The following is a 115,343-nucleotide window of genomic DNA, read 5'->3' on the forward strand; positions in this document are numbered from 1 at the left end:
CGTGCGGAATGGCGTAATGAACGTGCAATACATCCAGCTTTTCGTGACGAACCACATCAACCAGGCGGCTAGCCAGGGCTAGCTCATAAGGCGGAAAATCAAAAAGCGGATAGTTGGATACCGATACCTCGTGGTAAAACAGGTTTTCGGAGAAAAGATCTAACCGGGCTGGCTGGTTATAGGTAACAAAATGAACCTGGTGACCGCGGTCGGCAAGGGCTTTACCGAGTTCTGTGGCTACAACGCCGCTTCCACCAAAGGTTGGGTAACATACAATTCCGATTTTCATTAAGTTGGTTAATTATGGCTGCAAGTTTAACAGCAATTTATGGCAAATGTGTTAACACTGTGTAAAATGATATAACTTAGTCAAGTTACTCATTTTTTTAATTTTATACTATTAATATCGCCCCGAATGAAAAACGCTATCCAACTAAAAATCAACAGTATACAACACATAGGCATCCCCGTAACCAACCTGAATGCGTCACAACAATTTTACAGCCTACTAGGTTTTAACAACGTGATGCAAGCCCATTTTACCGATCATGGCGAACAGGGCACCTGTGTAATGATGCAGCGTGAAAACATACTCATGGAACTTTATCAATTACCTGAAGCGGGCTTAACGGAAATCAGGGCACGTGGCAACGGGCATATTGATCATGTGGCTTTTGATGTAAGTGATATTGATAAAACTTATGAGATCATAAAAGAGGCTGGCTTTAACATCATGGAAGAAGCCCCGGTTTTCCTGCAATTCTGGAAGAATGGCTGTAAGTATTTTAACATCACCGGGCCTGATGGTGAGCGGCTGGAGTTTAACCAGGTACTTTAACAAATCGCGAAGTTTGATTATACCAGAGCTTCTAAAGGAGCCTTCTCTTTTTTATTGATCCGGAAGATCAAAAACATGATCAGCGCCGAGAGCAAAATGAATATCAAATAGCTATAACTCAGGTTACGTTCGTCTTTGGCTGGCACCACGTTAACGATGCCGTAACTTAAAAAAGAAACAATAACATAGGTAATGCCCCCGGTGAGCCCTCCTGCTATGCCTGCGTTTTTGGGGAATTTGCTCAGGCAAAAGGTAAAATAGTTGTTAAAAGTATACCCGGCGCAAACATGAATAATAAACGCAAAAAATATCATTGAATATAAATTGCTAACAAATTGAAGGCTGACGATCATCACCAATACAAAAAGCGCCTGCATGACCACGTTAACTACCATCCTTTTGAAAAACGGCCGGTTGATAGTAGCCTTCCCGATAAAACCTCCTACCATCCAGGCAAAGCCCAATACCAGCGAACTATAACCTGCGATAACGGGCGTTAGGTGTAAATGATGTTCGATAATAAAAGGACCAGTCATGTTATAGGTCATCACCATACAATACGCCAGCCCAAGCATCACTATACCTAGCGTAAAGCTGTAGGTTTTGATCATGCCGACATAAACCCTGACAATTTTTTGGAAATGAAATTCTGAAAAATGAACCAGGGTTTCGCCGCTGAAAATAAATTCCAGGATGGCAAACACCGCAGCAAAACCGGCTAAAAAGTAAAAGTTGGATTCCCAGCCAAAAGCGGTTTGTAAATAGCCCCCGATAAACGGCGCCACAATAGGCCCAGTTGACCAAATGATAGAAAATAAACTCAGGTAGTGTTTTAGTTTTTCGCCGGCAAACAGATCCACAAAATAAGCCCGCTTGGCTACTATAATGGCTCCAACGGTTACGCCATGTATTACCCGCATCAGGTAAATCAAATAAATATTATGGGTGATAGCGATCACTACGCTGGCAACCGCAAAAATAACTAGTGAAGCCAGACTAATCTTGTACCGGCCAAAGCTATCCAATATGCTGCCGATAAACAGTTGTGATACGCCATAGCTGATCAGGAAAATACTTAATGTTAGCTGTACCTGCACATTACTCACGCTCATTTCTCCGGCCATGGTGGGTAACGATGGGATATAGATATCAGTAGCGAAACCCGATAAGGGGATCAGGGCAAAAGCCAATAGAGTAGCTATTGACTGGTGATGCTCCTTAATTGGGGGGCCTTTTGATGTTAACGTGCTCATAGACGCCGCAAAATTAACATTCTTATCAGCGGTATATTGGATGAACCCCTGCAGGGATAGTCCCATCGACTAAATAAATACCACAAAACACGCTAATTATGAATTAGTTAAGAGACAATCCTACAGCAGTGATTACATCATAAAATTACATCGCCCAAACAAAAGGCCACCTTATTTTAATAACAAGGTGGCCTTTTGTTGAGTTAGGCGATATTTCAAAGCGGATTAGTTACCCACCAAGTATTGCCAAAAGGATCTTTTATCCCACCACTACGACCATAGGGCTGGTCTGCTGGCTCTGTGACGCTTGAGGCACCGTTTTCGAGGGCTTTTCTATACGTTTCGTCGCAGCTATCTACATAAATAAATAAGCCGGCATTTTGCGGGAGATAGGTTTCGGTACTATCACAAAACATAATGGTGCTGCCCTGAATGCTGATTTCGGCATGCATGATATGTTTTTCATCGCGCATTTGTTTATACTGCTCCTTCGCGCCAAATACGTTTTGCATAAAGGTGATGAAGGCGGGTGCATCCTTTACAATAAGATAAGGCATAATACGCTGATAGGTTTCGGGGATGGTTTTTATGGTTTCCATATCGATCTGTTTTTTTATTCAAAATTAACCAGCCTGGTTTCAGCAAAATTGTAAAAACAAGACATTCTGATTTCGGATATTCGATTTCGGATTTATGGATTTAGGATTTACGTGTTGCGGTACTCTGTCCCTTCTGCTTTGCCAGAAAAGTAAAAGCTGGGGTGATAGCCGGTAAAAGTTTTTACATCATGTATAAAGTGCGACTGGTCATAATAACCACACTCCAAGGCTATCTGGGTTAGTGATTTATCACTGCCGTATTGTTTTATAGCATCCTGAAAGCGGGTCAATCGCAAATAACTTTTGGGACTAAAACCAGCATACTCTTTAAAACGCCTGTCGAACTGCCGGGCTGAAAGATTAAACGCATCAGCTAGCTGCGCTACGGTTTTATGTTGATTGGTGTGGATCACCTGCCTGATGGAAGTAATGATCCGGTCGTCGGTAGGTGTATTGTGTCGTAAGCGCATCAGTAAAAAATCGGTCAGTATCACAGCCCGTTTTTGATTGTCGGGCGCCAGCATCATCCGTTCTTCTAACTCGCGACCGGCGCTGCCTAAAAAAGTATCATAATCGAGCGCCAGGTTGGTGGTTTCGCTGCTGGGGATCTTAAAAAAACGTGGGACGGCAAAAGGATAAATATAAGCGCCAAAAATGCCAAAGCTTTGCCGGGTTATAAAACGGCGGTAACGGTTGGTTTGGAACTGGATACCCGAAGGGCCTCCATTTTCCTGTCCCTTGTCGTTAATTTCATCAAAGGTGGATTGATAATGAAATACCATTTCGGTACAGCCATCGGCTATGGACCGGTAAACATACTCCGGCTCGCTGGCAGATAGTTCATGCTCCAGCACCCAAAAAAACCGTACAAAAGGTTTTAATATATCCGGCGGCTGAATGGTGTAGTACTTCATTGCGGATCATATCTTTATATAAAGTTATGATTTATTATTGGGTTTCACATTGACGACCAGCTTCTTGACTTATTTAGCAACCCAAAACGTCATTGCGAGCGCAGCGTGGCAATCCCCAATAAGCACCTCCGCTCTGTATAGTTTGGGATTACTGCGCTCGCAATGACGCGCTTTTTTATATTCCCTATCTTAAGAAAATTTTTATTTTATTCCCAATTTGGTTTTAACCGAAGCGGTAAGATCGGTGCCATCGTTGGATACAAGCAGCGCAGAGCCTTGTGAAGAATCAAGCACATAGTTAACACCTTTTTCTTTGGCTACATCATTAACCGCGGCGCGGGCTTTATCGGTTACCGGCTTTACCAACTCGTTCGATTTGGCATCAACCTGTTGCTGGGCAGTAGCCTGGTAATCCTGCATCTTTTTTTGCAGGTCCTGTAATTCGGCTTGCTTTGTTGCCTTTACGGCATCGGTCATGGTTTTGCTTTGATCCTGAAAAGCCTTCCCCTTGGTTTGCAACTCATTATTCATTGCGGTTAGTTGGGTTACAAATTGTTTTTGATAGGCATCTATCTGGGGTTTAATAGTTTTAGCCTCGGGCATCTGACTAACGATCGATTGAAAATCAACATAACCGATCTTGGATTGCGCATTTGAAAATTTACCAACAAATAGTAAGCTTAAAGCGAGCAGGGTAACTTTGAATAGTTTTCTCATGTTCAGTAATTTTTATTTATTAGAGAAAACTGAAACGCATTGATTGGAAAATTGTTTTACTTAAAGTTAAAAAATAAGATCAATATAAGTAGATAGTAACAAAAAGAGACGCGAATACGCGTCTCTACAATTCTATTATTTTCAGGGACGCATTGCATCTCCTTTAGGTTCTCAAACTGCTTACATTTCCTTATTGATCGCCTCATAAACCACATCCTGGATCCTTGGCCTGATGTTGAGGCTGCCTAGTTTGTTACTTACGTCAGGGTGCACCCGGTTACTCAGGAATATATATACCAGGTTATATTTCGGATCCACCCAGATACAGGTGCCTGTAAAGCCGGTATGCCCATAGGTTTGCGGCGATGCCAGTTTAGATGGATAATGTCTGTCGGCGATAGGATCCCAGCGGTCAAAACCCAACCCCCTGCGGCTCACCGCCGACTGCTTGGAGGTGAACAGATCAACTACTTCGGGTTTAAAATATTGGGTGCCACCGTAGGTGCCGCGATTCAGCAGCATCTGGTATAATATGGCTACATCATTGGCGCTGGCAAAAAGCCCGGCATGACCGGCTACACCACCCATTAGGGCCGCGGTAGGGTCGTGCACATAACCGTCGAGCAAACTCTGGCGAAATTCCTGGTCGTTCTCGGTAGGCGGTATTTGGTTTTGGTTAAAACGGTACAGGGGTAAAAAACCCGCGGTTTGCATCCCCAGCGGTTTGTAAAAAGCTTGCTGTACATATACATTTTCGGGTATGGCGGTGATACTTTCTACCACTTCCATCATCAGTACCAGACCTACATCACTGTATACATATTGCCCCCGGGTTTTAAGGGGGGAGTTCAGTATATCCGGAAACATCACGTCTTTATAATAATCCTTCCGCAAAAAATAATGATCAGATACCCGGGTAGGGTATGCCGCGGACGAATCAGTACTATGGTCTGTTGGTTTTACTTTTTCAAATCCTTTAATATCTGGTATCAGGCCGGCCTGATGCATCAATAACTCGCGTATCTGTATATCGTTTTTATTGCTGCTCCGGGTTTGGGGTAGGTAATCGCCAAGGGTGGCTTCCAGGTTCAGTTTACCCTCATCAGTGAGTTTCATGGCCTCTACGGTGGTAGCGGTTATCTTGGTCATAGATGCCAGGTCAAAAATATCCGTTATCTGGTCGGGGATAGCTTTATCATAGGTATGATAACCGTAGGCCTTATTAAATATCACCTTGCCATCCTTGGCTACCAATACCACACAGCCAGGAGTAGCATGTTCTGCTATAGCTTCGCGGGCAATGTCATCAATACCGCTTAAGTTATTGGCATTGATCCCCGCATCTTCCGGAACAGTATATTGCAGCCTGATCTTATCGGTAATAAAACCCATACCCGCGGCAAATTGCGGCGAATAGGTGCGGGTAAGTTTTTGCGTTACCGGCAAACCGCCAAAGATAACCTGCGCGCTGTATAATGCCGAAACCGCCGTTGAACGCTCGCTCCATAAAATGGGGGCAGTAACATTGTTCAGCTTACTTAAAATCGCACCTCCACCAAACGCAGCCACAATCACATTTTTGAGTTTTTGGCTGCTGTTAATAAAATCAATAACCTGCGGATTGTTCAGATCGGCATCGGTTACCTGCAGAATGATGGTGTTATACCATTTCAGATCGGCGGAAAGATCGGCAAGTGTTTTTACACCGCTGTAAGTACGACCATCAAATGCCTGTACTTTACTGTACTTATTAAGCAAACTATCAAACACGGAAGCATACGGACTGGAGAAATGAACGCTGGCTATTTTTAACTGATCAAGATCTTTCAGCGGCAGCAGGTATTTGCTGTTATTAAATAAAACGGTAGAGTGCTCCACCAGCCGTTCTTCATTAACATATGCTTGCCCGGTTGGGATAAGCGGTGGTATTTGCGCACAGGCGGTATTCAAAAAGGTAAATCCAATCAACACAAAAGGGATACAGCCCCATTTATTTTTTATCATATACTTTAACTCCGTTTATATAAGTCTTGATCACTTTAATTTTTGGCAATTCGGCGCCTTTCACTTTCATGATGTCTTTGTCCAATATCACAAAATCGGCGTATTTGCCGGGTTCCAGGCTGCCTTTCTCTTTCTCTTCAAAATTGGCTTTTGCAGCCCAAATGGTTATGCCTTTTAGGGCCTCAGTACGAGTCAGCGCATTCTCGGGCTGAAAACCACCTTCAGGAAAACCTTTTAAATCCTTACGTTCCACCGCTGCATAAAACGTGTACATCGGATTTATATTCTCTACCGGAAAATCAGTCCCCAATGGCAACCAACCGTTTTGTTTTAACAATTGTTTATACACATAGGCCGATTTTAAACGCTCCCCGCCCAATCTTTTACCTGCCCAGTACATATCTGAGGTGGCATGCGTTGGTTGCACCGAAGGGATGATGCTGTTTTCCCCAAATAGTTTAATATCCTGGGGCGATAGCACCTGCGCGTGTTCAATACGCCAGCGACGATCGTTCTTACCTTTCAGTACCGAGGCATATATTTTCAACATCACCCGATTGGCCGAGTCGCCAATGGCGTGAGTAGCCATCTGAAAGCCTCTGTCATAGATCTTTTTGGCCACCTCTTCAAAGTGCTTTTGACTGCTTAACAAAAACCCTTTCCAGTTTTTTTGATCATTATAGGGTTGCAGTAAACAAGCGCCCCTTGAGCCTAACGCACCATCGGCATAAACTTTAAAGGCCCTCACATTCAGGCCCGGGGTTTTGTAAGCGCCATGTTTAAACAGGTATTCGTAATTCTCTTCCCTGTCGGCCAGCATTACGTACATGCGCATCTTTAATGATCCTTTGTGTTGCAGCTCGGCAATGGTGCTCACCATGGTATAAGGCAGACCGCAGTCATCAACGGTAGTTAAGCCTACCGCGAAACAATTCTTTTGCGCCGCCAATAATGCGTCTTCCACTACCTGGCCAGACGGCTCGGGAATCTTGCGGGTTACTATCCCCACCGCGTTATCAACTAAAATACCGGTAAGTTTTCCATTAACGGTTTCAATTTCGCCGCCGTTGATGATTTGCCCTGGTTTTACCCCTGCAATATTGAGGGCCGCTTGGTTGGCTATAGCAGCGTGCCCATCAACCCGGCTTAATATTACCGGCCTTACCGGGAACAGCGAGTCGAGTTTAGCCTTGTTGGGGAATTGTTTCAGGGTCCAGTCATTCTGATCCCAGCCCTGCCCGGTTATCCAGCCGTCGGTATTGCGAACCGAGTACGCCTGTACCGAATCAACAGCTTCATTCCAGCTGTGCGTGCCTACCAGGTTAACTTCCTGCAAACCTAATCCATACTCATAAAAATGAGCATGAGCATCAATAAAACCAGGATATATAGCCGCGCCCTGCGCATCGACCACCTCATTGGCCAAATATTTTTGTTCCAGTGTATCCGCATCGCCTACCGCCAGTATTCTGCCGCCTTTAACTACAATAGCGTTGGCGGTGGTAAAGGAACTATCAACCGTATAAACTACGGCGTTTTTAACCAAAAGGTCGGCATTATACTCTTTTTGCTTGCAGGCTACCGCGAAAAGGAGCAGTGCTGGCCATAATTTCTTCATAAACTAAATCGTATGGTACTGGTAATGTAATTATTAAACGTTAAATGTTTATACAATTATCAAATCATAAAGTTATGCCTTCAAATATTTAATTTAGCATCGAATTCGAAATTGGAGGGATTTTTTTTAGATGTCAGATATCATACAGCTTTTACCGGATGCCGTTGCCAACCAAATTGCCGCTGGCGAAGTGGTGCAACGCCCCGCATCTGCCGTAAAGGAATTAGTGGAGAACGCGATTGACGCCGGGGCCGGAAAAATTCAGCTCATTGTAAAGGATGCAGGTAAATCATTGATACAGGTTATCGATGACGGCTGCGGCATGAGCCTTACTGATGCCCGCATGTGTTTTGAACGCCATGCCACCTCAAAAATACGCAAGGCCGAGGACCTATTTGCCATACGCACCATGGGTTTCCGTGGCGAGGCCATGGCATCTATAGCGGCAATTGCCCAGGTAGAAATGAAAACCCGCCGCCATGAGGACGAGTTGGGCACCTGCATTTTTATTGAAGGCTCTGAAGTAGTGAGCCAGGAGGCCTGCCAGGCTAATACCGGCACCTCTATATCGGTTAAAAACCTTTTTTATAATACACCGGCCCGTCGTAACTTTTTAAAAAGTAACCCGGTAGAAATGCGCCATATTATTGACGAATTTCAACGGGTAGCACTGGCCAATCCGCAGATATTTTTTACGTTGCATCATGACGCGCAGGAAGTATACCATCTGCCGGGTGCTGCGCTAAAGCAACGCATTGTGCACCTGTTTGGCAACAATTATAACCAACGTTTAGTACCGGTTGAAGAAGATACAAGCATTATCAATTTGCGGGGTTTTGTAGGCAAGCCTGAGTTTGCACGTAAAACCCGGGGCGAGCAATTCTTTTTTGTGAACAACCGCTTTATCCGTGATGCGTATTTGAACCACGCCGTACTCACCGCGTTTGAAGAGTTACTGCCCGACGATAGCTTCCCCTTTTATGTACTGTTTATTGATATCGATCCATCACGGATAGACATCAATGTACACCCTACTAAAACCGAGATCAAATATCAGGATGAGAAGGCTATTTACGCCATTATCCGTTCGGCAGTAAAACGTTCATTGGGAAGGTATAATATTACGCCAAGTTTGGATTTTGACCAGGAGAACAGCATTGAGCACCTGATAACACCCAAACCTTTTGAAGAGATCGTGGCGCCAACTATATCTTTCAATCCTAATTTTAACCCTTTTGCAGCCGAGAAAAAACCGGTACGTGATCATCCTTTTTTGAGGGAAGATGGTGGCTATAAGAGCAACCCTATTCCCAATAACTGGGACACGCTGTACGAGATCAGCAAAAAGGAAGAAAACCTGCAGCACGAACTGCATCAGGAAGAGCGTATCGCGGTAAATGAGCAGGAGGTAAGCAAATCAAGCGAACGGCAATTGTTCCAGATCCACAACCGCTTTATCCTGTCGCAAATTAAATCGGGTTTTATGCTCATCGGCCAGCAGGCCGCGCATGAACGTATTTTGTATGAGCGTTTTTTACAGCAATTGCAAAATCATTCGGGCGTAAGTCAGCAAAGTTTGTTCCCGCAGTCGGTAACACTAAACGGTAGCGATTTTGAGTTATTAAGAGAATTGTTGCCCGATATCCGCTCGCTGGGTTTTGATATCCGCGAGTTTGGCAAAAATACGGTGGTGGTAGAAGGGATACCTGCCGAGCTGAGCAATGTGGGTGAGCATGAGCTGTTGGAGCATCTGTTGGAAGGCTTTAAAAATAACATGGCCATTTTAAAACTGGACAAGCGCGATAACCTGGCCCGGTCATTGGCGCGCAACGGGGCCATTAAAACCGGCACTAAATTATCATTGGAGGAAATGAACCAGCTCATTGATCAGCTTTTTGCCTGCGAAACGCCAAACCAGGCATTGAACGGTAAGCCCGTAATCAGTACCTTTACCATGGCCGAACTTTTAGAACGATTTGAAAAATAGCCTGACCGGCTTTTATTTATACTATGAATAGTCAATCACCATTTGCCAATATACCACCGGTTGTAAAAAACCTGCTCATTATTAATATTATATTCTTTATAGGCACTTATACTATTGGGCGTTATATACCGAATATCATTGAGTTTTTACCGGCTTATTATTTTAATAACCCCAAATTCCGAATGTGGGAAATTATTACCTATATGTTTATGCATGGTGGGTTTGCACACATTTTTTTTAACATGTTTGCGCTTTTTTCTTTTGGGCCTATTTTGGAATATACCATGGGGTCCAAAAAGTTTTTTAACTTATATTTTATATGCGGCATAGGTGGTATTATCTGCCATATGTTAGTCCTGGCTTATGAAGTACATGCAATAACAGGGGCTTTTTCAATAGCAAACTCTCAAGTTGAAGCAACTTATTTTCAATATGGAGATCAAGCTCAGAAATTATATAGTGCATATAATGGGCAAATTGTTGGTGCGTCAGGCGCCATATTTGGGTTGTTAATTGCCTTTGGAATGCTTTTCCCGAATATGGAGCTGATGATCATGTTTATCCCAGTTCCCATCAAAGCCAAATATATTATACCGGTATATGTGGTAGTCGAGTTATTTTTGGGTGTGAAACAGTTTTCTGGCGATTCGGTAGCGCATTTCGCACATTTGGGTGGGGCATTGATCGGTTATATTATGGTAAAAGTCTGGCGTTTACAAAGACCAAACAATTTTTATTAATAACGGTAGTTATCCAATAAACGGAAGTATATTTTATGAGTACCCTTTGGCAAAATATTCAGTACAAAATGCTGCGGTCGGGCAATAAGCTCAACCTGCTCATTGGCATTAATGTAGCCGTTTTTTTGATCATCAATGTTTCGGCTATCCTGGAGCAACTGTTTTTTACAGGTTTCGGCAATAGTAATATCTTATCATTCGCGGTCGAATATCTGCGCATGCCGGCCTCTTTCCAGGCGTTACTCAAGCATTTCTGGACACCTATCACCTACATGTTTATGCATGATGGGGTTTTGCATATCCTGTTCAACATGCTTTGGCTATACTGGATGGGGCAGATATTTGAAGAGTACCTGGGCAATAAGCGCACCATTGGCCTGTATATTATGGGCGGACTTGCCGGCGCGTTGTTTTATCTGCTGGCCTATAACTTATTACCCGCTTTCACCAGTCTGCACGCTGCCAATTTTGCTTTGATTGTAGGGGCCTCCGCCAGTGTTATGGCCATTGTGGTAGCTACAGCTACACTGCTCCCTAATTATACCATATCATTGATCCTGTTTGGACCGGTAAAGCTTAAGTGGCTGGTATTTGTTATCCTGGTGATTGATTTTCTGGGTGTGGTTGGCCCCAACGCAGGTGGCGAAATAGCTCACCTGGGCGGTGCATTACTGGGTTTTGTTTATATAAAACAATTACAAAGGGGGCACGACTGGATTGGCAGTATCGGCAATATATTTAAAGCTAGTCCTAAATTAAAAGTGGTGGCTAAAAATTCCAATAAAAATAGTGCCGAGTACCCACGTCAGGATGAAATTGACCGTATATTAGATAAAATATCACAATCGGGTTATGACAGCCTGACCAAGCAGGAAAAAGAAATTTTATTTCGCGCAAGCAATAATGAAAGTTAAACGCAAACAGAGTTTTATTGGTAAAATACTTTTATGGATAAATCTGTTCTTATGTGTTGCTTTATTGATCAGCTATTTCGCACCCCACGTTGACCCCCGAAAGGTTTGGGTCTTCGCTTTTTTTGGCCTGGCCTATCCTGTATTACTCATCCTCAACTTTATTATGCTTGCCTACTGGCTGCTGCGCCGCCGCTGGCAGTTTCTGTTATCGCTTGTCACTATTTTATTAGGCTACAATGTTTTGTTCAACAATATCGGTTTCAGATTAAGCGGAGCCGAAACTGAAAAACCCGCCGCAGAGAATGCCATTAGGGTAATGACCTATAATGTTCATAATTTTAAACGATACGGCGCCTCAAATGATATATCAACCAAACATCAAATTCTGACGCTTATTAGTCAGCAACAGCCCGATATTATCGGATTTCAGGAATTTTATACTAAAAACAAGGGCCAGTATGAAATGCGCGATTCCCTCATCAGGATCATAGGCGCCAGCAACTTTTATTTTGAGCCTTTTAACTTTAACAGTACCGAGGCTATTGGTATGGCCATCTTTTCCAGGTTTCCGATAGTAGGTAAAGGAATGATCCGCCTGACAGAAACCCGCTCCGAGAACCAGTGTTTATTTGTCGACGTAAAAAAAGGGAAGCAAACCTTTCGTTTCTATAGTGTCCACCTGCAATCCATCCGCTTTGACCCCGAAGATTATAAATACCTGGACAGCGTATCCAAAAAAGGCAAAACCGATATGCAATCAACCAAACGTTTAGGCGGCAAACTCAAGATAGCCTTTGAAAAAAGAAGCGAACAGGTTTTTAAGATCAAAGAACACGCGGCCAAATGCCCGTACCCGTATTTGATCACCGGCGATTTTAACGATACGCCTACTTCCTTCGCCGTTAACCAGATGGCTAAGGACTTAAAAAACGCTTTCCGACAAAAAGGATCGGGCTTTGGGCGTACCTATAATGGTGATTTCCCGAACTATCAGATCGATTATATTATGGCCAGTCCGCAGTTTGAAGTAGCCACCTACAAGATCATCGAAAAAAAACTATCTGACCATTATCCCCTGCGCAGTGATGTGGTGCTCAATTAGGGAAAAAGAAGCAAGATGTTAGAGTCAAGAATCAAGAACATGTAAAATAATCTTGGTATTGTCTTAAATCTTGATTCTTGACTCTAATCTCTTGATTCTATAAGCTAACATGAAATTGAAAAAATCGTAAGTTTGCGCTCATGCAACAAAATTTGTTTGTTTATAATACTTTAACCCGTAAAAAGGAAAAATTTAAACCGCTTAACGCGCCCCATGTGGGCATGTACGTATGTGGCCCTACTGTTTACAGTGATGTGCACCTGGGTAACTGCCGTACTTATATATCATTTGACCTCATTTTCAGATACCTTACTCAAATTGGGTACAAGGTTCGCTATGTTCGTAACGTGACCGATGCAGGTCACCTGGAAGGCGATGCCGGCGATGAAGGAGAAGACAAAATATCAAAAAAAGCAAAAATAGCGCAGCTGGAACCAATGGAAATTGTACAAAAGTACACCGTTGGCTTTCATGATGTAATGCAAATATTTAATACGCTGCCACCTAGTATTGAACCTACAGCTACCGGCCATATTATTGAGCAGATAGAAATGGTAAAGGTGATATTAGAAAAAGGATATGCTTACGAAGTTGATGGCACTGTGTACTTTGATGTGGAGAAATACAACAAAACCAAAAACTATGGCATACTGAGCGGCCGTAATCTGGAAGACCTGTTAAACAACACCCGCACCCTCGGCGGTCAGGACGAAAAACATGGCAAGCTTGATTTTGCCTTATGGATAAAAGCCAAACCCGAGCACCTGATGAAATGGCCGTCACCCTGGAGCGTAGGCTTCCCGGGCTGGCACCTGGAATGCTCGGCTATGAGCCAGAAATACCTGGGCAACCAGTTTGATATACATGGCGGTGGCATTGATTTGGTACCTACCCATCATACCAATGAAATTGCCCAGCATGAGGCCTGCTGCGGTGTAAACCCAGCCAATTACTGGGTGCATACCAATATGCTTACGGTTAACGGACAAAAAATGTCAAAATCATTAGGCAACAGCTTTTTGCCACATGAGCTTTTTACCGGCAATAACTCTATCCTCAATAAAGGCTACAGTCCTATGACCGTGAGGTTTTTTATGCTGCAGGCCCATTACCGCAGTACGCTTGATTTTGGTAACGAAGCGATGGAGGCATCTGAAAAAGGGTTTAAACGCTTAATGAACGCGTTTGCGCTGCTTAACGGCTTAAAGGCAAGCAGCACTACCGAAATTGAGATAGAGCCCCTGTTGCAGCGCTGTTACGCGGCGATGAACGATGATTTTAATAGCCCTGTACTTATTGCTGAGCTATTTGAAGCATCGCGCATTATCAACTCGGTTCATGATGGCAAAATGAAGATAGATGAAACCAATTTGCAACTGCTTAAAACCCTGATGAACACTTTTGTGCTGGACGTATTGGGTTTAAAGGACGAGCAAGCTGCCAATGACGATCTGCCGAATGTACTGAACCTGATAGTTGAGCTCAGGAGCGAGGCTAAGATCAATAAAGATTATGCCATATCAGACAAGATACGTGATGGCCTGGCCAGAATAGGCTTTCAGTTAAAGGACAGTAAAGATGGTACCCACTGGAGCAAATCCTGAGCTGTTAAAGCGAATTATAATAGCTAAACAGCTTGGCTAAGGCCGCATCGTTTTTATAGTCTACAGCATTATTTTTTAAATACGCTTGTATTTCCGTGCTTTTATCCGCCATAGCGGCGAGGATACTTTTTTGGCTGGGTTTTATCCGGCTGACCTGATTATTGGTAAAAAGATAATAAATATCGGTAAGTACAAATGTTTTGGAAGTGGTAGCGGAACCATACGGCTTATCGGTACGTATTACTTTTCTGTAATGCTTTAATAACTGCGTTTTGCCACCGGCAATCACCAGGTAAAACGAAGAAGATGTTTGGTTATCAATAGCAGGATAGCCACTGTTAAACGTTGGAAGCAGAATGTTACTATCTTCAATAGCCGAACTGGTAAACTTAAAGGCTTTTACCGGTTCAATAAAATACAGCGCCGTTGTATCACTTTTATTTTGAAATAAAAGCAAATCCTTTACCAAATCATATTTCACCTTAATGGCTACTGATTTTCCATTAACAAAGTCAATGGCCCCTTCGGCCCAGCCGTTGATCAGAAATGGATTGCCTTCAACTTCAGTATAAGATTGCTCCATGTACGGCTTACCCTGCAAGTCATGTATTATCTGGGCGTGGCTGGCTAAACAACCAAATACCATAGCTATAAAACAGATGATAAATTTGTTCATTACAACGTAATTTTTTATAAATATGCGCATAATGCTTTTTTTAATCAAAACATAATCAGTGCTATGCGGTTAATTAGTTTTTAATTCAACGCATTTAGTTAATATTTGCCGTTAGGTACCAGTTTTTGCATGATTAGCTTCGCTCAGTTACAATTAAATATCAACCCCTTCGTTTCAAATATGAACCTATTTAGCTGCGATGCTGCGGGGTTATTTACTTATCACCTTAATTCAAATTACATTCCCGACTTAAAATTTATTGTTAAATTGCCCCAAAATCTAATATGACCATGAAGAAAATAATATTAGCTGCTACATTTATTGGTTACAGTGCATTTGCCTTGGCGCAAGTTGCCCCCGCACAAGTAAATAAGGTGGTTAGTGCCGAAGAAGCTTTTAATAAATTAGTAGAGCGCAGAGGCATAAAGGATGGCTTTTTAGCCGTTACCGATCCTGAAGGCATAGTTTTTAAACCCAATGCTGTTAAGATCACTGATTTTTACTCTAATATTGACAAACAAGCAGGCAAACTGAGCTGGATACCTAAATTTGGCCGCATATCAGCAAATGGCGATTTAGCCTTTACTGCCGGGCCTTATACTTACACCAACGGTAAAAGCGAAGACGACAAGGTTTTTGGCGATTACGTTTCTGTTTGGCGTTCTGATGCCGAAGGTAAGCTAAAGCTGCTGATAGACCTGGGGATACAGCACCCAGAGCCTGAGCAGGAAGAAGTAACAGATTTTAAAGACCCTACTGCTGCTCGTGCGGCGCCAAGTAAAGATCCCTTTACCGCAAAAAGCATCATTGTAAATACCGACAAGATATTTAATCATTCATTAACCATATCTGCACTGGCCAGCTACAAAGAGTTTTTAAGCCCCGAGGCCCGTTATTATTTCCCTGGGTTCGACCCCATGACAGGTCCGGATGTTATTATGAAATTCATTAACAACCAGGCCATCAGCATCACCGCCGAAACTACAGACGGTGGCCGCTCTGCCAGTAACGACCTGGCTTATACTTATGGCCATGCCCGTATAACTAAAGGCAACGTAGTAAGTAATTACAACTATGTGCGTATCTGGGAGCTGGATAAAACAAAAAAATGGGATATCCTGCTGGAGGTGTTCTCGGCAATTGAAAACGAATAAAACGGATAATCCGATAAACAAAAAGGGCCATGTATTAATACATGGCCCTTTTTGTTTATCGTTAATATGTCATCCTGAACTTGTTTCAGGATCCCTCGGGATACGATTAACTGCTCATGATGTACACCTTGCATATGGGATACCGAAACAAGTTCGGCATGACTTCAAAAGCAAATAAATTTAAAACAACTGCTCGATAATATCAGCGGCCGACAGCCCTTCGGCTTCAGCGTGATAGCTGCGTACAATACGGTGGCTTAAAATAGGCTTAGCGATCGCTTGTACATCCTCAATATCGGGGGAATACTTACCATTGATCACCGCATGGCATTTAGCGCCCAGGATCAAGAATTGTGATGCCCTTGGACCGGCGCCCCAGCTCAGTAAACGATTGATCTGTGGTGTTGCAAACTCGCCATTGGGGCGGGTTTTGGATACCAGCTTAACAGCATACTCCAACACATGATCGGTAACCGGTATATTACGTACCAGCTGCTGAAAATAAATGATCTGGGAGGCGTTCAGTATTTTATTAACATCTGTTTGTACCGTACTTGTGGTATTTTTAACCACCTGAAGTTCTTCCTGGAAAGAGGGGTAATCCAATGCCACACTAAACATAAAGCGGTCAAGCTGCGCCTCGGGCAGGGGATAAGTACCTTCCTGCTCAATGGGGTTTTGCGTAGCCAATACAAAAAATGGCTGGGCAAGCTTATGGGTAATACCAGCAGCCGTAACCGCTTTCTCCTGCATGGCCTCCAATAGGGCAGCCTGCGTTTTTGGTGGTGTACGGTTAATTTCGTCGGCCAGGATAATGTTGGAAAAAACCGGACCGGGTATAAATTTAAAATTCCGGTCTTCACCCAGTATTTCAGACCCGATGATGTCTGATGGCATCAGATCGGGTGTAAATTGTATGCGTTTAAAATCAAGGTCAAGCACCCTGGCAATAGTTTGTACCAGCAGGGTTTTGGCAAGGCCCGGTACCCCAACCAGCAAACAATGACCGTTGCTGAAGATGGATACCAGAACAAATTTCACCACTTCATCCTGCCCGATGATAACTTTACCTATTTCGGAGCGTATTTGCTGATATGCCTGCCTTAAAGCATCGGCAGCTTCCACGTCAGATCGGTGTTGCATAGTGTTAGTTTTATTTAGCTTGCGCGGTAGTTGTTGGCGGGGTGATCCATTTTTTTAATATATCGCAGGATTGATATTCCTGGTCAATCTTAATAAAAGTTTCTTTTCTGCGTTTTTCAAACCACTGGGTTACTGTGCGGTTTGTTTTATCATCATAAGCCATATCCTTTAGTTTAGGAAAATCCTGCTCTAAGTTGGCTTTATGCGCGTTTGTTGCCGATTTAAGGTATAATATCTTATATGTTTTTTTACCATCGGCACCGGTAAACACATCAGGTTTTGATATGCTGCCAATTTTCATAGTATCAACAGTAAGGGCAACCTTAGGATCAAGCTTATCAGTAGGGATAAAGGTTGTACGGGTTTGAACGTTTTCTGCATTCAGCATCATACCGCCATTGTATTTGGTATCCTTGTTATCGGAGTAATAAGCAGCCGCACTTGAAAAGTCGATCTTCTTATTGGTCATCATCAGGGTGTAAATACTATCGGCCTTTACTTTCGCTCTTTCTAAACTGGCCTGGGTAATTACCGGGGCAATCAATATATGCCTAACATGCACCTGCTCGCCCCTGCGCTCAATCACTTGTAAAAAGTGAAAGCCGAAATCCGTTTCAAACACCGGCGATATTTCACCCGCTTTAAGCCTGAAGGCATTAGCGGTAAATTCTTTCACAAAGGTTGTACGGTCGGCAAAGCCTAAATCACCACCATCAGGTGCTGATCCCGGATCCTGAGAGTATAAACGGGCAAGCGTTCCAAAATCTTCGCCTTTTTTAATACGTTGGCGCAATTCTTCTGCTTTTTCTTTATACAGTTCTTTTTCTTCTTTATTTAATTTCGGCTGAAATACGATCTCGCCAACTTCTACTTCTTTATTAAAAGATGGCAAGCTATCCTTCGGGATCTTATCGTAATAGGTTTTAACATCCTGCGGGGTCACATTAAGCTTCTCGGTGATGTGCTGCTGCATTTTCTGCGCAACCATTTGCTCTTTCAGGTCGGGGCGGATCTCGTCTTTATACTGAATAACTGATTTACCCAAGAAGGCTTCCAGTTTTTCCTGGCCGCCTGCTCTTTGGGTCATTTCGCGCATGCGGCGGTCAACATTGTTATCAACCTCATCCTCTTTTACCTCAATACTATCAATAGCGGCCTGTTGTGCCAATAGCTTTTGGGTTAATAAGGATTGCAGAATACGGCATTTTACGCCCGGATCCGGCTGGTTACCCTGAACAAGGAATTGAGCATATGATAGTTCAATATCTGATTGTAATATGGGGGCGTTACCCACAATGGCCGCAATTTTATCTAAAGTATGCTTCGGGCCCGATGGTACCACTGTTGAATCAGCCTTTGCTGCTTTTTTTGCAGTTGAATCAACTTTGGTTTGCGCGTGGGCAACTGATATGATCAAAACAAAACTTAAAATGAATATCCCTAACTTTCTCATGTAATGCACTTATACTCTAAATAATACGGATCAATAGTCCGTTAAAAACTTCGAATTTCGGTAAAATTTATTAATTATAGCTGAACAAAAAACGGCAATTACATATAACTGCCTATAATTGTGCTAATATGGCTATAAAGCTTGAAACCGTTTAACTACTTTTGGTTAAAATTTGTTAAAGTGAAAGTTGAAAACCCGGTTGCCCTGCGCTTTATATTACAGGATGAACTTTATCTGTTAAATACAGATAAAGCCTTTTACGAAAAAAGAGAAATACCTCAACCCAATATTGAAGAATCTGAACCCGAAATAAAAACACCGACCATTGACACTATACCTCAAGAAGCTAAGCCTGAGGTAAAAACGCCGGAGCTTACTTTTAATTATCTGGGCAAAAATTTAAAAAACTTTTTAATACTGGTTCACTATCCCGATCAGGAGTTTATTGCTGATGCCCATCTGGCCGCATTGCAAAACATACTGAAACGCAAGGAATTTGAGCTTGACGATGTGGTTATACTCAACATGGCTAAATATAACGGGGCAACGATTGGTCAGCTTGCTGATTTTTTTAAACCTGTAAAGCTCCTGTTATTAGGACAGGCAGCCATACCGCAAGGCCTTACTTCACTCGCCTTAAACACACCAAAAACATCAGGATCGCGCACGGCACTGTATAGTTTCAGTTTTGATGAGATGATGGCCAGTGTCGATAACAAGAAAGTTTTCTGGGAGCTGATGAAAGCTTTATAAGTCTATAGTCCGAAGTATTTAGTCCTTGGTCTTTCTGTCCAAAAATCCTTGATCTTTTTATCCTTCATCCCACAAAATATGCAGCAATTAGTTTTTGCAACCAATAACCAACATAAGCTTGAAGAGGTATCAGCCAAAATAAAAGGCAGGTTTGAACTAGTAAGCCTGGATGACATTGGTTGTACTGATGATATTGAAGAAACCGGCACTACCTTCAGCGAAAACGCATCTATAAAAAGCCAATACATCTACCAGAAATATAAACTGAACTGTTTTGGTGACGATAGCGGCCTGGAAATAGACGCCCTAAAAGGCGAGCCCGGCGTTTACTCCGCACGCTATGCCGGCGATCATGGCAACCATGCCGCCAATATCAACAAGGTTCTGCAAAACCTACATGACGAAAAAAATCGAAAGGCACGTTTCCGCACCGTGATATCCCTGATCTGGAATGGCGAGGAACATTTTTTTGACGGAACAGTTGAAGGCAACATCCGTACCGAACTCAGCGGTACCGAGGGCTTTGGCTATGACCCCATATTTGAACCTAAGGGATACAACATCACCTTTGCCGAAATGAGCATGGACCAAAAGAATAGCATTAGCCACCGTGCAAGAGCTATTGATAAGCTCATCGATTTTTTAAGCACCACAAGCAGGCTGTAGAAATAATTGTTTTTCGGTTAACCTACGCGTAACATTCCGTTTAAAAGTTCGTATACCTAAACTTTTAGAAGTAACCATGAAAACCGTATTACATTTAAGCCGCGCCGTATTTTCTAAAAACACTGATCAGCAATTTGCCAATAGCCTTACTCATATTAAAGAAGCAGACCAGGTAGCAGAGGCCATTAATAAACGCTTAAACGAAATGCAAAAAAAGCTTAAGCTAAAAAACTGTTGAGCTTAGCTATGTTTGGCAAGATTTATGCTCTTATGCCATAAAATAACCCCAATCATGAAAAAGATATTTCAAACCTCAATCGCAATCTTATCCGTTATTCTTGTTTTATCAGCCTGCTCTGGCCAAAAAAACACGGTCTCTAATAATGTATCACGCGGCAAATTTGTGGGTACCTGGACGTTAAACAACGTAAGTTATGATGGCCTTGTTCAAAATGCCGTTCAAAATGTATTTGATCAGGCTCCCCCTGAAGCATTTGCGGGTAGTACCTGGAAACTAACCAATAGTGGTAATGGTGTGTATACTTTATCGAACGGTACCTCACAAACTATATTCTGGTCGGTTTATAATGGTGGCAGCACAGGCACACAATTCCAGTTTAAAAAATTGTACGAAGGCGATAAAGCCAAAAACGTAGCCGAAGGTTATCGTTTAGATATTGCCAGCAATAACGGCTCAACCATGACCCTAAAATCGCCGGTTGCCATTGGTAGTGGTGGTACCGGATATATTATCTATTCGTTTACAAAAAGCAATTAATTTTAAGGCTAAAAGCCTAAAGCAAAAAGCTCAAAGCTAAAAAGGACTTCCTTTACAGCTTTGAGCTTTTTATTTTTATAGCTATTGGCTTTCTGCTTTAAGCTTTGGGCTTATTCGGCTGGTGCAAATTTCAAACATACCGGGTTACCAATTTCCAGTTTAAAGCCGGTTGGTGTTATGCGACCGGTAGTTTGATCAATCCGGAATACAAATATGCTGTCGCTGTTTTGATTAGCTACCAATAGGAATTTACCTGTGGGGTCAATAGCAAAATCGCGTGGGTTTTTACCCATAGATGATTGGCGCTGTACAAAAGTAAGCTCGCCGGTTTCCTGGTTAATGGAGTACACAATGATCTCGTTAGTTTCTAAACGATTAGAGGCATACAGGAATTTACCATTTGGCGATATATGGATAGCAGCGCCAGCGGTTTGACCTTTGAATCCTTCCGGAAGCAAGGTTATGATTTGTTTCTGTTTAAGCTTACCGCCAGCATAATCAAACACATATACGTTTGATCCCATCTCGGTTACCAGGTAGGCATGTTTTTTATCCGGCGAAAAATCCAGGTGCCGCGGACCATCGCCTGGGGTTACGCTTACCGATGTTGGCTCAGTTAAAGGAGAGCTTTTACCTGAGCGGAAGCGGTATATGTGTACCTTATCAGTTCCCAGATCATTGTACAGCACGTATTTTTCATCGGGCGATAGTATGCTCATGTGTGCGTGCGGCCCTTCCTGGCGCCCTTTATTAGGACCAGTACCATCGTTTTTTACCGTCTCCACACCGTTGGCCAATGAGCCATCCTTATTGATAGGCATTACCGTAACCTGCCCGCTTGAATAGTTGGCTATAAAGGCGTTCTTACGGGCCTTATCCACTGTGATATAACAAGGGTCGGCACCGAGTGATGATTGCTTGTTGATGAACTGCATCTTGCCCGTTTTTGGCTCAAATGAAAAAGAGCTTACTTCGCCTTTGGGTAACTCATTTACAGCGTAGATAAATTTATTATCGGCACTTAAGGTCACATAGGATGGGTTTACCACACCATCAATCTGGCTCAGGTAGGCCAGCCTGCCGCTTTCGGCATAAAAGCGGTAAACCGCTATACCCTTACTGGTACCTGTGGTATAGGTGCCAATAACAAGGTCATAAGTTGAGGGGCCTTTTTTTTTGCTTTGCGCATAGGTTAGCAATGGCAATAGCATGGCGACGAACAATACAATTTTTTTCATGAGAGATGAAATTGGGTTACGAAGCGCAAGTTAACAAAATTGCTAAAAAAACGGCCCTCCCTCCCAACAGCTATCGATCATGAAATAAAAACTTTTTAAACCTTTTATTTTAACAATTTCTGATCAAAAATGGGATGAAAAGGCTTGATAATTACCCATTTTACCAAAGCTTTAACGCCATTTTAACACTTTTTAACAAATTTCTGATGGGTTTTGAAAGCTTTAAAAAGTATTAATATATTGACACTAAGCATATTAAACAAAAACAGGGCTAAAAATAGCCCTGTTTTTGTTTCTGAATCTTGATTTTTGGACTTTGCGACTATGGGATATTGTGATAATAGGACTTTAAGATTTTTATCTTGTAGTCTCAAAATCCCATAGTCCAAAAATCATAGTTCTACCAATCTTATTTGATCAGGTGTTTCAGTTGGATAATTTCTTTCTCGTCCAGGAAACGCCATTTGCCGCGGGGCAGGTCTTTCTTGGTGAGGTTGGCATATACCACCCTGTCAAGCTTTACTACCTCGTAACCCAGGCTTTCAAAAATACGGCGTACCACACGGTTTTTACCACTGTGTATCTGTATACCTACTTCTCTTTTTGTGCCACCGGCTACGTATGATACCGCGTCGGGTTTTATCAAGCCGTCTTCCAGTTCAACACCAAAGCCAATTTTGTTCAAATCGCCCTGGGTTAAAGCTTTGCTCAGCTCTACCTGGTACAACTTGCTGATATTACTGCGCGGGTGCGACAGCTTGTCGGCCAGGTCACCATCATTAGTCATTAATAATAGCCCGGTAGTATTCCTGTCTAAACGACCGATAGGATAAATGCGTTCTTTGGTTGCTTTTTCAACCAGGTGCATTACCGTACGGCGTTCCTGCGGATCTTCGGTAGTAGTGATATAGTCTTTTGGTTTATTCAATAGTACATAAACCATTTTTTCGCGGCGAAGGGTTTCGCCGTTATATTTGATATCGTCTTTCTGTGGGTTAACCTTGGCGCCCAGCTCATCAACCACTACACCGTTAACAGAAACCACACCGGCAATAATGAGTTCATCGGCCTTACGGCGTGAGCAGATACCGGCATTTGAAATATAACGGTTCAGGCGGATAAGGCCATCGTCTTTTGCTTTTGGTTCAGCGGGGTTTTTACGGCCGCGCATGGTTCTGGTAGGTGCATCCTGATCACGTGATGGTTTATCACGGTAAGGTTTGTCCTTAAACGAAGCGTCGTCGCGTTTTTTAAAGCCACCTTCGGTTGGTCTGTTACCAAACTTACGATCGCCACCCTCGGTTGGCTTGTTGCCAAACTTACGGTCGCCGCCTTCGCTAAAACTTCTTTTGGGTTTACCTTCGGCACCTGCAGATGAGCGGGTACGTGGGGATGAGTATGGTTTTTTGTCGCCAGCTGCGCTGCCGCCAAAGCTTCTTTTTGGTCTTTCGTCCTCACCGGATGATGGGCGGCCTGAATAAGGCTTCTTTTCGCCTGCTGAATTGGAACCGAAACTTCTTTTTGGTCTTTCTTCATCGCCACCGGTAGTTGGCCTGCCAGAGTATGGCTTGCTGCGTGGTGTAAATGATTTTTTATCGCCCGATGGACTATCACCTGTTGGACGTCCTGAATAAGGTTTTGATCTTCCGCCAGATGATGAAGCGCCATCCCTGAAATTGCTTTTGGGTTTGTCGTCGCTAAACCTGTTGCTTTGAAAAGGTTTTGGTTCTGGCTTGGTGAATTTTTTTTTCTCTCCGTTTGGAGTGGCTTTGCCTTTTGCGGTTGCAGGTCTTTTGGGTTTATCGTCGCTTCTGGAGCTCCGGCCTGTTGTTCTTTTTGGCTTGTCGTCGCGACTACCTGTTGGTCTCTTAAATACCATATTTTTTTGTTTTGCGCTTTCGCAGCGTGAGGGTCAAAGATACGCTTTTTTGGCAATTTTTAATCAAAAAAAGCAAAAAATTTAAGCGGTTCAAAAACCCGGTTTAAACAGTTTTAAAGCCAGTTTTTGAACCAAAAACCGCAACTAAAATCTTTAGCATTTTGCTAAGTATTTGATTATGTGCCTTGTATAACATACCTTTGCAACACATTTTAACCAAATGTATAGTTAATGATAAAGAAAGAAATGATCAAAAAACACTTATTTACGTGCTCCGTAATGCTAGTGCTGGTTCTCATTTCAAAGCTCAATATTTTCAGCACAACCATCAATGAAAAGGTTGCGAGCACTGGAGATATTAGCCATCGGAACTCGAAATTTATTTTTATAAAAAGCAATGCAAATGCATACAATTTTGCAAACGAAGCTTTACCTGTAAACGATGCGCGGGTGACACGGAAACTGAAGATATCGCTTAAACAGCATAACTTCAAAACCGTTCAGTCGACTATTCTGCATCGCAAAGCCGAAAAATGGTTCCCCGTTATTGAACCGCTTTTGAGGCTTTATGGTATCCCCGATGATTTTAAGTACATCCCGCTGGTGGAGTCGGGCCTTTGTGAAGGTACTTCGCCCAAGGGGGCACGTGGCTTATGGCAATTTATGCCGGGCACCGCGCGTACTTACGGACTTAAAGTGGGCCATGGGGTCGACGAGCGCCTCAATCTGCGCAGATCAACCATTGCAGCCTGCAAGTATATCAAAGAACTATACGGTGAATTTAATAGCTGGACACTGGCTGCAGCCGCTTACAACAACGGTTCAATTAAGCTGGAAAGGGCTATTAACAAACAGAATGAAGATAATTACTTCCGCATGAGCCTGAACCGCGAAACCGGTTCATATGTTTACAAGCTTATTGCCATGAAAGCAATTATCCAGCAACCCAAGAAGTACGGGTACAGCGATTATTTCGCCATGACCCCGCCTTCATCATTGCTGAATTTTAATTAATTGATCTTTAATTAATTAAAGAATACATTACGGAGCACCCCGAGGCCTGCTTTCCCAGATGGAAAGCAGGCCTTTTTTTGTTGGTAATTGGTAATTAGTGATTTAGTGAATGACTGAATTAGTGAATCTCTGCCGCGAGCTTTCAGCTCGTGGATAGCATGGTTTCAGCCAAATAGAAGCCGGGATCTTAATAAATAAGCTTCGGCTTCCCATCCTCACAGGCTACGCTTTTGGGTGGAAGAATCGCCATACAATCAGAACTTACGTTCCATTTTTTATTGAACGCATCCTGCTGTGCTGTATAAGATCGTACCTTTTGCAGAAAAACCGCTGTATCCAGTTTGATGGAATAGGCTACAAAACCGGTTGGTCCGCCGCAAGCCTTTGAACCTATGGCTGCAAATTTCCAGTCGCCGGCATTTTCACATTTAATTTGCTGGGCCATTTTTTGAATATCGGCATAAAGTGCCGTAAGTTTTTTTTCATCGTCGGGTCTCTGGCTTTCATGATTGTCTTTACACGAAGCCATAAAAAATAAGCCTATAACAGTACTCAACAACAGGATTTGCTTTTTCATAATTCTATGATAATGATTTATTTATAGTACGGGTCAAAAAGCAAAATGCTACAGAGATATTGAAAAATATCGGATAGTTGGCGGTTGGTGTTATCATCACTTTGTTCGGAAAATCATATTTCCATTAAAAAGTTTGTCATTTCGAACGAACAGCGATGGACAGCGTAAAGGGTGAGGAGAAATCTTCTGCGATTTGCTTAATGCAGAAGATTTCTCCTCGTTCCTCGTTCGAAATGACAACGGGTTTTATCTCTTCCAAACACCTATAGTGTTATCCCCTACAAACAAATCATAAATTAAAACTACCTTCACCAAATACCACTGCCCCAAACCCTCTGCTAAATCATAGCTAATTGCAAAAAATATTTGATGAACTCATTGATAGCTTTATTGATAATCATGTAGGCATAGCCGATCATTTTTTAAGCGCGGCGCTTGCCGCCGATCTGAAAGGAAACCTGCTTGCCCTGTACAACAAAAAGCTACTCCTGGCGGCTGGAACCGGCAACGATCAATTGGTGGCACACAACCTTTCCGTAAGGGGTGACAGCATTTACTGGCTCGACCGTAAACACAATGACCAGCACGAAAATGATTTTTTTAATTTGATGGATAGCTTTGTAAGTCATTTAAACAGTACCTGTTATACCGGCATAACAGGCTATGAATTTCACTATACCTTATATGATACCGGCACTTTCTACAAAAAACATTTGGATCAGTTCAGGAATAACGACGACAGAAAGTATTCCATGATCATCTATTTAAACCCCGATTGGCTACAGGCTGATGGGGGCGAGCTATGTATTCATCATGGCGATCAATTGCAGCATATATCTCCCGAAAACAGGAAAAGTGTTTTCTTTAAAAGCGGCGAACTGGAGCATGAGGTATTATGTACCAACAAGCCCAGGATGAGTATAACCGGCTGGTTGAAAGTGAATGCCATATAGTGCTGAAACGCGTGGGCCAGACAACTGGATTATGCAACTGATTATCCCTTTAGCATAAAGAGCATATACTGGGTAAACGCAAATATTATCCAAAAAGTACGGCGTAAAAAATATACTTTTAAAAGCCGCCGAAAGTAAAAAACCATAAATATATTTGGCTCATCATCACCATTTTAAAGCCTGTATTTATGATTCCCGAGACCAAAAAAACTGCTGTTGACCATGCTTTGCTGACAACTTTTGGCACTACCGAACTGGAAGAGATCAGTGAGCTCACCGCCGGACTATCATCGGCCCTCGTTTTCCGGATCGTAGTTGGCGGGAAGCCTTACCTGCTCCGCATCATTACCCGTACCGACGCCATGGCCGATCCTACCCTAGAGTATAACTGTATGGAAGCAGCTGCCGAAGCTGGCATAGCGCCCAAGGTTTGGTATACCCATGTGGAAGACCGAATTGCCATTATTGATTTTATAGAAGCCAAACCTTTCCCGATGGAGGAGGCTAAAACAAAACTGCCAGCTTTGCTTAAACGACTGCATTCGTTGCCGCCTTTCCCTTTCCGCATCAACTATCTGGATAAAATTGGAGAGTTCATTGAAAAATTCCGGGCCGATAAATTGATGCCTGATGATATAACAGCTGAACTATTCGACTTTTATGCCCGGGTAAAAAGCATCTACCCCCGTAATGCCGAAGATATGGTAGGCTGCCATAACGATCTTAAACCCGAAAACACCCTGTTTGACGGCGAGCGGGTTTGGCTCGTAGACTGGGAAGCCGCCTTTTTGAACGACCGCTACCTGGATCTGTCCATCATGGCCAATTTTCTGGTGAAGAACGAGGATGATGAAAAGATTTACCTGGAAGCTTATTTCGGCCAGGAAGCTACCGAATATCAACATGCCCGTTTTTTCCTGATGCGCCAGATCCTGCATCTGTTTTACTTTGTTGTTTTTACCATAGTTGGCAAAACACCTGACAAGGCTATCGACCCGGACATGCCGGTACCCGGCTTCAGGGAATTTCATGACCGCATCTGGACCGGCAAACTCAGTTTGGCCGATATGGATAACCGGCTGCAATATGCACAGGTTCACAGGGAACAGTTGCAGCATAATTTGGGTTTGAAGAGGCTGGATGAAGCGTTGCATATTATAGCGCATAATCATTAGCATCTAATGTCTTCGGTTGGCGTACGCTCTTCGATAAGCTATGAGTGACAAGCTTTTCTGACAATTTGCAAAAGCCGGTCATGCCGAACTTGTTTCGGCACCCCATCAGCAAAGTGTACAGCATGATGATCAGCTTGTCCTGTGGGATCCTGAAACAAGTTCAGGATGACAAAGCCATTGGCAGCGCTATCCGAAGCCTCTGACTTCGGATAGCGCGGTGGTTAACCCCATAAATATTAACCTTATGCTGACATGCTTAGCATAAAATCCACATCAATTTTCTGTATCTTTGCTTAATTTTTTAGCAATTTCTTTTAAACGCATTATCTTACATACGCTTTTAAAAGTAAACCCGTTTACCCGGGTTTAATAAATTTGGTACCAATTACATATATGAACGAAATAACCGTTGACCTGGGCGAACAAAGCGAAGTTGAAGTTTATGGCGCCAGGGTACATAATTTAAAAAATATTGATGTTTCTTTTCCGCGCAACAAGCTGGTGGTGATCACCGGTTTAAGTGGCAGCGGCAAATCGTCACTGGCTTTTGATACCATTTATGCAGAAGGACAGCGCCGTTATATGGAAACATTTTCGGCCTACTCGCGTCAGTTCATGGGCGGTATGGAGCGCCCCGATGTGGATAAGGTATCAGGCCTGAGCCCGGTTATTGCCATTGAGCAGAAAACCACCAGCAAAAACCCGCGCTCGACCGTGGGTACCATTACCGAGATCTATGATTTTATGCGCTTGCTTTTTGCCCGTACCGGCGAGGCTTACTCGTACACCACTGGTGAGAAGATGGAACGCATGAGCGAAGATCAGATCCTGAAAACCATTACGGAAAAATTCGACGGGCAGCCGGTAAACATCCTCGCTCCGGTGGTAAAAGCCCGTAAAGGTCATTACCGTGAGCTTTTTGAATCGATACGCAAGCAAGGCTACCTGAAAGTATGGATAGATGGCGCCATGGCCGATGTGGAACCCAAAATGCAGGTTGACCGTTACAAGATCCATGATATTGATATTGTGGTTGACCGTTTGGTGGTATCTGAAAAAGACAGCAAACGTTTATACACTTCGGTACAAACAGCCCTTAAAATTGCCAAAGGCATCATTCGCGTAGGCGATAAGGACAATAACGTTGCGTACTACAGCAAGTACCTGATGGACCCGGTATCGGGCATATCTTATGACGAGCCGCAACCCAATACTTTTTCCTTTAACTCGCCTTATGGCGCCTGCGAAAAATGTAACGGCCTGGGCTATATTTTTGAGGTTGATGAAGCTTCGGTTATTCCCAACCCCAAACTAAGCATCATGAATGGCGGGCTTGCCCCAATCGGCGAGTACCGCGAAACCTGGATCTTTCAGGTATTGAAATCGCTGGCCAAAAAATATGAGTTTTCACTGTCGACACCGATCGACAAACTGACACCCGAGCAAAAGGATATCATCCTGAACGGATCGCCGGATATGATCACCGTTGCCGTAGAATATAACAAATGGAACGTACAAAGCTACCAGATCACTTTTGATGGTATTGTACGTATGCTGGAAGAGCAGCAGGAACGCCGCGGCGACGAAGGCATGGACGATATGGAAAACTATCGCGTGCTGAAAACCTGTCCGGTTTGTGAAGGTGCAAGGTTAAAGAAAGAGTCGCTGCATTTTAAGGTCGACAATAAAAACATATTTGAGCTGGCTTGTATGGACATCCGTGCCCTGCAAGAGTGGTTCACCAACCTGGAAGACCGGCTTACCGAGCGCCAGAATGTGATAGCCAAAGAGATCCTGAAAGAGATCCGTGCCCGTATTGTATTCCTGCTGGATGTAGGTTTGAGTTATCTAACGCTTGATCGTACCGCCAAAACCCTTTCTGGTGGCGAGGCACAGCGGATCCGTTTGGCTACGCAGATAGGTTCACAGTTGATGAATGTCATGTACATCCTGGATGAGCCCAGCATCGGTTTGCACCAGCGCGATAACGAACGCCTCATCAACGCGCTCAAAAACCTGCGCGACCTGGGCAACACCGTTTTAGTGGTAGAGCATGATAAAGATATGATACTGGAAGCCGACCACGTGATTGATATGGGCCCGGCGGCAGGTGTGCATGGCGGACAGATAGTGGCCCAGGGAACCCCGGCGCAACTTATGGCCGAGCATACACTAACTACCAGCTATATCAATGGCGAGCGCTCCATTGCCATTCCAGAAAAACGCAGGGAAGGTAACGGCAAAACAATGAGCTTAAAAAAAGCGACTGGCCATAACTTGAAAAAAGTATCGGTTGATTTTCCATTGGGTAAGCTCATCGGTGTTACCGGAGTGTCTGGCAGTGGTAAATCAAGCTTAATTACCGAAACATTATATCCTATATTGAACCATCATTTTTTCAGGGCCAAGAAACAACCCTTGCCTTATGAAAAAATTGAGGGTCTGGAAAATATCGACAAGGTGATCGAGATCGATCAAACACCTATCGGTCGTACGCCGCGTTCCAACCCGGCTACCTATACCGGGGTGTTCTCCGATATCCGCAACCTATATGTGGCCCTGCCAGAGTCCCGCATCAGGGGATACAAACCCGGCCGCTTCTCGTTCAACGTAAAAGGCGGGCGTTGCGAAACTTGTCAGGGAGCCGGCATGAAAGTGATCGAGATGAACTTTTTGCCTGATGTACAAGTGCCTTGCGAAGAATGCGGCGGTCGCCGGTACAACCGCGAAACACTGGAAGTACGCTACCGTGGTAAATCCATCAGCGATGTACTGGACATGAGCATTGAAGATGCCACTCCATTTTTTGAGCATATCCCATCTATCTACCGCAAGGTTAAAACCTTGTATGATGTAGGTTTGGGGTATATCACCCTGGGTCAGGCATCAACCACCTTATCAGGTGGCGAGGCGCAACGTGTTAAACTGGCCACCGAGTTATCCAAAAAAGATACCGGCAATACTTTCTATATATTGGATGAACCAACCACAGGTTTGCACTTTGAAGATATCAATGTGTTGTTAGGTGTACTGTACCAACTGGTTGACAAAGGCAATACCGTGCTGGTGATCGAGCACAACCTGGATGTGATCAAAGTGGTCGACCACGTGATCGATCTTGGCCCCGAAGGCGGATCGGGCGGGGGTAATATCCTGTTCTCCGGCACACCAGAAGGACTATGCAAGGTTAAAAACAGCTTTACCGGCCAGTTTCTAAAAAAGGAAATGGGGATAAAATAAATATCCCATATGTCATTGCGAGCGAAGCGTGGACAACCGACCGTAGGGAGTTCATTAATACCTTAAAAACAATTAGCAACATTAATAATCTCATCATGAGTAGAGTGTACGTGAGGAGATTGCTTCGTCGTTCCTCCTCGCAATGACATAGTTTTTTATTTTTTTCTTTCCCCCTCAGCAGGTAAGCTTCGGACAAGTTTTAATTATTGATTTAGTGAATTATTGATTGAACGTTGCACTTTCCCCCGTCAGCAGATAAGCTTCGGGCGAAAGCGGGCAGAACAATGGTGGGCGGTGCGATCGCAGGGGCATAGCAAGTTTTTGCTGAAGTGTAGGATTGGCGCGAACGAAGTGGGGCAAAATAATTGCAGCCCTGGTTCTGTCCGATTTGCAGGGCAAAGGCCATGTGCGGCCCAGAAGCATTTCTGCTGAAAGCCCTTTGGTTACTTTGTGGCTACAAAGTAACTTGCCCTCCCGCGGCCAAGAGCGGGTCTACGCCATGCAAAACAATCCTGCACTATTCGCGATTGCTTCGTCGTTCCTCCTCGCAATGACATGGTGAGGATTAAGCCCTTCCGTTAAAAGGTGATTCACGCACAGTTTTCTTTATTTTCATTTTATTAGCTTTACTCATTAACTACTAACTGAAAATGAAAAAAACTTTTCTATACCTCTTTGCCGCGACCATATTGGCCGCCTGTAACCAACCCAAAACAACCAGCTCTTCCAAAACCGACAATCCGGAACTGGCCAAAGTATTTAACAATTACTTTGAAGAGTCATTAAAGCTGTATCCGCTTAATGCCACAAACATTGGCGATAACCGTTATAACGATCAGTTGCCCAATGATGGTTCCATTGAGTTTTTGACTAAAGCCGAGGCTTTTTACACCAATTACCTGGCCCAGGTAAAACACTTTAACCGCGAAGACTTGAGTGAGGCCGATCAGCTTTCTTATGATATTTTTGTCTACGAGACCCAGCTTGCGCTGGATGGCTTTAAACAGCATTTTGAATACATGCCTTTTAACCAGTTTTATGCCCTGCCGCTTACTATTGGTCAGTTAGGCTCGGGCTCTGGCGCGCAGCCATTTAAAACGGTTAAGGATTATAACGACTGGCTAAAACGCGTATCGGCGTTTTCGGTATGGGCCGATACTGCTATCAGCAATTTTAATAAAGGCATTAAAGCGGGCGTAGTTTTACCCAAAGCGCTGGTACTAAAAGCCATCCCCGAACTGCAAGACCTGGTAGTTACCGACCCTGCAAAAAGTTTATTTTACGGACCGATTACTAATCTGCCTAAAGGATTTTCTGACGCGGATAAAAAGCAGCTCACTGAGGCTTATAAAAAAGCCATCACCACTGTTATTTCGCCCACCTATAAAAAACTGGCCGATTATTTAAAAACGGAATATTTGCCGCATGCCCGCGCAACTTCGGGTTATTCGGCTTTGCCGGATGGTGCCGCAAAATATGCTTACCTGGTAAAACAACAAACCACTACCGACAAAACACCCGAAGAAATTTACCAAACCGGCCTGAAAGAGGTAAGCCGGATCCGTGGTATTATGGATAGCATCAAAACCAGCGTTGGTTTTAAAGGCGACCTGCAAGCGTTTTTTGAATACATGAAAACCGACCCTAAGTTCACCCCGTACAAAACCCCAAAAGAGGTTTTGGCCGCGTTTGAAAACATCCACAAACGCATGGAGCCCAACCTGAAAAAAATGTTTAACCACGTGCCTAAAACACCTTTCGAGATCAGGCAAACGGAAGCATTCAGGGCAGCATCGGCCAGTGCCGAATACAATCCCGGATCGGCAGATGGCAGTAGACCAGGTATATTTTACGTGCCTATACTAGATGCCACCAAGTTTAACGTTACCTCGGGCATGGAGTCATTATTCCTGCATGAAGCTATCCCGGGTCATCATTACCAGATCTCTTTAACGCAGGAAAACGCCTCACTACCCAAATTCCGCAGGTTTGATGGCAATGAAAATGCCTATGTAGAAGGATGGGCACTATACTGCGAATCCTTAGGTAAAGAATTAGGACTGTATACCGACCCTTATCAATATATGGGCGCGCTGGGCGATGAGATACACCGTGCCATCCGCTTAGTAGTTGATGTGGCCATACATACCAAAAACATGACCCGTGAGCAAGCCATTAAATATATGATGGATAACGAAGCCATCAGCGAGCAAGGTGCAACTGCCGAAATTGAGCGCTATATGGCCATACCGGGTCAAGCATTGGGCTATAAAATAGGGGCGCTTAAAATACGCGAGCTCCGTAATAAATATGAAAAACAGATGGGCAGCAAATTTAACCTCGCCGAATTCCATAACCAGGTACTGAAAGATGGCTCGATGCCGCTTGCCGTATTTGAAGCCAAAATGGACGCCTGGGCCGCAAAACAATAGATAAATTAGAGGCCGCCACAGCCTTGATGAAACAATTGCCACACGCGTCATTGCGAGCGTAGCGTGGCAATCCCCGATAGACAGATCGAATAAAAAGACGGCTCTGTATAGTTTGGGATTGCTTCGTACCTCGCAATGACGCCTTTTATATGACAGGCCTTTGTTTAAAGTTCATCTATACTTCATATTGCAACAATATTTTTGCATAAAACAATTTGGTTTTTTTTGACCTTTGTTGTATAAAATTGTTGCCTGCGTGAAACAAAGTCGTACAGATATCTTTAAAAAGCTGCAAGTGCTATTCATAGCTGCCTGTTATATTTTTATTGCCGTATCGCACATCTTTTTTTTACCACGTTTAACAGGGCCGGTTGCCGAAGCAGCCGTAAGTCATAATTCCATCTTTAAAAGGAAGACCGAAACTACAGTGGCCAGCCTTGCCCATATCAACTTTTTTCAGCGTACCGATAAGTTTGTCATGAATGATAAAAAATCGGCTATCGACCTGTTAAACATGGTGGTGGGCAGCTTTATACTGTTGTTGTTTGCACAGCGCCTCTGGAAACTCAATCCCCAGCGTTTACTTACTATTAATTGGTCAGTTACCGATTCACAATATTCCTATTTGTCCTTCTGCACTTTTAAAATTTGAGTTGATGCGGCCCGCTCAGGCCCTGAGCTTATGCTCCATCATGTATTCAAATTAGTTTATCTATCATTTACCGGTATTTACTATTGCTTCTTGCCTTAATGATCATGCTTTAAAAGCATTTTTCAAGCAGCTTAAGTATAGGCGCCGGTATAAGTTCATTTTCAGAAACTTATATGCAAAGTTTAAAAATAACCGTGTTTATTGCTGTGAGCCTGCTCATGGGGATAAATACCTATGCACAGCAAAACAATGATCCGGTGGTCAGCTTAAAAACGCTGCTCAACCGGGTTGATCAAAATGCCCCGACGCTGCTTACCGATTCCGCAGCTATCAAGATCCGCCGTACCCAGGCTGCCGAAACGCATAGCAACTGGCTGCCTAACCTGCGGCTTAACTATCAGGCTGATATCGGCACCAACAATAATGTGGCCGGCCCTTATTTTGGTTTCGGCATTATCCCCGCCGACTCTAAAGTACGCGCCGAAAGCAATAACTCCGCCGTATCGGCAACGGTGGGTGTAGCCGCGCTCGACTGGGAGATCTACAATTTTGGCTCCTATGGAGCCCAAAACAAAGTGGCCAATTCTGATATCCAGGTAGAGCAAAATCAATTTGCAAGTTCCCGGTATCAATTACGAGCGTATACCATCAGCAACTATTTGCAACTGCTGCGCCTGCATGACCTGCTGGCTATCCAGTCGCTCAACATAAAGCGCAATACCGAGATCCTGCACTCTATACAGTCGCTGGCTAAAAGTGGCGTGCGGGCAGGTGTTGATACCAGTATTTCGGAAGCAGAATTGTCAAAAGCCAGGTTAAATTATATTGAGCTGGTGAACCAGCAAAAGCAGGTTCAATTGCAGCTTTCGTCCGTTAGTGGTTTACCCTATCAATCCATCGTTCCGGATACTACAGCCGAAATGACGCTGATCAGCCAGTCGACCGTGGTACAATCCTTAAACACCGATACGGTTAACCATCCCCTGATCAACTATTACAAATCGGTATATCAAAACAGTTTACAGCGCGAGGCTATGGTGAAAAAAAGCTATAACCCCAAGATCATGCTGGAAGCCGCGGCCTGGAGTCGTGGATCAAGTATCGATGCTAACGACCATTTTAACAGCTTGTCGAGCGGCTTAGGTGTCGATCGCAGCAATTACCTGGTGGGCATTGGTGTATCTTATAATTTGTTTGATATCCGCCGTCGCCAGTTGAAGCTGCGGACTCAAAAGGCAACTACAGATTATAGCTCACAAAAACTGGCGGAGCAAAAGCAACTGCTATCCATCAGCGCCAACCAGGCTGATGTAGAACTGGAAACGGCCCGGCAGCGCCTGCAGGAAATTCCGCGGCAGTTAAAGGCCGCCAATGATGGTTATCGTCAAAAACTGTCGCTATATAAAAGCGGTCTAACCGATATTATTGAGCTTAATGCGGCCCTCAATATCCTTTACCGTGCTGAAACAGACCTGGCGCAGGCCAAATTCGCTTATTCCGGTGCATTGTTCCAGAAAGCCGTTACCGAAAACCAGGTCAATACCGTTTTAAACCTCTTAAAATAATTTAGCTATGTCAATGGTCACCTCCGCGCTCAAAAGGCCCATCACTACCATAGTGATCACCATGAGCCTGCTGATATTTTCAGTGCTCAGCGCAGTAAAAATACCGATAGATATATTCCCGCAGCTCAACCTGCCAACCATATATGTAATCGAAGCCTACGGCGGTATGTCGCCGCAGCAAATGGAAGGTTTTTTCTCTACCAAGTTCCAGGATCAGTTCCTGTACATCAATGGTATCAAAAGCATCACCAGTAAAAACATCCAGGGTTTAACCTTGATTAAATTGTCGTTTTATGAAAGCACCAACATGGCCGAAGCTTCGGCACAGGTGGCGCTGCAGGTAAACAGGGCATCCAGCTTTTTCCCTCCTGGTGCATTGCCGCCGCAGGTGGTTAGGTTTGATGCCTCGTCGCTGCCTGTTGGTCAGCTGGTGTTCTCGAGCCCGACACGCAGTTTAAAGGACATTTATGATATGGCGGCTACCAAAATACGCCCCATGTTTGCTACCGTTCCGGGCTTGTCGCCATCACCACCATTTGGGGCCAATGCGCGTTCCATTACGGTAAATCTTGATCCGGATAAGCTGCGCAGTTATAATTTAACACCCGATGAGGTGGTTGACGCGCTGGCTAAGTTCAACGTAACATCGCCCTCTGGTAACCTCCGGCTGGATAATACCATGTTCCTGACCACCATGAACACGCTCATTAAAAACCCGGATAACTTTGGCGATATCCCCGTAAAAACCCAGAATGGCGTACCCATTTTTGTAAAGGACGTAGCCCGTGTGGCCGATGCTGCCGATATTACGGTAGATTATGCCCTCATCAACGGTAAACGTTCGGTATACATCCCGGTAGTTAAAACTGCCGATGCCTCCACCTGGGCCGTGGTGCAAAATCTTAAAAGCAAGCTACCCGAAATGCAGAACCTGCTGCCTGATGACGTCAAGCTGAGCTACGAGTTTGACCAGTCGGTTTTTGTGGTGAATGCTGTGAAAAGTTTAATGACCGAAGGTGGCTTGGGTGCCCTGCTCACCGGTTTAATGGTACTCCTGTTTCTGCGCGACTGGCGAAGCAGCCTCATCGTGGTGATCACCATCCCGGTATCTATCCTGATAGGGGTATTGCTGCTGAGTATGTTCGGCCAAACCATCAATATTATGACCCTGAGCGGACTGGCACTGGCCATCGGTATTCTCGTCGACCAGGCCACGGTGACTATCGAAAACATCCACCAGCATTTGGAGATGGGCAAATCCAAACGCCTCGCTATTTATGATGCCTGTGAGGAAATTTCGTTCCCCCTTTTGCTGATATTGCTTTGTATCCTGGCCGTTTTTGCGCCATCGTTCATGATGACAGGCGTACCCAAGGCCATGTTTTTACCGCTTTCCTTATCCATCGGTTTAACCATGATCGTATCGTATATACTGGCACAAACCGTAGTACCTATCCTAAGTAACTGGCTTATAAAAGCCGAACGTTATCAGCATTATCACCATGAAGATATTCACGCCCATGCTGGGGAGGCTCTGGATGGTCAGGAAGAAGGTCAGGTAAAACAACACCTGAACAACGAACAAAAACACCCCGAAGAGAACGATCTGTTTGAGCGGATAAAGCTATGGCTTATCCGTGTGCTCAATAAGAGCATGCCGCGTAAAAAGGGCATTGTACTGGTATATCTTTTTAGTGTGATTATCCTGGCGGGTCTTTGCTTTGTATTTATAGGTAAGGACATGATGCCGAAAATCAATAACGGCCAATTCCAGATCCGCATCAAAGAACCCGATGGCACCCGGTTGGAGCGAACCGAGGATGCTTTTAAACAGGTATTGCAGATCATTAACCAAACGGTGAATAACCATGTGGAGATCACTTCGGGCTATATTGGGCTGGTGCCTACCGCTTATGGAACCAGCAACCTGTATGTGTTTAACACCGGTACCCAGGAAGCCGTATTACAGGTAAACCTGGATGAAAAGTACAAGGTGAACATGGATGAGCTGAAAGATGCCTTGCGCAAAAACATCCATTATAAACTGCCGGAGCTCCGGATAAGCTTTGAACCGATTGACATGACCGAGAAGATCATGAGCCAGGGGGCGTCATCGCCTATTGAGGTACAGGTGGCCGGTAAAGATATGGCCCAGATCGAGGGTTATGCCAACAAAGTGGTGGACAAACTTAAAGGCATCAGTTACCTGCGCGATGTACAGATAGCCCAGCCGCTGAAATTCCCTGTCATCAAAATCACGCTCGACAGGCTGAAGGCCGCGCAGTTGGGACTCAACATTAAAGATATTGCCCGCTCGGTGACAGCCAGTACTTCATCAAGTCGTTTTACCGATAAAAACCTTTGGCTGGATGAAAAAGGCGCATACACCTACCAGGTACAGGTACAAATTCCGGAATATGTAATGAACACCATGGATCAGTTGAAAGAGATTCCGTTGGTTAAGGGCCAAAGCAGCCCGGTATTGAGTGATATCGCCACCTTTACCACCAGCTATGTGCCAGGCGAATATGACCGGGCCGGGCCACGCCGCTTTGTAACCATCAGCGCTAATATCTATAAAAAGGATCTGGGTACCGCTACTACCGATGTGCAAAAGGCTATTAATTCCCTGGGTGCAGCACCCAAAGGTTTGATAGCATCGCAGAATGGTATGGCCAACCTGCTTACCGAAACACTGAGTAGTTTGCAGAATGGTTTGGGCTTAGCCATCCTGGTGATATTCCTTTTATTGGCAGCCAATTATCAGTCGTTCAAGGTATCCTTAACGGTACTATCCACTGTGCCAGCGGTAATCTTGGGTTCCTTACTCATGCTCTTGGCTACTGGATCAACGCTGAACCTGCAATCCTACATGGGTATGATCATGTCGACAGGGGTATCCGTAGCCAACGCCATCCTGATCGTGACTAATGCCGAAAAGCTACGGCTGGATTACCGTAATGCGACCAAAGCAGCCATCACCAGCGCATCCATTCGTTTGCGCCCTATCCTGATGACCAGCCTGGCCATGATAGCCGGTATGATACCGATGGCTTCGGGCATGGGTGAAGCCGGCGAACAATCGGCTCCGTTAGGCAGGGCGGTAATAGGCGGCTTGTTTGCCTCCACACTGGCGGCCCTGTTTATTTTACCACAGGTATTTGCCTGGGTACAAAACAAAACCACCTACGATTCGCCATCATTAATGCCCGATGAACCCGCTGAACATTCAGCCCCGATAACAGAAGAAGAAACCTTAACAGTATAAGATCATGAAATTTAAATCAATCATATTATTAGCAGCGGCCACCAGTATGCTGGCGGCCTGCTCCAGTAACCAAACGCCTGTAAATATGGCGGCGGCCTCCACCAGCAAAAAATCGGCTTACGAAACTGGTATTATAACCGAAAAAGCGCTTTCGAGTCGGGCCCGCTTACCCGGGCAATTAAAGCCTTTTAATGAAGTAAACATTTTCCCTAAGGTAAACGGCTTTGTCAAAAAACTATACGTTGACCGCGGCGCCATTGTAAAAAAAGGACAGTTATTGATGACCCTGGAAGCCCCGGAAATGGAATCGCAATTACAAGCGGCCAATTCCCGATTTTTGCAGGCCCAGGAAAATGCCATCGCCAGTAAAGAAAAATATCAGCGACTAAAAGAGGCGGCTAAAGAACCCGGCTCGGTATCCCCGCTTGATCTGGATAATGCCTCGGCCAAAATGAAAGCTGATGACGCGATGGCCCGGTCAGAACAATCCAATGTGGCATCGGTACGCACCATACAGGATTATCTGAATATCCGCGCGCCATTTGATGGCATGATCGTACAGCGTAACGTATCACCCGGAGCATTGGTATCGCCAGGCAAAGGCACCGATCAGCCCATGCTGATCTTGCAGGACATCAGCAAAATGCGTCTGGAGGTATTTATCCCGGAGGATTATGTAGATAAGGTAGATCTGCAGCAACCCGTTACCTTTGTATTTAACGCCATGCCGGGCAGCGAGCAAACCGCCAAAATAAGCCGTTCGGCTAATTCATTAGGCAGCATGCGTTCAGAAGCTATTGAGATTGATGTGCAAAATAAAAACGGACAGTTAAAACCGGGCATGTATGCCGAAGTAAGGATCCCCATGCTTTCGGGCGCCAAATCGCTATTGGTTCCTAACAACGCCATCGTACGGTCGACAGAGCGCGAATATGTGGTTACCGTTAAGCAAGGGAAAGCCGTGTTGGTTGATATCAAAGAAGGTTTAGCCAGGAATGACTCCACCGAGGTATTTGGTAATTTAAAAGCCGGCGACCAGGTTATTAACCATCCGGGAGATGAATTAAAACAAGGTGCTGTGATTAATTAGAATCAAGAGATAAGAGCCAAGAATTAAGAGGTAAAAGTATTCCGTCCTGATATGGACTGACGAAAAGGAATGGTTTGTCTTGCTTCTTGGCTCTTATCTCTTGATTCTAATTTTTGTCGTATTTACCCTCTCAATTGTCGTATTAGGCCCTCATCAAATTGCGTTGCAACACGCATTTTTGTATAGTCAATTAATCTGTACATATTAAAGGCATACTGGCATGGCAAATATCAATTCATACTTAACTTTTAACGGTAATTGCCTGGAGGCAATGACCTTTTACAAAGAATGCCTTGGCGGTAAACTCACTTTTCAAACCGTTGGCGAACTGCCCTTACCGCTTAATGAGCCAATGCCTCCCTGTATGGAAAATTGCGTGGTACATGCCACACTCGTCAAAGGCGATATGGTACTTACGGCCTCAGATATGGTACCCGAAAACGGATTGATCAAAGGTAATGCCGTATCCTTATTGTTAAACTGTAATACCGAACAGGAAGCCCATGAATATTACGCCCGGTTATCAACCGATGGCGAAGCGACACACCCCCTGGAAGATACTTTCTGGGGTGCCTTGTTTGGCGATCTTGTTGATAAATTTGGTAACCAATGGCTTATTAGTTTTGAGAACACGTACTAAAGAAAATGCCCCAATAATATCGAATAATGAATTTTGAATTTCCAACATCGAAATCATCATTCATCATCCGGCGCCCGATATTGAATACTTCATAAATCCTTATTTAATGACATGGAATACCTTGCGCTGAGTGGGTTTACATGTAAACCCACTATACTGCGACAATATCACAATAACATATTGATTATCAATATATTATTTCAATGTCAACCATAAATTGTGTAAACCATGCAAACCCACTTTGTCACATGTTCTCAAAAAATCAAGCTTGTTTTGCTTTTAGTCTCTTGTGATGATAAATGTATGATCCGATGATCAGAGCATAACCGATCAACATGGGCAATACCTGAGGTATCGGGTCTCCTGAGGCCAGGCCTGAATAGGTGGCCCCTGTAAGGTCAAAAACAAAACCCGCGTACACCCATTCCTTGATCCGTGGAAAGCCGGGAATTAATATAGCGATCACCCCCAATAGCTTAACCGCACCCATAAAAGGCGACAAGTAAGCAGGATAACCCAGGTGCTTAAATACGGCCAGCGCTTCGGGCATCGACAACAGATCAGGAATGGCTCCTAATCCCATAGCGGCCAATAGTAAGCCAGTGAAAATCCAGTAAATGATGTTGATCTTTTTGGTGCTCATGTGATTGTTTTTTTAGGTTATTACAAATTAATCCAGACAGATCTCAGTATGCTGGGCGGGGCTCAAATGTTCTACTATTTTATCATTATGCTTGTCCAATCCAAACCACGAGCGCATAAAGGTGATTTTACCATATTTAGCCATGTTCACCAATAACACGCTGATCAGGATCACTACCAGGCCAAATATTTGCAGGCCAGAAATGTTTTCATGGGCAAACAAGGTACCCAACAACACGGCTATAACCGGGTTTACATAGGAGTGGGTACTCACCTCTGTTGCCGGGCGAACTTTTAACAACCATACATAAGCGCTGAATGCGGCAATAGAACCAAATAAGATCAGGTAACCAATGGCTAACCATGATTGCAAAGGTACGCTGGCCAAATGAAATGAACCCAACTCATGGTTAAACAAACTGGCAGGTATAAATGCCAGGCCCGCAATGATCATTTGCCATGAAGTGTTTACCCGGGCCGGCGCATCGCTACCCCGTTTTTTGGAAACAAGCGAACCTGCCGACCAGGCAATCGGTCCGGCCAGTAACAGGATCAGACCTGTTAATTGCGCATGATTGATCGCACCGGATAAGGATTTGCTAATAGCTTCCCCAAATAACAGGATCACCCCGGCAAAGCCCAGTATCAACCCGGCAATGGTTGTACGACTTTTAAAGTTCAGCTTCCAGTTCACCCGGTCAAGGATCACAAACCAGATAGGATTGGCTGATACCATGATGGCAACCATAGCGCTTGGCAGGGTACGTTCGGCCCAGATCACGATACCGGTGGCCACAAAAAGCATCAGCAAACCGCTAATGGCCGAAGTAACTACATCTCTTTTAACCCATAGCTTGTCGCCCTTAAAGCGGCACCAGGTTAGTAATAGTACCCCGGCTGTAAAGAAGCGTAAAGCCCCCATCAGCATGGGCGGAAAGCCATGTACCGCCATCTGTATAAAAAAGTAGGTGGAACCCCATACCACGTAAACAATAGCAAAGGCTATTACTACTAAAAGGGTTGAGGGTTTATTTGATGTTGCAGTTTTCATGTTATTTAGTTTTTACGGGTACAGTAGTAGGTTTATTTTTTTCGGCGATAAAGAATACAAGGAGCTTCGCCGGTTTATCCTTGCGGCTGTTCCGGGTTACGGCATGCAGGCCGTTAGGTTTTTCATAAAATGAATCGCCGGGTTTGTAATGATAAGTTTTACCTTCAAACGTTGATTCCAATTCACCTTCCAGCAAATAACCAAAGGTTGGAAAAGGATGCCTGTGCGCGGCAGATACACTTGCCGGCGGAAAGGTTACCACCAGCATTTGTACCTCCTTATTATTGATGCCGGGCTGATTAAGCAATGTTTTGAGCAGGTAGGTTTCAGTTATGTTGCTTTGCACTTTCCGGCACACACGCTTCGGTGGATTTAACTTCCCAAAACATGGAGACAAAATGGTTAGTATGATAATAATTAATGCTTTCATTTCTAAAAAGTTTATGAGTTCAAACGGTTTCTACGCCGTTTTTATCCTGGTAAATAGTCAATTGTTTGTTGATTTTTTGGTGCGATAACAGGCTGTCGATGCTCCAGGCATAGGATGGTAGTGTAGCCAGCAAAATACTCGCGGCACTTAATGTAAATACCGAATAACCCAGCGGCGATTCGATACCAAATGAGATGGCCATGGCTATAGCAAAACAAAAACCCAAAATTCCTGAGCCTATAGCCGCCAAACGGGTAAATAAACCTATCAGGATCAAAAGACCAAAAGTGGCCTCGCCGATGGTGGCTATGGTGGCAAAAGCAGGAATCAATGATGCGGGCAAAAAACTCATTACCTGGCGGGCATAAGCGATAAAATGCTGCCAGTCGCCCCAGCCTACATGTGGCCGGCCATTAGCGCCCAATATTCCTAAACGATCGGCAACTTCCCATATATAAGCCGAGCCTATAGCTACACGCAGGTACAGGGAGGGGAGTTTGAAGTTTTGAATAAGCTGCATAATCTTTGTGTTTGATTAAATAACACTTAAAGTTACGCCACTTGTGGACCATTTAGATAGTCCACTAATAATAACAGTGGTAGTCCAATTAATTAGCGAATATTCTTTCTTATCCGGCTTAAAGAGGTTGGCGTAACACCAATGAACGAGGCCAGGTATTTTTGAGGGATCTTTTGCAGAAAAGTTGGTTTGGTTAATAGATCGAGATAGCGTTGTTCGGCTGAATCCCGCTGTAAGGCGGTGAACCGCTCTAGCAGGTTAAGGATAACATCCTCCCAAAAATTGCGCATCATTTCCTGCATTTCGGGATATTGCTTATACAAATTGGTTAGCTCGCTTTTGGGCAGATACCATATTACGGTATCCTCGATAGCTTGCAGAAAATAATTTGATGGTTTTTCACTGATAAAGCTATAGATCTCAATAGCCGATGAATGCTCAAAAGCAAACCATACCGATATTTCCACCTCATCCTGCAAATAATATAGCCGCAGGCAACCTTCCTGCACAAAAACAAGATCGCTACATACCAAACCCTCCTCCAGTAAAAAGTCGTTCTTTTTAAGGCTGCGCTGTTTAAACTTTTGAGTAACAGCGTCCAGCTTATCCTGGTCAAGATCTGCGTATTGTTTTATAAAAGCTTTAAGTTCTGCCGTCATGATGTGGTTTAATGTACAAATTTTGTTTTTATTGTGTTCAACTAAAAAAGCATTGGTCTATATTTATCATTCATAAGCCATTAATCAACTAGTCCAGCATGCTTTTAGCCGAAATTTTAATACATATTGACAAAACTGCTCAAACACCGGTTTATCTCCAAATTGCCAATGGCATCATTAACCAGATACGCCAGGGGAAGTTAAAACCGGGTTCGGCTTTGCCGGGCAGCCGTGCGTTGGCACAAAAGCTGGTTATACACCGCCAAACCGTGGTTGCTGCATATGACGAGCTGTATGCGCAAAGCTGGGTTGATGTTTATCCGCGTAGGGGCATTTTTGTGGCTAAAAATCTGCCCGACATTAAACCGCGGTCATTACCTGAATCTACCGGCCCAAGTTGCTATTCTTCTAAAACATATTTTGAAGTAGATGACAATAGGATACCTTTTCCACAGCTATTTCAACCCGTTAATGATACCCACCTTGTATTCAATGATGGTTTTCCGGATACACGTTTGGCTCCTATCGAGCTGCTGGTACGCGAATACAGACGCTTTGGCAATTACCACTTTACTTCAAAATATTGGATGTACGGATCGGAGTATGGCTCCGAAAACCTGCGAACAGAGCTTGCCCGCTTTTTAGGCGAAACACGCGGGCTGCAAGTTAATCCTGAGCATATCATTATTACCAAAGGCTCGCAAATGGCTATATACCTTACCGCCCAGATATTACTCTCCAAAAACGACACGGTAATTGCCGGCGATCCCGGATATCCGGAAGCAAACCACACGTTTCAGCAAGCCGGTGCGCAAATGGCCCTTGTTCCAGTCGATGACCATGGGATAGACCTGGAAGCGGTGGAAGCCATCTGCAAAAAGAAAAAAGTAAAAATTGTATACGTAATTCCGCACCATCACCGCCCAACTTCTGTCACGTTAAGTTCCGAACGGCGGATGCAATTGCTGGAATTGGCACATAAATACCGTTTCGCGATCATTGAAGACGATTATGATTACGATTTCCATTATTCAAGCGGCCCGATATTGCCGCTAGCCAGTGCCGACTATTATGGCAGCATCATATATATCGGCTCGTTTTGCAAAACCATTGCGCCGGGTATTCGTATCGGCTTTATGGTGGCCCCGCCCAACTTAATTGTACAGGCGGCCCGGTTACGCAAACTGATCGACCGGCAAGGGGAGCTGCTGTTAGAAGAGGCCATGGCCAACCTGCTAAAGAACGGTGATATCGGTCGGCATCTCAAAAAGGCCAACAAAACCTATCACGAACGGCGCGATGTATTATGTCAACTGCTCAAAGAGCAACTTCATGAACATATCAGCTTTAAGATCCCCGATGGTGGCTTCGCCGTTTGGATAAATTATCTCAATGGTATTAAAGCTAAAGAAGTAGCCGAAAAAGCTTCGGCGATGGGACTATTTGTGGGTAATGGTACTGGTTATTTTCATGACGCAGCTTATGCCCCATCATCGGTACGGTTAGGATTTGCCGCTTTAACGCCAAAGGAGTTGGAAACCGCTACCGGTATATTAACAGCAGCGGTTAAAAAATTGCTTTAATAATTGATATAATCTTCCGTAAAGCTACCATCGGCATACAGGTCAATAAGGCCATAACCCGGGGCGGTTTCCCTTCTGTTGCCCTCCCACCAGGCACCGCTTACCGCGCCATTGCAAAGATAGGTAACATGATTATACACCAGTTTTTCGCGCAGGTGGATATGCCCGCTCAGGCATAACTTAACATTGGGATGCTGGTAAAACAACTTGATGATTTTGGCATTATCGGTATGCATATCGCCACCGTACATTGTCCACCTGTTTACGGTGTTATCTTCGATCAGGTTAGTAGCCGTCAGGATAGGAATATGCGTCATAACCAGTACTGGCATAGACGGATCGGTAGATTTCAATTCCTGTTCAAGCCAGGTAAATTGCTCATCGCCCAGTTTGCCAATATACCAGGTATCATCAATGTCCAGGTGAACGCTATCCAGGATAATGAATTTCCATCCGCTTTGTATAAAACTATAATAAGGCTTAACCAGGCCCAACTGATCCATGGAATATTTCTTGCCGTAAATAGCCTGTCCTTTATCGTCCTCATTCCACCAAATATCGTGATTGCCAAGGCAATATCGTACCGGTGTGCTACAATCAGATTTCATAATTGATTTGCTCAATTGCCACTGGTCGTTTATGGTACTGATGTTTTCCTTATTCATATCAAACACCACATCGCCGCCATTTAATATAAGATCAACTTGGGGTGTTTGTTGCTGTACGTGGTGCAGGCATTTAGCAAACCTTGCAGGCGCGTCGAATTTATTTTTAAGATGGATATCTGTTAAGTGGGCTACCCTTAAAACGGGTTTGTTTTTTGCTGATGTATTACCAAACGTTAGGGAAGGGACCAAAAGTAGTCCCCCGATATTTTTAAGGGCCGATCTTCTTTGCATTGCACAATAATTATGGATACAAAGGTGCTTTATCTGTTTGGTTTTTAGCTTAAGTCAAGGTTAAATAATCTGTTATTAACGGTATTAAGCTGTTTCTGCTTGTAATAAAAAAAGATCAGCAGACCCAGATTGATCATTTGTGCCATCGCGGCATAAGAATCAGAAAAAGGATCATGGTTATGCCAATGGGTATAAACCGCTCCCAGCATGATCAGGAAAAGCCCCAAAGCAGCCAATAATCCGGTTTTCAGGTATCGGTGCAACAGGATACCTACCCCTCCTGCGGCTTCAACCACCATGATAAAGTACAGGAACCAAATGGCATAGCCAGAGAGTTTAAAAAAGTCGCTCATTTGTTTAAAATTCTGCGATTTACCAATAGTAGCAATGATAAAAATGCCACCAACCATTACAGAGAGCCCATATAATGTATTTCGGAAGATGACCCTCTTATCCGGATGCTCCGCGGTATATAAACTCCTGAAATCACTACCAGAAATATTCACTGCCAAATATCCAAGCAAAACTATCCATGCCAAATAAGCGTATTTTGACATGTTTGTTAGTATAAGGAGCACATGCTGCTCATGGATCCCCGAAAAGTACAAGGCAATATAGCTCAGGATGATAAAACAGGAGAGATAGAAAAATATCCTCGCCGGTATAAGGGTATACATCGAGTTTTTAGGGATCAGGTTAAATAACCCTCCCGCAATCATAAATAATAGCAATTGTAACGGGTTCATATTGTTTTTTGCTTAAAAATTTTCATTTATTAAAGCAAAACCAATTCTTTTCAACCAACAGCACAATCTATTCAACAAAATCAATAAAAGGCTATCCGCTTTTAACCCGGTAAACGGCTATTTATTACATTTGGAAAAATTTAAACAATGATAATACACCACGTTTTATTCTGGCTAAAAGCCGACACTACCGCCGATCAAAAAATTACCTTTCGTAAAAGCCTGGAGACCTTAGAAGGCGTTGAAAGCATTAAAACATTGCATATTGGTACGCCTGCTCCTATTGAGCGCGCGGTTGTAGATACCACTTATACTTTTAGCTTAACTGTATTTTTTGATGACCTGGCCGGCCACGATGTTTATCAGACACATCCATTGCATTTAGCTTTTTTGGACGGGTTCCGCGTTTACTTTGAAAAAGTAGTTATATACGATGCTGAATAAGGCTGCATCATGTTAAACCATAAAGCCGCTTAGTTTATTTCAATCGGCTTTATGGTTTCTTGATAGATTCTGGTTGTATCCTATAATTTCCATAAACACTAAACTTCGGGTATCAGATCCTTTTCATTTTTCAATAAAGCCAATACTTCTGTCCACGACCGTACACGTTGATGATGATCGATATTAGCATTATGAGCAGCGTTAAACATGATGGTAGTCCCCTTAAATTTATCTAAGTTTTTAGGGTGATCGTCGATCATATAGTCGGTATTGATTAAACTTTTATCACCACAGAAAACAATATGGGTCCAGGGGATAAATGGGAAATGCTCCTGCAGCCATTCGTATTTTTCGGGTAACGACAACGGAAACTCCATAGCTGCCGATACAATAAAAACTTCAAAATCCTCCATCAGTTCTTTTATTGCTTCAACCGCGCCAGGGATCACCGGCAGGGTACGGAAAAAGCCAGGTGACAGTATAAATTTCCGGATGGCGCCTTCTTCCGGAAAACCTTCCCCTTCTGGCTTACCCAACATTTGTTCATAAGGGATCTGGACGCCATAGGCATTATAATACCAGGTTAAATAATGTGCATCGGTATCGGCCAAAACACCGTCCATATCAACTGCAATTCTTTTTAATCTTTTCATATTTTATTGTTGTTATTATTTAAGCCCCAAACTGTCGTAAATGATGATCGAGGTGTTTATGCATACCAACGCCCCAGGTAGCCGGTGTCAATTCTCCGAAAAAAGGATGGGGGTGTTTGGTTACGCCATTTTCGCCCGCGGTTTGGAATTTTTTGATATAGGTTATTAGTCTTTGCTTTTCTGCGGCGAAATCCCTTTCATCAGCAATTTTCAAATGCTTGTCTGACGGAACATTCTGGGCAAAGGGCTTTTCATTGAAATATTCTTTTTTTGCCATACGGCCAAAGATCCAGCCTAAAAAGGTTCTTGGTAAATTCTTTTCGCCATTAGCCATTTGCAGCGTTACTGAACAATGTGCCAGCATTTGTGCAACCTCCATTTTACCCCAAAGCCGCCCTGCGGTGGGTTTTAGATGTTCAACACGGTCAAGGATTTCTGACGTGTCGGTGTGGTTAAATAGATTTTTCATATTGCAATATTATGCAATATATTTCAATTAATTGCAAATTAAATGTTAATTTATTGCAGCAATTTGCAATAAATAATTATTCTTATATTTGTTTTTATGCTGAAAGAAGAACGTCTTCAAAAAATAATTGAACAGATTGCACAAGACAATAAAGTTGTATTGGACGATCTGAGCCGGTTGCTTAATGTGTCTACAGATACGGTTAGAAGGGATATTAAAGAATTATCAGACAAGGGCCTGCTGAAAGCCGTTCGCGGTGGGGCTATTATCGGCTCGCCTGTACATCCGCATTTTAAGGAACGTCAGCATATAGATACACAACATAAAAAAGTAATAGCTCAAAAAGCTTTAGAATTTATAAAACCGGGGCAGGTTATCATTCTTAACGGGGGCACTACCACTACCGCGGTTATTGCCGCTTTACCCAGGGACATCAACTTAACCGTTATTACCAACAGCTTTCCGGTGGTATCTATTTTAGAAGACTATCCTCATGTTACCGTTTTTTTTATTGGCGGCGAGCTCAACAAACACGCCTTTTCAACTACCGGCCATGAAACCATTGAAGCTATCCGCAATTTCAGGGCTGATGTGTGCCTGCTGGGCATTTGTAGTATTGATCTGAAGCTGGGACTAACCGGTTTTACTTACCAGGAAAGCCTGGTAGACAGGGCCATGATCGAAACCTCGAAATATGTGATCGCCTTATCTACTTATGATAAAATAGGCGCATCAGACCCCTATTATGTATGCGCGGCTAATGCCATTGATGTTATTGTTACCGAAAAGGATCCATCCACAACAGACCTGAGTGGATTTAAAGAAGCGGGGATACTGATCAAATAGCGGTCGAGAAGCAAGAGATAAGAGTCAAGAATCAAGAAAGCACAAAACAACAATTATTATTTTTGTCTTAATTCTTGACTCTTATCTCTTGATTTTATACTACATCTATTTTGCTTTCAATCCGTCAGGAGCAAAATCAAGCGAGATGGAGTTCATGCAATATCTTTTATAGGTTGGCGCCGGACCATCATCAAATATATGCCCCAGGTGCGAACCACATCTCGCGCAGAGCACTTCAGTACGCTGCATGCCAACCGAGTTATCCTCCCGGTAAATCACACTGTTTTTTCTTACCGCCTGATAAAAACTTGGCCAACCACAATTACTCGCAAATTTAGCATCCGACCGGAACAGCTCATTACCACAAACGGCGCAATAGTAAGTCCCTTTGGCATTCTTATCCCAATACTGGCCTGTGAACGGGGCTTCTGTGGACTGCTCTCTTGCAGTGGCGTATAAGGCAGGTGGCAATATCTTCTTCCACTCCGCATCGGTCACGTTTAGTTTTTTGGTATCCGTATTGGAGTAATATGGGTTCTTTTCGTGCCCTTTGTCGCTTTTCAGGTGCTGGGCATTAGCTGCTCCAACGAAAAACACCAGTATGCCTGCTAAAATTATTGTTCTCATCAGAATAATTATTGAATTATTGATTTAGTGAATTAGTGATTTTTTCTTGGGGGGGGCACTTAAACACTCAAACTTACTTTATGACTTCAACTTGTTTTTGAATACCTTTTTGAATTTTTCCAGCTCGGGTTGTATCACGTATTTGCAATAAGGCTGACTACCGTTCTGGTTAAAATAGTTCTGATGGTAATCTTCGGCCTTGTAAAATGCTTTATAGGGTACCACCTGGGTTACGATATTGCTTTTGTAAGCTTTTTCGGTATTGAGCTTGCTGATGTAGTAATCGGCTTTTTGTTTTTGAGCGGCATTGTGATAAAATATAGCCGAGCGGTATTGTGTACCCACATCATTGCCTTGACGGTTAAGCTGGGTAGGGTCATGGGCAACAAAGAAGGCTTCCAATAGCTCATCAAAAGAGATCTGCGCGGGGTCATAAATAATATTACAAGCTTCGGCATGCCCGGTGGTGCCGGTACAAACCTGCTCATAAGTGGGATGGGCTACATGCCCGCCACTGAAGCCCGAGATCACTTTTTTTACTCCTTTTAACTGCTGAAATTTGGCCTCGGTGCACCAAAAACAACCTGTAGCGAAGGTAGCGGTATCCAGTTTTGCACCGGGAGAGCCACCAGTTACCAGATGTTTACTAGGCGTATTACCTACCGTAGCGAAAGCGGCAGTGCAATTGGCTATGAATAACATTAAAAGCACGATATTCTTTTTCATTGATATTTAGTTTTTACGTTTTATACTTTATCGGGTTCTATACTACTAACGTAATAAGTTTACCCGCGGTTAATGAAATATATTTTATTTAGCTGAATTTGATGATAAGCTGACAATCTTCTTGAGACAGCCGGTCATTGTTTTTAGGCTTAGTCGACCAAAGCAGGTAAACCTTACAGCAAGATTACGAGGTTTTATGAAATATATTAGCACGGCAAAACCCGCTCTATAAATAAAGCGGGTTTTGCCCCTAAAAAGTATAAAAAGGTATTATTTCAGATGGATGATCAAATGTGCATACCGCCTGATACCTCAATACGCTGGGCATTTATCCAGCGGGCATCCTCGGTACATAAAAAGGCTACTACGCCACCAATATCTTCGGGCTGCCCAACACGACCTAATGCGGTAGCATTGCTTACCATTTGATTAGTTTCTGCATTATCCCGAACTCTGCCGCCCGAAAAATCAGTGGCTATAGCCCCGGGAGCAACAACGTTTGCCCTGATGCGGCGTGGCCCCAGTTCAAGAGCCAGGTACCGGGTCAATACCTCAACCGCGCCTTTCATGGAAGCGTAAGCAGATGGCCCAGGCATACTGAAACGGGCCAAACCGGATGATATATTGACGATGCCCCCACCATCATTCAATAAATTGAGCGATCCCTGTGTTAAAAAGTAAACTCCTTTGAAATGAATGTTCAACAGTTCGTCAAACATTTCTTCGGTAACCTGGCCAAAAGGTGCATGACCACCGATGCCGCCGTTGTTGATTAAAAAGTCGAAGTGATCTACATTAAAAGTATTTTTCAGAATACTGGTTAGCTCTTCAAAAAACGCATCGAAGCTTTTTATATCGCCCACATTCAGTTGCAGAGCCGCGGCTTTACTGCCTGTTTGCTCAACCTGGGTCACTACGGCCAGGGCATCTTCTTTCCTGCTATTATATGTTATAATGACGTCGAGGCCTTTTTGAGCCAGTTTAAGCGCCATGTCTTTCCCTAAGCCGCGGCTACCGCCGGTTACCAGGGCAATTTTATGATTTGTTGACATTGTGTTTGTGTTGTATTATGATTTGTAAAAAATGGTTTTAATTTTTCGAGGCGATCCATTGAGCGCCTATCTTGCTGGTTTGATTTAATAAAAACTCAGGCGCCAGTCGGCTCATCACCTTCATTATGCGGGCCAGGCCGGGGTATATTTCCAACTGATCTTTCATTAGTCCTTTGATAGCCGCGTCGATCAGCTTACCGGGATTCATCAGCATTTTATCGTCAAATCCGTCTATCTGGGTAAACTTGTCGTTCAAAGGGGTTGTGGAACCAGGCGCTATCAGTTCAAATATTTTAATACCCGTACTTTTAAGCTGTACGCGCAATGATTTGGTATACGACCGTAAGCCTGATTTGGTAGCCCCATAAATAGGCGACAATGGGAAAGGCATTAACGCTATGCCCGAGGTAGCATTTAAAATAGCGGCGTTTTTTTGTTTTTTGAGATGCGGTAAAAACTGCTGCACCATGCGGATAGGCCCCATCAGGTTGATCTCCACTTCGCGTGTAATATCTTGCAGATCGATCCTAGTATCGTGCAAACTGATCATACGCATTTCGCCGGCATTATTGATCAGCATGTTTAGTCCGGGAAATTGGGTAGTTACCTGCTCAAACAAAATCGTTATTTGTTCCGGATCGCTTACATCACTTTGAAATGTGTGTATGCCCGGTAATTTAACTCTGGCCTCATCCAGGCGATCCTGGTTACGACCGGTAATGATTACCGTATTACCCAGTACCAATAGGCGCGAGGCAAACTCATAACCAAAGCCACTGGTGCCGCCGGTAATGAGTATAGTATTATGCTGGAGTTTCATTGTTTTATCTTAAAATTTGATAAAACAAAGTTCAGTCATATACCTACTCAGCCGTTTGTGAATATCAATCCGTTTTTTGCGAAATTCAAATATCGCTTAGGCGCGAAATTTCAGCGGGGCGATATTGGTCTGCTTTTTAAAAAAGGTAGAAAAATGCGCCACTTCCTCAAAACCCAAACTATAGGCGATCTCCGAAATGTTCCAGGCTGTTTGTTTTAGCAGGATCTTGGCTTCCTGTATTATCCGGTTGCTGATATGCTCGGTAGTGGTTTTGCCAGTGTTCTCCTTAAGTACTTTGTTAAGGTGATTGATGTGTACAGACAGCCTGTCGGCATAATCTTTAGCGGTACGTAAACCTATTTTCTGGTGCGGCGAATCAATAGGAAACTGTCTTTCTAAAAGTTCAATGAACAAGGATGATACCCTGGCTGAAGCGTTATGGCCCGCATAGAGCGTAGTGAGCGGCTGCAACTTTTGCCCGTAATGGATCAGTTCCAACACATAGTTGCGCAGCAGGTCGTACTTATAAGCGTAATGGGAACCTATCTCTTCACTCATCTTTTTGAAAATGTGACGAATATCAGCCGCCTCCTTATCACTAAGCTGAAATACCGGGTAACCACCTGGCTTAAATATAGGCAGATCATCCAATACTACACCGCTTTTACTGGGCAACAGGAAATCGGCTGTAAAAATGCAAAAGAAACCCGATTGCTGATCGGTCTGCGGCACCCAGTTATAGGGTATTTTGGGTGTGGCGAAAAGCAGGGCATTCTTTTCGATCTCGATGGTCTTGTCGGCATACTCGGCCATACTATGACCGCTTATGAGGCTTATCTTATAATAGGCCCGGCGGTTATAGGGCATCAGTCCGGGCGCTTTTTTGATACGGGTAAATAGCTCAGCTACATCAAATATATTGAAATGGCCAATCTCTTTGTTGATACCTTCGGGCAACAGCGAACTCACACTTTCGCCGCTTACAGAAGCCGCGTGCTCGTAAAAATCATCCAGCGTAGTAATATCCATGGCACACAAAATTTATAAAATTCAAATATACTACTGCTAAGTCGCAAGTATTGAATCTTAAGTCTAAAATCGTTTTTTTGACTTATGACTTCGAACTCAAGACTCCATGACTAAACACCTGATTCCCCCTGCCAATATCTACCCCGTTTTGACCTGTACATTTAAGCCTTACCTGAGATGTACCGTCCTCCGGCAACAAATAATACAAGGTTATGGCATGATTGCCGGCTTTTAAATTGACACCCTGCGTAAGCACCGTGCCCGACTGATACCCAAAATCGGCATCGATCAATGTGGCCTCATGCAAACGCAGGTAGGCTTTGCCTGATACCTGCAGCGAGAAGGTGTAGTGTCCATCGGCAGGAATTTTTATAAAACCCTGGTAACATATCATGCCCTGTTTACGACCTGCTTCTGTACCGTTTACCATTTGGCTTGTTCCTTTGGTGGTGATGGTGAGTCCATCTGTTTTGGCTACCCAGGGGAATTTCCCGGCATAATACTTCCAGGAAAGGCCCGGTAATAACTTTGCTGCAACTTTATCTGCCGGTATAGGTGCTGCATCATAGGGGCGCGGAGCCTCTGCATCCGGGTGCCTCACCTGTAGTACTTTTGCCTTCATCGCTTCCTGAATTTTTGCATAGCCCGGTCTGGAGGCTATATTGTTTATTTCTTTAGGATCATTCAGGGCATTGTATATTTCAAAATCATCATCAGCGGTTTTAATGGCGTAACGCACACCCACCAGGTCGCCCATGCGAATGGCCTGCATTTGGTCGCGCTTTCTTCCGCGCTTGCCGGGTTCAAACTCCTTAAAATCGGGCGTTTTGCCACCTTCAAAATACTCCACATAAACCAGTCCTTGTTTTTGCTTACCTGATCCGGTTAAGGAAGGCAATAAAGAGACGCCGTCCGTACGTGCAGGAGCTGGGATATGCGCGGCATCGGCAAAAGTAGGCATCCAGTCTGACAGCATGGATGGTGTATTTACCACCTCTCCGGCTTTGATATGTTTTGGCCAGGCAGCTATTGTTGGCATTCTTAGCCCGCCTTCCCAACAATCCCTTTTGATACCATCAAATGGGCCATAGCCCCCAAAAAACGTAGGATAATTCGGCACAAACGAGGCCGGCAAATAAGATTCGATGGATGGACCATTATCGGAAGTAAAGATCACCAGGGTATTATCGGCCATATTCAGATCAGTGAGCAATTGCCGGATGTCACCTACCGCGTCATCTATCCTGCGTACCGCCGTAGCGTATCTTTTATAGGTATCAGGCCAGGGAACTTCAGGCGTGGCCGGGTTATGGTCATCGTCATAAGTGGCGTTGGCGTACTCAGGGTACATGTACGAATCAATTGTCCCCGAAGCCGTGTTGATCATATGCCCGGCATCGCCCAGCCATTGCAGCCCTCCTTTTAGCCCTCTCCCAGCAGGATAGGCCTGTGTCGGTAATTCGATAACCGCATGGGGCGTATCATAAGCCAGGTACATAAAAAACGGCTTAGTGGCATCTTTTCCGTTTTTATGATCGACGATCCATTTTTTGGCGGCAGCGGTCCAGAGGTCGGCAGTATAGCATTTGCTTAGCCCGGCCGATACTTCGTTATTATTATCCCATACTTGTTTTTTGCCGCGATACAAACCTTCCAGCGGATAATGCTCATGACCGTCGGCATGGCGCATATAGCCATAGTAATTATCAAAACCCCGTTTGAGGGGGTGGCCGGGCCAATTTGGACCTTCCTCCTTAACACCCTGCAAACCCCATTTACCAAAAGCTGTAGTGCTGTAACCCGCTGTTTTTAACATGGATGCCACGGTGTAATTGTTTTCCAGCATCTTATCAAACTGGTTATCCCTTACCGAGGCATTACCCTGGTTAAGCCCGGTGAGGAGCGAAGCCCGGGATGGCGCACAAACCGGTGCGTTGGCGTATTGTTGAGTAAAGCGGACGCCGCTCAGTGCCATTTTATCCAGGTTAGGCGTTAACTCATAAGGCTGGCTATGGTCGCCAGAAGCTTTCCGTTGGTTTTGAAAAAACACGCCGATGTCGCCATAACCCAAATCGTCGGTTAGTATAAAAATGATGTTTGGTTTTTGCTGAGCCTTTACAGTCAGCGTATTAAAACCTATAGCTAAAAAGACAACCGATACCCTTAACCAATATTTTGCGATCATAATTCCTGCTTACTTTTTCTCCGTGTTTCTGCTTATTTCATTTTTCAATAGCTGATCGAGCTCTTTTACCTTGTCGGGATAAGTATCGGCCAGGTTATTTTTTTCGCCGATATCATCCTTCAGGTTATAGAGCTGCGGCGATGGTGAGTTGCCCGATTCTATACCAACATCCTTCATATATTCCACACCCGGGTGCGGTTTAATATACTTCCAGTCGCCTTTTATGATGGCTGTGGGATCAGTACTGCCCTGTTCTATCAGGGTTGATCGCCCCTGTTTACTTTTACCCAAAAGTGCATCTAAGTGATCCTGGCTATCTTCAGCATCCCTCTTAGGGATCTTTTGATTCAGCAAATGAGCCATCGATGCTAAAATATCCATCTGGCTAAATAAGGCGTCAGAAACACCCGGTTTTATCTGTGCCGGCCAGTTTACAATAAAAGGTAAACGGGTACCGGCTTCCAGCGCGCTGTATTTGCCGCCCCGCATTGGCCCCCATGGTGTATGCCCGCTTAATAGGGTAACGGCTCCATCCTGGTAACCATCATCAAGCACGGGACCATTATCACTCGTAAATATGATGAGCGTATTTTTGGCCATATCATTCAGTTCCAGCGTTTTCATCAGTTGCCCTATGGTCCAGTCCAGCTGCAGGATGTCATCCCCGCGATAACCTAGTCCACTTGTGCCTTTGAAACGTGTGGCCGGCATACGCGGTACATGGGGCTCGGTTAAGGCATAGTACAAAAAGAACGGTTTTTGGCGATGATCGGTTATAAACTGCTCCACCTTGAACAGGAAAGTAGATGATACCTCCTCGTCCACCCAGCGGGCCTGGTAACCGCCACTCATATAGCCAATGCGGCCAATACCGTTCACAATGGTATTATCATGCCCCTGCCCGGGCGACGACTTTAGTTTCAGCAGTTCCGGATGCTCTTTCCCGGTGGGGTCATTCCCTATTTTCTTGCTGTAGTCAACCGCTATGGGGTCATTGGCGTCGCTGGCTACTACCCGGTGATTTTCCAGGAAAACGGTAGGCACCCTATCGGCCGTGGCCGGAAAAATGAACGAATAATCAAAGCCAACTTCATTGGGCCCCGGTTTTATTTCGCCGTTCCAGTTTTTATTTACGCTGTCGCCCAGGCCCAAATGCCATTTGCCCACAATAGCCGTGGCGTATCCTGCCCGCTTAAATACCTGGGGCAGCGTAGTCTTATTGATCGGGATAATGAGCGCCGCATTGCCCGGCAATATACCCGTGCCAGTTTTGCGCCAGGGATATTTGCCGGTCATGAGCGCGAACCTTGATGGCGTACAGGTAGCCGAAGTAGCATGCGCATTGGTAAAACGGATGCCGATTTTGGCCAGTTTATCCAGGTTGGGCGTGTGCAGTTTGGTAGCGCCATAGCAACTCAGATCGCCGTAACCCAGGTCATCGGCGTAAATGTATATCACGTTGGGTTTTTGCTGTGAGTAGCTTACAAAAGTCATGCTCATCAGCAGCAAAAAGGTGTTTATAGTTTTCAGTAGGGCTCTGTTTTTCATACTGACATAATTCAATAAGATGTATAAATGACTATCGCGGCGATGCTTTTAGTCCAACAAGATACTTATAAAACACGGGCGTCTTAAAGCTTAAAATAACACAAACGTTTGCATTGGTTTGGAACCCGGACATCCGGCAGAGTTAGGAATAAAACTTTTTAAACCTTAAATTTTAACACTTTTTTAGTCGAAAACAGCATAAAAAGGCTTGCTTTTGGCCATTTTAACTCAGCTTTAACCCCATTTTAACACTTTTTAACAAATTTTCGATGTGTTTTGAAAGGCTTAAAAAGTATTAAATTACTGATTTTCAAATAACTACATAAAAACCACCCTGTTTTGGGGCTTTTTTATCCCTTACGCAAACGGCCCGGTTCTCCTTTTTACAGGAAAACCAGGCCGTTGTATGTATACAAATATACGGATTTAAGTCGGGAGTCCGAAGTCTTAAGCCGGAAGTCATGAGTTAAAACTTAAGACTCAAGACTTCAGACTTACCCCAGCGCTCTAATCGGGCTGCCGGTCCATTCGGTTTCGGAGGCCAGGGTTTCACCTTTCATCACCAGCGATAAAGGTTCCAGTTTTACGTCGTCGCCTATTTCACTGTCGTACAAAATAATACTGCGGGCACCTATGCTGCAGCGGGCTCCTATTTTGATGCTGCCTACTTTCATTACCCGGTCTTCAAATAAGTGGGTCTGCGGACCACAATCTTCGTTTAAAGCGGTATCATCGCCGATAGACACCATATCATACTCCGTAATATCAGTAGTATTGAGCCATACCCGCCTCCCAATCTTCACGCCAAACAAGCGCAGGGCCCAGGGTAAAAATGGCGTTCCTTTTAAAAACTCCAGCATAAATGGTACAGCCAGGGCTTCGTAGGTTGTAGTAATGGCTTCACTTCTCCAAACGCGGTGCGTCCACATGGGGTTTTGCTCTTTTTTAAACCTGCCTATCACCACCCATTTTAAAGCCAGGGAGATAAAGAATGCAGGCAGCCCCATGTAAAAAAGGTAATAAAACGGAATTTTTGGTAATTCTTCAACGATCTCTGAAACGGTCCGCTCTTTGATCAGGTCGTGACAGTACGCGATGAACAGTACGCTACAGCAAATGATCACGGTTTCGGGCAGCAGGATGCGGATGGATTCGATCAGGCCGCGGGACAGTTTTCTTGACCAGGAAGGCGTAGTAGTAAGCGATGCCGGGTAAGTACCGCTATCCTGTCGACGCGGCAAAGCGATAGCCGGCGAACCAAACCAGTCGCCACGGGGGCTGTCCTGCTGCTGCTCAAGAGTTGGCGGCACCGATAGTACACCTATCAGCATATTGTCGCCCAGTTCATATCCCTGGGGAATTAATGCGCTGTTGCCCACAAAGCTGCTGTTGCCAATGGTGGTCTTTTTCAAGATGAGCCGTTGGGCACGGATATCCTCTTCGCCCAGGGTAACGGCATCCGCGATAAACGATTCGTTGCCTATTTCGAGCATCGTATGGGTAACGTTACTGGCTGTGGAGATCTCGGTATTTTTACCAATTTTTGAGCCCAGCATCCTAAAGAAAAAGGAAACAAAAACCGTGGCATATATCGGGTGCAATACAATGAGCGCGACGGATATCAATTGATCAGAAAGCCATTTGCGGACATAGGTACTGCTGAAAACCGGGTATGTTCCGGGTTTGATGTTCCACAAAAGCAGGCGCGATAACAGCACGGTTTCAAACGCGTACAACAAAATATATACCAGGGTAAGCGCTGGTACGTGGATAAAATAACTAAAATCATAATCGCCGGTTTGCAGATCCAGGTAATTCAACAGCCTGATGACAGGGAGCAAAGGCACCAAAACAACCGCCGGAAAAATAATGAGCAGCAGCGTATATAGAAAACCGTAAGTCTTGATTTTGAGGAAAGGTGATTTAAGCGGCAACGGCAGTTCTTCGGGTTGCATTTGATGCACCTTTTCTGCCGGGCTGCCTTTCCATACCTCGTAAGCTTTGATAGTTTGACCGCTCTGCAAATGACTCAGGTCCTGCAGTTCGCCCCAGTCTTCTACCACCGTATCGCCCGACAACACCGCACCGCTGCCGATATAAGCGTGAGCGCCTATACTGATCTTGCGGAATTTGATCAATCCGTTTTCGACCGATACGTTATCCAGTACCACGCCCGAGCTCAGGCTTACATCGCTGCCAATTTCCAGCAGATCGTTGGCGCCTATGGTAACCGCGCTTATTTGCGCGTCTTTGGCTACGCGGGTGCCCAGCATACGCAGGTATAAAGGGTAAAGCGGTGTGCCGTTCATAAACTGGGCGGGAGCCAGTTGTGTTAACCTGTTTACCAACCAGTAGCGGAAATAATAAGAGCCCCACAAAGGATGGTCGCCTTCTTTAACCTTACCCAGCAATATCCATTTGGCCGCGATGCCCATGAAGGATAAAAAAGGGGGTATCAGACAATAGAGCAGTAAGGCCACTACAAGACCGATACCAGAATTATCCTGTCCCGATTCGGTTTTGCTCACCACATAATAGTAGCCCAGATAGGGCACAAATATTTGAACAGCGAACAGCCCATATATAAATAACAGGGAGATGGCCTGCGCCAAACCGCAAAGCAAATAACGCAAAGAGGGGATCTTATGAAAGATCTCTTTGTCTACTGTTTTCTTTTCCCGGGCTTTCTTTTCAGCAAGCTCCCAGGTATTGATAAGGTTTTTTACCGGACGATTGGTGTAAATATCTTTTAACGACGCGTGCTGGATCCCGGCTTCTTTCCGTAACCATGACGAAAATGTGGCTGCGAGCAAGGAATGCCCACCCAGATCAGTAAAAAAGTCTGATTCGGGCGTGATATCCCTGCCGGGGAAAAGGTGATTCAATCCGGCCATTACTTTTACCGCCAGGGGGTCATCGGGACTAATATGGATCTCCTCTTGTTGCGGCACGTTTTGTAAGGCCTCGGGTACCGGGAGTGATTTGCGGTCGATCTTGCCGCTTGACAGCCGGGGGAATTTGTCCATCTGTATAACCACCAGCGGCACCATATAAGGAGGTAAAACTTCTGAAAGCCGGCTGCGGCTATGTTGCTGATCAAATGCCTGCCCAGGTTTCAGTGTCACATATCCTACCAGCTGATCCTGACCTGTCGAGTCTTTTTTGAGGGCAACCGCTGCTGTGGCCACTTCTTCGAGCTGGTTCAATCTTGATTCAATTTCGCCCAGCTCTATCCGGTATCCGCGCAATTTAACCTGGTCGTCCAGGCGGCCATGAAAATCAATGCGGCCATCGGGCTGCATCACCACGGCATCGCCACTCAGATAAATACGATCGCCGGCCAGTTCCATTAAGGTTACCGGTTTATCCAGAAATTTTTCGCGGGTCAATTCCGGCCGGTTCACATAGCCTTCGCTCACACCCGGGCCCGAGATGATCAATTCGCCCTGTTGCCCGGTTGGCAGCAGGTTAAATTTATCGTCAACTACGGCCAGATCATAGTTGGGCAGCGGCCCGCCAATGGTAATGGCATCGCCTGGTATCAGCGGCACCATGGTGGTGGTTACCGTTGTTTCGGTAGGGCCGTAACTGTTGTAAAATATGTTTTTACCGGGCTTGCTCCAGCGGTTTAAAACAGCAGGGGTACAAGCCTCGCCGCCCGCGTTAATAAGGCGCAGGGAGGGTATATCATCATCCATCACCGCCAACAGGCTGGGTACGGCGTGCAGTATGGTAATTTGCTGTTGTCTTAAAATATCGCTGAGCTCATCGATAGACTTTGCCGTGGTGGCATCGGCTATCCATAAAGTGGCCCCGGCAAACAGGCTTATCCAGGTTTCCTCGCACCACATATCAAATGATACCGAGAAACCCTGGTAAACTTTATCCTGCGGGGTGATCTCCAGTACGCTTTGCTCCGAACGAATGAGGTGGCAGATATGCTTGTGGAGGATGGGAATGCCTTTGGGTTTACCCGTACTGCCCGAAGTGTATAACACATAGGCCCGGTCGTCCGCATCCGGACCAACAGGTAAAGTATAGTCTTCGTATTGCTCCCGAAATTCCGGAACGGCAAAAACCGGGCAGTCCAGCGCGGGCTGGGCATCGCTGAAACAGGCGGCAGCTCCAATTTCTTGTAATACGATCTGTAGCCTTTCCTCGGGCATTTCCCGGTCAAGCGGAACGTAGGCGGCGCCCGATTTTACAATACCCAGGATAACGGCTTGCAGCTCGAGCCCGCGGGATTGCCATACCCCTATGGAATGGCCTTTGCCAATACCTTTTGCAGCAATAAAGGCCGCGATATAATTACTCCAGGAATCAAGCTGGGCATAATTCAGTTCCCTGTCGCCAAAAATGAGCGCGGTGTTATGGGCGTATTTTGATGCCGACGCTCTGAAAATGTCGGCAATGGTTTCGTGTTTAATAAAGTCAGGTCGTTCAGTCCCTTTTAGTAAGCTCTTGGCTATCATCATCATGGTTAGGCCGCTGGTAGTTTTTGTCTGCAAATTGGTAATGCAAACTTTGCCAACCAAATGTATTAAAAATGTCGGTTTGAAGAATTTAATAACACATGATTTAACAATAGTATATTATTAATATTTCATCCGCGTCTTCAACAGACGGATATATGACTTTGTTTAGATATAAACGTTTAATACGGCGCTTTTTTTTATTTATATTTACTAAACCTGCTATTCGAAAAATATTTAATGTTAAACCTAAAATGTTGCTTAGTTCAATTATCAATATCTCCCACACGATCAATGGCGATGAGGTATTAAAAATAATTTTATCCGTCATAGCTGGCAGTATCCTGGGGTTTGAGCGGGAGATCAGGGGTAAGTCGGCCGGGTTCCGTACGCTGGCGCTCATCTGTTTTGGCTCAACGGTATTCACCATTTGCTCCTATATTTTAGGTGTCGACTCCAACCGCGACCGCATAGCTGCCAACATTATCACTGGCGTGGGCTTTTTAGGGGCCGGGGTTATATTCCGCAACAATGTGAGCGTTTCGGGCATCACCACCGCCGCTTCTATCTGGATAGCCGCCTCCATAGGCATGTTAATAGGTATTGGCGAATATCTACTGGCGGGAGTATCATTGGTATTAGCTTTATTTATACTTTACGCGCTTGATTTTATCCAGTTCCAGATAGATTTCCGCTTTCAACACCGTGATTATAAGATCACATTTAAGGACAAATATCCTTCGGGCGCTATTCAACAGCAGATCAAAACCTTAAACTTGCAGGTTACCAATTCCAAATTATTACGCTCCGGCGAGCAGGTGATCCTGCAAGTGCTGGTATCCGGCAAGGGCAAACAATTGGAACTGTTTAATGAATGGCTGCTGGACCAGGCCATTGTTCAATCCTTTGAGTGGTAATCTTCCTTAAAAAGCCTTTCATACTCCCTGCATTATATTTCTATATTTTAAATTCAGTACAACATGGATACTATTATTGAAAGAATTAAAAAATTTAATGCACCGCTGCTGCCCGACAAAGTCCAACTAAAATATAAGGCCATGACCGAAAGCCCCTTCCGTTTTTTCAGGGGGACGTGCCATTTGTTTTATGAAGACCTGGCCCGGGTTAAAGACTTCCCGGTTTCGCCACCAGTATGGATCTGCGGCGACCTGCACCTGGAAAATTTCGGCAGTTTTAAAGGGAACAACCGCCTGGTTTATTTTGACCTGAATGATTTTGACGAATCGATGCTGGCCCCTTTAAACTGGGAACTGGCCCGGGTACTCACCAGTATTTATGTGGCTTTTGATACCCTGAATCTAAACAAAGCCGAAGCCGACGGAATGGTGAAGCTTTTTTTAAAGAAATATACCGAAGTACTGCAATCGGGCAAGGCCTATTATATTGATCCCAGAACAGCTGGCGGCATTGTAAGCGATTTTTTAATCAAGGTTAAAAAACGGAAGGAAAAGGATATTATCAAAAAAATAGCCGCCCCGGTACATAAGCAACTGCGCATTAAAATAAACGACCAAACCCATTTTGACATCAAGGCGCCCCTAAAAGCCGAACTGATAAAGCACCTGAGCAGCGTACTGGCCGAAACCGGCGCCTGGCCCAATAATTACAAGGTTAAAGATGCCGCGTTTAGGGTGGCCGGCACGGGGAGCATTGGCTTAAAACGTTATATGTTCTTATTGCAGAACACCAAAATCAAAGGCGATTTTTTATTGATGGACCTTAAACAAGGTGCGCGATCATCCCTTGCCCCCTATAACCCAATCCGCCAACCCCAATGGGCCTCGGATGCCGAACGCATCATCACCACCAAATACCGCATGCAGAATATATCACCCGCATTGCTGAGTACTACGGTGTTTAAAGAAGATACTTATGTGTTACAGGAAATGCAACCCTTTGCCGATAGGATCAATCTGGATCTGTTGGCGGGCAACCTGAAGGATATGCAGTGTGTGTTACTGGATATGGCCACCTTAACGGCCTCGGCACAATTACGGAGCTGCGGCATACAAGGCTCGGCCATTAATGATGAGCTGACTGCTTTTGCCCACGAAAATACCTGGCAAAAACCACTCCTCAGCTATGCAAAAAACTATGCCAACCAGGTTAAAAAAGATTATAAACAATACATGGCTGGTTATAAATCCATCAAAACCCAATAAACACACCTTAATTAGGTCCTTTATTCATAATTGTTTACGCAAGCGTTTGCGTAAACAATTATTGCTGCATCCCACCGCGATTTTCAGGATCATTCCTTTCTGAAAATAGTGTCGATCAAAAAGCCTTTTTTATCGCATTTGACCGACAATCCTTATTTATATTTCATTAAAAGCCTCCAATTCCAAACAAACGTTTGCGGGGTGTTAAAACAGGCAAATTATATCTTTTTGAAATACATTCACTCCACGAATGTAAACCAACATTGATAACCCTGTTTTTTATAACGCATTGCAAAATAGATCAATAGATACAGAACGAATGTTTTTGCACCAGGTAGCCACCGGCGATCAAAAGTCGTTCACTATTCTTTTTGAGCATTACTCCAAAACAGTGTACCCCTTTGCTTTAAAGCTTACCCGATCTGAAGAGTTGGCCGAAGAGATCTTACAGGAGATTTTTCTGAAGATCTGGATTAACCGCCAAAATCTGCCGGAGATTGAGAATTTTGGAGCCTACATCAACCGCATGACCCGGAATTACGCGTACAATGTATTAAGACGCATTGCTCATGAAAACCTGATCGCTTTTGAGCTAAGCAAACAAATGACAGAGGAGGTAAATAATACCGAAGAGGCGGTTCTTCATCGCGACCTGGAACATTCGCTTAACCATGCCATCAGCTGCCTTACACCACAGCAAAAACTCATTTATACTTTATGCTACCAGGAAGGTTTAAAGTACAGCGAAGTGGCCGGGCGTTTAAATATCTCATCGTCAACAGTTCATACGCATATGAAACTGGCCCTTAAATTCATCAGAACTTATTTTATCCAGATCAATACCCTTATCCTGTTCTATTTGCTTTTTAAATAGCCCGATCAATATTTTATTTATTGATTTTCAGCAATTTAAAATAAAAATCAAAAATATTATCATTTCAACTCACCCTGCCGGCTTTGCTGTGTGTCAGTGTATATAAAGGGCTAAATACGCGATCTGCTTTCCCGTAAATAATCCATTTCCATCACATGAATAACCAACAGCTCCTAAATTTACTTACCCGGTATATGAATAAAGAAGCTTCAGCGGAGGAAACTCATGAGCTTTTTGATTATATCAATGATCCGTTAAACGCGCCACAGGTAAAAGAAGTACTTGGAGATACTCTAAATCAGGAGGCCGAAGAACGAGTATTACCAGGTTACCGGCAGCAACTGATCCTTGACCGCATCTTTGATCATCAATCGTTACCCGGAAAAAAGTCTAAGCACGGGGTATTAGGCTGGGTAAAACTGGCGGCGGCTATACTCCTGTTTATTTTGCCCGGGATATATTTTCTTAAAATCAACAGGCCTAAACCCGCGGCATTAACAACTATCCATAAACCAAAGCAAATTGATGTACAACCAGGTGGCAATAAAGCCATATTAACCCTTGGCGATGGTTCGCACATAGTTTTAGACTCGGCCCGGAATGGTCTGCTTGCGCACCAGGGTAATACCAGGATTGTGAAATCGGCAAACGGACATGTCGCTTATAATACAACAACAACCAGCACCGCTGCACCCATATATAATACCATGACAACGCCACGGGGCGGCAAGTATGATCTGCAACTGGCCGACGGTACCAAAGTATGGCTCAATGCTTCATCCTCCATCACCTATCCCATTGCTTTTTCCGGAGCCGAGCGCAGGGTAACCATTACCGGCGAAGCTTATTTTGAAGTAGCAAAAAATAAAGCCATGCCCTTTAAAATTAATGTGAACGGGCAGGAAGAAGTACAGGTTTTAGGCACCCACTTTAACATTATGGCTTACAGTGATGAGGCCTCAGTTAAAACCACACTGCTGGAAGGATCGGTGAAAATTATAAAAAATAAAATGACCGGCATGTTAAAACCCGGACAGCAGGCACAGCTTACAACCGATGGAAAACTATCCATTACAGATGATGCGGATATCAACGCGGTTATGGCCTGGAAAAACGGGCAAACCTTATTTGTAAATGAAGATATCAAAACCATTATGCGGCGGGTATCGCGGTGGTATGATATAGATGTGGAGTACCAGGGCGATATGCCAGGCCGCTTATTTACCGGTGGTATTTCCCGCGAATCAAACCTGTCGGTTTTATTAAAAGTGCTGGAATTAAATAAGATCCATTTTAAGATGGCCGGCAAAAAACTAATAGTAAGCCCCTAAACCTTATTAAACTTAATTGATTTAATCACCCTAAACAACAACAGATATGGCATAAAGATACCCCAACCCCACCATGCGGCTACCAGAAAAAAACCGGCAGTGCTACCAACACCGCCGGGTAATATTTGGTTAACCCCTTCCCGATTTTGTCGGGATAAAAAATCCAGTTTCAGATAATCTATTCAGTTAACCTAACTCCTAAAGTATGAATTTTTATACTCTTTTTAAGCCTTTGTTTTTTAAGCAGAGGCCGCTCACTAAAATTTTCATGGTTATGAAATTTGTAGTTTTTTTTATGACACTGGCCTGCTTACAGGCATCGGCTACGGGATATGCGCAGCAAGTAACGCTTTCAGAAAAAAACATCTCTATAAAAAAGGTTTTTACTGCCATACAAAAGCAAACCAAATATATTATTTGGTACGAAGACGAAGTATTGCGCAGTACGCACAACATTGATATTTCATTAGATCATGCCACTTTACAACAGGCGCTTACCGAGTGCTTTAAGGGTCAGCCTTTAACTTATACCATTGTTGATAAAACCATAGTAGTTCAAAAAAGGAACGTACAGGCGTCGGCAGTACAGGTTGTCAATGTAATGGTTAAGGGCCAGGTAAATGACGAAAACGGCCTGCCCTTACCCGGCGTAACCGTTAAGCTGAAAGCATCGTCTATATCCATGGCTACCGATAGCAAAGGTAATTATGCATTATCCTTACCTGATGCCAGCGGTACACTTGTTTTTAGCTTTGTTGGTTACGAGACCCAGGAAGTTGCTATTAATGGCCGCACTGATATCAACGTTCAATTAATACCGGGAAAAAGCGACCTGAATGAAGTGGTTGTGGTTGGTTTTGGCACGCAGAAAAAAGTAGACCTTACCGGCGCGGTTGACCAGATAAAAGGCAAGGACCTGCAAAACAGACCGGTAACCAATGTAGGCGATGCCTTACAGGGTATGATGGCCAACTTAAATGTAACCACCAATTATGGCGGCGGTTCTCCCGACGCTAAAAAAAGCATCAACGTACGTGGTTTTACCGGTTATGGCGGCCAGTTAGCAAGCCCATTGATCCTGGTTGATGGTGTGGAAACAGATATTAACTCCATCAATGTTAATGACATAGAAAGTATTAGTTTGCTCAAAGATGCAGCCTCATCGGCTGTTTATGGTTCAAGGGCTCCAAATGGTGTATTATTGATCACTACCAAACAGGGTAAAAAGAACCAGGCGGCCCGCTTAAGTTATTCCAATAACTTCTCTTATGCACAACCACTGAATCAGCCGGTAATGTCTAATTCATTGGTTTGGGCAAACACCTATAACAAGGCCTATGCCAACGCCGGTTTACCGCCGCTGATAACTGATGATGCCATAAAAAGGATCAAAGCTTACATAGCCGACCCTGTACATACTCCTACTACTATCCCGGTACCTGGCAGTAATAACTGGGCGACTTATGATCCGGTATTCGGAAATGCCAATAACGACTGGTTTAAAACTTATATTAAAAGATGGGCGCCCAGCCAGCAACATAACCTGAGCATTGATGGAGGCAGCGATAAAATAACCTATTTTATTGGATTGGGATCGACCAAAAAAAATGGTTTGTTTAATTACGCCGATGACAGCTATCTGCGCAATAATATCAGGGCGAATGTAACCGCTGATCTCAACAAGTATGTAACTTTTAGCTTAAAAACATCCTTTTCTCAGGAGAATGATCACTACCCTTATAATGGTGGCGCCAATACCGGTTATAACTTTTTTCACCAGGTAGCCAGGATCTGGCCAATTATTGCTTTGATTGATCCAAACGGGGGATATGATTCCAATTCATACATACCACAACTACAGCAAGGCGGCACAAATAATAGCCGTACCAACAATAGCCGTATAAGTGGCGATATCACGATTAAGCCAATTACCGGCTGGGATATCACCGGTCACTATAGCTATGATTATAATACCTATAACATTACATCAACTGTTTTGCCTTATTACTATTCTACACCTAATAATCCGCAAACGTTAAGCAATACCATATCATCCATCAATGAAAATTATGGGTTAACCAGCTATTATAACTACAATGTTTTTACCAGTTATGAAAAGCAAATAGGGGGTCATTACTTTAAAATATTGGTAGGTGAACAAACAGAGCAAAAAACCTATTCAAACCTGAGCGGCTATAATCAATATCTCTATAGCACCAATCAGCCATCGTTGGCGCTTACGAGTGGTACAACCCCATCAACAACAGATGGCGGAGGCTATAGCTGGGCCACCAATAGCACCATAGGCAGGATAAACTATAACTACAAAGAAAAGTACCTGATTGAAGGCAACGCCAGTTATATGGGTACTTCCTTATTCCCGCAAAATACGCGTTATCATTTATTCAGCTCCGGATCTGTAGGGTGGAACATTTCGAAAGAGGATTTTTTTAAACCACTTGAAAAATGGATCAACAATCTGAAATTCAGAGCATCCTATGGTGGCTTGGGAGATATCTCTTATTTCCTGAATGCTTCAACACCAGTTTATTATCCATACTTAAGCAATTTACAAACCAACCCGGCAACCAATAGTCAATGGATATTTAACCCAGGCAGCGGTGGCCGTTTACCTTATGTTTCTAATCCGGGCAGCTTAATAAGTCCTACATTAACCTGGGCAAAACCATCTATGCTTGACATTGGTGTCGATGTTGATTTCCTGACTGATTTTAGCATTACTGCCGACTGGTATAATAAAAAAATAACCGATCAGTTTGCCCCTTCAAGCACTTACCCGGGCCCATTAGGTATTGCGCCACCTACAGTTAATAATGCTTCCTCAAGCACCAAAGGCTGGGATCTGACCGCCTCATGGAAACATCAGTTTGGCTCCGTAGGTGTAATGGCGCGTGCAAACATCAGTCATTATTCAGGCAAGATCACCAAATACGATGCTAATGCGCAAAAATTCATCAACCAACCTTATGTAGGCGAACAACTGGGCGCTATCTGGGGCTTTAAAACCGTTGGAAAGTTTCAGACACAGGACCAGGTTAACAGCGCACCAAACCAAAACGCCATCAACGCGAGTGGATACAAGCCCGGAGATATCCAATATTCAGATCTTAATGGTGATGGAAAGATCACTTACGGCAGCAACACCGTTGGCGATCCTGGTGACCGTACCATTATTGGTAACAGTACACCAAAATATTTATATGGTTTCACGACCGGTGTAACCTGGAAGGGGATAGATTTTAGTCTGTTTATTCAGGGACAAGGTCATGCCGATTATGTGCCGACCAACAATTATTTCTGGGGATTGACCTCGCAGTATCAAAGCACAGTGACTCCAAAATTGGATGACAGGTGGTCGACCACTAATCCTAACGGATACTTCCCAAGATTGGATATCAATAATGGAAGCAGTAAAAACCAAATAGCACAATCTGGCTACCTGCTCAATACTGCGTATATGCGTTTAAAGAACGTGCAACTGGGTTATACTTTCCCGGATAGGCTTACTCAAAAATTCCATGTCTACCGGTTAAAATTATATGGCAGTGTTGATAACGCCCTCACATTTACCGGCGCCTTTAAACACCAGTATGTAGATCCGGAACTGCTACAGTCTGACGAAAAGATCTACCCTTTACAACGCGTCTATTCTTTTGGTTTACAAATGAATATTAAATAATCATATAAAATTTGAGTTATGAAACCGAAAAAAATCATATATATATTCTTCGCGATTGGCTTGTTTGCCATTGCTTCCTGTAAAAAGGATGGCCTGTTGAATCAAACGCCACCTACCCAGTTAACCGAATCGTCATACTGGCATACTGTTAATGACCTGCAGAACTATATGAACAACCTTTATGGTAAGGACGGCATTTTTCCGCATTACCGGGGATACAGTAGTCTGGGTATATACAGTGTTGATGAAAATAGCGACAATATGGTTCCGCAATCAGAAAACGGCCGGCTGAACGGAGAGTTGACTGTTGCCGGCAGCGGCGGCTATGCCGATTGGAGCAACATTCGCAATGTGAATTATTTTTTGGCTAATTATCAAAAAGTAAGCGCCTCAACAAGCGACATTGCTCCTTATCTGGGCGAAGCTTACTTTTTTAGGGCCATGTTATATTATAACGCGGTTAAAAGTTATGGCGATATGCCCTGGGTTAATAAACCCCTGAATATAGACGATAAGGATCTGTTAAACGCACCACGGTTGCCACGCAATGTAGTTATTGATTCTATAGTGAACGACCTGGATAGGGCTATCACAAGTTTGCCTGCAAAAAGCAAAGCCCAGTCACAACGTTTATACAAGGAATACGCCCAGGGATTTAAAGCAAGAGTTTGTTTGTTTGAGGGTACCTGGGAAAAATATCATGCTAACGATGTATTTGGTGTTGCGGGGCAAAATGGCAGCAAATACCTACAATTGGCTGCCGATGCGGCCAACCAGGTTATTTCCTCAGGAACATATCAGCTGGACAATGTGGGTATATCCAATGGCTATTTCAATTTATTTAATCAAACAGATTATACCGGCAGCAAGGAGATCATGTTTTGGGGAGCCTATAACCAACAGGCTGGCATTACTACTTACTGGCAAAACTATTATCAGTTTGGTTCTGATGGATCGGAAGCTACCGGTATATCAAAGAACCTGGTTGATGACTATCTGTGTAACGATGGCAAGCCTATCAGCGTAAGCTCCCAGTACAAAGGCGATGATTCATTGGCCCATATTGTTAAAAACCGTGATCCACGATTAAGACAAAGCATTTTTTTATATGGCGATACGGTAATATCAAATGTACCGGGGTCAACTCCCATTAAGCTGTTCACTTATCCAGCACTCATAGCGGGCGACAATTGTACAACGGGTTTTCAGATCAGAAAAGGGCTCAATACCGACTTTTTCCAGGATAGCCACAACGGTCCCGGAGGTACAGACGGGGTTATTTACATGCGTTATGCCGAAATTCTATTGATCTATGCAGAAGCGCGCGCCGAATTAGGCTTACTAACCCAGGCCGATGCAGACAATACGATTAACAAAATAAGAGACCGGGTAAAGATGCCGCATTTAAACCTCAGTGCTATCACAGCAGACCCGAAATGGTCGTTTCCTGACCTTTCTCCTGTTATTAATGAAGTTAGGAGGGAACGTCGAATTGAATTAGCCTGCGAAGGTTACCGCTTTGATGATATATGTCGCTGGGCAGCCGCTCCTTCGCTTGTTGTTCATAAACAGCCGTTAGGAACAATAGCAAAGCAATTTTTAACCGTTCTGCCAACTATTGTTATTGGTCAAAATTTATTTGTTAATGCACAGGGTTATATACAGCCTTATGCACAGGTAAGCAGCATGGCAAATGGTTACAACTTTAATCCTGGCCGTGACTATCTGTTACCTATTTCTTTACAGGAAACTACCGTAAATCCTAAAATCAAACAAAACCCGGGTTGGTAATTAAAGATCCTGCTATCGCCGGAGTGAGTACCGGCATAGTTGATTAGTTGGTTATAAGAACCCTTCTTCGGGAGGGTTCTTTTCAAACCAGCATAACTCACAAAAGCTTATCCGCCAAACAGTCTATCGCTAACAAATTTTCGTCTTCATTTATAAACCTTTAAAAAACCTATTATGAAAAAACACATTTTTGTAGTTAAAACATGGCTGTTCATGCTGTGCCTTGCGCTCATCGTGTATGTTCCATCCTGTAAAAAGGATATCAGCAATGGCACAAAACAACCGGCAGTTAATTCGGCGGCAAGCCGTTTAAACGTAACCGCTACCAATGCAGAGCTCATCGCTTATAAAAGCAGCGCCCACCAGCTTATGGTTGGTTATTACCGTACCTGGGGTGATAAAATAGTATCCGGGGATGTTAATGGACCTGCCATGACCGATATGCCGGATAGCGTAGATATTATTTGCAATTTTACCGATTATACACCTGCCAGCTCACCCTACTGGCCAGCTTTAAAAAATACTTATATACCGGCTTTACACGCCAAGGGCACCAAGGTGGTAAACACTACCAGTTTGCCCAATACTACCTCTGATACATCCTATACCAATCACTATACAAATAATAGCACGGGCTACGCAGCCTGGGCATTGGCTACTTATAACAGCTATAATGCCATGGGTTATGATGGGATCGATCTGGATGTAGAGAGCAACCCTTCCGGCTCCGTGCTTACTGCCGATGTGGGCTTGATGAATGCCCTAAGTCAATACTTCGGTCCAAAATCAACAACGGGTAAATTGCTCATTTTTGATACCAACCAAACGGGCAGCAACAGCCTTTTTACACAGATATACACCAAGATCAATTATGTTTTCCTGCAGGCCTACTGGCGCCAAACCAGTACGCTCAGTTCTACCTTTAACACTTTTGCTTCGTATATTAACCCGAATCAGTTTGTGGTGATGGTTGATTTTGAAGATGGCTCTGGCGATGGGCAAAATCCCAGCTACAATTATAACCCGGTACAGATCTATCAGTATGCCAGCTGGCAACCAACACAGGGAACCAAAGGTGGCGTTGGCTCCTACGGTATCGACAATGAATATTATCAGATAGCCAACGGTGTTCATAATATTTATACCCGCCACGCCATTCAAATGATGAACCCACCGCAAACAACTTCAAGCACCAACGCGGTTTCCCTGTCCTCCGGAAAAATATCCGCCGGCGACGTTACCCAGCTTAAAAGCGCTTCTGCTTTTACCCTGGAATCATGGGTTTACTTTAATGCCATGGGTTCCTGGAACAACATTTTGGCCAAAAGCAATACCAGCACTGACCGTATCGCCGTGCAAACAGGCGGGGGCGACAATTCACTCTATGTAATTTTAGGTAATGGCGGTAATAGCTATGGTTATACCGCCGCCAATGTCGTTGCGGCCGGGCAATGGTACCATGTAGCTGTGGTGTTTGATGGTACGCAAAGCACCAACGCGTCAAAGCTTAAATTGTATATCAATGGTACCTTACAAACGCTTACTTTTTCGGGTACCATACCATCAACAACAAGCAGTACCAATACAGCGGCTTTCCTGGCCGGGTCCGAAACCACTTCATCAACCAATACTTACCTGAGCGGAAAAATAGATGAAATACGGGTGTGGAATGCGGCGCTCAGTCAATCAACTATTTCAGCCTGGATGAATAAAAGCCTGGGAACCTGCCATCCCAATGCTTCCAACCTGAAATTATACTGGCAACTGGATAATGCAGCCAGTAATGCTACTGCCGTTGCATCATTGAGTACCACTTACGCGGGCACCATCACCAGCGGTGTTTATACAGCAAGTACCCAGGCCAGTACAACCAGCGGATGCCCATAATAATTAACAAACCCTATATCTGTCACAAAGCTTCCGGTTGTTTGCCGGAAGCTTTAAAAAAGGCGATCTTAAGCAAATGAAAACCATATTGACCATCATAGTCCTAAGCTTTTGTTCGGCAGCTTATGCACAAAATTACACAGCCATTACTCCAGAACCGGTATCATTGGTTCAAGGCAAGGGTACGTTTGTTATTGACGACCATACCTCCTTAATCATCCCCTCAGGCAACTCCGAACTTACTACGCTGGGCAACCGTGGTAATGAATGGATTAAAACGTTAACAGGTTTTACATTACCTATAAAAAACAAAGCTACCGCATCGGAGCACTCCATCAGGCTATTGTTGAACCCGGCACTAAACAATCCTGGCAACGACGAAGGCTACGAGCTATCCATTACCGAGCATGAAGTAAAACTACAGGCACGTAAAACGGCAGGTATCTTTTATGGTTTACAAACTATGCGGCAACTGCTTTCCCTTTCAGACGAAGCTAATAAGCAACAGCGTAACTTACCTGCTGTAGAAATTGTTGATTATCCCCGGTTAAAATGGCGCGGATTGATGCTGGATGTGAGCCGGCATTTCTTTTCAAAAGACTTTGTAAAAAAATATATTGATGATATGGCCCGCTATAAATTCAATGTTTTTCACTGGCACTTAACAGACGACCAGGGATGGCGCATAGAAATAAAGTCGCTACCCCGCTTAACGGAAGTGGGTGCCTGGCGGGTACCCAGAACGGGGGGATGGTGGTCTTTTGATCCGCCTCAAAAAAATGAAAAGGCCACTTATGGCGGGTATTATACACAGCAGGATATCAAAGAAATTATAGCCTACGCAACCGAAAGACATATAACCATTGTGCCCGAAATTGATGTTCCCGGCCATTCGCTGGCAGCTATCGCGGCCTATCCTTATTTGTCGGCAACCGGATACATTTACTCCGTAAACCCCGGAAGTAAATTTTATAATATCGACGACAATACCTTAAACCCGGCAGACGAACGTGTGTATACTTTTCTGGATAAAGTTTTCACTGAAGTAGCTGCTTTGTTCCCGGGAGAATATATACACATTGGTGGCGATGAAGCTACCAAGTACTTCTGGCAGCAATCGGCCGTGGTACAGGATTTTATGAAACAACAGGGGATAAAAACAGAGCACGAACTGCAAAGCTATTTTATAAAAAGGGTAGAAAAGATCCTGAAAAAAAAGAAGAAAAAACTAATTGGCTGGAATGAAATCCTGGAAGGCGGGCTGGCCCCCGAAGCAACAGTGATGAGCTGGCAAGGTATGCAGGGTGGTATAGACGCGGCCAAACAAGGGCACCAGGTTATTTTTACACCCAGCAGCAATACCTACTTGGATCTTTACCAGGGCGACCCGCAACTGGAACCTGATACATACGATATGTTGCGTTTAAAAACAGCGTATCAATGGAACCCTGTTCCGACAGGGATAGACAGCACATTGGTTTTAGGAGGACAGGGTAATTTATGGTCAGAAGCTGTACCCACCGGGCGACATGCCGAATACATGACCTGGCCGCGCTCCCTGGCATTATCAGAGGTTTTTTGGTCGCTACCGGCAAAACAAAACTGGGTTAGTTTTCAAAAAAAATTAGAGCCTCAATTTAAAGTTTTGGATGCCGCGCAAATCAATTATTCCAAAGCAGCTTTTGATGTGCTTGCAACTTCAAAACTCGATGAGCAAAAACAGTTATTAGTTTCTCTTAGCACAGATATCGACAGTTTAAATATTTACTATACCCTTGACAATACCAACCCTGATACATCGGGCATTCGTTACAACGGTACACCAATAGTTATTCCCAAAGGCATCCACCAATTAAGAGCACAAGCATTTAAAGGAAATGCTACCGCAGGAAAATTGTTGATTGTTCCGCGTGAAGAATTAGAAAAAAGGACCAGGTAATAAATTATCCGGTTTTTGAAAATGTAATTAAAATAAATGAAACACATATTATCCGTAATAGCTGTAGGCCTTTGCTCATCAGTCTATGCTCAAAACTACACTGCGATCAATCCAACGGATTCCCAACGGGAAATTGTAAATAAAGCCGCACACATTACACCCTCACCACGACAATTACGCTGGCAGCAGTTGGAGTTTACGGCATTTTTACATTTTGGTATGAACACTTTTACCAACCGTGAATGGGGCGATGGCAAGGAAGATACCAAACTGTTTAACCCAAGCCAGTTGGATGCCGCCCAATGGGTACGTACCTGCAAACAGGCCGGGATAAAACAGGTGATCATCACAGCCAAACATCATGATGGCTTTTGCCTCTGGCCAAGTAAGTACACAGAACATTCTGTAAAAAACAGTCCCTGGAAAAACGGACAGGGCGATGTGGTAAAAGAAGTAGCCGATGCCTGCCACCAGCAAGGCGTTGGCTTTGGTATTTACCTTTCCCCATGGGACAGGAACAATCCTGATTATGGCGATACCGAAAAGTATAATGCCTATTTCATTAACCAGCTGACAGAACTACTGAGCAATTATGGCCGGGTTGATGAAGTTTGGTTTGATGGCGCCAATGGCGAAGGCCCCAACGGTAAAAAACCGGTATATCATTTTGATGCCTGGTACAGTTTGATCCGCAAGTTACAGCCTAATGCCGTAATAGCTATTATGGGCCCCGATGTGCGTTGGGTAGGTACCGAAAGTGGTTATGGCCGTTTATCTGAATGGAGCGTTATACCGGTAGATCAGCAAGATAATGCGGGCACCGAAAAAGATTCGCAAAAGGATATTGCCTTTAAGCCCAAAGGAGATATGACCGGAAGTGACCTTGGAAACCGCGACAAAGTCAGCAAGGCAAAAGCCCTGGTATGGTACCCTGCCGAAACAGATGTATCCATCAGACCAGGATGGTTTTATCATGAAGCGGAAGATAATAACGTAAAATCGCCCGAAAAACTATTGGATATTTATTACAGTTCTGTAGGTCGTAATTCTGTACTTCTGCTCAATATCCCACCAGATAAAAAGGGCATGATCAATGAACACGATCAGAAAAATTTGATGGCATGGAAAAACATCATCGACCAAACCTTTAAAACCAACTTGCTGAAAGGGGCCAGGATCAGCTCATCAAACGGTCTCCATACCAAAGCCTTGTTAAATGGCAATATCCAAAACTACTGGACTACAAAAGGCAGCGACACCTCGGCGGTGATAGAATTCAACCTGCCTAAAACACAGGCATTTGATGTATTGAGTTTGCAGGAAAATATCACCGTTGGTCAGCGTATTGAAAAATTCAACCTGGAATATTTTAATGGAACAGGCTGGGAGCAAATAGCTGAAGGTACTACGGTTGGCGCTAAAAGGTTGATCCGTTTTAAACCGGTTACAGCTCAAAAGGTAAGGTTGAACATTACCTCATCCCGATTGAATCCCACTTTAACTGCTATAGGTTTATATAAACAATTTACCGGGCTTTAAAATCGCATACTTAACTACAAATATCAAATAATTCATCCGGCAGGAAAAAACCCGGATGACCCTGCTCTAAATTTATTATGAAAAAAAATCTCTTCTTATTCGCCCTGATTTTATTCGCTCGGACCACGTTTGCTCAGCAAACCGACGAAGTAGCTATTGTGCCCAAGCCGGCATTTGCCGAAAAAGGTGTTGGCCAATTTATCATTAACCAGCATACCGGCATCGTGGCCAAAGAGCCAGACGCCCAAAAAGTGGCCGCTATGTTCAATTATTTTTTGAAAAAGCAATACGGCTTTACTTTAAAGATCAATAATACAGCAATTACAAATGTTATTGTTTTAAATACCTCATCTGCTAAACAGCCTAATGAAAGTTATCAGCTTAAAGTAAGCAATAAAGGCGTGAATATCCAGGGAAGCCGGGCCGGTGTATTTTATGGCGTTCAATCATTATTACAACTCATTCAGCAAAAGGGTATGCAATTATCTGTCCCGGTGGTGAACATTAATGATGAACCCAATTTTGCATACCGCGGTCTGATGCTGGATGTTGGCCGGCATTTTTTTGATGCCAACGAGATCAAAAAGATCCTCGACGTAATGGCTTCGTTAAAACTAAACACGCTGCATTGGCATTTAACAGACGACCAGGGATGGCGTTTGGAAATAAAAAAATATCCAAAACTAACCGCCATCAGTGCCTGGCGCGATTCGACCATTATTGGTCAATATTATGATTTCAAGCCATTCATCTACGATGGAAAAAAGAGCGGCGGTTTTTATACCCAGGAACAGGCCCGTGAAATTGTAAAATACGCGGCCGAAAGAAATATTGAAGTGATTCCCGAAATTGAAATGCCGGGTCACAGTACCGCCGTATTAGCCGCGTATCCCGAATTAGGCAATGGAACCGGCCCCTACAAAGTACCGGGTTACTGGGGGGTACATAATACTATTTACAACCCCGGCGAACCAACCTTTCAGTTTTTACAGGATGTTTTAACCGAGGTAATGACTATTTTCCCGAGTAAGTATATCCACATCGGTGGCGACGAGGTTCCGAAGGATGAGTGGAAAACTTCGGCATTGGCACAAAAGATCATCCATGAAAATAAGCTGAAAGATGAGCACGAACTGCAAAGCTGGTTTATTAACCGCATAGAAAAGTTTTTAAACAAAAACGGCAAAAACCTGATAGGCTGGGATGAAATCTTGGAGGGCGGACTAACACCCAATGCAACCGTAATGAGCTGGAGGGGCGAAGCCGGTGGCATACAGGCAGCCAAAGAAGGGCATAATGTAATCATGTCGCCAAATAGCAATATGTATGTAGATCATGCCCAGGCCAAGGACGGCAAAACAGAGCCCCTGGCCATTGGTGGTTTCCTGCCTTTAGATGTGGTTTATAATTATAACCCGCGGCCAACAGCTTTAACCGCTGATCAGCAGAAACATATTTTAGGTGTACAGGCCAATATGTGGACCGAGTATGTATCCACCAATAATAAATTAGAATATATGCTGTTTCCACGTGCCATCGCGTTAGCAGAGGTTGGCTGGACAAAAACCGAGAACAAGAATTATGAAGATTTTGCCAGCAAGAGACTGCCGGTAGTTTTAGAATCGATAGAGCGATCAGGTGTAAATTACCGGATCCCCGAAGCTAATGTAGTGATCACTGATGACGCAGCAACCAAAAGAAAAAGAATAACCATTACCCCTTTTGTTGCGGACAGCAAAGTATATTACACCATAGACGGGCACAAGGTTGATAATACTGCCGATCTGTATTCAGGTTCATTCCTGTCACCCATCACCAATGGCCGGCCTTTAACTTTAAAGTATATCATCGTTACCCGTGAGAACAAAACGAGTAATGAATTTAGTGTTGATATTAAATAACGCGAGTTCGGGATAAGAAATGCAAACCTGATCCCGATGTCCGCTATGTTAAAAAGTGGGTTTACATGGTTTACACTTTTTATAGTTTACATTTATATATACTATTGATAATCAATTGATTAATTTATTTTATATCAAAAAAAACGGTTTACAGTGTAAACCATAAATAATGGGGTTTACATTGGTCAGCTTTAAGCAAAATATTCAGGGTGTCTTTAAATAACATGAACTGCTTATCCCGGGCTCACGTTTAATAATATCGTAACCTGCCGATTAACCACACAAACCAAAAGCCTCCAGCGAAAACTGGGGGCTTTATAGCTCCTTTTGAGGTTAGGATCCCGGGTTATTTTTCCGGCGGTCTCAGGAATTCACTTCCTCTTTCTCAGTTGGTTGTCCCTCACCTGTAGTGATCAAACTATTCAAGCTATTATTGATATAACCGCACCAGGCGTTGGAACAAGCACCATAACATTCATACAAAGGCGTTAAACCCACGTGTGTAAAACGCATCTCCGTTTTGTTACCGTATTCAGCAATCTCAAAAATGATTTGGGTACCCGTCCACTCGTTTTTGTCTTTCACAAAATTGAGTTTGCTATCTGTAACAAACCAAACAATCTTTTTGTCAGGGATCACCTCTATCAGTTTTTGCTTGGAATAATGCACCTCCCCAAAACGGACTTCGAATTCATCATTTAGTTTTTGTGAACCGCCTTCCATGTTTTCTGTCCACCATCCACAAACGTTACTGATAGCATCAAAAACCTCCCTTGGCGATTGGTTAACCGTAAAAACGGTGGTATAATTTTGATCTCTCATTTTTTTCTTCCTTTCTTATTTTAATAACTCAGCGCTCATTTCACGCGCTTTTTTTACAGCCTCTTCTATAGGGTTTGGCTGGCCTTTACCCTTAGTAATAAGGTCGTACAAACTTTTGGTGATGTATGTACCCCATGCATTAAAACAAATATCATAACACTCATATGCCGGTACAAGGCCAACATGTGTAAAGTTGATCTCTGTTTTGTCGCCTTTACTGGCAATTTCAAAAACAACATCGGTATCCACCCACTCACTCTGGTCTTTAATAAAATTAAAATGATTTTGCAGTACATGCCAAACAACTTTTTTACCGGGTATTAATTCAGTGATCTGGAATGTGCAGCTATGTACGTCCTGGTAATGGTAATAAAATACGGCGCCGGGTTTATCGGTATCACCTTTAGTTTCTTCCGACCACCATCCGCGTACGTTATTGATGGCATCGAAAGCTTGTGCTGGGGTTTGGTCTACCAAAATGGTAGCTGTGAAATTTTGGTTTTTCATGATTTCTATTGATTTACTTTTTGTTTGTTCTTTCGTTTAACAGGGCTTCTAAACTTTTCAGTTTGCTGCCCCAGAATGCGTCGAAATACTCTAACCATTTATGTAATTCGTTAAAGCCCTCCTGTTTCAGGATGCAGTGCCGTTCTCTACCGATATCCTGTATAGAAATAAAGCCTGCATTATACAGCACTTTAATATGTTTGGATACGGCAGGCCGGCTCATATCAAAGTTGTCGGCCAATGAATTAATGGTTAAGCTATCTTTCGAGAGCAGGTATAACATTTGTCTCCGGCTCGGGTCGGCAATTACCTGGAATGCATCAAGCCTGTGTTGTTCCATTTGCTGTTGCATTAATTATTTTCAAAAGTTTTTGGACAAGCTCTAACCAGCCTTTTTCCATTGAGTTGAACATTGACAGGAAGTTGTTGGTTCCTTCGAATCCGCGATGGATCAGTAAAAGGTCGGTGCCGTTGTCTTTCTCGGTGAGTGTCCAGTTCACTACGGAGGTGGTTAAGGATCCATCGCCCGGTCCAAAATCCCAGGAATAGGAAAGTTTTTTGAACGGAACGATCTCTAAAACTTTGCAGTAAAAGATCCCGTCGAAATCCATATCGGGCATGGGGCTGGCATGGAAATTAAATTCATGACCCACGGTGGGCTGAAAATCGTTTTTCATCAACCATTGAGCAATCAGCTCAGGTTTTGTGAGATATTCCCAAACTACCTCTGGCGGATTGGGGTAAAAAAATTGGTGTTGAATAATCTTTGCCATAATGCGTAACTTTTAAGTTACTCAAATGTATATGTAACTTCTGAGTTACGCAAATTTATTTTCACTTTTTTTTAATTTATTTTTTAGGGCAAAGAAATACAGCCGGTAATGCTGATATGTATCTGCTAATGCACTGCACCTTCAAGAAATAATGTAGCAGGTGATTTGGGAGTATAAGTGGTAATGCTGAATATGGTTAGGATGTGTGTGTTCTTACTGGATACACACGCGTCCTAACCAGATAATCAGCGAAAATATAATTAAACCACCGAGTGCCGTAAGGCTTCCGGTGATGAGCAGATAAGGATTTGTATTGGGCGAACAGTGTTCAGGAAAATCCTCTAAAGAATGTTGTTGTTGTTTGAGTTTGTCTTTCACGAACATGTCTACCGGCTACTCTTTTATATAATTGATCGGGTCAGTTAAACGCTTTAAGATGAAAAATGCTTATTATTTAAAAGCAGATGAAAAATCCTCAAATTGATAACCACTAAATACATCGCCCGGTGGGGCATCAGCATAACTGGTAGGGGAAACTGAGAGTAATTGGCTTGCTCCTTTGTCAAAGCTTATAACCTGACTATAATTATGATCCGGATCCGGATCATCCAGAAAAATATGGTCCATACTGGTATAGGGCAACTCTTTTGTCCCGGCTTTATACACTTTTATCGCATACCCCTTATCAAGGAGCTCCGTACTAACAAGCGGTGGCAATTCGACGAATTCTCCAAATGCGCCGGTTACATTTTTCACTTCTTTCACGGAATGGTAAGTATTCTCAAAGGTTTCATAACTAAATGTTTGCTCAAAAATTTCAATATCCACCGGTCCACCGTAAAAATCTGTGGCAGTTGTACTGAATCTTAACCGGAAGCCCATGTTTTCGGGGTTTGTAACAGGTGTCAGTTCTAAATTATTTGACAAGGTAGTACCATCATAAAATATCTTTTTAACCTGGTTAAAAGGACTTGCCGTAGTTTCAATATCTCCGATTATTTTATGGTCAGCCTTTTTACGGATCTGGATCTTATCGCCAGCGTTAAGCAACAAAGTTCCGCTTGTTGGAAATGCGAAAGCACCAATAGCCTGGTTCAATACTTTATTATTCAGCGTAAACTCCAGGGTATCTTGTAGTATAAGACCCTTTACAGTAAAACTTACGGGCCGGGCTTGTTCCGGGTTTAGTAATTGTTCTTTCTTACATGCCAATAAAAACAGCGCGAAGACCAAGATTAGGTATTTTAGTTTGATCATGAATTTTTGTTAATATGTAATATTTTTTCAAAAAACCGGAGCATCAAATGATGCCCCGGTTGTAATAAAAACCTTATATTAAGTTTTAGAAAGTAAATTTAGTCCATGAAGCAATAGCCCAGGTAGCTGCAGAAGCTGTAGTTACAGCACCTCTTGTACCGCTGGTGGCCAGGAAGTTTACTGTACCAGAGTTAAAGAAAGGCTGGCTCATACCCCAGGTAGGAGCAGCAGCTGCAGTTGAAGTTAATAAACCTGAAGATACAAATGCACCAGTACCCAACACTGAAGTTGCGGCAGTAAAGCCATGAGTAGAAACATTGGTTAATGATACCAGTGAAGCGTTTGCGTCAACATCAGCTACGATACCTGTAGGATAACCGGTAAACAGTGAGTTAGTTACTACAGCCTCAGCACCACGACGGTTACGGAAAGCCCATTTAAATCCAGGAGCAGTAATAGCCGGAGTTAAAGTTGCAGCAGAAGTACCAATTACACTGAAATTTAACAATGTTGGGCGAGTTTTAGGTATTAAGCTGAAAGTTGCATCTTCAGCAGGTGCATTATTATCAGACTCGATACCATTTGAATCGCTTGGGCCGGTAGGGTTAGGGCTATGGCTTGAATAAGCATCAGCTACAGCGATAGCAAATTGGATAGTACCGGTATAGCCATTGTCAAAATCAAATTGATCGTCGTCATTTGCAAATGAAATCAGGTATTTAGGGCTTACTTTACCACCAAAAAACTCAAATCCATCATCAAGACCGCGAGATGCCTGTACGTGATCGATAGTAGTACCGCTACCTACGCCACCTAAAGTTAAAGAGTTTACTTCAACATTTGTAGCTAATACGTAACCAGCATATTCAATACGGGCAAACTGTAGTGTACCGCTGTTATCAGCATCATTTGTACCACCGTAGTGAAATTTAGGATCATCAGCCAAACCTTCGATCAATTTATCACCACTTGCAACATTAATTTTAGCGTTACCTAAAAGGATAACACCACCAAAATCACCAGGTTTTCCAACAGTAGCGTTATTACCATCTAACAGGTAACGGCTGGTGAAAACGATAGGGCTGCTTGCAGTACCAACAGCATTAATTTTAGCACCTTTGGAAATTACCAATACACCGTTTTGAACATTTGGAGTATTTACGGTTGATTTGATGAAAGTACCTGCGTTGATAGTCAGGGTAGCACCGCTTCTTACGGTAACAACACCACTGATTTCCCAAACATGAGCAGCATCCCACGTAGTGTTGGTAGTAATATCGCCGCTTACTGTAGTTACTGGTAATGATGTAACAGAAGAAGGATAATCAGTAGCTGAAGTGCTACGGTTGTCAAACGAAGCGTCATTATTGGCTTCTTTTTTACAAGATGTTACTAAAATTCCTGCAGCCAGGCATAGGGCTACTAAAGATACTTTTTTCATTTTTTGCTTTTTTTGTTTTTCAGGGAGGTAGTTTAATTTTTAACCCCCATTATTCGGTTTACTTGGAATTCTCTGTAGTTCAGAATAATAGCATCTCATCTTTTTCAAGATCAAAAAGAGAAGCTGTTTTCAGACTTACTTTTTTTATTATCTTTACAACTGAACAAAACTCACCTGTATCGATCTTCTGGTATAAGCCCTTGGCTTGGTAACAGGCATCCTTCCGGGGATTTTTATATTACTCTCAGGTTTATCCTGGTTGTGCCGTTAGCGAGCAAGCTATTCGGTTTTTAAACGAAGGGTTGTTGAGCACCCTTCGTTTTACTTTTATAGCACAGCAGGATTTTATTTTTTCCTCCATTTTTTAATTGTTTAACCATTATATATCTACATTCATGATGTATTCCCGTTGTTAAAAATTATAGGTAAGTGATGTGCTGTAAGTGCGTCCAAACCGCTGTTGAAACATCACCTGGTCGCCTTTTTCATAATTATTGCTAAACCCGGGTTTCAGGCGATATGCATTACTTTTGTCGCCACCGGGAGTTGGTTCGTAACTGGCTGTATTGCGATAAACGTTGTATATGTTATTAGTAAGATTAGCCATGTTGAATTTAACTTCCATTTTATTTTTCAGGAAACGGTAGCTAATTTGAATATCCAGTTGATCCCTCGGTCTTTCATATTCAATGAAAGTAGGGTCGTCACTAACGATATAGGTTTTACGCCCCGATTTATTATAAGCGGCGTTAAAACCAAGATGGTTACCGATGTATTGTAAGCCCAGATTATACAGGTAAGGCGACTGCCCATACAGAGATCGTTTTTGTTGAATAGGAACTTGTATGTATGGTTTGCCGCCTCCGGGGTCTACCGTATAGGTATTTTGTACGGTTGATTTTTGCAAGGTAAGGTTACCATAAGCTGTTATATTTTTCAGGATTCCCTCATCAGCTATAAAGCCGAAATTTTTGCGCAATTCAAATTCCAGGCCATATACGTTTGCCCAATCCGCGTTTTGGAGGTAATAATTAGGATTGCCATTCACCATAATAGCGTTCAATTCTACAGGCTTATCAAAACGTTTATAAAAGCCCCCTACAGATATAATTTCGCCCAGGCCCGGGAACCACTCTGTTTTAAGATCATAGCTGTTGATACGGGTGCTATACAGCCCCTTGTTACCATATAAGGCATCCAATGTGGGGCTATATCTCAGAAATGGGTTATTATCCATCAATTCGGGTCTTACCACACTGCTGGAAACAGCTCCCCTGATATTCAGCGACTGTATTGGGCTGTAGGTTAAATTAGCTGAAGGGAGCCATTGCCAGCGCTTATCGGGTTTAACCGAAAATATATTCTCTGCCCCTCCTTTAATAATTGCGCCTTGTTTAATCTCGGTATATTTATAATACTCGCCCCTTAAACCCCATACCAGCCTGAGTTTATCAAATATCCGGTTATCCAGCATCACATAACCCGCGTGTATCTGGCTTTTACCTTTGTAGCTATCCAGGAAGGATGGATCGATAGCGTATATAAATTTATCATAAGCGATATTTTTCGGGTCGATCATTTCGCCTATAGGCTTGTATCTTACACTATCCGCATACTTTTCGGAATTTGCCAAAGCCGCGATCTGCCAGTCAAATTCCGCGTTTTTGTGATTGCCAAAATAGCCCGCTTTTAAACTGCTGCGGATACCGGCAAATGTAAATGGCAGGGTACCAGACAGGTTCCAGGAATAGTGACTTTCCTTATTAAAAGCATGCTGACGTGAGGTTGTTGAAATCCTGGCTTCTGTAAGTGAACTGGCAGTATAAAAATATTGATAGCTATCACCTATCAAAACAGGGCGACTCGTAGCAATACCAGCGTCTTTTTCCTCCCTGCTTACCGAAGTTCTGGCAGCATCCCATTCTATTTTTACTTTTCCCAATTGATGCTGTCCGCTCAGTTTATTTTGCAACAAAGTGGTATAAGTTGGGTCATCTGCCTCCAAAACCCGGTTTGGTGTATGGATAGGTATAAAACTACCTCCATTATCAAGATCGTACCCCACTATCCTTGTCAATGTATTATCATACACATGCGTATAGGTATTGCGCAGGCTAAAGCGGTTTTTACCCAGTTGCAAACCCACATTTAACAATGCCCCCAAAGTGGTGTTAAATACATAGGACGCGCCTGTATTTAAATCAGGGCGCTGAATGTACCAGCCAGACGATCCCCCCCGGGATTGATCATCTATAACATTAATAGTTTGTGTATTACGATAACTTATGGCGCCTGTAAAGCCTAACTTATTATTGTTTGTAGTATCTAATGTTAATAAACGACCTATAGAAAACTGGTAGTTTTGCGAAGGGGCTGTTTTATATTTATACATCGTAAAGTTGTCATTCGTAAACCTTTTACTTTGATCAACTACCTTTTTTTGATAATCTGCGTCAGAAAGCGTAATATTAGGAGCCGTACCTCTGTTGGTGTGAACCAGGTCCTTGGGGAAATCCCTCCGGCCATCGTCAAAACCGAAATAGTCGTATTTCCCGCGTTTGTGGCTCAGGAAATCTTTACCGGTGCTTTGGTCATTGTATGCCGCACCGGCGGTAAAACTTATGAAATTTTCATTCGGGATATCCTTGGTATTAATTTGAATAAGTCCGCCACCAAAGCTGGCATTCATATCGGGTGTAATTGTTTTACTCACCACCACATTATCAACCAAACTTGCGGGGATCATATCAAAAGAAAAGTTCCGGCTTTGGGCCTCGGTACTTGGGAGTACAGTCCCATCTAGCATGGCCGTGTTGTAGCGTTCACCAATACCCCTAACCAATACAAACTTATTATCAATAGTACTTACCCCGCTGATCCTTTTCAAGCTCTCGCCTATATTTTTATCCGGTGTGCGGGCCAACTGTTCGGCACTGATACCATTACTAATTTCCGACGCGTTTTTTTGGCGGATAAGTAATCCATCAACTGATGCCTTGCGATAGTTGGCCGTAACAACTACTTCTTTTAAAGCTGAACTTGCCGGTTTTAATGCTATGTTTAATGGGGTGTTCTTGTCCTCTGTTACCACCACGCCGCTGATGCGCATTGTTTGGTAGGATATATAAGTGATCTCCAGCGTATAAGTACCCGGAGCTACACTTAATATGTATTCGCCATTTACGCTTGTTTGTGTGCCATTCCCGGTTTCAATTATCCGTACAGATGCACCTGGAAGGGTTTCTCCTTTTTCATCCAGTACTTTCCCGCTGATCTTACCGGGTTTTACAGGTGCAGGCAGCTTGTATAAGAGTACGGTATGTTCATCGGCGAGTTTAAACCCGACACGGGTGCCGGTCAGCATCTGTTTTAATACCTGGGGCAGGGTTACGTCTTTTACATCGATACTGATACGACTGCTTTCATTAAAAATAGACTTGTTATAATTGATCACACAGCCTGCTTTATTCTCTAATATGGCAAGCCCTTCCGGGATGCTTGCCGCTACTAATTTCAGACTGATATTACCAGGAACTCTTTCTTGTCCTAAAACTGACCCAAATGAGTTGCCGGAAACATGGCAGAATAATAGGAACATAAACAGGATTGCCCTGCAGCTAATTCTGGAAAAATGGTTATTTACTTTTTTGTAAAAGCTTATATTCATAAGTTTACGACGATTTTTAATTTTCACGAGTTAAAAACTATTTCTTTGAAACCGTTCTGTTGACGCAGGGCGGTTTCGTATTTTAATTACTATTTCTTTTGTATAAGCTTTCGCGTACGGATTTTAGCCCGAGGTTAAATTTTCATTCACAAGTCTCCCCCCACAAGACTATTTTTGTTTTGTCGTCACTAATTTTATATTTGATATGGCCACTGCTCATAATTTTTAACTGTCGCATCACTTCGTTAATGTTTATATCCGAAAAAGTGGCGTTAAACCGGCATGCTTTTAACTTAGCGCTCTTCACTTCAAAATGCACATTGTAGTAGCGTTCAAGCTTAGCCAGCATGGAGCCTAAGTTTTCATCGTGAAATACAAACCGGTTATTTGTCCAGCTATCTGCTTCACTAACCTGCCCAACATTGATCCTGAACTTTCCGTTATCCGTATCATAAACTATCTTCATACCTGCCGTTAAAAGCGAGAGGGTCTTACGGGCCCCGGCGCTTTTCTCGGTTACACCTACTTTGCCTGTCCTTACTGATACGGTAAATATTTTGTCTTCCGGATAAGCATAAATATTAAATGAGGTCCCTAAAACCTGTGTTTCCATTTTTCCAGACCGGATAATAAAGGGGCTGGTAGCATCATGCTTCACCTCGAAAAAGGCTTCACCCTCCAGAGAAACATTCCTGACTTTTCCTTTTTCAAAATGTTCGGGCCAGGAGATCTTGCTGCGGCTACCGAGGTACACAACGGAGCTATCTGGCAACAACATTTTTACTTTTTCTCCGCTTGCTGTTGTTTTAGTGATAAGGGCAATTGATCTTGCACTTTCAGGTTGCTTTTTCTGGCTGGCTTTGTATACAAACACAGCGGAGCAGATCATAACCAATGAGGCTGCATATTTAAGTATCTGATATCGCTGAATGGTTTTTTGCTTCTTGTGGTCAATTTTCGTCCATAACTGCTCCAGGCCATCATTTGCTTCAGCCGAGTTGTCCCTGACCAAAGGTTCCTGCTCCCATGCCTCGCCCATAAGATCAGATAATTCCTGTTCTGCGTTTTTGTTGTTGTTTAAATAGTGAAACAAAATGGTATTCTGACGGGCATTTGTTTTGCCCTCCAGGTACATTTTAAATAATCTTCTGATTTCCTCTTGATGTTTCACCTTTATGATCCCAATATTTTTTAACAACTTATATATGTATATAAGATTGGGAAAGGCTTAACAGCTATATGACCTGGTGATATATTTTTCACTTTGCATCAAGTAACTCATAATCAGCATAATAATTTATATACTTTTTTCATGAAAACTTATTTTGAAAACTTTAATAAGGGAATAATATCGAATAATGAATTTTGAATTTCCAGCATCGAAATCATATAATGGGTTTACATTAAATAAGGGCAAAACACATTTAATTTATTGATTATCAATCAAATAAACCAATACAAACCATAAAAAGTGTAACCCATGTAAACCCAATTTATAACAAAATGGCCTATCTGCTCTGGGGTTACCTCCATACCAAATAGTTTTGCTACTGATACTATAAAACAATAATTGCCCTTTCGGGCAAGTAATACAAACAGCGGGTTCAAGAAAAAATAAAAAGCCAGGCTAACACATTTCGGGAAAGGAGGCCAGTATCAATAACACAAAAGGAAGAACAGTATCCGGAGATAAGTAACGGATCCTGGTACGGATATGGGTTAAGGATTTTTTAATGTGGTTATTCACCGTATTTTTAGAAAGGCCCATTTGTCTGGAAATATCCTCATGCGAGCAACCATCTTCCCTGCTTAACAGATAAGCTACTTTAACTTGTGGAGAAAGCGTTTCAATAGCATTCATGGCTATCTGGCGGCATTCCGTAAAATCCATATAACTTTCTGTTGAATTAAAAGCCGGCTCTTCGGCATTTGCCGTTCGGTAAACAGACATCCGGGCTTGCTTTTTTAAGGCATCTAAAAAGTTGCTGCGAACCATGCTAAACAGGTATGCCTCAAAATTTTTATCAGGATTAATTTTCATCCTGTTTTCCCATAAACGGACAAATACATCCTGGGTTAATTCATTGGCTTCTTCAGAGCTACGTACAAAACGGTAGGCAAAACAATATACTTTTCTTCTGTATAATTTATAAACTTCACCAAAGGCATCGGTATTCCCGGTTTGGATAAGGCACAAAAGTTCCTTGATAGATAAGTTGTCCAAATGTTTCATACAGCAGGAGATTAAGCATTGCAAGTTAAGCGGGTAATTTGAAGTTAATGTTAACTATAAGAGAAGCTTTACCAGTTTACCGGTGAGTAATTACGGTACTTGCGGAAGTAAGCATTGCACGGGAATCGGCCAATATGTTTCCGGCAGCAAGGTTCAACTTATTGGAGCTTTTTAGTCGTGCGATCGTAACAGTACTATTACCGGCAATTCTATTCAGCGCGGCTTTAACCAGGGGATCTGCCCAGGCACCGAAAGGTTGTAAAGGAAGATCATTCAATTCTGTAACGCTAATATCGGGATCTATGCCAGCGCTATAACCTCCATTTCCTGCCGCGTTAAACAGTTTATAAACAATTGGGTGCATTTCCCACTCCACTTGTTTGGGGATCCTGGCATCAGAAATTTTAAAGGAGGCCTCGTCTTTACCCCTCGTTTTTTCGCCGATCAGCACAACCTGCATATAGGGCTTTAAATTGTTGATCATCACCTCCGAAGCCGAAGCGGTTGCACCCGTTCCTAAAATAAATACTCTTTTTAAGTTCAGGTTAGCTTGCAAAAGTGTGTTAAAATTTAAAGTATGATCAAAGCTGGCCGCATCACCTAAAGATTCGGATCTGGTACCTCCATTTTTATTCCCTTTATAAGTGATAAAAGGAGTGGTATAATTCACCCCGGATGCGATCATGGTACAAAGCCCCGCGGCTTCGGCAACCTGCCCTCCAGAGTTATAGCGAAGATCCAGAATAAGCTCTGTTACCCCGGCATTTTTAAAACTCATAAAAGTATTGTAAAGCGAGGTGGCCAATCCGGGACTAAAATCGTATATATACAGATAGGCAATTTTAGAACTCCCCTTGTCGACAATACTACTTACGGCAGGTTGTTCAAAAGTAAACCCAGCAGCTAACTCAGCTGAGCCAATATCTTTTAACTCATTTCCGTTCACCTCTGCCAATGTGATGGTAACCTGGCTGCCCGAAAGCAATTCCTGTTGTAAAGCCACGGCATTTTCCTGAGTTATAATTTTACCATTAATTTTGCTGATATAATCCCCCCGTTTTAAACCGGATCTGGAAGCAGGCGAATCATTTAAAACCAGCTTAACCACTCCAAAAACTAAGCCTGTGTTTTTTTCTTTGATCGTAGTATAATCGAACCCATATTGACTCTTGTTAGTAGGAGTAACCGTGGAGAGGTCGCCGGGTAACAAAATATAAGAAAAGCGGTCACTGGAATTTCGTATGGCGGAAAAAAACTCCAGCGGAGCCCTGTTAAGCGCAGGTTTGGAAGGCAGTCCATCGCTCCAGTAATAATAGCGTTTCAGGCTATCAAGCATCCAGCTGTTTATATTTTCATTACTCCCGGGGGGATAGCTGGGCGTATTATTATCTTTTTTACAGGAGCTTTGTAAAATAAGTATAGATACCAGACAAATCAGGACATAGCGACTTTGTTTGTAAAAGTTAAGAAATGGCTGCATAATACTATAAAAGTATATTTGTCTGCCAGCAAATATACTTCGCCATTGTTAATAGAGAATTAACTTTCAAGTAGTTCCGGTGTTAAGTTGTATTACCTCCTAAGGAATGAATATCGAACATTTAATCACATAAGGCGTCCCGTTGTTGGCATTTTTCGGCATGACAGTGCATGACGGTTTGGAGGGAAGTTGTTATTAACTTACCCTTTTTAGAAACCAGTTATTAGCTGTCTTTCATACCCCAACGTTAGCCGCAGCAGCTTTAAAAAGTAATTTTTATGAACAGGAAAAATATTGTGCCAACTATATCTTTATTGTTGTGCGTATTTACGGGCGCATATGGTCAGCAAAAAAAATCCTCAAACGGGAAATATCAAATTGCCGTTTACTATTTCCCGGATTATCATATCGATAAACGGAATGAAGAATATCGCGGAAAGAACTGGACAGAATGGGAGCTTGTAAAAAAAGCAAAACCACGTTTTGAAGGACATGATCAACCCAAAGTTCCTTTATGGGGGTATACGGATGAAGCCAATCCATTACAAATGGCTCAAAAGATAGAAACAGCTTCTACGCACGGAATTAACGCGTTCATTTTTGACTGGTACTATTATAATGATGGGCCATTTTTGGAGAGGGGCTTAGAAAACGGTTTTATGAAGGCTAAAAATAATAACCTGATGAAGTTTAGTTTAATGTGGGCAAATCATAATTGGAGCGATCTTCATCCTGCTACTCATGGGAAACCTCAAAAACTGATGTACCCGGGTAAAATCACCGCCGAAACCTGGGATAAAATGACAGATTATATTATAACAAAATATTTTAAACACCCTTCCTATTGGAAAATAGATGGATGCCCATACTTTTCAATTTATGACCTGGGAAATTTCCTGGATAGCTTTGGAAGCTTAGAGGGTGCGGCAAAAGCGATCGCTGATTTTCGGGCCAAAACAAAAAAAGCCGGGTTTAAAGATTTAAATATTAATGCTGTTGTTTGGGGCAATACCATACTCCCCGGCGAAAAAACAATTATTTTTCCAGACCTTTTGGTTAAAAATTTAGGATTTAATTCGGTAACAGATTATGTGTGGATACATCATGTAGTCCTAAATAGTTTTCCGACCAACGCGTATGATTCTGTAAAGAATGTATATTTCAAATATGCGGAAAGTGCCAGCGGAAAATTCAACGTACCTTATTATCCCAATGTATCGATGGGTTGGGACTCATCTCCACGAACTAACCAGGAAAATTCATGGGGAAATTTCGGATATCCTTATACCCCAATTATTATCGGCAACACACCCAATGCCTTTAAAAATGCATTAATAGAAGCTAAAGGTTTTATGGATAAACACCTTAATAAAACCAAAATCCTGACTATTAATTCCTGGAATGAGTGGACCGAAGGTAGTTATTTAGAACCCGACACTTTAAATAAATTCGGTTATCTCGATGCTATTAAGCAAGTATTTGTTGATAAGTAAGAAAGCCGCTCTACTTTCATAAAGCGGCTTTGTAGTCCGTAGGGCAACTATAAGTGAATGGCCGCTTCAATCCGCGAGCCACTTCGCACCTCCTAATTCCTCCAGACAACCGCTATGGGGTCACCGAACCAGCACGATGCAGCCTGGGCGGCGTCATCAAGATTAGGCTCACTGTCAACAGCCCAGGCGACGAACCCGTCAGGGCGTATCAGTACAGCGCTCAGACCTAATTGATCTTTTGCACTGCCTGAAATATACTTAATTTGATCACCATATTCGTTCGCCAAAGTTTTAAGTGAAGCATTCTTGTCAAAATCAAGCAGTATCCCCTGGCCATCGTGCATTAATTCGCCAATCCTCGTGCCGTCTTCCAACTCAAAGTTAGGAACGCTGCGACCAATCAGCGGGTGGTTGCCATCGAGATTGTAATGTGTGTTGACACCCCACACCCTTCCGGCAAAGTAAGTGGCACCATCGCGGGTATCAATAAGGTCACGGATAATGGCGTTCAGCGCGCGGGCAGTTGGGCCCGGTTTCATGATCGCGACCTGCGCGCGCGACCAATCAAGTACCTGCGCACCAAGTGGATATCGTTCGGTATAATAACTATCCAGCAAGTTTTCCGGGGCTTTCTCCTGGATAGTTGCAGCGAGTTTCCAGCCCAGGTTCATTGCATCACCCAAACCAAGGTTAAGTCCCTGGCCGCCCAGCGGCGCGTGAATATGCGCGGCGTCGCCGGCTAAAAGTACCCGTCCGTTGCGGTAGCTTGTGGTCTGTCGTGCGCGGTCAGTCCAGGTGGTTGCGATATGCAGGGCAGTGATAGTCACGTCGGTGTTCGAAATGCGGCGTAGCACCTCCTGCACATGTTCCAGCGTAATCGGCTTTTTTGAATGATGAAATGCCCCGCCATCAAAATCTTGTATGATTACGTAACCCGGCTGCGACTGCAGGTACATGCCTGTTGGTGTTACATTACGGCCCGGGCTAAGCTTCTCCGGGTCGGCAATGTCAACCAGGGTGGAGTAGCCGGTAAATTCCGGCTCTGTACCGGCAAATTCAAAACCACCCGCTTTACGAACAACACTACGGCTGCCATCGCAACCCACAAGCCATTTACTTTGAAAAGATCGGTTACCTGATTGAACAGTCACTCCGTCTCCGGTTTGATGAAAGCCTGTAATAGCCAGCCCGCGCTTGATCTCTACGCCCAGGGCTTCTGCGCGACGGGTCAACACCGTTTCAAGCTCCTGCATTTCAGAAATTAAGCTGGTTTCGGTGGAGCCCGGCAGGAGATATCTCCACTGTGAGGTGTCAACAACATCATCATGGAATGGAATGCCCGCAAAGTGCCCTACCTGACGACGGCCTCCTTGGTTGGGATTTAAGTGGGGATTTTTAAGGCGTTTATGTAGTTCGAGTTCTTGTAGTAAATCACGACGGTATAGCGCTTCAACAGAAAGCGCATTAAGGCCCCGTATCCCGAAAGGAACTTGCTTTAAGGGAGAATGCGGATCTTCTGCCTTTTCCAGTATCAGGACTGAACATTTGGCCAAAGCCAGTTCACAGGCAAGGAAAAGCCCTACCGGACCAGCACCTGCGATAATTACATCGTGTATAGAATTATTTTGTGTAGTTTTCATATAGAATGATTAAAACACAAAATTCCGGAATACCCCAGAGTTAGGATTGTACAAACGCGACAAAATCGGTGCTAACAGCCTGCTTCCTCTTTTTTGATTTTCGTGCGAATGCTGCTGGTGTAGTGCCGCTGTAGCGTTTGAATTCCCTGCTAAGGTGGGATTGATCTGTATAGCCCAGCTCATGCGCTAAGCCGGCAATGTTGGTATTGGGATCAAGCCATAATTGGTTTCGCACCTGCTCAAAGCGCATCAGAGCCGATACATCTTTAACTGTATAGCCAGAAGATTGCTTGAAGTTTCTTTCCAGTGTACGAACCGTAGCATGAGCCGCCGCCGCTACCTGGCTTACCGGCATGGTACCGTTTGCTTGCCGCATAGCAACTCCCGCTTTGAATAGCATACTGCTGGTAGAAACCCCCAACCGTGTATTCAGGAAATACTGTTTTACCTGGGCCAGCGCTTCATCTATTCTGCCGGCCTGAATCCACTTATTCAATATGGGTTGAAGCTGGGCTATAGGATGCTCAAATATGTGCGCACCCTCTTTACCTGCCGGTAGTCCGAGCAAATCGAACACGGTCCAGGGAAAGCACCTGATAGCAATGATCTCTAACCGGTTTTTTGTGTAAAAATGAACAGGCTGATTGAGCAGCCCCATCATAAACGGTGATGGCAATGGCTGCAAGCCGCCATTGTAAAAAATACTACAGTCACCTCCAAAATGAAAAATAATTTCAGCGTAGCCATCAGGGACTACCTCAAAACTCGATTGTTGTTCTCCAGATTCTCTTCTGTTATACCAAAAACATTTTATGGTATCCCTTAGCTCTTCAGGAGGTTCAAATTCTTGGTGCTGCATTTGGAAAGATAGCATATTATAGCCTATGGTGCAGTGCTATCACCGCAACCCCAAATTAGTCAAAGAAACCCAATAAAAAAAGCCGCTCTACTTTCGTAAAGCGGCTCAGTAGCCGATAACTTACAAAGCCTGAACTTTTTTGAGAATGATTTAGGGCTTGCGTCGGCGATCAATGACGATACATTGACCACTCAATAGGGTTTAAAGGCCGATTGTTTTGGCAATTGTCAAAACAAAAAACTCACCGGAAACGCCGATGAGTTTAGGATAGCATGTACCTGATGCTTCAGATTAGGTTAAGCGTAAACAACGCTTAATGTGATTGGAACGCTTAATGCTTTGGAGACAATGCAATGCGCCTTTGCGCCTTCAGCAATTTCAGTAAATGTTGCTTCATCTACACCTTCAATTACACTGGCCTGTAAATCCAAATGAATACCTGTAATGCTTAATGCCTGCATATCAAGATCTACTGTTGCTGTAGTAAAAATGTCGCCTGCAGTGATGTTGTGATGTGCTAATGTTGCGCTAAGGGCCATAGAAAAACAACCTGCATGTGCGGCGGCGATCAGTTCTTCAGGGTTAGTGCCGATGCCATCGGCAAAGCGGGTCTTAAATGAATATTGTGTTTGATTAAGCACAGTGCTTTGTGTGCTGATTTCTCCTGTGCCTTCTTGTAAAGTACCGTTCCAATGTGCTTTTGCTATACGTTTCATGATATTTTGATTTATGAGTTAAAAATTTATTGTTTGATGTTTACAGATTTGTTATTTGCTTTCAGCGATAAGGATTGCAGCCAGTTTATCCGGCATAGAAATGAATGGTGTGTGGCTGCTTGGCAGAGTATATACTTTAGCTACTTTACTGTTTTTTACCATATATTGTTGTGCAGGATAGCTGATCGCATGGTCATTAACCGTATGGATATAGACTTTCTTAATGCTACCAAAAAATTTCTCAGTCAGGTGAACTGGTGTGGCAAGGGGTGCCAGCGGCTCTGGTTTAATGTTAGCGGCGATATATTCCTGAACTTGCTGAGGTGCATCGGCAGCAAAGATATCGGCTACGGCATCTTTCGCGATGATTGCTGCACCGTGCTCCTGATCGATAGTAAGGGATTTTCCGATATGAGAAGCCGGATCCCCTTTTGCAAGTCCTAAAAGGCTGTCGCCATCATGTGGAAGCGCTGCTGCAAGGAAGATCAGTTCTTTAATTTGTGCGGGAACTTCTTCAGCTACCTGGCTGATCACCAGTCCGGCAAAACTATGTCCCACCAAAATTACATTAGTACGCGTGCCGATAGCTGCTTTTACCTGGTCAACATAAGTCTGAAAGGTGATACCGGCAAATGAGGTAGTATCTTTTCCGTGACCTGCAAGGTTAACATTGATCACTTCTTCACCCTGGGCCTTTAATAAAGGGGTTACTGCATCCCATGAAGAGGCATCTGACCAGGCTCCGTGAACAAGTACAATAGTTTTAGAATTTTTGTTGGTTGCTTTTTGGGCTTGTGCAGTAAAACCTAATACGCTCATTGCCATCATTATTATTGCTGTTTTCATGTTTGTTTAATGCCTAATTGTTTAGGACATGACAAACATCGGGCTATGCCGCTGCAATAAGTTTAACCCAGGTTAAAATCGAAAATCCTCTAAAAAAAGTTTTTTAGAGGATTTTAACAATTCAGAACCTGATGGCTGGTTAACGAGTTTTATCTTCCAACCATTCTTTTACGAATACGGCTTAGCGATGGCCCCTGGATGCCCAGATAAGAGGCGATATGATAAAGTGGTACCGCATTAAAAATATTCGGATGTTTTTCCATCATTTCCCGGTAACGGTCTTCCGGCGTTTTAAATAAGAAGCCTTCGGTATTAACCATAACCTCGTGAAAAGCCGTTTCGGCAACTATCCTTCCAAACCGTTCCCACGGGTGTGATTGCGCATAAAGTTCATTCAGGTGATCGATATGTATATATAATATTAGCGAATCAACCATCGCTTCAGTATAATAATCACAAGCTGTCTGGGCTAAAAAGCTTTTATAAGATGCTACAAATTGGTGATCAGTAAAAAACAGCATATTCTTTTCTTCACCTGTATCGTTATTTACCCGATAGATCCTAAACACGCCGTTGATAACAAACCCGAGGTGCTTACAAACATTTTTATACTCGTTATAAAACTCACCTTTTTTATACTGTTTTAATTTCCAGTGAGGCAATGATAAGTCAAATGCTTCCGGTTTCATACCGGCAGATCCTAAAATCGTTCGGAGTAAATCTATTTCTGTTTGGTTCTCTAACATGCTATAAAAATATCAATTTTAATAATATCGAATACGAAGACGCGTCGTGGTCAATAGATATCATTATTACTGATTAATTGTTGTGTTGGTTGCTTTATAAGATACCCGTTTTTGCGACTTTCTACTATTTTTCGATTTTAACCTGGGTTAAACTTATCCAGGGCGCATAATCGGATGTTTGTCATGTCCTAAACAATTAGGCATCTCAAATCATGAAAAAACTTATAATAATCTTACTTTCTGTAGCTACAGCCACTATTATGTTTTCATCTTGTTCAAAAAAGAATGATGAAGTAAAACCACTTGCTAAAAATTATGTACTGGTACACGGTGCATGGCAGGCTCCTTATGTATGGGACGCGGTAAAAGCCAAACTTATTAATGAAGGCAACAATGTGACTGTTGTAGAACTCCCGGGCCACGGCAGCGATAATACTGTTCCTTCAACATTAACCTTAAACACATACAGGGACAAAGTGCTTGATGCTATGTCAAAGATAAACGGCAAAGTTATCCTGGTAGGCCATAGTTTGGGCGGTATGATTATTTCTGCTGTTGCCGAGCAAAATCCTTCAAAAATTGAAAAACTTGTCTATCTCGCAGCCTATCTGCCATCTTCCGGCCAATCCTTACTTGCTCTTGCTGGTACCGATGCCGGCTCAGCACTTGGTGACTCAGTTAATAAAGTTCCCATACTTACGCAAAATGCTAACGGAACCCTTGATGTACTACACGATCAGATTGTGAATGTCTTTATCCAGGATGGTTCTGCTCAGGTACAAAATCTTGTTTTACAAAATTACCGTCCTGAACCAGCAATTCCATTTACGAATCCAGTGACATTGACTGCTGCCAATTTCGGTTCTGTTGAGAAGGTTTACATCAAAACCTTGCAAGATCACGTGGTATCGCCAGCCTTGCAAAACCGCATGATTGCTACAGCCGGCGTAAAAACAGTATATCAATTAAACACAAGCCACTCTGCATTCTTAGCAAAACCAGATTCAGTGGCAATATTGTTAACTAAAATAGGACATTAATATAGCTGGACATTCAATAACCTAAATTGGTCAAACAAGCCCAACAAAAAAGCCGCTTTACTTTCGTAAAGCGGCTTTGTAGCCCGTAGGGGATATGAACCTTACGAATAAGGCGCTGTATATCAACCACTTGCTTTTTATCTTAAACCGGGTGCCACGAATGACGCAACCAGTCTAATACTTTTAACTAAAGAACCTTTTTGCATTATCGAAAGCCTTTTGCCTGCGTCACAATCTTACATCATGTTCAAGAGCAATTGCATTTCCATATCAATACAAAGATACAAATTGTCTGATTGTTTTTTACTGGTCGAAGACGAATAGAAAGAATAATTTCCAGCATCAAAACAACGATATGACCATCATTTGCTATTGCTTCTATAACTCACTTGAACGAAAGTGATTATTATCTTGCATAAAAACATCTCACATTGTGATATATTCTTCCGCTAATACTATACATTTACCCCCTGATAAAGTTACATAATGAACCGCATCAAAGAAGTGTTGGAAGAAAAAGGAATCAAACAAACTTGGTTGGCTGAAGAACTTGGCAAAAGTTATAACATGGTTAATTCCTACGCTAAAAACCGAAGGCAGCCAAGTCTTGAGGTATTGAATAAAATAGCAAAAATTTTAAATATAGATATCAGAGATTTACTGGTCCCAAGCAAAAGATAATTTAAGATATAATTAGAATGATTACAGACTCATTAAAAAATAAAGTACGCGAATTATGGAATAGGTTTTGGAGTGGAGGAATATCCAATCCGTTAAACGCTATTGAGCAGATTACTTATCTGCTTTTTATGAAACAATTGGATGATAATGATCAAAGAAAACTTAGCAATGCTGATTTTTTAGGTGAAAAATATATGTCCATTTTCAACGGCAAATATTTTCCACCAGGAGTGGACAAAACTAAAGAAGAAAATGCAGTCGATAAGGAAGATTTACGGTGGAGTAACTTTACAAGTTTGCCATCAGATGAAATGCTTATTCATATGCAAACAAAAGTCTTTCCCTTTATAAAAGAGTTAGATGACAGTAACTCTTACTTTACAAAGCACATGGCCAATGCAGCTTTTCTTATTCCAAGTGGCAGATTATTACAAGAAGCTACTCGTACAATAGATGAGATTTATAAAGACCTTCAGACGGAGAATCGGTTCATCGATGCACAAGGAGATTTCTATGAATATTTATTAAGTGAGCTGAACTCGGCCGGTAAAAATGGTCAATTTAGAACCCCAACCCATATAATAGAGTTAATGGCTGAACTTCTTCAGCCACAATTGGGCCAAAAGATTGCAGATCCAACAAGTGGAACTGCGGGTTTTTTATTAGGAGCCTATAAATATATTATTACCCAACTTACCAGTAAGCCCTACCTTGAAAAGGATGAAAACGGTTTTATTCGCGGCACATTAGCAGACATGCTAGTTGACGAAAATGCTAGAAAAACTTTAGAAGAAGAAACTTTCTATGGTTTTGATATTGATCCGACAATGATAAGAATTGGCTTAATGAATTTAATGATGCATGGTATTTCAAAGCCGCAAATTGATTATAAAGATACTTTAAGTAAAAACTATAACGAAGATAATACCTATGACTTAATAATGGCTAACCCCCCGTTTACGGGTAGCATAGATACTGGAGATTTAAATGAAACATTTACCCTAAATACAACCAAAAGTGAGTTGCTCTTTTTGGAGAGAATTTACAAAATGCTTCGTTTAGGCGGAACTGCTGGAGTTGTAGTGCCGCAAGGCGTATTATTTAGCAGCGGAAAAGCTTTTATTGAGATACGAAAGATATTGCTCGATAAATGTGAACTGAAAGCTGTAATTGGTATGCCTAGTGGAGTGTTTCGGCCTTATGCAGGCGTGGCTACTGCCATTCTTGTTTTTACAAAGGGTGGCGAGACCAACAATGTTTGGTTTTATGAAATGAAAGGCGATGGAAGAACTCTTGATGATAAAAGGGCTGAAATAAAACTAAAAAATGGAGAAAGAGATTTTGGAGATTTGCATTCAATTTATAAAGAATATCATAAGAAAAAGAAAAATACAGACCGCACATTACAGCACTTTCTAATACCTAAGGAGGAAATAGTTAGTAACGGATATGATTTAAGCATAAATAAATATAAAATTGAAGTGTATGAGGATGTAGTCTATCAAGAACCAGGTTTGATTATTAAGAAAATATCAGAGTTGGAAAACGATATACAAAAGAAAATTAAAGAGATAGAAACATTCTTCAAATGAGATTATTAAAGATAAAAGACATAGGTAAGATCGTTTCCGGTTCAACTCCTGATACCAATGTCAGTGAATTTTGGAATGGTAATATTCCTTGGGTAACACCTCGGGAAATTAATAAACTTGACACTCCTTATTTGAATGACACAGAACGAAAAATAACTGGGCCTGGACTTAAGGCTTGTTCCACAACTATATTACCCAAAGGCAGTATTTTATTCACGTCCAGAGCCCCTATAGGATTAGTCGCAATTGCCAATATTGATGTAGCTACCAATCAAGGATTTAAAAGTTTACAATTGTTTGAAGGCTATTACCCATTGTATATTTATTATACATTAAAATATTTCTCAAAAAGAATTGATTATTTGGGAACAGGTACAACCTTCAAAGAGCTATCCAAAAATGTTTTTGAAAAATTTGAAATACCTGTTCCAGAAAGCATTGAAGATCAGATTCGCATATCGAGCGTATTAAGCAAGATCGAAATGTTGATACTGCAAAGAAAGGAAAGTATCAACCTTCTGAATGATTTTATAAAAAATACTTTCTTGTATTTTTTCGGACAATTGGACGGGGAAAAAGTGCCGTTATCTCAAGTATGTGAAGTTAATCCAAAAAAATCTGAGATCAGTTATATAGATAAGAGCGCTCAAGTATCCTTTGTATCAATGGCAAGTGTTTCAGACAGCGGTGATATCGATACACTGGTTTCAAAAAAGTTAAGTGAAGTTTGGAACGGCTTTACTTACTTTAGAAACGAGGATGTTGTTTTTGCTAAAATTACTCCAAGCATGGAAAATGGGAAAGGAGCAATTGCAAAAAAATTAATCAATAACATTGGCTTTGGAACGACTGAGTTTCATGTTTTGAGACCTATTCCAGGGATTTCGACCGCTGAATGGCTCTATTATCTAACGATGCAAAATTCATTTCGGAAGATAGCAGAAAAAAATATGGTCGGTTCAGCAGGACAAAAAAGAGTGCCAACCAATTTCTTTTCTCAATATAAAATAATAAAACCTTCGATTTCAGTTCAAGGGAAATTTGCAGAAATAGTAGAGAAAACTGAGCAGCTTAGAGCTGAGTTTAAAAAAAGTTTACTGGAATTGGAGAATATGTTTGCTTCGCTATGCCAACTTGCTTTTAAAGGAATATTGGATATAAGTAGGATACCTATTGACAAGGATGATTTGGTGGCTTTTTTGGAAAAAAATGTAAGTACAGCTGAAGTACCGCAAGTCGGAGTACCGTTAAATGATAGTGCACCGAAAGAAATTAAAAAATCTTATAAACAAGCAACAGAGCAACATGCGAAGGGAGAATTATCGTGGGATGACGTTGCCGCAGAAACAAAAGCCAATTGGATAAAAGCAAAGTATGTCGGATACCATTTTAATAACGAAATGTTGCATCGATTTTTATTAAAGGAGCATTTTAATAAACTGGATTATTATTCCTCTGAAGAGATTAAAAGGAACCCACCTCTCACCTCAAAAGAGGATTTGAAGAAATTTTTATACAACGCACTGAATGGAGAAACGCCTTTTCTCAAAATACAGCAACATTTTTACAACGCAAATAATCAGGATTTTAAAATTACTCTAACCAATGAAGATGCACAATTAATAAAGGATTTTTCAAAGGACGAAATATCTGGCATTTATTTCAGCATCGAAACAACATGAAAATCTTATCTGTAAAAATATTGGGAGAACCATTTCGTAGCCTCACAGCCAATAAGCTGTATGAGTTTAATAAATCATACCGAGAGGACAGATTATCAACGAAGGTTTTTGCAGGTCTTAACGGCAGCGGCAAATCCAATTTTTTGGAATTGTTCTCTGAAATATTTTACCATCTCGAAATATGTAATCTTTCTACAGTCAGTAACACAGAAAAACGAGGGAGAAATATTGGCTATGAAATAGAATATTTATTACCCGCTGACGGTGCTAAAGTATATTCTCTTTTCCAAAATGAATTAGAAAATGCAGCAGAACTATATATTACTAATAATCTTTCGCTAACTCAATATTCTAGAGACGATTTTAGATCGATATTTAATGATGAAATCGAAAAGGTTATAACAACTGAGTGGCAAAACAGATGTATAGAGCTTCTTAATGATAACTATTTGCATATACGTATAACCAAACAATTAGGTGAAACTCCAGTATATTCGTTAAGAAAAAAAGAAGACACTAATAATGTTGAAATAAATCACAATACAAATCTATTATTACCTAAGAGAATCATTGCATATACTTCGGGGCAGAACGAGCTATTAAGCAATCCTTATTACAAAATAAAATATCATTATTTCAAGGAATTTGCTGACAATAAACAATTAGATACCAGCGAAATAGCGGAAGAAAATCGACTTTATTTTCTGGACTACAGTAACAATTTTTCCATTTTTATTGCAAACATGCTGTTGGCATCAAGTCAAAAGCTGGAGTATTTAATGGACGTTCTAAATATAAGCGGTCTCAAATCATTTCGGATCACAATAAACCTGGTAGATGCTTACAAAAAAGCGATTCCAGTGAGCAACAGGTTGATGATTCATTTACAAAAATTGAAACTTTGTGCAACCAGTTGGACAAGACGACAAGAAAATAAAGAAGACTTATTAGTACTTGACTACTTTGTTACAGAATCGACAAAAGAGGCATTTCGCTTTCATTTTACAAGCGCTTTTAATCTTTTCAAAGTCTTTTATGAACTAGATATTTTAAACCTCCATCTTGTAAGAAAAGACACGCGAGGTTTAATGCTTCGAGTACATAAACATTTTAATTTCTCAGATGAACTTCCTAAAGGTGATCCATCTCGTCTAGTATTTCGATTAGAACAAATACTGATTACAAAACGCACCCAGGAGGCTAAGGAACGACAGATTTATTACAAAGGTTTATCTGATGGTGAACACCAATTTAACGAAGTTGTGGGCACAGTGTTAATGATGGAACAAGAAGGGTGTCTTTTTCTAATGGATGAACCCGATACGCATTTCAATCCCAAATGGAGAGCTAAAATGATAGAAATGCTGAATTATGTTACGGCTAAATCCTTCATTTCAAAAGAAAGAATAAAACTGGATATTAATGGTAACACTGTTAAAGATAATAAGGGGAAACCCATTAAGGAAAACGTTACTCTTCCTGAAACAGTTCGAAGACAAGAGATAATTATCACCACTCACTCGCCTTTTGTTATTTCCGACAGCCAAAAAGAAGACGTATACAAATTTGATAAAGTTGAAGGTACGGTTACCTACATCAATCCCAAAATTGAAACTTATGGAGCTTCGGTAGGCTTGTTATTGCAAGAAATATTTGACCGAAAAATTTCTATTTCGGATTTGTCAAATTTCGATATGGATGAGTGGCGCAGAGAATTTATGGAACTGCTTAATTCAGGTAGGCTTAAATCTAAAACAGAAAGAATACAAAAGAAGATTAATGAAGTAAAGAACTACCTTATTGACTTTGGTGAATCAATAGAAAAATTCGATCTATATAGTTTCATTCGACAGGTAGAAAAGGAAATAAATACTAAAAAATGATCTATACCTACAAATATCTTCGATATTCTATTGAAGGCTTCCATAAAGAAATTGCTTATTTCTTCGAGCAATTATTCAAGCATGCCCCTAAGAGTTTTGATGAGAAAATATTATTGAATAGCGACTTTATAAAATTGGTAAATAAGTCTTCCGTTTCTTTAAAGTCAAATCTTAGTGCGATTACAGAGAAATATTTTTTACTAAAGGCAAGCGAAAAGGAAGTTATAAAAACAGCCTTTTATAGTAATTGCCAAGTACAAAAGTTATGCAAGGACATTAAACTTAATGCCGTTAAGTTTGACAAAATTAAAAATGACGAGTTTCGTAAGCTCTTGAAAGACTTCCTCACCATGCTGTGGGAAGACTATCCGCAAAATATCTTGATTGAAAAAAAATTCGGTACAGTACTGAATCATTTCACCGCTTTTGTAAATCCAGTTCATCAACGAGCCCTGATTTGTCCCTTTTGTGGTTTGAACAAACTAAAACCTTCAGGGAGTATTAATAGAAATGCTTACGATCATTTCATTCCCAAAGCAATGTATCCTTTTGTCTCTATAAATTTCCAAAACCTATTTCCTATATGTCATGAATGCAATAGCGATGAAAAAAAAGATAATGATACGCTTTATGTAAAAAACAAGAGACGCAAAGTGTTACATCCTTACGATGTGAAATATAAAAGCGGTAACCTCTCTATTGTAATTATTCCCAAAGAAAAATACAATGCCAAAAATTTGAAAACGCTTCTCACAGACATTAATTGGGAATATGCAATAAAATTAGCTGGAAAAACGGATGCAAGATTGACAACATGGGATGATATTTTTAAAATAAAACGGCGATACACTGAAAATATAAAAATATATCAAACGCAATGGTTTGAAGAACTTCAAATAAGGTATAAAAGAGAGCTAAACAAGGGTACCAATTTTAAGGTATTTAAAAATGAAATGAAAGAAGACTCATCCTTTATGATTGAAATTTCTCCTTTGGGTATATTACGGTATGTGTATTTCAATTTCTTATTTTCTATACCTGCATTTGAAAGCAAATTAAGTGCCGTATGATCCTTTATAGTTCCATTTTATGAGAAAACCTTATGTATGGCAAATGATTAAATCAGCAGTTGACAATCTCAATGGTGAAATTTCATATACAGACATTAAGAATTATATTAGTAGAAATTGGGATTCTATTAATCCTCTGACGGTGACCGATCAAATCCAGGTTTTAACTGTAAATCATAACTCAAGAATTCACTATCCCGAAAATAGCAAACCACGGTTAACCAACTCTAACTCACCGTACGATTTGTTATTTACAATTGGGAGAGGTCGCGTAGTTAAATATGATCCTATTATTCACGGAGTATGGGAGATATATGTCAATGAGGAAGAAAAATTAGCCGTAAAAAAGGTTGCTGAAAATGTGTCGAAAGTTTATACTCCTACTGATATTGTTTGGTTCAAAAATGTCACCAATTCAATTGATGGTCAAGCTTATTTAGAGCAAATCGAAGACGAATTTATTTTACACTTCCCAACCCATCATAAAGGAAATGTTTTAAGTCCGGCAGTTGGTGAGTTAATATTGATTTATCAAAAAATAAATGGTACGCCGGCATTTACCCACTTGGTAACACCAGTAGACGACAAGCTTCACGATGAAACCCGACCAAATTTTCGTTATGGTAGAAAAGTTAGAATTATAGCAAAAACGGATAGAAATAGTTTTATTCCTGTTTCCTCAACCCTGTGGAACCTGTTAAAATTAAGTGGAGTTACACAAGGGAATGCCTGTAAGATTGACAACATTAAACGGATCAGTAATGTTGATGAGCTGCGATTTGATATATGGCAAAGATTCTCTCCATATTTTATTCAAACCGAACAGCCATCAGTCGCAGTTACTGCCGCGTTAATTAATGAATTGGGGGTATCCAATCCTGAACTCTCTGTGACAGAAGGGGAATTGCGGCTTGTTTCCCACTTGGTAAAAGAAAGAAACCGCGAAATAGTTAAAGAGAAAAAAAGGTTGGCGATCAAAAACAATGCTTTACATTGTGAGGTTTGCAAATTTTCCTTTGCTCAAATATATGGCGCTAATTTTATTGAATGTCATCATTTAAGTCCAATAGGAGAAGCTGGAGTAAGAGAAACAAGATTAGAAGACCTAGCATTGGTTTGTGCTAATTGCCATAGAATGCTACATTCTAAATTTGACGGACATTATCTTACAATAATCCAATTGGCTAAAAAAATTAAAATGCTTAGTAACCATCCATAAGATGAGCATTGGGTAACGCTCATCTTATGGACAGCTTTAAAACGTGGAGAGTTTTTCTTTTAGCTTATTCATATCCTCACTAACTTTACTATCAAGAATCTTCGCGTAATGCTGCGTTTGCTGCAAGGATTTATGACCAAGCATTTTAGATACGGTCTCGATAGGTACCCCATTATTTAAAGTTATTGTAGTAGCAAAAGTGTGACGCGCTATATGAAATGTTAGGTTCGTTGTAATTTCACAGATGTCTGCGATTTCTTTTAGATAGGCATTCATTTTTTGATTAGTTAAAACTGGCAGAACATAGTTCTCATCAATACATTTAGGGTGGTCTTTGTATTTATTCATGATTTCTAAAGCGACAGGTAATAGCGGCAATCGAGAAGGAGTTCCGGTTTTTTGTCTTTGAATATTAATCCACGGGATATCATCAATGCCCTTTATGATTTGCGATCTTCGCAGATTACTAATGTCAACATAAGCAAGCCCAGTGTAACAGCTAAATAAGAAGATGTCCTTGACATTATTTAGCCGGTCCGTAATAAAGGTTTTATTAGTAATTCTGTTCAGTTCATCTTTCGTTATCGCAGCTCTCACTACATCATCCTTAATTAATCTAAGCTCTATAAATGGATCACTCTTCAACCAACCTTTTCTTACACACTCAATTACTATCTTCTTTAGGTTACTAAAGTATTTAATCACTGAATTATTCGCGCAGTTTTTGAAAGCTCTTAACCAGAAAACATATTCACTTGCAAACTCGTAATTAAGGTCACTAATATTGTAATCGTCTGTTCCATACTTCCACTTGATGAAGTTTTTCGTATGCTGATGAATAGTCCGGTATCGTTTTAGAGTGGCCAGAGAATAACCATTACCTATTAATGCTTCGATTTTTTTATTGTGTTTTACAATAAGTTGAAGTAGCATCTTTGTTTCATCTCCCTGGCCTGTGATCGCGTTTTTCAAAGACTCTGCTGTGATTTGTTTGTCATTTTCAATCAATGATAATTTGGCTTGATAAACTTTGGCAGATAGGGTTTCTATATAGGCATTTAGATTTTTAGCATCCAGCTTTGTACCAACTGCACGCCCAGTAGATTGATCCCATCTACCGGTTTGCCAATTCCTCTTTATTGAAATATCACGACATATGCCATTCACTGTGATTCTTAAATAAACATAGTGGTTAGGTCTTTTTGAGGTTTTTGGTTGCTTTAAGAAGTAAAACAATCCGAAGCTTTTTTCCAGCATTTTATAATGAATTAGGGTTAATTAATGCGGAAAGATGTAATTTATAACCCAACCGTTGTAAACACCTTTCTTACAGTTGTTTACAACGATATCGAGACGTCTTTTTTTAATAAAAACACGTCAGAAAAGACGCAAGTAAATTTTGGGCGTGTTTGAAAGATTTGATTAATGATACCGGAAAATGAGGCGATTTTATGCTTAAAACGGCTGTTTTTATAGCTAAAAATTTAGGTTCGATTTTTCACGGAAGGCCTAAAATGAAAATAACTTGCTGAAAATCAGCAAGTTATTTATCAGTAGCCCGTAGGGGAATATTTTGAACCGCCTATTGGTCTTTTTTTCAATATCTTATAGTGTTTCGCTGTCTCAACTCACCAGCAACTCACTATTTTTCTTTTTTGATGCAAATCTTTAATATTTATAAAGGTAAGGATTTATAAAATACGATGAAAATAAATCGCATTTGAGCAAACGTCCTCTTTAATATCTCAAACCTTTTCAATACCTTAATTTTATACTATTGCCATATCAAATGGAAATTTCCGTATAAGTTTTACTGTACTGTAAGGCAAAACAAAGCCTCCGTTAATGCAGGGGCAAAGGTGGAAGGCCTGGTTCACCGATATCGCCGGCATTTGCATTATCCTCTATTGTACCTCCACCAACGGCAATCATTGATCCTGGAATTAGATAATTTCATGGATAGTAGCAGCGGTTAGGACCATGGGAATAGCACCCTCAACTTAAGCATGGATGATATCGGGATCCAAAATGCCCTTGGCATAACTTTCTGTCATAAACTCTTATAATTACTCCGCCAATATCTTATGAGTTTCACTATCTCAACAATCGCTGCCAATTTCCTCTATTTTGAATAGTTGATTTTTGAGTGCAAATAAAATCAGTCCAGGGCGATTTTTAATATTGAATCTATTAAAGATTCCACTTCTATACCCGTCTACCGTTTTTGGACTTAAAAACATCTTCTCAGCTATTTTTTCATAAGTCAGATCAGAACAGGCAAGTTTGATGAATTTTCTCTCATTTTCGTTAAGTTTTTTCCAAACGATATTCTCTGACATTGCATCGTTTTCATTCTTTTCGGAATGGTCACTTTGGAGAGAATCAATCAACTTTCCGGTAACAAAATCTGTATAGTAATATCCCTTGGAACTGATGGCCTGCAAAGCTTGATGAATATCTTCTACTTCGATATCTTTTGATAGATATCCCTTAACACCTAAACGCAGCATGCGGACAATTGCTTCTTCTGTTGTTACCATTGAAATTACAAGAACGGCAATTTGAGGATAGTGTATCTTGAGCCACGCCATTGCTTCAAAACCATCCATGTCTGGCATATCAATATCCAATATCAAAATGTCAGGTAATGCCTTCTTATCAATTTTTTTCATCATATCTTTCCCACTCTCTGCTTCAAGTACTACCAGATAATTCTCTTTGTCAGCAAGTTTAATAAGCGTGATTAATCCTTTACGAAAAAGATTATGATCATCTACTAGTCCGATTTTTATTGGAGGTTTGCGATATGACATGGTTTATAAATTTTCTATTGGAATAGTAACTTCAACTAAGGTCCCATTACCTGGACTGCTTTGAATATTAAGGGTAGCGTTAATAAGTTTTGCCCTTCCTGCAATGTTTAGTAACCCCGTACTTTCCCTTTCAATGCTTCGTTCTTTTACAGTTTCAATATCGAAACCAATTCCGTCGTCTTTAATCTGGATAGCGAGTGAGACTTCCGAATATTGAAGCACTACATCTACTGTTTTAGCTTGTGAATGCTTAACTACATTATTTAATATCTCTTGACATAGGCGAAAAAGAACGATTTCCTGACCTGAAGGCAGACGATATGGCACACCACTTTGCGTATATAATACTTGATATTTTCGTGTCTTCTCTAAATGCTGTAACTCATTCTCAATTGTTTTATGAAACCCGGCTTTCATAATATAGTCAGAATTTAAAGATACACTTAGCGCTTTGATTTCACTCATCAATTGTTTTGAAAGCAGCTTTGTCTCGCTGATATGTTCCTTAACGTCACCGGAGCTTTCAGCAAGAATAGCGGAGAGATTGATGTTAATCAACGATACAAGATGACTAAAATTAGCATGCAATTCTTTTGCAATATGATCTAATGTCCGTTCTTGAATTTCAAGCTTTGATTGCAATATAATTTGGTTAAACGATTCTCGGAGTTCAAAAACTTCCTGCTGGTGCAAAAACCTTTTTTTTTGCTGCTGAAAGAAAAAGTAGGTAAGCAAGCAAACGAAGAGAAGCAATAACACCGTAGATATTATTATAGTCAAGGCTGCTTCCTGTGAGATGGATTGTTGCATAAAAAAGCAATTAAGTAAAGTAAATACATAAGTGTATTTAGGGTCAATAATATATAAAATAATGAGATCGCCATAGGAAGATAGGCTTTGCTCAAATAATTAATCATAATGAAGTACGGCAAGCTTACAGTATGGAAAGTAAAACTTCCCAGTGCTATCCAAAAAAGAGGATGCTTTGAAACCAATGCAGGTACTTTTTTATCAAGTTCCTGTTTAAAATATGATAATGAGCCAATCAAAACCAAAATGCTTCCCGCTATAATCGTGTATGTATTAAGTTGGTGTATCGATTGAATAAAAACAACATTGCAAAGGCCGCCAATGGTGAAAATCACTATCGTCGCAGTCCTGATTCGTTTTAGAAATTGGTTGTCTAATACAGAGGAATAAAATGTGAAGTAAAACAGGTACTGGGGAATCAAATAAAGGTTGTAAATCCATAAGTTTGATTTTGAGTAACCCCAGTACGCTGTTTGGTGTAAGAATAATTCCCAACTAACTGCAAAAAGTTCTGTAAATAGTGTGACAATTAAAAATATAGAAAATAGCCGGTAGGGCTTTGCCCATTTATTTTTGAATGACTTTATGCTAAATATAGCGCTTAGCGATAAAGGGACTAGATAAATATAAATGACAAAGTTTAGCATACCTTAAGATACTATTATTTTTTAGATGCCGGTCCGACAGGGCAGATTGGTGGGCAAGGAGACCCAACGTTAAAATCTCTCGATTTCTTGTTATCAATAGATCTCGCTTGAAAATCGGAAGCATCTTCGATAGTTATATCCAATTGTACTCCTGAATTATCTTCGTCTTTTGTCATTACCATAAGCAAACATAACTGTCCGCTGTAATTCTCTTCTTCGCCGTACTCGCCTAAGTAAATCCTTAAGCCGCCGGCATCCGCATGTTCCATTTCGCTTAACAATTGCGCAATGTGTTCTTTGGTATACCATACTGATTTGGTATCCGGTTTACCTAATTGTTCACTCAATAAAGCATGTTTATTGTTTGAAAATCTTGCAACACGGTCATTCGTGATTGTTGTCCCTACATAGAAATAAGGAAGGGGCCTCGCGGCATTTTCTTGTAACATAATTTTGATTTTTAAATGTTTAAAATGAGCCGCAAGTTTACACTCTGAACGGGTGCAAAATCAATAGAATGGGGGCTATAAGAGGTCGACAGATTCAGATTTAGCTATAAATGGCCAGGCAATACATTGGTTCTCCTGTTACGAATAAGGAAAAATCCTTATCAGGTATATCTTATGTTTTTACCTGGAATGATTTATCAGGTCAGAATATCCATGTAAATTATAGACATACAAGCTTTAAAACGACTTTTTCACATATTCAGGGTTTCTCCTATTAACATCAGGTTTTTACCAAAATACTTTCAAAATACCTTTGAGCCATTCAAAACAAATTAAAATGGCTTTATACACAAGTGATTATTTAAAAAATTTATCGCGCAATAAAACAGCAAATGAGCGCATAAAACTGAATGAACAACGCAACCTCACCCACGTAAGCTTTGATATATTTTTATGTCATAGCTATCTGGACAAGGAAGAAGTGGAGGGTCTGTACCTGGAACTAACCAAAATGGGATTTACCGTTTATGTTGACTGGATAGTTGATCCTCAGCTTGACAGAAACAACGTCACCAAAGAGTCAGCGGAACTTGTTCGCAAAAGACTCCGCGCATCCAAAACCTTATTGCTCGCTATTTCAGCTAATGCGGCGCTGTCTAAATGGATGCCCTGGGAATTGGGTTACGTGGATGGAAACACCCAACTGTGTGCGTTAATGCCAGTCGCTCCTGGCAGTTCGCGAATTACATCTTTTTCCAGGACAGAATACCTGAAGCTTTATCCTTACGTCCAGAAACCTAATGATTTATTACGATTCAAAGATAAGTTGTGGGCCATTGATAGTGCCAATACATATGTTGAGCTTAATGAATGGGCTCGAGGTTTTAATCCAAAGTATCAATCTATATCCTTTTTTTAATTCAATATTCAAATCTTATTAAAGAACATAAATATGGGACATCCAAGAGCATTTATCAGCTTCGATTTCGACAACAATAAGACCGACAGAGACCTTTTTGTAGGGCAAGCATATAATTCAAATACTCCTTTCGATATACAAGACTGGTCTAGCAAAGAGACGCTTCCTCAAAAAGAGTGGGAAGCCTTAATCAATGACAAAATTAACAGGTGTCATCTTGCTATTATCCTTGTCGGCAAAAAAACAAGTATAGCATTGGGAGTCATTAAAGAAATTGGCTTTGCATCTGCTAACAACATTCCCTTCTTTGGGGTTTATGTGGGTGGTGCGGATTCCACTACAACACTACCAACGGGGTTGGCTAGAAACAGAACAATTAAATGGAGCTGGGATGGGGTAGCTAGTGCTATTGATCAATGTATGAGAGAAGGTAAAAATAAATTAATGAAATGAATATGAGAAAAGCATTAATTATAGGGATTAATGATTATCCCACTAGTCCGTTAAAAGCCTGTATTCCTGATGCTAATCGGATAGCCAATATCTTAGCAAAAAATTTTGACGCTTCGCCTAACTTTTCCTGTCGGAAACTAATTTCATCTGATACCACTGTGACTAAATCTGTATTGAAAGACGCTATAATAGAGTTATTTAGTACAGATAACGAAGTAACTCTGTTTTATTTTTCCGGGCACGGAAGTGAGCAGAGCAAAAAAACAAAATCCTCCTTGGTTACCCAAGATGCAAATGCGGGAGACATGGGAGTAGAATTAGAATTTCTTATGGAAAAGGCAAATGATTCCAAAGCTAAGCACGTCGTTATCATCCTGGATTGTTGTTTCAGCGGAGATGCCGGAAATGTCGCTTTTCTCAAAAATCTCTCAGTATTAAATGAAGGAGTGTCGATACTTACATCAAGCCACAAAACGCAGATTTCGTTTGAGAGCCCAACCGGAGGGATTTTTACTGATATGGTAGTTGAGGCTTTAGAAGAGGGGGCCGCTGATACGCTTGGCCTTGTCTCTGTTGCCGGTATTTATGAATTTGCGGATAAACTTTTAGGTCCGTGGGATCAAAGACCAATTTTCAAAGCCAATATATCAAGCATGGTTCCGCTCAGAAAGAGTAAACCCAAAATTGCTCTGGAGACATTGAGGAGACTTCCTGGATTATTTCCGACACCGGATTATAACTTCCCTTTGGACTCCTCATACGAACCGGAGGCAGAGCCTAAAGGGCATGAAAACGAGTCGACATTCTTAGAGCTTCAAAGACTTCATCGCACCGGACTTTTATTGCCAGTAGATGAGGAACACATGTATTTTGCTGCTATTAATAATAAGTCCTGCTCGCTTACCCCTTTAGGCAAATATTATTGGAAACTCACTAAAGACGGGAAGATATGAATATAGGTATCACAGGCCATCAGACCTTAAGAGGTAGAATAATTCTTGAATGGCTCAAAAACGAGTTGGAAAGAGATATAAAAGAAATGAAAGACGTAAGGTTTGCTAATAGCTCGTTAGCCATAGGCGCAGATCAGCTTTTTGCAAAAACTATACTCCAAATGAAAATTGATTTGATCGCTGTAATCCCGAGCATGCATTATGAGGAGACATTTAAAGGCCGTCATAAAACCAGTTATTTCTCACTATTGTCCAAATGCAAGCTAATCGAAAGACTTGACTTTACGGAGCCTTCTGAAATAGCATTCCTCACTGCCGGTAAATATGTAGTTGATAAATCAGATGTGCTTTTTGCGATATGGGATGGAGATAAAGCAAAAGGATTAGGAGGTACGGGCGACGTTGTCGAATATGCGCTATCTCTAAAAAAGACGATCATACACCTGAATCCCCTGTCCATGATAAAGACGATTTATAATTAGTTAACAAACAATTAATCACCTAATAATATGAGTTTAAAAATTCACAGTGTCATCAACGGCCGATTGGTGAGTCAAGAGTATGTTTGGCTTACGGCAACCGAGTCATTAAATCTAAGAGGCTATGCCATAGTCGACCGTACGTTCAACTCCAGCGGGCAATTGTCAAACGAATTCAGGCATATCTTCGTATTTCCGGATAAACTGATTGATAAGAATGACTGGGTCCGATTATTTACATCCGCAGGTCAGTATTCTAAAGAAAAAATAAGCAATGGCTCCGGTTATATCCATAATTTTTATTGGGGATCCGTCCATCCTGTTTGGAATAATAACGGAGGGGATGTTGCCTCTCTTATTAAGTATAGCGTTGTCAATGCCGTAAACGTTCCTGCTGTTACTTAAAGGGAAAAGCAGCGTTAAAGCAATTATTTATAAGATATGGATGACAATCAAAAAATCAAGCTCTTAAAAGCCTTAATAGCTGATTCAACAAAAATCAAGGATAAAAGCAGTAACAACCCAGATTTTAAAATATGGAAGACAAAGGTCGAAAAAAACCTCATTCAAATTTTTGGCATTGATTCTATAGAGCTGAGAGAATTCAAAAAGCTTAGGTTTTTTCATAAGCCGGGATACCAGACTTTAGGTAGCGATTTTACACGCGAGCATGCTCAAATGTTCACCCGCGACCTTGATTCACTTGTAAAATCACTGAGCAATTATATTCTGGAGATAAAAGGAACTGCAAATGATAAAGAAATCTCTTATATAGATAGAAATCATCATCATACTCCGAGCAAAATATTTATTAGTCACGCATCTTCGGACTCGCGTATCGTTGAAGAAATTATTGATCTACTTGAAAATATTGGATTGGGCAGTAACCAGATTTTTTGCAGCTCAATTGAAGGATACGGAATCAATTTAGGAGAAAATTTTCTTGAAACTATTAAGAACGAAATAAATGATTCTGTTCTAGTTCTATTTG

General features: G+C 42.4%; 98 protein-coding genes (2 of these 98 running past the window's edge). 49 read left to right on the forward strand and 49 right to left on the reverse strand.

What is annotated here, in order from left to right; genetic code table 11:
• On the reverse strand, window positions 1-289 hold the start of the coding sequence (bshA, locus tag AC57BQ_RS21500) for an N-acetyl-alpha-D-glucosaminyl L-malate synthase BshA (protein WP_090469474.1). Its footprint begins 884 nt before the window's first position; the window shows 289 of its 1,173 coding nt (coding positions 1-289); its start codon is at window positions 287-289; the stop codon falls past the left edge of the window.
• Window positions 290-415: 126 nt separating this feature from the next.
• On the opposite strand from bshA, the gene AC57BQ_RS21505 reads away from it, so the two are divergent.
• Window positions 416-838, forward strand: a complete 423-nt coding sequence (locus tag AC57BQ_RS21505) for a VOC family protein (protein ID WP_496408210.1) — start codon at window positions 416-418, stop codon at window positions 836-838.
• 17 nt (window positions 839-855) lie between these two features.
• On the opposite strand, the gene AC57BQ_RS21510 is transcribed toward AC57BQ_RS21505, so the two are convergent.
• The 6 genes from AC57BQ_RS21510 to AC57BQ_RS21535 form a co-directional block, all read right to left on the reverse strand.
• Window positions 856-2,091: an MFS transporter gene (locus AC57BQ_RS21510; protein WP_496408211.1), complete on the reverse strand. Its 1,236-nt coding sequence runs from the start codon at window positions 2,089-2,091 to the stop codon at window positions 856-858.
• A gap of 215 nt (window positions 2,092-2,306) precedes the next feature.
• Window positions 2,307-2,690: a VOC family protein gene (locus AC57BQ_RS21515; protein ID WP_496408212.1), complete on the reverse strand. Its 384-nt coding sequence runs from the start codon at window positions 2,688-2,690 to the stop codon at window positions 2,307-2,309.
• 107 nt (window positions 2,691-2,797) lie between these two features.
• The gene (locus AC57BQ_RS21520; protein WP_496408213.1) at window positions 2,798-3,604 is read right to left on the reverse strand and encodes a helix-turn-helix domain-containing protein; all 807 of its coding nucleotides are present in this window, start codon (window positions 3,602-3,604) and stop codon (window positions 2,798-2,800) included.
• A gap of 201 nt (window positions 3,605-3,805) precedes the next feature.
• The gene (locus AC57BQ_RS21525) at window positions 3,806-4,321 is read right to left on the reverse strand and encodes an OmpH/Skp family outer membrane protein (RefSeq protein ID WP_090469456.1); all 516 of its coding nucleotides are present in this window, start codon (window positions 4,319-4,321) and stop codon (window positions 3,806-3,808) included.
• Between the two features lie 180 nt (window positions 4,322-4,501).
• On the reverse strand, window positions 4,502-6,325 hold the full coding sequence (locus AC57BQ_RS21530) for a serine hydrolase domain-containing protein (protein ID WP_496408214.1): 1,824 nt from the start codon (window positions 6,323-6,325) through the stop codon (window positions 4,502-4,504).
• Window positions 6,312-7,943, reverse strand: a complete 1,632-nt coding sequence (locus tag AC57BQ_RS21535; protein ID WP_496408215.1) for an amidohydrolase — start codon at window positions 7,941-7,943, stop codon at window positions 6,312-6,314. Before AC57BQ_RS21535 ends, AC57BQ_RS21530 begins: the two co-directional genes overlap by 14 nt.
• Window positions 7,944-8,073: 130 nt before the next feature.
• Between AC57BQ_RS21535 and mutL the strand changes: the two genes are divergently transcribed.
• The 5 genes from mutL to cysS all read left to right on the forward strand — a co-directional run bounded on the left by mutL (window position 8,074) and on the right by cysS (window position 14,290).
• On the forward strand, window positions 8,074-9,930 hold the full coding sequence (mutL, locus tag AC57BQ_RS21540; RefSeq protein ID WP_496408216.1) for a DNA mismatch repair endonuclease MutL: 1,857 nt from the start codon (window positions 8,074-8,076) through the stop codon (window positions 9,928-9,930).
• A gap of 23 nt (window positions 9,931-9,953) precedes the next feature.
• Window positions 9,954-10,670 carry a rhomboid family intramembrane serine protease gene (locus AC57BQ_RS21545; protein ID WP_496408217.1) on the forward strand — a complete coding sequence of 239 codons (717 nt, stop codon included), beginning with the start codon at window positions 9,954-9,956 and terminating at the stop codon, window positions 10,668-10,670.
• A 35-nt stretch (window positions 10,671-10,705) separates the two neighbouring features.
• On the forward strand, window positions 10,706-11,584 hold the full coding sequence (locus tag AC57BQ_RS21550; RefSeq protein ID WP_496408218.1) for a rhomboid family intramembrane serine protease: 879 nt from the start codon (window positions 10,706-10,708) through the stop codon (window positions 11,582-11,584).
• Window positions 11,574-12,686, forward strand: coding sequence for an endonuclease/exonuclease/phosphatase family protein (locus tag AC57BQ_RS21555; RefSeq protein ID WP_496408219.1), 1,113 nt, complete (start codon window positions 11,574-11,576; stop codon window positions 12,684-12,686). The genes AC57BQ_RS21550 and AC57BQ_RS21555 overlap by 11 nt, the downstream gene beginning before the upstream one ends.
• A 140-nt stretch (window positions 12,687-12,826) precedes the next feature.
• Complete coding sequence (gene cysS / locus AC57BQ_RS21560; protein ID WP_496408220.1) at window positions 12,827-14,290, forward strand: cysteine--tRNA ligase; 1,464 nt, start codon at window positions 12,827-12,829, stop codon at window positions 14,288-14,290.
• Between the two features lie 4 nt (window positions 14,291-14,294).
• Here the strand turns inward: cysS and AC57BQ_RS21565 are convergent, their stop codons facing one another.
• A complete protein-coding gene (locus tag AC57BQ_RS21565; RefSeq protein WP_496408221.1) occupies window positions 14,295-14,966 on the reverse strand; it encodes a hypothetical protein in 672 nt (223 codons plus the stop codon).
• A 290-nt stretch (window positions 14,967-15,256) separates the two neighbouring features.
• Here AC57BQ_RS21565 and AC57BQ_RS21570 point away from each other — a divergent pair, with 290 nt between their 5' ends.
• A complete protein-coding gene (locus AC57BQ_RS21570; protein WP_496408222.1) occupies window positions 15,257-16,120 on the forward strand; it encodes a Cif family virulence factor in 864 nt (287 codons plus the stop codon).
• A gap of 180 nt (window positions 16,121-16,300) precedes the next feature.
• Here the strand turns inward: AC57BQ_RS21570 and AC57BQ_RS21575 are convergent, their stop codons facing one another.
• Both AC57BQ_RS21575 and AC57BQ_RS21580 read right to left on the reverse strand, forming a co-directional pair.
• Window positions 16,301-17,263: an AAA family ATPase gene (locus tag AC57BQ_RS21575; protein WP_090469425.1), complete on the reverse strand. Its 963-nt coding sequence runs from the start codon at window positions 17,261-17,263 to the stop codon at window positions 16,301-16,303.
• Between the two features lie 10 nt (window positions 17,264-17,273).
• The gene (locus tag AC57BQ_RS21580) at window positions 17,274-18,716 is read right to left on the reverse strand and encodes a peptidylprolyl isomerase (RefSeq protein WP_496408223.1); all 1,443 of its coding nucleotides are present in this window, start codon (window positions 18,714-18,716) and stop codon (window positions 17,274-17,276) included.
• Window positions 18,717-18,896: 180 nt separating this feature from the next.
• Between AC57BQ_RS21580 and AC57BQ_RS21585 the strand changes: the two genes are divergently transcribed.
• From AC57BQ_RS21585 to AC57BQ_RS21600, 4 genes are all read left to right on the forward strand, one after another.
• Window positions 18,897-19,469, forward strand: a complete 573-nt coding sequence (locus AC57BQ_RS21585; protein ID WP_496408224.1) for a hypothetical protein — start codon at window positions 18,897-18,899, stop codon at window positions 19,467-19,469.
• Window positions 19,470-19,547: 78 nt separating this feature from the next.
• Window positions 19,548-20,135 carry a non-canonical purine NTP diphosphatase gene (locus AC57BQ_RS21590; protein WP_496408225.1) on the forward strand — a complete coding sequence of 196 codons (588 nt, stop codon included), beginning with the start codon at window positions 19,548-19,550 and terminating at the stop codon, window positions 20,133-20,135.
• A 76-nt stretch (window positions 20,136-20,211) separates the two neighbouring features.
• On the forward strand, window positions 20,212-20,373 hold the full coding sequence (locus AC57BQ_RS21595; protein WP_496408226.1) for a hypothetical protein: 162 nt from the start codon (window positions 20,212-20,214) through the stop codon (window positions 20,371-20,373).
• A gap of 54 nt (window positions 20,374-20,427) precedes the next feature.
• Window positions 20,428-20,913, forward strand: coding sequence for a hypothetical protein (locus tag AC57BQ_RS21600; protein WP_090469413.1), 486 nt, complete (start codon window positions 20,428-20,430; stop codon window positions 20,911-20,913).
• Window positions 20,914-21,023: 110 nt separating this feature from the next.
• Here the strand turns inward: AC57BQ_RS21600 and AC57BQ_RS21605 are convergent, their stop codons facing one another.
• Together AC57BQ_RS21605 and AC57BQ_RS21610 are read right to left on the reverse strand one after the other, a co-directional pair.
• Window positions 21,024-22,151: a lactonase family protein gene (locus AC57BQ_RS21605; RefSeq protein ID WP_496408227.1), complete on the reverse strand. Its 1,128-nt coding sequence runs from the start codon at window positions 22,149-22,151 to the stop codon at window positions 21,024-21,026.
• Window positions 22,152-22,560: 409 nt separating this feature from the next.
• Window positions 22,561-24,030 carry a pseudouridine synthase gene (locus AC57BQ_RS21610; RefSeq protein ID WP_496408228.1) on the reverse strand — a complete coding sequence of 490 codons (1,470 nt, stop codon included), beginning with the start codon at window positions 24,028-24,030 and terminating at the stop codon, window positions 22,561-22,563.
• Window positions 24,031-24,480: 450 nt separating this feature from the next.
• Here AC57BQ_RS21610 and AC57BQ_RS21615 point away from each other — a divergent pair, with 450 nt between their 5' ends.
• Window positions 24,481-25,044 carry a lytic transglycosylase domain-containing protein gene (locus tag AC57BQ_RS21615; RefSeq protein WP_255366953.1) on the forward strand — a complete coding sequence of 188 codons (564 nt, stop codon included), beginning with the start codon at window positions 24,481-24,483 and terminating at the stop codon, window positions 25,042-25,044.
• A 187-nt stretch (window positions 25,045-25,231) separates the two neighbouring features.
• Here the strand turns inward: AC57BQ_RS21615 and AC57BQ_RS21620 are convergent, their stop codons facing one another.
• Window positions 25,232-25,621 (reverse strand): hypothetical protein, encoded by a 390-nt coding sequence (locus AC57BQ_RS21620; protein ID WP_496408229.1) that lies wholly within the window; start codon window positions 25,619-25,621, stop codon window positions 25,232-25,234.
• 353 nt (window positions 25,622-25,974) lie between these two features.
• On the opposite strand from AC57BQ_RS21620, the gene AC57BQ_RS21625 reads away from it, so the two are divergent.
• From AC57BQ_RS21625 to AC57BQ_RS21670, 10 genes are all read left to right on the forward strand, one after another.
• The gene (locus AC57BQ_RS21625) at window positions 25,975-26,574 is read left to right on the forward strand and encodes a 2OG-Fe(II) oxygenase (RefSeq protein ID WP_496408230.1); all 600 of its coding nucleotides are present in this window, start codon (window positions 25,975-25,977) and stop codon (window positions 26,572-26,574) included.
• 188 nt (window positions 26,575-26,762) lie between these two features.
• The gene (locus tag AC57BQ_RS21630; protein WP_496408231.1) at window positions 26,763-27,749 is read left to right on the forward strand and encodes a phosphotransferase; all 987 of its coding nucleotides are present in this window, start codon (window positions 26,763-26,765) and stop codon (window positions 27,747-27,749) included.
• A gap of 80 nt (window positions 27,750-27,829) precedes the next feature.
• Window positions 27,830-27,952: a hypothetical protein gene (locus AC57BQ_RS21635; protein WP_496408232.1), complete on the forward strand. Its 123-nt coding sequence runs from the start codon at window positions 27,830-27,832 to the stop codon at window positions 27,950-27,952.
• 190 nt (window positions 27,953-28,142) lie between these two features.
• Window positions 28,143-30,989, forward strand: a complete 2,847-nt coding sequence (gene uvrA / locus AC57BQ_RS21640; RefSeq protein ID WP_496408233.1) for an excinuclease ABC subunit UvrA — start codon at window positions 28,143-28,145, stop codon at window positions 30,987-30,989.
• 650 nt (window positions 30,990-31,639) lie between these two features.
• A complete protein-coding gene (locus AC57BQ_RS21645) occupies window positions 31,640-33,421 on the forward strand; it encodes a DUF885 domain-containing protein (protein ID WP_496408234.1) in 1,782 nt (593 codons plus the stop codon).
• 256 nt (window positions 33,422-33,677) lie between these two features.
• Window positions 33,678-34,073 carry a hypothetical protein gene (locus AC57BQ_RS21650; protein WP_496408235.1) on the forward strand — a complete coding sequence of 132 codons (396 nt, stop codon included), beginning with the start codon at window positions 33,678-33,680 and terminating at the stop codon, window positions 34,071-34,073.
• A gap of 173 nt (window positions 34,074-34,246) precedes the next feature.
• A complete protein-coding gene (locus AC57BQ_RS21655; RefSeq protein ID WP_496408236.1) occupies window positions 34,247-35,638 on the forward strand; it encodes a TolC family protein in 1,392 nt (463 codons plus the stop codon).
• A gap of 7 nt (window positions 35,639-35,645) precedes the next feature.
• Entirely contained in the window at window positions 35,646-38,906 is a 3,261-nt protein-coding gene (locus AC57BQ_RS21660) for an efflux RND transporter permease subunit (RefSeq protein WP_496408237.1), read from the forward strand.
• A gap of 4 nt (window positions 38,907-38,910) precedes the next feature.
• Window positions 38,911-39,996, forward strand: coding sequence for an efflux RND transporter periplasmic adaptor subunit (locus AC57BQ_RS21665; protein WP_496408238.1), 1,086 nt, complete (start codon window positions 38,911-38,913; stop codon window positions 39,994-39,996).
• A 220-nt stretch (window positions 39,997-40,216) separates the two neighbouring features.
• On the forward strand, window positions 40,217-40,636 hold the full coding sequence (locus AC57BQ_RS21670; protein ID WP_496408239.1) for a VOC family protein: 420 nt from the start codon (window positions 40,217-40,219) through the stop codon (window positions 40,634-40,636).
• Between the two features lie 262 nt (window positions 40,637-40,898).
• On the opposite strand, the gene AC57BQ_RS21675 is transcribed toward AC57BQ_RS21670, so the two are convergent.
• The 5 genes from AC57BQ_RS21675 to AC57BQ_RS21695 form a co-directional block, all read right to left on the reverse strand.
• On the reverse strand, window positions 40,899-41,279 hold the full coding sequence (locus AC57BQ_RS21675) for a DoxX family protein (RefSeq protein ID WP_496408240.1): 381 nt from the start codon (window positions 41,277-41,279) through the stop codon (window positions 40,899-40,901).
• A gap of 27 nt (window positions 41,280-41,306) precedes the next feature.
• A complete protein-coding gene (locus tag AC57BQ_RS21680; protein WP_496408241.1) occupies window positions 41,307-42,329 on the reverse strand; it encodes an EamA family transporter in 1,023 nt (340 codons plus the stop codon).
• A 1-nt stretch (window position 42,330) separates the two neighbouring features.
• Window positions 42,331-42,759 carry a cupin domain-containing protein gene (locus AC57BQ_RS21685; protein ID WP_496408242.1) on the reverse strand — a complete coding sequence of 143 codons (429 nt, stop codon included), beginning with the start codon at window positions 42,757-42,759 and terminating at the stop codon, window positions 42,331-42,333.
• A 19-nt stretch (window positions 42,760-42,778) separates the two neighbouring features.
• Window positions 42,779-43,279, reverse strand: a complete 501-nt coding sequence (locus AC57BQ_RS21690) for a DoxX family protein (RefSeq protein ID WP_496408243.1) — start codon at window positions 43,277-43,279, stop codon at window positions 42,779-42,781.
• A 92-nt stretch (window positions 43,280-43,371) separates the two neighbouring features.
• Complete coding sequence (locus tag AC57BQ_RS21695) at window positions 43,372-43,938, reverse strand: Crp/Fnr family transcriptional regulator (RefSeq protein WP_496408244.1); 567 nt, start codon at window positions 43,936-43,938, stop codon at window positions 43,372-43,374.
• Window positions 43,939-44,036: 98 nt separating this feature from the next.
• On the opposite strand from AC57BQ_RS21695, the gene pdxR reads away from it, so the two are divergent.
• Complete coding sequence (gene pdxR, locus AC57BQ_RS21700) at window positions 44,037-45,521, forward strand: MocR-like pyridoxine biosynthesis transcription factor PdxR (protein ID WP_496408245.1); 1,485 nt, start codon at window positions 44,037-44,039, stop codon at window positions 45,519-45,521.
• On the opposite strand, the gene AC57BQ_RS21705 is transcribed toward pdxR, so the two are convergent.
• Window positions 45,518-46,420: a metallophosphoesterase family protein gene (locus AC57BQ_RS21705; protein WP_496408246.1), complete on the reverse strand. Its 903-nt coding sequence runs from the start codon at window positions 46,418-46,420 to the stop codon at window positions 45,518-45,520. The genes pdxR and AC57BQ_RS21705 overlap by 4 nt on opposite strands.
• Window positions 46,421-46,464: 44 nt before the next feature.
• Window positions 46,465-47,166 (reverse strand): DoxX family protein, encoded by a 702-nt coding sequence (locus AC57BQ_RS21710; RefSeq protein ID WP_496408247.1) that lies wholly within the window; start codon window positions 47,164-47,166, stop codon window positions 46,465-46,467.
• A gap of 147 nt (window positions 47,167-47,313) precedes the next feature.
• Here AC57BQ_RS21710 and AC57BQ_RS21715 point away from each other — a divergent pair, with 147 nt between their 5' ends.
• Window positions 47,314-47,610 carry a Dabb family protein gene (locus AC57BQ_RS21715; RefSeq protein ID WP_496408248.1) on the forward strand — a complete coding sequence of 99 codons (297 nt, stop codon included), beginning with the start codon at window positions 47,314-47,316 and terminating at the stop codon, window positions 47,608-47,610.
• A gap of 98 nt (window positions 47,611-47,708) precedes the next feature.
• Here AC57BQ_RS21715 and AC57BQ_RS21720 read toward each other — a convergent pair whose 3' ends face one another.
• Window positions 47,709-48,263, reverse strand: a complete 555-nt coding sequence (locus AC57BQ_RS21720) for a 5' nucleotidase, NT5C type (protein ID WP_496408249.1) — start codon at window positions 48,261-48,263, stop codon at window positions 47,709-47,711.
• Between the two features lie 19 nt (window positions 48,264-48,282).
• Window positions 48,283-48,732, reverse strand: a complete 450-nt coding sequence (locus tag AC57BQ_RS21725; RefSeq protein WP_496408250.1) for a DUF1569 domain-containing protein — start codon at window positions 48,730-48,732, stop codon at window positions 48,283-48,285.
• Between the two features lie 96 nt (window positions 48,733-48,828).
• Between AC57BQ_RS21725 and AC57BQ_RS21730 the strand changes: the two genes are divergently transcribed.
• Window positions 48,829-49,578: a DeoR/GlpR family DNA-binding transcription regulator gene (locus AC57BQ_RS21730; protein ID WP_090473083.1), complete on the forward strand. Its 750-nt coding sequence runs from the start codon at window positions 48,829-48,831 to the stop codon at window positions 49,576-49,578.
• A gap of 105 nt (window positions 49,579-49,683) precedes the next feature.
• Here AC57BQ_RS21730 and msrB read toward each other — a convergent pair whose 3' ends face one another.
• From msrB to AC57BQ_RS21770, 8 genes are all read right to left on the reverse strand, one after another.
• A complete protein-coding gene (gene msrB, locus AC57BQ_RS21735; protein WP_496408251.1) occupies window positions 49,684-50,205 on the reverse strand; it encodes a peptide-methionine (R)-S-oxide reductase MsrB in 522 nt (173 codons plus the stop codon).
• 78 nt (window positions 50,206-50,283) lie between these two features.
• Window positions 50,284-50,931: a peptide-methionine (S)-S-oxide reductase MsrA gene (msrA, locus tag AC57BQ_RS21740; RefSeq protein WP_496408252.1), complete on the reverse strand. Its 648-nt coding sequence runs from the start codon at window positions 50,929-50,931 to the stop codon at window positions 50,284-50,286.
• A 287-nt stretch (window positions 50,932-51,218) separates the two neighbouring features.
• Complete coding sequence (locus AC57BQ_RS21745; RefSeq protein WP_496408253.1) at window positions 51,219-51,983, reverse strand: SDR family NAD(P)-dependent oxidoreductase; 765 nt, start codon at window positions 51,981-51,983, stop codon at window positions 51,219-51,221.
• 37 nt (window positions 51,984-52,020) lie between these two features.
• Window positions 52,021-52,803, reverse strand: a complete 783-nt coding sequence (locus tag AC57BQ_RS21750) for an SDR family oxidoreductase (RefSeq protein WP_496408254.1) — start codon at window positions 52,801-52,803, stop codon at window positions 52,021-52,023.
• Window positions 52,804-52,899: 96 nt separating this feature from the next.
• Window positions 52,900-53,832 (reverse strand): helix-turn-helix domain-containing protein, encoded by a 933-nt coding sequence (locus AC57BQ_RS21755; protein WP_496408255.1) that lies wholly within the window; start codon window positions 53,830-53,832, stop codon window positions 52,900-52,902.
• An 82-nt stretch (window positions 53,833-53,914) separates the two neighbouring features.
• The gene (locus tag AC57BQ_RS21760; protein WP_496408256.1) at window positions 53,915-56,017 is read right to left on the reverse strand and encodes a sulfatase-like hydrolase/transferase; all 2,103 of its coding nucleotides are present in this window, start codon (window positions 56,015-56,017) and stop codon (window positions 53,915-53,917) included.
• Between the two features lie 9 nt (window positions 56,018-56,026).
• Window positions 56,027-57,565, reverse strand: a complete 1,539-nt coding sequence (locus AC57BQ_RS21765; RefSeq protein ID WP_496408257.1) for a sulfatase family protein — start codon at window positions 57,563-57,565, stop codon at window positions 56,027-56,029.
• A 494-nt stretch (window positions 57,566-58,059) separates the two neighbouring features.
• The gene (locus tag AC57BQ_RS21770; RefSeq protein ID WP_496408258.1) at window positions 58,060-62,073 is read right to left on the reverse strand and encodes a Pls/PosA family non-ribosomal peptide synthetase; all 4,014 of its coding nucleotides are present in this window, start codon (window positions 62,071-62,073) and stop codon (window positions 58,060-58,062) included.
• Window positions 62,074-62,291: 218 nt separating this feature from the next.
• On the opposite strand from AC57BQ_RS21770, the gene AC57BQ_RS21775 reads away from it, so the two are divergent.
• The 10 genes from AC57BQ_RS21775 (at window position 62,292) to AC57BQ_RS21820 (ending at window position 79,182) form a co-directional block, all read left to right on the forward strand.
• Window positions 62,292-62,954 (forward strand): MgtC/SapB family protein, encoded by a 663-nt coding sequence (locus AC57BQ_RS21775; protein WP_496408259.1) that lies wholly within the window; start codon window positions 62,292-62,294, stop codon window positions 62,952-62,954.
• A gap of 63 nt (window positions 62,955-63,017) precedes the next feature.
• The gene (locus AC57BQ_RS21780; protein ID WP_496408260.1) at window positions 63,018-64,220 is read left to right on the forward strand and encodes a DUF2252 domain-containing protein; all 1,203 of its coding nucleotides are present in this window, start codon (window positions 63,018-63,020) and stop codon (window positions 64,218-64,220) included.
• A 289-nt stretch (window positions 64,221-64,509) separates the two neighbouring features.
• Window positions 64,510-65,094 carry an RNA polymerase sigma factor gene (locus AC57BQ_RS21785; protein WP_496408261.1) on the forward strand — a complete coding sequence of 195 codons (585 nt, stop codon included), beginning with the start codon at window positions 64,510-64,512 and terminating at the stop codon, window positions 65,092-65,094.
• A 194-nt stretch (window positions 65,095-65,288) separates the two neighbouring features.
• Entirely contained in the window at window positions 65,289-66,425 is a 1,137-nt protein-coding gene (locus AC57BQ_RS21790) for a FecR family protein (RefSeq protein WP_496408262.1), read from the forward strand.
• A gap of 274 nt (window positions 66,426-66,699) precedes the next feature.
• A complete protein-coding gene (locus AC57BQ_RS21795; protein ID WP_496408263.1) occupies window positions 66,700-70,125 on the forward strand; it encodes a TonB-dependent receptor in 3,426 nt (1,141 codons plus the stop codon).
• An 18-nt stretch (window positions 70,126-70,143) separates the two neighbouring features.
• Window positions 70,144-71,916, forward strand: coding sequence for a RagB/SusD family nutrient uptake outer membrane protein (locus AC57BQ_RS21800; protein ID WP_496408264.1), 1,773 nt, complete (start codon window positions 70,144-70,146; stop codon window positions 71,914-71,916).
• A 174-nt stretch (window positions 71,917-72,090) separates the two neighbouring features.
• Complete coding sequence (locus tag AC57BQ_RS21805; RefSeq protein ID WP_496408265.1) at window positions 72,091-73,803, forward strand: EndoS/ChiA family endoglycosidase; 1,713 nt, start codon at window positions 72,091-72,093, stop codon at window positions 73,801-73,803.
• Between the two features lie 76 nt (window positions 73,804-73,879).
• Window positions 73,880-75,742, forward strand: a complete 1,863-nt coding sequence (locus AC57BQ_RS21810) for a beta-N-acetylhexosaminidase (RefSeq protein ID WP_496408266.1) — start codon at window positions 73,880-73,882, stop codon at window positions 75,740-75,742.
• Window positions 75,743-75,778: 36 nt separating this feature from the next.
• On the forward strand, window positions 75,779-77,281 hold the full coding sequence (locus AC57BQ_RS21815; protein ID WP_496408267.1) for an alpha-L-fucosidase: 1,503 nt from the start codon (window positions 75,779-75,781) through the stop codon (window positions 77,279-77,281).
• 77 nt (window positions 77,282-77,358) lie between these two features.
• Complete coding sequence (locus AC57BQ_RS21820) at window positions 77,359-79,182, forward strand: family 20 glycosylhydrolase (protein ID WP_496408268.1); 1,824 nt, start codon at window positions 77,359-77,361, stop codon at window positions 79,180-79,182.
• A gap of 363 nt (window positions 79,183-79,545) precedes the next feature.
• Here AC57BQ_RS21820 and AC57BQ_RS21825 read toward each other — a convergent pair whose 3' ends face one another.
• The 10 genes from AC57BQ_RS21825 to AC57BQ_RS21870 form a co-directional block, all read right to left on the reverse strand.
• Window positions 79,546-80,004, reverse strand: a complete 459-nt coding sequence (locus AC57BQ_RS21825; protein ID WP_496408269.1) for an SRPBCC family protein — start codon at window positions 80,002-80,004, stop codon at window positions 79,546-79,548.
• A gap of 15 nt (window positions 80,005-80,019) precedes the next feature.
• Entirely contained in the window at window positions 80,020-80,511 is a 492-nt protein-coding gene (locus AC57BQ_RS21830) for an SRPBCC family protein (protein WP_090473065.1), read from the reverse strand.
• A gap of 13 nt (window positions 80,512-80,524) precedes the next feature.
• Window positions 80,525-80,851, reverse strand: coding sequence for an ArsR/SmtB family transcription factor (locus tag AC57BQ_RS21835; RefSeq protein ID WP_496408270.1), 327 nt, complete (start codon window positions 80,849-80,851; stop codon window positions 80,525-80,527).
• Window positions 80,832-81,284: an SRPBCC family protein gene (locus AC57BQ_RS21840; RefSeq protein ID WP_496408271.1), complete on the reverse strand. Its 453-nt coding sequence runs from the start codon at window positions 81,282-81,284 to the stop codon at window positions 80,832-80,834. The genes AC57BQ_RS21835 and AC57BQ_RS21840 overlap by 20 nt, the downstream gene beginning before the upstream one ends.
• 450 nt (window positions 81,285-81,734) lie before the next feature.
• Window positions 81,735-82,541 carry a hypothetical protein gene (locus AC57BQ_RS21845; protein WP_496408272.1) on the reverse strand — a complete coding sequence of 269 codons (807 nt, stop codon included), beginning with the start codon at window positions 82,539-82,541 and terminating at the stop codon, window positions 81,735-81,737.
• A gap of 85 nt (window positions 82,542-82,626) precedes the next feature.
• Window positions 82,627-83,982, reverse strand: a complete 1,356-nt coding sequence (locus AC57BQ_RS21850; RefSeq protein ID WP_496408273.1) for a beta-helix domain-containing protein — start codon at window positions 83,980-83,982, stop codon at window positions 82,627-82,629.
• A 412-nt stretch (window positions 83,983-84,394) separates the two neighbouring features.
• Window positions 84,395-87,649, reverse strand: a complete 3,255-nt coding sequence (locus tag AC57BQ_RS21855) for a TonB-dependent receptor domain-containing protein (RefSeq protein ID WP_496408274.1) — start codon at window positions 87,647-87,649, stop codon at window positions 84,395-84,397.
• A 142-nt stretch (window positions 87,650-87,791) separates the two neighbouring features.
• Window positions 87,792-88,820 (reverse strand): FecR family protein, encoded by a 1,029-nt coding sequence (locus tag AC57BQ_RS21860; RefSeq protein ID WP_496408275.1) that lies wholly within the window; start codon window positions 88,818-88,820, stop codon window positions 87,792-87,794.
• A 456-nt stretch (window positions 88,821-89,276) separates the two neighbouring features.
• Window positions 89,277-89,882, reverse strand: a complete 606-nt coding sequence (locus AC57BQ_RS21865; RefSeq protein WP_496408276.1) for an RNA polymerase sigma-70 factor — start codon at window positions 89,880-89,882, stop codon at window positions 89,277-89,279.
• A gap of 76 nt (window positions 89,883-89,958) precedes the next feature.
• Entirely contained in the window at window positions 89,959-91,362 is a 1,404-nt protein-coding gene (locus AC57BQ_RS21870) for a S41 family peptidase (RefSeq protein ID WP_496408277.1), read from the reverse strand.
• Window positions 91,363-91,640: 278 nt separating this feature from the next.
• Here AC57BQ_RS21870 and AC57BQ_RS21875 point away from each other — a divergent pair, with 278 nt between their 5' ends.
• Window positions 91,641-92,855 (forward strand): glycosyltransferase WbsX family protein, encoded by a 1,215-nt coding sequence (locus AC57BQ_RS21875; RefSeq protein ID WP_496408278.1) that lies wholly within the window; start codon window positions 91,641-91,643, stop codon window positions 92,853-92,855.
• Between the two features lie 92 nt (window positions 92,856-92,947).
• Here the strand turns inward: AC57BQ_RS21875 and AC57BQ_RS21880 are convergent, their stop codons facing one another.
• The 5 genes from AC57BQ_RS21880 to AC57BQ_RS21900 form a co-directional block, all read right to left on the reverse strand.
• Complete coding sequence (locus AC57BQ_RS21880; RefSeq protein ID WP_496408279.1) at window positions 92,948-94,495, reverse strand: FAD-dependent oxidoreductase; 1,548 nt, start codon at window positions 94,493-94,495, stop codon at window positions 92,948-92,950.
• A 40-nt stretch (window positions 94,496-94,535) separates the two neighbouring features.
• Window positions 94,536-95,354, reverse strand: coding sequence for a helix-turn-helix domain-containing protein (locus AC57BQ_RS21885; protein WP_496408280.1), 819 nt, complete (start codon window positions 95,352-95,354; stop codon window positions 94,536-94,538).
• 296 nt (window positions 95,355-95,650) lie between these two features.
• Window positions 95,651-96,070 carry an OsmC family protein gene (locus AC57BQ_RS21890; RefSeq protein ID WP_496408281.1) on the reverse strand — a complete coding sequence of 140 codons (420 nt, stop codon included), beginning with the start codon at window positions 96,068-96,070 and terminating at the stop codon, window positions 95,651-95,653.
• Window positions 96,071-96,121: 51 nt separating this feature from the next.
• On the reverse strand, window positions 96,122-96,916 hold the full coding sequence (locus AC57BQ_RS21895; protein ID WP_496408282.1) for an alpha/beta fold hydrolase: 795 nt from the start codon (window positions 96,914-96,916) through the stop codon (window positions 96,122-96,124).
• Window positions 96,917-97,065: 149 nt separating this feature from the next.
• Window positions 97,066-97,662, reverse strand: coding sequence for a Crp/Fnr family transcriptional regulator (locus AC57BQ_RS21900; RefSeq protein WP_496408283.1), 597 nt, complete (start codon window positions 97,660-97,662; stop codon window positions 97,066-97,068).
• 212 nt (window positions 97,663-97,874) lie between these two features.
• Between AC57BQ_RS21900 and AC57BQ_RS21905 the strand changes: the two genes are divergently transcribed.
• The 7 genes from AC57BQ_RS21905 (at window position 97,875) to AC57BQ_RS21935 (ending at window position 106,829) form a co-directional block, all read left to right on the forward strand.
• Window positions 97,875-98,702 carry an alpha/beta fold hydrolase gene (locus AC57BQ_RS21905; RefSeq protein WP_496408284.1) on the forward strand — a complete coding sequence of 276 codons (828 nt, stop codon included), beginning with the start codon at window positions 97,875-97,877 and terminating at the stop codon, window positions 98,700-98,702.
• 486 nt (window positions 98,703-99,188) lie between these two features.
• A complete protein-coding gene (locus AC57BQ_RS21910) occupies window positions 99,189-99,383 on the forward strand; it encodes a helix-turn-helix transcriptional regulator (RefSeq protein ID WP_496408285.1) in 195 nt (64 codons plus the stop codon).
• 17 nt (window positions 99,384-99,400) lie between these two features.
• Window positions 99,401-100,975: a type I restriction-modification system subunit M gene (locus tag AC57BQ_RS21915; RefSeq protein WP_496408286.1), complete on the forward strand. Its 1,575-nt coding sequence runs from the start codon at window positions 99,401-99,403 to the stop codon at window positions 100,973-100,975.
• Window positions 100,972-102,657 (forward strand): restriction endonuclease subunit S, encoded by a 1,686-nt coding sequence (locus tag AC57BQ_RS21920; RefSeq protein ID WP_496408287.1) that lies wholly within the window; start codon window positions 100,972-100,974, stop codon window positions 102,655-102,657. Before AC57BQ_RS21915 ends, AC57BQ_RS21920 begins: the two co-directional genes overlap by 4 nt.
• On the forward strand, window positions 102,654-104,540 hold the full coding sequence (locus AC57BQ_RS21925; protein WP_496408288.1) for a restriction system-associated AAA family ATPase: 1,887 nt from the start codon (window positions 102,654-102,656) through the stop codon (window positions 104,538-104,540). Before AC57BQ_RS21920 ends, AC57BQ_RS21925 begins: the two co-directional genes overlap by 4 nt.
• Window positions 104,537-105,610, forward strand: coding sequence for a hypothetical protein (locus AC57BQ_RS21930; protein ID WP_496408289.1), 1,074 nt, complete (start codon window positions 104,537-104,539; stop codon window positions 105,608-105,610). Before AC57BQ_RS21925 ends, AC57BQ_RS21930 begins: the two co-directional genes overlap by 4 nt.
• Before the next feature lie 19 nt (window positions 105,611-105,629).
• The gene (locus AC57BQ_RS21935) at window positions 105,630-106,829 is read left to right on the forward strand and encodes an HNH endonuclease (protein WP_496408290.1); all 1,200 of its coding nucleotides are present in this window, start codon (window positions 105,630-105,632) and stop codon (window positions 106,827-106,829) included.
• Window positions 106,830-106,865: 36 nt separating this feature from the next.
• Here AC57BQ_RS21935 and AC57BQ_RS21940 read toward each other — a convergent pair whose 3' ends face one another.
• From AC57BQ_RS21940 to AC57BQ_RS21955, 4 genes are all read right to left on the reverse strand, one after another.
• The gene (locus AC57BQ_RS21940; protein ID WP_496408291.1) at window positions 106,866-108,086 is read right to left on the reverse strand and encodes a site-specific integrase; all 1,221 of its coding nucleotides are present in this window, start codon (window positions 108,084-108,086) and stop codon (window positions 106,866-106,868) included.
• An 842-nt stretch (window positions 108,087-108,928) separates the two neighbouring features.
• Entirely contained in the window at window positions 108,929-109,642 is a 714-nt protein-coding gene (locus AC57BQ_RS21945; protein ID WP_496408292.1) for a response regulator, read from the reverse strand.
• A gap of 3 nt (window positions 109,643-109,645) precedes the next feature.
• Window positions 109,646-110,452: a sensor histidine kinase gene (locus AC57BQ_RS21950; protein WP_496408293.1), complete on the reverse strand. Its 807-nt coding sequence runs from the start codon at window positions 110,450-110,452 to the stop codon at window positions 109,646-109,648.
• Window positions 110,453-111,113: 661 nt separating this feature from the next.
• The gene (locus tag AC57BQ_RS21955) at window positions 111,114-111,548 is read right to left on the reverse strand and encodes a hypothetical protein (protein ID WP_496408294.1); all 435 of its coding nucleotides are present in this window, start codon (window positions 111,546-111,548) and stop codon (window positions 111,114-111,116) included.
• 337 nt (window positions 111,549-111,885) lie between these two features.
• Between AC57BQ_RS21955 and AC57BQ_RS21960 the strand changes: the two genes are divergently transcribed.
• The 6 genes in view from AC57BQ_RS21960 to AC57BQ_RS21985 are tightly spaced (at most 36 nt apart) and all read left to right on the forward strand, a layout consistent with a single transcriptional unit that may run on beyond the window.
• On the forward strand, window positions 111,886-112,467 hold the full coding sequence (locus tag AC57BQ_RS21960; protein WP_496408295.1) for a toll/interleukin-1 receptor domain-containing protein: 582 nt from the start codon (window positions 111,886-111,888) through the stop codon (window positions 112,465-112,467).
• A gap of 33 nt (window positions 112,468-112,500) precedes the next feature.
• Complete coding sequence (locus AC57BQ_RS21965; RefSeq protein WP_496408296.1) at window positions 112,501-112,920, forward strand: TIR domain-containing protein; 420 nt, start codon at window positions 112,501-112,503, stop codon at window positions 112,918-112,920.
• Between the two features lie 2 nt (window positions 112,921-112,922).
• On the forward strand, window positions 112,923-113,873 hold the full coding sequence (locus AC57BQ_RS21970; RefSeq protein ID WP_496408297.1) for a caspase family protein: 951 nt from the start codon (window positions 112,923-112,925) through the stop codon (window positions 113,871-113,873).
• Window positions 113,870-114,355: a hypothetical protein gene (locus tag AC57BQ_RS21975; RefSeq protein WP_496408298.1), complete on the forward strand. Its 486-nt coding sequence runs from the start codon at window positions 113,870-113,872 to the stop codon at window positions 114,353-114,355. The genes AC57BQ_RS21970 and AC57BQ_RS21975 overlap by 4 nt, the downstream gene beginning before the upstream one ends.
• 27 nt (window positions 114,356-114,382) lie before the next feature.
• On the forward strand, window positions 114,383-114,757 hold the full coding sequence (locus AC57BQ_RS21980) for a hypothetical protein (RefSeq protein WP_496408299.1): 375 nt from the start codon (window positions 114,383-114,385) through the stop codon (window positions 114,755-114,757).
• Between the two features lie 36 nt (window positions 114,758-114,793).
• Window positions 114,794-115,343 carry the 5' portion of a toll/interleukin-1 receptor domain-containing protein gene (locus AC57BQ_RS21985; RefSeq protein WP_496408300.1) on the forward strand. The gene runs 293 nt beyond the window's last position, so only the first 550 of its 843 coding nucleotides appear in the window; its start codon is at window positions 114,794-114,796; its stop codon lies off the right edge, out of view.

It is taken from the genome of Mucilaginibacter sp. BGA-UO-ETr-C110 (assembly GCF_059567985.1).

Excerpts from the sequence above, each read along its gene's own strand:
- AC57BQ_RS21715 (WP_496408248.1), top strand. The coding sequence starts at position 47,314 with ATGATAATACACCACGTTTTATTCTGGCTAAAAGCCGACACTACCGCC.
- AC57BQ_RS21645 (WP_496408234.1), top strand. The coding sequence starts at position 31,640 with ATGAAAAAAACTTTTCTATACCTCTTTGCCGCGACCATATTGGCCGCC.
- AC57BQ_RS21665 (WP_496408238.1), top strand. The coding sequence starts at position 38,911 with ATGAAATTTAAATCAATCATATTATTAGCAGCGGCCACCAGTATGCTG.
- AC57BQ_RS21810 (WP_496408266.1), top strand. The coding sequence starts at position 73,880 with ATGAAAACCATATTGACCATCATAGTCCTAAGCTTTTGTTCGGCAGCT.
- AC57BQ_RS21725 (WP_496408250.1), bottom strand. The coding sequence starts at position 48,732 with ATGAAAAATCTATTTAACCACACCGACACGTCAGAAATCCTTGACCGT.
- msrB (WP_496408251.1), bottom strand. The coding sequence starts at position 50,205 with ATGAGAACAATAATTTTAGCAGGCATACTGGTGTTTTTCGTTGGAGCA.
- AC57BQ_RS21945 (WP_496408292.1), bottom strand. The coding sequence starts at position 109,642 with ATGTCATATCGCAAACCTCCAATAAAAATCGGACTAGTAGATGATCAT.
- AC57BQ_RS21710 (WP_496408247.1), bottom strand. The coding sequence starts at position 47,166 with ATGAACCCGTTACAATTGCTATTATTTATGATTGCGGGAGGGTTATTT.
- AC57BQ_RS21720 (WP_496408249.1), bottom strand. The coding sequence starts at position 48,263 with ATGAAAAGATTAAAAAGAATTGCAGTTGATATGGACGGTGTTTTGGCC.
- AC57BQ_RS21670 (WP_496408239.1), top strand. The coding sequence starts at position 40,217 with ATGGCAAATATCAATTCATACTTAACTTTTAACGGTAATTGCCTGGAG.
- AC57BQ_RS21515 (WP_496408212.1), bottom strand. The coding sequence starts at position 2,690 with ATGGAAACCATAAAAACCATCCCCGAAACCTATCAGCGTATTATGCCT.
- AC57BQ_RS21930 (WP_496408289.1), top strand. The coding sequence starts at position 104,537 with ATGATCTATACCTACAAATATCTTCGATATTCTATTGAAGGCTTCCAT.
- AC57BQ_RS21550 (WP_496408218.1), top strand. The coding sequence starts at position 10,706 with ATGAGTACCCTTTGGCAAAATATTCAGTACAAAATGCTGCGGTCGGGC.
- AC57BQ_RS21865 (WP_496408276.1), bottom strand. The coding sequence starts at position 89,882 with ATGAAACATTTGGACAACTTATCTATCAAGGAACTTTTGTGCCTTATC.
- AC57BQ_RS21830 (WP_090473065.1), bottom strand. The coding sequence starts at position 80,511 with ATGAAAAACCAAAATTTCACAGCTACCATTTTGGTAGACCAAACCCCA.
- AC57BQ_RS21755 (WP_496408255.1), bottom strand. The coding sequence starts at position 53,832 with ATGGATATTACTACGCTGGATGATTTTTACGAGCACGCGGCTTCTGTA.
- AC57BQ_RS21530 (WP_496408214.1), bottom strand. The coding sequence starts at position 6,325 with ATGATAAAAAATAAATGGGGCTGTATCCCTTTTGTGTTGATTGGATTT.
- AC57BQ_RS21635 (WP_496408232.1), top strand. The coding sequence starts at position 27,830 with ATGCCGAACTTGTTTCGGCACCCCATCAGCAAAGTGTACAGCATGATG.
- AC57BQ_RS21895 (WP_496408282.1), bottom strand. The coding sequence starts at position 96,916 with ATGAAAACAGCAATAATAATGATGGCAATGAGCGTATTAGGTTTTACT.
- AC57BQ_RS21575 (WP_090469425.1), bottom strand. The coding sequence starts at position 17,263 with ATGCAACACCGATCTGACGTGGAAGCTGCCGATGCTTTAAGGCAGGCA.
- pdxR (WP_496408245.1), top strand. The coding sequence starts at position 44,037 with ATGCTTTTAGCCGAAATTTTAATACATATTGACAAAACTGCTCAAACA.
- AC57BQ_RS21980 (WP_496408299.1), top strand. The coding sequence starts at position 114,383 with ATGAGTTTAAAAATTCACAGTGTCATCAACGGCCGATTGGTGAGTCAA.
- AC57BQ_RS21805 (WP_496408265.1), top strand. The coding sequence starts at position 72,091 with ATGAAAAAACACATTTTTGTAGTTAAAACATGGCTGTTCATGCTGTGC.
- AC57BQ_RS21590 (WP_496408225.1), top strand. The coding sequence starts at position 19,548 with ATGCAGCAATTAGTTTTTGCAACCAATAACCAACATAAGCTTGAAGAG.
- AC57BQ_RS21610 (WP_496408228.1), bottom strand. The coding sequence starts at position 24,030 with ATGGTATTTAAGAGACCAACAGGTAGTCGCGACGACAAGCCAAAAAGA.
- AC57BQ_RS21510 (WP_496408211.1), bottom strand. The coding sequence starts at position 2,091 with ATGAGCACGTTAACATCAAAAGGCCCCCCAATTAAGGAGCATCACCAG.
- AC57BQ_RS21600 (WP_090469413.1), top strand. The coding sequence starts at position 20,428 with ATGAAAAAGATATTTCAAACCTCAATCGCAATCTTATCCGTTATTCTT.
- AC57BQ_RS21795 (WP_496408263.1), top strand. The coding sequence starts at position 66,700 with ATGAAATTTGTAGTTTTTTTTATGACACTGGCCTGCTTACAGGCATCG.
- AC57BQ_RS21780 (WP_496408260.1), top strand. The coding sequence starts at position 63,018 with ATGGATACTATTATTGAAAGAATTAAAAAATTTAATGCACCGCTGCTG.
- mutL (WP_496408216.1), top strand. The coding sequence starts at position 8,074 with ATGTCAGATATCATACAGCTTTTACCGGATGCCGTTGCCAACCAAATT.
- AC57BQ_RS21910 (WP_496408285.1), top strand. The coding sequence starts at position 99,189 with ATGAACCGCATCAAAGAAGTGTTGGAAGAAAAAGGAATCAAACAAACT.
- AC57BQ_RS21950 (WP_496408293.1), bottom strand. The coding sequence starts at position 110,452 with ATGCAACAATCCATCTCACAGGAAGCAGCCTTGACTATAATAATATCT.
- AC57BQ_RS21825 (WP_496408269.1), bottom strand. The coding sequence starts at position 80,004 with ATGAGAGATCAAAATTATACCACCGTTTTTACGGTTAACCAATCGCCA.
- AC57BQ_RS21835 (WP_496408270.1), bottom strand. The coding sequence starts at position 80,851 with ATGGAACAACACAGGCTTGATGCATTCCAGGTAATTGCCGACCCGAGC.
- AC57BQ_RS21880 (WP_496408279.1), bottom strand. The coding sequence starts at position 94,495 with ATGAAAACTACACAAAATAATTCTATACACGATGTAATTATCGCAGGT.
- AC57BQ_RS21680 (WP_496408241.1), bottom strand. The coding sequence starts at position 42,329 with ATGAAAACTGCAACATCAAATAAACCCTCAACCCTTTTAGTAGTAATA.
- AC57BQ_RS21955 (WP_496408294.1), bottom strand. The coding sequence starts at position 111,548 with ATGTTACAAGAAAATGCCGCGAGGCCCCTTCCTTATTTCTATGTAGGG.
- msrA (WP_496408252.1), bottom strand. The coding sequence starts at position 50,931 with ATGAAAAAGAATATCGTGCTTTTAATGTTATTCATAGCCAATTGCACT.
- AC57BQ_RS21965 (WP_496408296.1), top strand. The coding sequence starts at position 112,501 with ATGGGACATCCAAGAGCATTTATCAGCTTCGATTTCGACAACAATAAG.
- AC57BQ_RS21905 (WP_496408284.1), top strand. The coding sequence starts at position 97,875 with ATGAAAAAACTTATAATAATCTTACTTTCTGTAGCTACAGCCACTATT.
- AC57BQ_RS21840 (WP_496408271.1), bottom strand. The coding sequence starts at position 81,284 with ATGGCAAAGATTATTCAACACCAATTTTTTTACCCCAATCCGCCAGAG.
- AC57BQ_RS21595 (WP_496408226.1), top strand. The coding sequence starts at position 20,212 with ATGAAAACCGTATTACATTTAAGCCGCGCCGTATTTTCTAAAAACACT.
- AC57BQ_RS21845 (WP_496408272.1), bottom strand. The coding sequence starts at position 82,541 with ATGATCAAACTAAAATACCTAATCTTGGTCTTCGCGCTGTTTTTATTG.
- AC57BQ_RS21520 (WP_496408213.1), bottom strand. The coding sequence starts at position 3,604 with ATGAAGTACTACACCATTCAGCCGCCGGATATATTAAAACCTTTTGTA.
- AC57BQ_RS21920 (WP_496408287.1), top strand. The coding sequence starts at position 100,972 with ATGAGATTATTAAAGATAAAAGACATAGGTAAGATCGTTTCCGGTTCA.
- AC57BQ_RS21745 (WP_496408253.1), bottom strand. The coding sequence starts at position 51,983 with ATGTCAACAAATCATAAAATTGCCCTGGTAACCGGCGGTAGCCGCGGC.
- AC57BQ_RS21685 (WP_496408242.1), bottom strand. The coding sequence starts at position 42,759 with ATGAAAGCATTAATTATTATCATACTAACCATTTTGTCTCCATGTTTT.
- AC57BQ_RS21790 (WP_496408262.1), top strand. The coding sequence starts at position 65,289 with ATGAATAAAGAAGCTTCAGCGGAGGAAACTCATGAGCTTTTTGATTAT.
- AC57BQ_RS21730 (WP_090473083.1), top strand. The coding sequence starts at position 48,829 with ATGCTGAAAGAAGAACGTCTTCAAAAAATAATTGAACAGATTGCACAA.
- AC57BQ_RS21765 (WP_496408257.1), bottom strand. The coding sequence starts at position 57,565 with ATGAAAAACAGAGCCCTACTGAAAACTATAAACACCTTTTTGCTGCTG.
- AC57BQ_RS21535 (WP_496408215.1), bottom strand. The coding sequence starts at position 7,943 with ATGAAGAAATTATGGCCAGCACTGCTCCTTTTCGCGGTAGCCTGCAAG.
- AC57BQ_RS21565 (WP_496408221.1), bottom strand. The coding sequence starts at position 14,966 with ATGAACAAATTTATCATCTGTTTTATAGCTATGGTATTTGGTTGTTTA.
- AC57BQ_RS21940 (WP_496408291.1), bottom strand. The coding sequence starts at position 108,086 with ATGCTGGAAAAAAGCTTCGGATTGTTTTACTTCTTAAAGCAACCAAAA.
- AC57BQ_RS21660 (WP_496408237.1), top strand. The coding sequence starts at position 35,646 with ATGTCAATGGTCACCTCCGCGCTCAAAAGGCCCATCACTACCATAGTG.
- AC57BQ_RS21545 (WP_496408217.1), top strand. The coding sequence starts at position 9,954 with ATGAATAGTCAATCACCATTTGCCAATATACCACCGGTTGTAAAAAAC.
- AC57BQ_RS21820 (WP_496408268.1), top strand. The coding sequence starts at position 77,359 with ATGAAAAAAAATCTCTTCTTATTCGCCCTGATTTTATTCGCTCGGACC.
- AC57BQ_RS21605 (WP_496408227.1), bottom strand. The coding sequence starts at position 22,151 with ATGAAAAAAATTGTATTGTTCGTCGCCATGCTATTGCCATTGCTAACC.
- AC57BQ_RS21690 (WP_496408243.1), bottom strand. The coding sequence starts at position 43,279 with ATGCAGCTTATTCAAAACTTCAAACTCCCCTCCCTGTACCTGCGTGTA.
- AC57BQ_RS21675 (WP_496408240.1), bottom strand. The coding sequence starts at position 41,279 with ATGAGCACCAAAAAGATCAACATCATTTACTGGATTTTCACTGGCTTA.
- AC57BQ_RS21875 (WP_496408278.1), top strand. The coding sequence starts at position 91,641 with ATGAACAGGAAAAATATTGTGCCAACTATATCTTTATTGTTGTGCGTA.
- AC57BQ_RS21885 (WP_496408280.1), bottom strand. The coding sequence starts at position 95,354 with ATGCAGCACCAAGAATTTGAACCTCCTGAAGAGCTAAGGGATACCATA.
- AC57BQ_RS21505 (WP_496408210.1), top strand. The coding sequence starts at position 416 with ATGAAAAACGCTATCCAACTAAAAATCAACAGTATACAACACATAGGC.
- AC57BQ_RS21890 (WP_496408281.1), bottom strand. The coding sequence starts at position 96,070 with ATGAAACGTATAGCAAAAGCACATTGGAACGGTACTTTACAAGAAGGC.
- AC57BQ_RS21630 (WP_496408231.1), top strand. The coding sequence starts at position 26,763 with ATGATTCCCGAGACCAAAAAAACTGCTGTTGACCATGCTTTGCTGACA.
- AC57BQ_RS21960 (WP_496408295.1), top strand. The coding sequence starts at position 111,886 with ATGGCTTTATACACAAGTGATTATTTAAAAAATTTATCGCGCAATAAA.
- AC57BQ_RS21900 (WP_496408283.1), bottom strand. The coding sequence starts at position 97,662 with ATGTTAGAGAACCAAACAGAAATAGATTTACTCCGAACGATTTTAGGA.
- AC57BQ_RS21555 (WP_496408219.1), top strand. The coding sequence starts at position 11,574 with ATGAAAGTTAAACGCAAACAGAGTTTTATTGGTAAAATACTTTTATGG.
- AC57BQ_RS21705 (WP_496408246.1), bottom strand. The coding sequence starts at position 46,420 with ATGCAAAGAAGATCGGCCCTTAAAAATATCGGGGGACTACTTTTGGTC.
- AC57BQ_RS21935 (WP_496408290.1), top strand. The coding sequence starts at position 105,630 with ATGAGAAAACCTTATGTATGGCAAATGATTAAATCAGCAGTTGACAAT.
- AC57BQ_RS21580 (WP_496408223.1), bottom strand. The coding sequence starts at position 18,716 with ATGAGAAAGTTAGGGATATTCATTTTAAGTTTTGTTTTGATCATATCA.
- AC57BQ_RS21975 (WP_496408298.1), top strand. The coding sequence starts at position 113,870 with ATGAATATAGGTATCACAGGCCATCAGACCTTAAGAGGTAGAATAATT.
- AC57BQ_RS21815 (WP_496408267.1), top strand. The coding sequence starts at position 75,779 with ATGAAACACATATTATCCGTAATAGCTGTAGGCCTTTGCTCATCAGTC.
- AC57BQ_RS21760 (WP_496408256.1), bottom strand. The coding sequence starts at position 56,017 with ATGATCGCAAAATATTGGTTAAGGGTATCGGTTGTCTTTTTAGCTATA.
- cysS (WP_496408220.1), top strand. The coding sequence starts at position 12,827 with ATGCAACAAAATTTGTTTGTTTATAATACTTTAACCCGTAAAAAGGAA.
- AC57BQ_RS21775 (WP_496408259.1), top strand. The coding sequence starts at position 62,292 with ATGTTGCTTAGTTCAATTATCAATATCTCCCACACGATCAATGGCGAT.
- AC57BQ_RS21925 (WP_496408288.1), top strand. The coding sequence starts at position 102,654 with ATGAAAATCTTATCTGTAAAAATATTGGGAGAACCATTTCGTAGCCTC.
- AC57BQ_RS21850 (WP_496408273.1), bottom strand. The coding sequence starts at position 83,982 with ATGAAAAAAGTATCTTTAGTAGCCCTATGCCTGGCTGCAGGAATTTTA.
- AC57BQ_RS21620 (WP_496408229.1), bottom strand. The coding sequence starts at position 25,621 with ATGAAAAAGCAAATCCTGTTGTTGAGTACTGTTATAGGCTTATTTTTT.
- AC57BQ_RS21695 (WP_496408244.1), bottom strand. The coding sequence starts at position 43,938 with ATGACGGCAGAACTTAAAGCTTTTATAAAACAATACGCAGATCTTGAC.
- AC57BQ_RS21525 (WP_090469456.1), bottom strand. The coding sequence starts at position 4,321 with ATGAGAAAACTATTCAAAGTTACCCTGCTCGCTTTAAGCTTACTATTT.
- AC57BQ_RS21750 (WP_496408254.1), bottom strand. The coding sequence starts at position 52,803 with ATGAAACTCCAGCATAATACTATACTCATTACCGGCGGCACCAGTGGC.
- AC57BQ_RS21855 (WP_496408274.1), bottom strand. The coding sequence starts at position 87,649 with ATGAATATAAGCTTTTACAAAAAAGTAAATAACCATTTTTCCAGAATT.
- uvrA (WP_496408233.1), top strand. The coding sequence starts at position 28,143 with ATGAACGAAATAACCGTTGACCTGGGCGAACAAAGCGAAGTTGAAGTT.
- AC57BQ_RS21655 (WP_496408236.1), top strand. The coding sequence starts at position 34,247 with ATGCAAAGTTTAAAAATAACCGTGTTTATTGCTGTGAGCCTGCTCATG.
- AC57BQ_RS21570 (WP_496408222.1), top strand. The coding sequence starts at position 15,257 with ATGAAGAAAATAATATTAGCTGCTACATTTATTGGTTACAGTGCATTT.
- AC57BQ_RS21800 (WP_496408264.1), top strand. The coding sequence starts at position 70,144 with ATGAAACCGAAAAAAATCATATATATATTCTTCGCGATTGGCTTGTTT.
- AC57BQ_RS21970 (WP_496408297.1), top strand. The coding sequence starts at position 112,923 with ATGAGAAAAGCATTAATTATAGGGATTAATGATTATCCCACTAGTCCG.
- AC57BQ_RS21870 (WP_496408277.1), bottom strand. The coding sequence starts at position 91,362 with ATGCAGCCATTTCTTAACTTTTACAAACAAAGTCGCTATGTCCTGATT.
- AC57BQ_RS21915 (WP_496408286.1), top strand. The coding sequence starts at position 99,401 with ATGATTACAGACTCATTAAAAAATAAAGTACGCGAATTATGGAATAGG.